Annotated in this window: 98 protein-coding genes, 3 tRNA genes and 4 pseudogenes (2 of these 105 only partly in view); 46 read left to right on the top strand and 59 right to left on the bottom strand. The window is 71.7% G+C overall.

Annotated elements, in window-relative coordinates; genetic code table 11:
* The 3 genes from V1633_RS08765 to V1633_RS08755 form a co-directional block, all read right to left on the bottom strand.
* Positions 1 to 488, bottom strand: partial view of a sensor histidine kinase gene (locus tag V1633_RS08765; RefSeq protein WP_331213679.1) — the start only. The gene continues 733 nt to the left of window position 1, outside the view; only the first 488 of its 1221 coding nucleotides appear in the window; the start codon lies at positions 486 to 488; its stop codon lies beyond the left edge, outside the window.
* A gap of 67 nt (positions 489 to 555) precedes the next feature.
* A complete protein-coding gene (locus V1633_RS08760) occupies positions 556 to 2757 on the bottom strand; it encodes a (Fe-S)-binding protein (protein ID WP_331213678.1) in 2202 nt (733 codons plus the stop codon).
* Between the two features lie 348 nt (positions 2758 to 3105).
* Positions 3106 to 3369, bottom strand: a complete 264-nt coding sequence (locus V1633_RS08755; RefSeq protein ID WP_331213677.1) for a cell division protein CrgA — start codon at positions 3367 to 3369, stop codon at positions 3106 to 3108.
* 223 nt (positions 3370 to 3592) lie between these two features.
* Between V1633_RS08755 and V1633_RS08750 the strand changes: the two genes are divergently transcribed.
* The 4 genes from V1633_RS08750 (at position 3593) to V1633_RS08735 (ending at position 7247) form a co-directional block, all read left to right on the top strand.
* Positions 3593 to 4405 (top strand): DUF881 domain-containing protein, encoded by an 813-nt coding sequence (locus tag V1633_RS08750; protein ID WP_331213676.1) that lies wholly within the window; start codon positions 3593 to 3595, stop codon positions 4403 to 4405.
* A gap of 71 nt (positions 4406 to 4476) precedes the next feature.
* Entirely contained in the window at positions 4477 to 6297 is a 1821-nt protein-coding gene (locus V1633_RS08745) for a class E sortase (RefSeq protein ID WP_331213675.1), read from the top strand.
* A gap of 6 nt (positions 6298 to 6303) precedes the next feature.
* Positions 6304 to 6591 carry a hypothetical protein gene (locus V1633_RS08740; protein ID WP_331213674.1) on the top strand — a complete coding sequence of 96 codons (288 nt, stop codon included), beginning with the start codon at positions 6304 to 6306 and terminating at the stop codon, positions 6589 to 6591.
* 5 nt (positions 6592 to 6596) lie between these two features.
* A complete protein-coding gene (locus V1633_RS08735; RefSeq protein WP_331213673.1) occupies positions 6597 to 7247 on the top strand; it encodes an aminodeoxychorismate/anthranilate synthase component II in 651 nt (216 codons plus the stop codon).
* Between the two features lie 237 nt (positions 7248 to 7484).
* Here the strand turns inward: V1633_RS08735 and pknB are convergent, their stop codons facing one another.
* The 7 genes from pknB to V1633_RS08700 form a co-directional block, all read right to left on the bottom strand.
* Positions 7485 to 9269, bottom strand: coding sequence for a Stk1 family PASTA domain-containing Ser/Thr kinase (gene pknB / locus V1633_RS08730; RefSeq protein WP_331213672.1), 1785 nt, complete (start codon positions 9267 to 9269; stop codon positions 7485 to 7487).
* A complete protein-coding gene (locus V1633_RS08725; protein WP_331213671.1) occupies positions 9266 to 10705 on the bottom strand; it encodes a serine/threonine-protein kinase in 1440 nt (479 codons plus the stop codon). Before V1633_RS08725 ends, pknB begins: the two co-directional genes overlap by 4 nt.
* 1 nt (position 10706) lies before the next feature.
* Entirely contained in the window at positions 10707 to 12212 is a 1506-nt protein-coding gene (locus V1633_RS08720; RefSeq protein ID WP_331213670.1) for a peptidoglycan D,D-transpeptidase FtsI family protein, read from the bottom strand.
* On the bottom strand, positions 12209 to 13663 hold the full coding sequence (locus V1633_RS08715) for an FtsW/RodA/SpoVE family cell cycle protein (protein ID WP_331213669.1): 1455 nt from the start codon (positions 13661 to 13663) through the stop codon (positions 12209 to 12211). Before V1633_RS08715 ends, V1633_RS08720 begins: the two co-directional genes overlap by 4 nt.
* Before the next feature lie 79 nt (positions 13664 to 13742).
* Positions 13743 to 15212 carry a PP2C family protein-serine/threonine phosphatase gene (locus tag V1633_RS08710; protein WP_331213668.1) on the bottom strand — a complete coding sequence of 490 codons (1470 nt, stop codon included), beginning with the start codon at positions 15210 to 15212 and terminating at the stop codon, positions 13743 to 13745.
* Positions 15209 to 15691: an FHA domain-containing protein FhaB/FipA gene (locus V1633_RS08705; RefSeq protein WP_331213667.1), complete on the bottom strand. Its 483-nt coding sequence runs from the start codon at positions 15689 to 15691 to the stop codon at positions 15209 to 15211. The genes V1633_RS08710 and V1633_RS08705 overlap by 4 nt, the downstream gene beginning before the upstream one ends.
* A 4-nt stretch (positions 15692 to 15695) precedes the next feature.
* Positions 15696 to 16490, bottom strand: a complete 795-nt coding sequence (locus V1633_RS08700; protein WP_331213666.1) for a DUF3662 and FHA domain-containing protein — start codon at positions 16488 to 16490, stop codon at positions 15696 to 15698.
* Positions 16491 to 16762: 272 nt separating this feature from the next.
* Between V1633_RS08700 and V1633_RS08695 the strand changes: the two genes are divergently transcribed.
* The 5 genes from V1633_RS08695 (at position 16763) to V1633_RS08675 (ending at position 21299) form a co-directional block, all read left to right on the top strand.
* A tRNA-Leu gene (locus V1633_RS08695) sits at positions 16763 to 16845 on the top strand.
* Positions 16846 to 16952: 107 nt separating this feature from the next.
* Complete coding sequence (locus tag V1633_RS08690; RefSeq protein WP_331213665.1) at positions 16953 to 18026, top strand: NAD-dependent epimerase/dehydratase family protein; 1074 nt, start codon at positions 16953 to 16955, stop codon at positions 18024 to 18026.
* Positions 18027 to 18057: 31 nt separating this feature from the next.
* Positions 18058 to 18864 (top strand): WecB/TagA/CpsF family glycosyltransferase, encoded by an 807-nt coding sequence (locus V1633_RS08685; protein ID WP_331213664.1) that lies wholly within the window; start codon positions 18058 to 18060, stop codon positions 18862 to 18864.
* A 195-nt stretch (positions 18865 to 19059) separates the two neighbouring features.
* Entirely contained in the window at positions 19060 to 20481 is a 1422-nt protein-coding gene (locus V1633_RS08680) for a hypothetical protein (RefSeq protein ID WP_331213663.1), read from the top strand.
* Complete coding sequence (locus tag V1633_RS08675) at positions 20478 to 21299, top strand: 3-ketoacyl-ACP reductase (protein ID WP_331213662.1); 822 nt, start codon at positions 20478 to 20480, stop codon at positions 21297 to 21299. Before V1633_RS08680 ends, V1633_RS08675 begins: the two co-directional genes overlap by 4 nt.
* 75 nt (positions 21300 to 21374) lie before the next feature.
* Here V1633_RS08675 and V1633_RS08670 read toward each other — a convergent pair whose 3' ends face one another.
* The gene (locus V1633_RS08670; RefSeq protein WP_331213661.1) at positions 21375 to 23252 is read right to left on the bottom strand and encodes a S8 family peptidase; all 1878 of its coding nucleotides are present in this window, start codon (positions 23250 to 23252) and stop codon (positions 21375 to 21377) included.
* Between the two features lie 245 nt (positions 23253 to 23497).
* Here V1633_RS08670 and V1633_RS08665 point away from each other — a divergent pair, with 245 nt between their 5' ends.
* Positions 23498 to 24094 carry a hypothetical protein gene (locus tag V1633_RS08665; RefSeq protein ID WP_331213660.1) on the top strand — a complete coding sequence of 199 codons (597 nt, stop codon included), beginning with the start codon at positions 23498 to 23500 and terminating at the stop codon, positions 24092 to 24094.
* Here V1633_RS08665 and V1633_RS08660 read toward each other — a convergent pair.
* From V1633_RS08660 to V1633_RS08650, 3 genes are all read right to left on the bottom strand, one after another.
* The gene (locus tag V1633_RS08660; RefSeq protein ID WP_331213659.1) at positions 24065 to 24505 is read right to left on the bottom strand and encodes a hypothetical protein; all 441 of its coding nucleotides are present in this window, start codon (positions 24503 to 24505) and stop codon (positions 24065 to 24067) included. The two genes, V1633_RS08665 and V1633_RS08660, sit on opposite strands and share 30 nt — an antisense overlap.
* Before the next feature lie 248 nt (positions 24506 to 24753).
* On the bottom strand, positions 24754 to 24975 hold the full coding sequence (locus V1633_RS08655) for a DUF397 domain-containing protein (RefSeq protein ID WP_331213822.1): 222 nt from the start codon (positions 24973 to 24975) through the stop codon (positions 24754 to 24756).
* Positions 24945 to 25826, bottom strand: a complete 882-nt coding sequence (locus V1633_RS08650) for a helix-turn-helix domain-containing protein (RefSeq protein ID WP_331213658.1) — start codon at positions 25824 to 25826, stop codon at positions 24945 to 24947. Before V1633_RS08650 ends, V1633_RS08655 begins: the two co-directional genes overlap by 31 nt.
* Positions 25827 to 26420: 594 nt before the next feature.
* Between V1633_RS08650 and V1633_RS08645 the strand changes: the two genes are divergently transcribed.
* Positions 26421 to 26723 (top strand): hypothetical protein, encoded by a 303-nt coding sequence (locus tag V1633_RS08645; protein ID WP_331213657.1) that lies wholly within the window; start codon positions 26421 to 26423, stop codon positions 26721 to 26723.
* Positions 26724 to 26847: 124 nt separating this feature from the next.
* The gene (locus V1633_RS08640; RefSeq protein WP_331213656.1) at positions 26848 to 27405 is read left to right on the top strand and encodes a hypothetical protein; all 558 of its coding nucleotides are present in this window, start codon (positions 26848 to 26850) and stop codon (positions 27403 to 27405) included.
* A 125-nt stretch (positions 27406 to 27530) separates the two neighbouring features.
* Here V1633_RS08640 and V1633_RS08635 read toward each other — a convergent pair whose 3' ends face one another.
* Together V1633_RS08635 and V1633_RS08630 are read right to left on the bottom strand one after the other, a co-directional pair.
* Positions 27531 to 28406, bottom strand: coding sequence for a PASTA domain-containing protein (locus tag V1633_RS08635; protein WP_331213655.1), 876 nt, complete (start codon positions 28404 to 28406; stop codon positions 27531 to 27533).
* A gap of 236 nt (positions 28407 to 28642) precedes the next feature.
* Positions 28643 to 29314 (bottom strand): PASTA domain-containing protein, encoded by a 672-nt coding sequence (locus tag V1633_RS08630; RefSeq protein ID WP_331213654.1) that lies wholly within the window; start codon positions 29312 to 29314, stop codon positions 28643 to 28645.
* A gap of 182 nt (positions 29315 to 29496) precedes the next feature.
* On the opposite strand from V1633_RS08630, the gene V1633_RS08625 reads away from it, so the two are divergent.
* The gene (locus V1633_RS08625) at positions 29497 to 30888 is read left to right on the top strand and encodes a hypothetical protein (RefSeq protein ID WP_331213653.1); all 1392 of its coding nucleotides are present in this window, start codon (positions 29497 to 29499) and stop codon (positions 30886 to 30888) included.
* A 5-nt stretch (positions 30889 to 30893) separates the two neighbouring features.
* Here the strand turns inward: V1633_RS08625 and V1633_RS08620 are convergent, their stop codons facing one another.
* Positions 30894 to 32375 carry a glutamate-cysteine ligase family protein gene (locus V1633_RS08620; protein ID WP_331213652.1) on the bottom strand — a complete coding sequence of 494 codons (1482 nt, stop codon included), beginning with the start codon at positions 32373 to 32375 and terminating at the stop codon, positions 30894 to 30896.
* A 280-nt stretch (positions 32376 to 32655) separates the two neighbouring features.
* Positions 32656 to 33237 carry a YceI family protein gene (locus V1633_RS08615; RefSeq protein ID WP_331213651.1) on the bottom strand — a complete coding sequence of 194 codons (582 nt, stop codon included), beginning with the start codon at positions 33235 to 33237 and terminating at the stop codon, positions 32656 to 32658.
* 150 nt (positions 33238 to 33387) lie between these two features.
* Between V1633_RS08615 and V1633_RS08610 the strand changes: the two genes are divergently transcribed.
* A complete protein-coding gene (locus V1633_RS08610; protein WP_407951993.1) occupies positions 33388 to 33825 on the top strand; it encodes a MarR family winged helix-turn-helix transcriptional regulator in 438 nt (145 codons plus the stop codon).
* Between the two features lie 245 nt (positions 33826 to 34070).
* Here V1633_RS08610 and V1633_RS08605 read toward each other — a convergent pair whose 3' ends face one another.
* Both V1633_RS08605 and V1633_RS08600 read right to left on the bottom strand, forming a co-directional pair.
* Entirely contained in the window at positions 34071 to 36734 is a 2664-nt protein-coding gene (locus tag V1633_RS08605; RefSeq protein WP_331213649.1) for an ATP-binding protein, read from the bottom strand.
* Positions 36735 to 36881: 147 nt separating this feature from the next.
* A complete protein-coding gene (locus V1633_RS08600) occupies positions 36882 to 39275 on the bottom strand; it encodes an MMPL family transporter (protein WP_331213648.1) in 2394 nt (797 codons plus the stop codon).
* 313 nt (positions 39276 to 39588) lie between these two features.
* On the opposite strand from V1633_RS08600, the gene V1633_RS08595 reads away from it, so the two are divergent.
* The 3 genes from V1633_RS08595 (at position 39589) to V1633_RS08585 (ending at position 42586) form a co-directional block, all read left to right on the top strand.
* The gene (locus V1633_RS08595; protein WP_331213647.1) at positions 39589 to 40098 is read left to right on the top strand and encodes a hypothetical protein; all 510 of its coding nucleotides are present in this window, start codon (positions 39589 to 39591) and stop codon (positions 40096 to 40098) included.
* A 217-nt stretch (positions 40099 to 40315) separates the two neighbouring features.
* Entirely contained in the window at positions 40316 to 41239 is a 924-nt protein-coding gene (locus V1633_RS08590) for an LLM class flavin-dependent oxidoreductase (protein ID WP_331213646.1), read from the top strand.
* Positions 41240 to 41338: 99 nt separating this feature from the next.
* On the top strand, positions 41339 to 42586 hold the full coding sequence (locus V1633_RS08585) for a D-alanyl-D-alanine carboxypeptidase family protein (protein WP_331213821.1): 1248 nt from the start codon (positions 41339 to 41341) through the stop codon (positions 42584 to 42586).
* Here the strand turns inward: V1633_RS08585 and V1633_RS08580 are convergent.
* The 3 genes from V1633_RS08580 to V1633_RS08570 all read right to left on the bottom strand — a co-directional run bounded on the left by V1633_RS08580 (position 42561) and on the right by V1633_RS08570 (position 45956).
* A complete protein-coding gene (locus V1633_RS08580; RefSeq protein WP_331213645.1) occupies positions 42561 to 43169 on the bottom strand; it encodes a hypothetical protein in 609 nt (202 codons plus the stop codon). The two genes, V1633_RS08585 and V1633_RS08580, sit on opposite strands and share 26 nt — an antisense overlap.
* 16 nt (positions 43170 to 43185) lie before the next feature.
* Positions 43186 to 44334, bottom strand: coding sequence for an acyl-CoA dehydrogenase family protein (locus V1633_RS08575; protein ID WP_331213644.1), 1149 nt, complete (start codon positions 44332 to 44334; stop codon positions 43186 to 43188).
* 65 nt (positions 44335 to 44399) lie between these two features.
* On the bottom strand, positions 44400 to 45956 hold the full coding sequence (locus V1633_RS08570) for an acyl-CoA carboxylase subunit beta (RefSeq protein WP_407951982.1): 1557 nt from the start codon (positions 45954 to 45956) through the stop codon (positions 44400 to 44402).
* Between the two features lie 182 nt (positions 45957 to 46138).
* On the opposite strand from V1633_RS08570, the gene V1633_RS08565 reads away from it, so the two are divergent.
* Positions 46139 to 46717 (top strand): snapalysin family zinc-dependent metalloprotease, encoded by a 579-nt coding sequence (locus V1633_RS08565; protein ID WP_331213643.1) that lies wholly within the window; start codon positions 46139 to 46141, stop codon positions 46715 to 46717.
* A 195-nt stretch (positions 46718 to 46912) separates the two neighbouring features.
* Here the strand turns inward: V1633_RS08565 and V1633_RS08560 are convergent, their stop codons facing one another.
* From V1633_RS08560 to V1633_RS08535, 6 genes and pseudogenes are all read right to left on the bottom strand, one after another.
* The gene (locus V1633_RS08560; protein WP_331213819.1) at positions 46913 to 47818 is read right to left on the bottom strand and encodes a hydroxymethylglutaryl-CoA lyase; all 906 of its coding nucleotides are present in this window, start codon (positions 47816 to 47818) and stop codon (positions 46913 to 46915) included.
* Between the two features lie 34 nt (positions 47819 to 47852).
* A complete protein-coding gene (locus V1633_RS08555; protein WP_331213642.1) occupies positions 47853 to 49199 on the bottom strand; it encodes an acetyl-CoA carboxylase biotin carboxylase subunit in 1347 nt (448 codons plus the stop codon).
* Between the two features lie 55 nt (positions 49200 to 49254).
* Positions 49255 to 49863 carry a TetR/AcrR family transcriptional regulator gene (locus V1633_RS08550; RefSeq protein ID WP_331213818.1) on the bottom strand — a complete coding sequence of 203 codons (609 nt, stop codon included), beginning with the start codon at positions 49861 to 49863 and terminating at the stop codon, positions 49255 to 49257.
* Positions 49864 to 49949: 86 nt separating this feature from the next.
* Positions 49950 to 52922, bottom strand: coding sequence for a hypothetical protein (locus V1633_RS08545; protein ID WP_331213641.1), 2973 nt, complete (start codon positions 52920 to 52922; stop codon positions 49950 to 49952).
* A 6-nt stretch (positions 52923 to 52928) separates the two neighbouring features.
* On the bottom strand, positions 52929 to 54722 hold the full coding sequence (locus V1633_RS08540) for an HSP90 family protein (RefSeq protein ID WP_331213640.1): 1794 nt from the start codon (positions 54720 to 54722) through the stop codon (positions 52929 to 52931).
* 265 nt (positions 54723 to 54987) lie between these two features.
* Positions 54988 to 55965: pseudogene (locus tag V1633_RS08535) on the bottom strand (TerC family protein); the annotation flags it as partial.
* 530 nt (positions 55966 to 56495) lie between these two features.
* Here V1633_RS08535 and V1633_RS08530 point away from each other — a divergent pair.
* Positions 56496 to 57833 carry an MFS transporter gene (locus V1633_RS08530; protein WP_331213639.1) on the top strand — a complete coding sequence of 446 codons (1338 nt, stop codon included), beginning with the start codon at positions 56496 to 56498 and terminating at the stop codon, positions 57831 to 57833.
* Between the two features lie 36 nt (positions 57834 to 57869).
* On the opposite strand, the gene V1633_RS08525 is transcribed toward V1633_RS08530, so the two are convergent.
* Positions 57870 to 58463, bottom strand: a complete 594-nt coding sequence (locus tag V1633_RS08525; protein WP_331213638.1) for a TIGR03086 family metal-binding protein — start codon at positions 58461 to 58463, stop codon at positions 57870 to 57872.
* A gap of 158 nt (positions 58464 to 58621) precedes the next feature.
* Between V1633_RS08525 and V1633_RS08520 the strand changes: the two genes are divergently transcribed.
* Both V1633_RS08520 and V1633_RS08515 read left to right on the top strand, forming a co-directional pair.
* Positions 58622 to 59272: a TetR/AcrR family transcriptional regulator gene (locus V1633_RS08520; RefSeq protein ID WP_331213637.1), complete on the top strand. Its 651-nt coding sequence runs from the start codon at positions 58622 to 58624 to the stop codon at positions 59270 to 59272.
* Positions 59273 to 59367: 95 nt separating this feature from the next.
* Entirely contained in the window at positions 59368 to 59976 is a 609-nt protein-coding gene (locus V1633_RS08515) for an NUDIX domain-containing protein (RefSeq protein WP_331213636.1), read from the top strand.
* Positions 59977 to 60093: 117 nt separating this feature from the next.
* Here V1633_RS08515 and V1633_RS08510 read toward each other — a convergent pair whose 3' ends face one another.
* The 4 genes from V1633_RS08510 to V1633_RS08495 all read right to left on the bottom strand — a co-directional run bounded on the left by V1633_RS08510 (position 60094) and on the right by V1633_RS08495 (position 63106).
* Positions 60094 to 61245 (bottom strand): hypothetical protein, encoded by a 1152-nt coding sequence (locus V1633_RS08510; protein WP_331213635.1) that lies wholly within the window; start codon positions 61243 to 61245, stop codon positions 60094 to 60096.
* Between the two features lie 112 nt (positions 61246 to 61357).
* Positions 61358 to 62254: an aminoglycoside phosphotransferase family protein gene (locus tag V1633_RS08505; RefSeq protein ID WP_331213634.1), complete on the bottom strand. Its 897-nt coding sequence runs from the start codon at positions 62252 to 62254 to the stop codon at positions 61358 to 61360.
* Entirely contained in the window at positions 62251 to 62646 is a 396-nt protein-coding gene (locus tag V1633_RS08500; protein WP_331213633.1) for a DUF4180 domain-containing protein, read from the bottom strand. The genes V1633_RS08505 and V1633_RS08500 overlap by 4 nt, the downstream gene beginning before the upstream one ends.
* Positions 62639 to 63106: a helix-turn-helix domain-containing protein gene (locus V1633_RS08495; protein WP_331213632.1), complete on the bottom strand. Its 468-nt coding sequence runs from the start codon at positions 63104 to 63106 to the stop codon at positions 62639 to 62641. The genes V1633_RS08500 and V1633_RS08495 overlap by 8 nt, the downstream gene beginning before the upstream one ends.
* A 146-nt stretch (positions 63107 to 63252) precedes the next feature.
* Here V1633_RS08495 and V1633_RS08490 point away from each other — a divergent pair, with 146 nt between their 5' ends.
* Complete coding sequence (locus tag V1633_RS08490) at positions 63253 to 64074, top strand: NAD(P)H-binding protein (RefSeq protein WP_331213631.1); 822 nt, start codon at positions 63253 to 63255, stop codon at positions 64072 to 64074.
* 20 nt (positions 64075 to 64094) lie between these two features.
* Here the strand turns inward: V1633_RS08490 and V1633_RS08485 are convergent, their stop codons facing one another.
* The 3 genes from V1633_RS08485 to V1633_RS08475 form a co-directional block, all read right to left on the bottom strand.
* On the bottom strand, positions 64095 to 64283 hold the full coding sequence (locus tag V1633_RS08485; RefSeq protein WP_331213630.1) for a DUF397 domain-containing protein: 189 nt from the start codon (positions 64281 to 64283) through the stop codon (positions 64095 to 64097).
* A complete protein-coding gene (locus tag V1633_RS08480; protein ID WP_331213629.1) occupies positions 64274 to 65086 on the bottom strand; it encodes a helix-turn-helix domain-containing protein in 813 nt (270 codons plus the stop codon). The genes V1633_RS08485 and V1633_RS08480 overlap by 10 nt, the downstream gene beginning before the upstream one ends.
* Before the next feature lie 511 nt (positions 65087 to 65597).
* Positions 65598 to 65909 (bottom strand): hypothetical protein, encoded by a 312-nt coding sequence (locus tag V1633_RS08475; RefSeq protein ID WP_331213628.1) that lies wholly within the window; start codon positions 65907 to 65909, stop codon positions 65598 to 65600.
* Positions 65910 to 65982: 73 nt separating this feature from the next.
* Here V1633_RS08475 and V1633_RS08470 point away from each other — a divergent pair, with 73 nt between their 5' ends.
* The 3 genes from V1633_RS08470 to V1633_RS08460 all read left to right on the top strand — a co-directional run bounded on the left by V1633_RS08470 (position 65983) and on the right by V1633_RS08460 (position 69647).
* On the top strand, positions 65983 to 67287 hold the full coding sequence (locus tag V1633_RS08470; protein WP_331213627.1) for a YncE family protein: 1305 nt from the start codon (positions 65983 to 65985) through the stop codon (positions 67285 to 67287).
* Between the two features lie 78 nt (positions 67288 to 67365).
* Positions 67366 to 68196 carry an alpha/beta hydrolase family protein gene (locus tag V1633_RS08465; RefSeq protein WP_331213626.1) on the top strand — a complete coding sequence of 277 codons (831 nt, stop codon included), beginning with the start codon at positions 67366 to 67368 and terminating at the stop codon, positions 68194 to 68196.
* Between the two features lie 368 nt (positions 68197 to 68564).
* Positions 68565 to 69647, top strand: coding sequence for a polysaccharide deacetylase family protein (locus V1633_RS08460; protein ID WP_331213625.1), 1083 nt, complete (start codon positions 68565 to 68567; stop codon positions 69645 to 69647).
* Between the two features lie 102 nt (positions 69648 to 69749).
* Here the strand turns inward: V1633_RS08460 and V1633_RS08455 are convergent, their stop codons facing one another.
* Entirely contained in the window at positions 69750 to 70652 is a 903-nt protein-coding gene (locus tag V1633_RS08455; protein WP_331213624.1) for a sulfurtransferase, read from the bottom strand.
* Positions 70653 to 70714: 62 nt separating this feature from the next.
* Between V1633_RS08455 and V1633_RS08450 the strand changes: the two genes are divergently transcribed.
* Positions 70715 to 71311: a pentapeptide repeat-containing protein gene (locus tag V1633_RS08450; protein WP_331213623.1), complete on the top strand. Its 597-nt coding sequence runs from the start codon at positions 70715 to 70717 to the stop codon at positions 71309 to 71311.
* 46 nt (positions 71312 to 71357) lie between these two features.
* Here the strand turns inward: V1633_RS08450 and V1633_RS08445 are convergent, their stop codons facing one another.
* On the bottom strand, positions 71358 to 72131 hold the full coding sequence (locus V1633_RS08445) for an SGNH/GDSL hydrolase family protein (protein WP_331213622.1): 774 nt from the start codon (positions 72129 to 72131) through the stop codon (positions 71358 to 71360).
* Positions 72132 to 72313: 182 nt separating this feature from the next.
* Here V1633_RS08445 and V1633_RS08440 point away from each other — a divergent pair, with 182 nt between their 5' ends.
* Both V1633_RS08440 and V1633_RS08435 read left to right on the top strand, forming a co-directional pair.
* Positions 72314 to 74146 (top strand): proline--tRNA ligase, encoded by a 1833-nt coding sequence (locus tag V1633_RS08440; RefSeq protein ID WP_331213621.1) that lies wholly within the window; start codon positions 72314 to 72316, stop codon positions 74144 to 74146.
* Between the two features lie 337 nt (positions 74147 to 74483).
* Entirely contained in the window at positions 74484 to 75434 is a 951-nt protein-coding gene (locus V1633_RS08435) for an LppU/SCO3897 family protein (RefSeq protein WP_331213620.1), read from the top strand.
* 40 nt (positions 75435 to 75474) lie between these two features.
* Here the strand turns inward: V1633_RS08435 and V1633_RS08430 are convergent, their stop codons facing one another.
* Positions 75475 to 76083 (bottom strand): dTDP-4-dehydrorhamnose 3,5-epimerase family protein, encoded by a 609-nt coding sequence (locus tag V1633_RS08430; protein ID WP_331213619.1) that lies wholly within the window; start codon positions 76081 to 76083, stop codon positions 75475 to 75477.
* 162 nt (positions 76084 to 76245) lie between these two features.
* On the opposite strand from V1633_RS08430, the gene V1633_RS08425 reads away from it, so the two are divergent.
* From V1633_RS08425 to V1633_RS08400, 6 genes are all read left to right on the top strand, one after another.
* On the top strand, positions 76246 to 76671 hold the full coding sequence (locus V1633_RS08425; RefSeq protein WP_331213618.1) for a CBS domain-containing protein: 426 nt from the start codon (positions 76246 to 76248) through the stop codon (positions 76669 to 76671).
* A 283-nt stretch (positions 76672 to 76954) separates the two neighbouring features.
* Positions 76955 to 77374 (top strand): SufE family protein, encoded by a 420-nt coding sequence (locus tag V1633_RS08420; RefSeq protein WP_407951992.1) that lies wholly within the window; start codon positions 76955 to 76957, stop codon positions 77372 to 77374.
* Between the two features lie 20 nt (positions 77375 to 77394).
* Positions 77395 to 78048 (top strand): DsbA family oxidoreductase, encoded by a 654-nt coding sequence (locus V1633_RS08415; RefSeq protein ID WP_331213616.1) that lies wholly within the window; start codon positions 77395 to 77397, stop codon positions 78046 to 78048.
* 304 nt (positions 78049 to 78352) lie between these two features.
* Complete coding sequence (locus tag V1633_RS08410; RefSeq protein ID WP_331213615.1) at positions 78353 to 78688, top strand: ArsR/SmtB family transcription factor; 336 nt, start codon at positions 78353 to 78355, stop codon at positions 78686 to 78688.
* Positions 78685 to 79170 (top strand): SRPBCC family protein, encoded by a 486-nt coding sequence (locus tag V1633_RS08405; RefSeq protein ID WP_331213614.1) that lies wholly within the window; start codon positions 78685 to 78687, stop codon positions 79168 to 79170. The genes V1633_RS08410 and V1633_RS08405 overlap by 4 nt, the downstream gene beginning before the upstream one ends.
* 32 nt (positions 79171 to 79202) lie before the next feature.
* On the top strand, positions 79203 to 80639 hold the full coding sequence (locus tag V1633_RS08400) for an alpha/beta hydrolase-fold protein (RefSeq protein ID WP_331213613.1): 1437 nt from the start codon (positions 79203 to 79205) through the stop codon (positions 80637 to 80639).
* An 80-nt stretch (positions 80640 to 80719) separates the two neighbouring features.
* Here the strand turns inward: V1633_RS08400 and V1633_RS08395 are convergent, their stop codons facing one another.
* The gene (locus V1633_RS08395) at positions 80720 to 81802 is read right to left on the bottom strand and encodes a helix-turn-helix domain-containing protein (protein ID WP_331213612.1); all 1083 of its coding nucleotides are present in this window, start codon (positions 81800 to 81802) and stop codon (positions 80720 to 80722) included.
* Positions 81803 to 82688: 886 nt separating this feature from the next.
* On the opposite strand from V1633_RS08395, the gene V1633_RS08390 reads away from it, so the two are divergent.
* Positions 82689 to 82904 (top strand): hypothetical protein, encoded by a 216-nt coding sequence (locus V1633_RS08390; protein ID WP_331213611.1) that lies wholly within the window; start codon positions 82689 to 82691, stop codon positions 82902 to 82904.
* Here the strand turns inward: V1633_RS08390 and V1633_RS08385 are convergent.
* From V1633_RS08385 to V1633_RS08370, 4 genes are all read right to left on the bottom strand, one after another.
* A complete protein-coding gene (locus V1633_RS08385; RefSeq protein ID WP_331213817.1) occupies positions 82857 to 83408 on the bottom strand; it encodes a YbaK/EbsC family protein in 552 nt (183 codons plus the stop codon). The two genes, V1633_RS08390 and V1633_RS08385, sit on opposite strands and share 48 nt — an antisense overlap.
* 91 nt (positions 83409 to 83499) lie before the next feature.
* Positions 83500 to 83694 (bottom strand): hypothetical protein, encoded by a 195-nt coding sequence (locus V1633_RS08380; protein ID WP_331213610.1) that lies wholly within the window; start codon positions 83692 to 83694, stop codon positions 83500 to 83502.
* A gap of 105 nt (positions 83695 to 83799) precedes the next feature.
* Positions 83800 to 84525, bottom strand: a complete 726-nt coding sequence (locus V1633_RS08375; protein WP_331213609.1) for a YoaK family protein — start codon at positions 84523 to 84525, stop codon at positions 83800 to 83802.
* 130 nt (positions 84526 to 84655) lie between these two features.
* Positions 84656 to 85249, bottom strand: a complete 594-nt coding sequence (locus tag V1633_RS08370; RefSeq protein WP_331213608.1) for an exonuclease — start codon at positions 85247 to 85249, stop codon at positions 84656 to 84658.
* Positions 85250 to 85397: 148 nt separating this feature from the next.
* Here V1633_RS08370 and soxR point away from each other — a divergent pair, with 148 nt between their 5' ends.
* Complete coding sequence (gene soxR / locus V1633_RS08365; RefSeq protein WP_331213607.1) at positions 85398 to 85877, top strand: redox-sensitive transcriptional activator SoxR; 480 nt, start codon at positions 85398 to 85400, stop codon at positions 85875 to 85877.
* Between the two features lie 269 nt (positions 85878 to 86146).
* On the top strand, positions 86147 to 90781 hold the full coding sequence (locus tag V1633_RS08360; protein WP_331213606.1) for a cation-translocating P-type ATPase: 4635 nt from the start codon (positions 86147 to 86149) through the stop codon (positions 90779 to 90781).
* A gap of 25 nt (positions 90782 to 90806) precedes the next feature.
* Here V1633_RS08360 and V1633_RS08355 read toward each other — a convergent pair.
* A pseudogene (locus tag V1633_RS08355) lies at positions 90807 to 91001 on the bottom strand (sigma factor); the annotation flags it as partial.
* Between the two features lie 272 nt (positions 91002 to 91273).
* Here V1633_RS08355 and V1633_RS08350 point away from each other — a divergent pair.
* On the top strand, positions 91274 to 93217 hold the full coding sequence (locus V1633_RS08350; RefSeq protein ID WP_331213605.1) for a PPC domain-containing protein: 1944 nt from the start codon (positions 91274 to 91276) through the stop codon (positions 93215 to 93217).
* Positions 93218 to 93403: 186 nt separating this feature from the next.
* Here V1633_RS08350 and V1633_RS08345 read toward each other — a convergent pair whose 3' ends face one another.
* Positions 93404 to 93934: a CGNR zinc finger domain-containing protein gene (locus V1633_RS08345; RefSeq protein WP_331213604.1), complete on the bottom strand. Its 531-nt coding sequence runs from the start codon at positions 93932 to 93934 to the stop codon at positions 93404 to 93406.
* 25 nt (positions 93935 to 93959) lie between these two features.
* On the opposite strand from V1633_RS08345, the gene V1633_RS08340 reads away from it, so the two are divergent.
* From V1633_RS08340 to V1633_RS08325, 4 genes are all read left to right on the top strand, one after another.
* Positions 93960 to 94211 (top strand): hypothetical protein, encoded by a 252-nt coding sequence (locus V1633_RS08340; RefSeq protein ID WP_331213603.1) that lies wholly within the window; start codon positions 93960 to 93962, stop codon positions 94209 to 94211.
* Positions 94212 to 94281: 70 nt separating this feature from the next.
* Positions 94282 to 94866: a cysteine hydrolase family protein gene (locus tag V1633_RS08335; RefSeq protein WP_331213602.1), complete on the top strand. Its 585-nt coding sequence runs from the start codon at positions 94282 to 94284 to the stop codon at positions 94864 to 94866.
* Positions 94863 to 95777: a GlxA family transcriptional regulator gene (locus tag V1633_RS08330; RefSeq protein WP_331213601.1), complete on the top strand. Its 915-nt coding sequence runs from the start codon at positions 94863 to 94865 to the stop codon at positions 95775 to 95777. The genes V1633_RS08335 and V1633_RS08330 overlap by 4 nt, the downstream gene beginning before the upstream one ends.
* A 175-nt stretch (positions 95778 to 95952) precedes the next feature.
* A complete protein-coding gene (locus V1633_RS08325; protein WP_331213600.1) occupies positions 95953 to 96930 on the top strand; it encodes an aldo/keto reductase in 978 nt (325 codons plus the stop codon).
* A 430-nt stretch (positions 96931 to 97360) separates the two neighbouring features.
* On the opposite strand, the gene V1633_RS08320 is transcribed toward V1633_RS08325, so the two are convergent.
* Positions 97361 to 97675 (bottom strand): TraR/DksA family transcriptional regulator, encoded by a 315-nt coding sequence (locus V1633_RS08320; protein WP_331213599.1) that lies wholly within the window; start codon positions 97673 to 97675, stop codon positions 97361 to 97363.
* Positions 97676 to 98477: 802 nt separating this feature from the next.
* Positions 98478 to 98954 carry a PucR family transcriptional regulator gene (locus V1633_RS08315; RefSeq protein ID WP_331213598.1) on the bottom strand — a complete coding sequence of 159 codons (477 nt, stop codon included), beginning with the start codon at positions 98952 to 98954 and terminating at the stop codon, positions 98478 to 98480.
* 136 nt (positions 98955 to 99090) lie between these two features.
* Here V1633_RS08315 and V1633_RS08310 point away from each other — a divergent pair.
* Together V1633_RS08310 and V1633_RS08305 are read left to right on the top strand one after the other, a co-directional pair.
* Positions 99091 to 100563: pseudogene (locus V1633_RS08310) on the top strand (protein kinase domain-containing protein); the annotation flags it as partial.
* A gap of 348 nt (positions 100564 to 100911) precedes the next feature.
* On the top strand, positions 100912 to 102225 hold the full coding sequence (locus tag V1633_RS08305) for an NAD(P)/FAD-dependent oxidoreductase (RefSeq protein WP_331213596.1): 1314 nt from the start codon (positions 100912 to 100914) through the stop codon (positions 102223 to 102225).
* A 293-nt stretch (positions 102226 to 102518) separates the two neighbouring features.
* On the opposite strand, the gene V1633_RS08300 is transcribed toward V1633_RS08305, so the two are convergent.
* The 9 genes from V1633_RS08300 to gyrB form a co-directional block, all read right to left on the bottom strand.
* Complete coding sequence (locus tag V1633_RS08300; RefSeq protein WP_331213595.1) at positions 102519 to 103235, bottom strand: dihydrofolate reductase family protein; 717 nt, start codon at positions 103233 to 103235, stop codon at positions 102519 to 102521.
* 98 nt (positions 103236 to 103333) lie between these two features.
* Positions 103334 to 104569, bottom strand: a complete 1236-nt coding sequence (locus tag V1633_RS08295; RefSeq protein WP_331213594.1) for an RNA polymerase sigma factor — start codon at positions 104567 to 104569, stop codon at positions 103334 to 103336.
* A complete protein-coding gene (locus tag V1633_RS08290) occupies positions 104566 to 104925 on the bottom strand; it encodes a YciI family protein (RefSeq protein WP_331213593.1) in 360 nt (119 codons plus the stop codon). The genes V1633_RS08295 and V1633_RS08290 overlap by 4 nt, the downstream gene beginning before the upstream one ends.
* 304 nt (positions 104926 to 105229) lie before the next feature.
* Positions 105230 to 105305: transfer RNA gene (locus V1633_RS08285), tRNA-Ala, on the bottom strand.
* 45 nt (positions 105306 to 105350) lie between these two features.
* Complete coding sequence (locus V1633_RS08280; protein ID WP_331213592.1) at positions 105351 to 105479, bottom strand: DLW-39 family protein; 129 nt, start codon at positions 105477 to 105479, stop codon at positions 105351 to 105353.
* Positions 105480 to 105521: 42 nt separating this feature from the next.
* Positions 105522 to 105595 (bottom strand) — tRNA-Ile (locus V1633_RS08275).
* A gap of 174 nt (positions 105596 to 105769) precedes the next feature.
* Positions 105770 to 106702, bottom strand: a complete 933-nt coding sequence (locus tag V1633_RS08270) for a DUF3566 domain-containing protein (protein ID WP_456238636.1) — start codon at positions 106700 to 106702, stop codon at positions 105770 to 105772.
* Between the two features lie 168 nt (positions 106703 to 106870).
* Positions 106871 to 109402: a DNA gyrase subunit A gene (gene gyrA, locus V1633_RS08265; RefSeq protein ID WP_331213590.1), complete on the bottom strand. Its 2532-nt coding sequence runs from the start codon at positions 109400 to 109402 to the stop codon at positions 106871 to 106873.
* A 194-nt stretch (positions 109403 to 109596) separates the two neighbouring features.
* Positions 109597 to 111540, bottom strand: coding sequence for a DNA topoisomerase (ATP-hydrolyzing) subunit B (gene gyrB, locus V1633_RS08260; protein ID WP_331213816.1), 1944 nt, complete (start codon positions 111538 to 111540; stop codon positions 109597 to 109599).
* 606 nt (positions 111541 to 112146) lie between these two features.
* Here gyrB and V1633_RS08255 point away from each other — a divergent pair.
* Both V1633_RS08255 and V1633_RS08250 read left to right on the top strand, forming a co-directional pair.
* A complete protein-coding gene (locus V1633_RS08255) occupies positions 112147 to 112701 on the top strand; it encodes a hypothetical protein (RefSeq protein ID WP_331213589.1) in 555 nt (184 codons plus the stop codon).
* A 108-nt stretch (positions 112702 to 112809) separates the two neighbouring features.
* Positions 112810 to 114159, top strand: a pseudogene (locus V1633_RS08250) (MFS transporter); the annotation flags it as partial.
* A gap of 361 nt (positions 114160 to 114520) precedes the next feature.
* Here the strand turns inward: V1633_RS08250 and V1633_RS08245 are convergent.
* On the bottom strand, positions 114521 to 115029 hold the 3' portion of the coding sequence (locus V1633_RS08245; protein WP_407951981.1) for a DUF721 domain-containing protein. The gene runs 139 nt beyond the window's last position; 509 of the gene's 648 nt are visible here — the last part of the coding sequence; its start codon lies beyond the right edge, outside the window — the gene reads right to left on this strand; it ends in the stop codon at positions 114521 to 114523.

Genomic DNA, 115029 nt, shown 5'->3' with positions numbered 1-115029 from the left:
ACGAACTGGCCGAGGAGCAGCGGTGGGGAGCTCTCGCCGTGCAGCGCCTCCCAGACCCAGACCCCGCCGGCCAGTACGCCCCACCCGAACAGCAGCAGTACGGCGCCGCCGAGCAGACCCACCGTCCAGCGCAGCGCGAGGTAGCGCACCGCCCGGCGACCGCTGTAGTCGGCGGCGTTCTCGCAGCCCAGGAAGGTCGCGAGGCGCCAACGCTCGACCTCGGCGAGGTGCCGGGCGCCGACCTCGATCCAGTCGACGATCCGGTGCACGGTCTGCTGCCGTCCGTGCGGTCGGGTCCAGGCCGCCAGCAGCACCGAGCCGAGCCCCAGCAGGTACGTCACCTCCACCACCGCGGTCAGCGCGCCGAGCAGGAGGCCGCCCCCGAGCCGGAGCCAGCGCCGGGCCAGGCCGCCCAGCAGCCGCCCGGGGCCGTGGTGGGCGCTCGCCACACCGCTGCCAGCGGTCGCTTCGTCCGACAGTGCCGACACCTCTGGAGGCTACCTGTGCGGTTTTCCGCACCTCGGCGGCTGGGGACGACCGCAGCCGGGGGCGGCGTCAGCTACCGGTCTCGACCGGTACGGCGTCCGCCGACTTGTCCGGGTTGGCCGGCTTGACCGAGCGGAGCAGTACCGTCGCCACGTCCACCACCTCGACCTGGTCGGTCGCGCCCTTGCCGTTGACCCCGTCGTTCAGCATTGTCGAGCAGAACGGGCAGCCGACCGCGATGGTCTGGGCACCGGTGGCGAGCGCCTCCTCGACCCGGTCGACGTTGATCCGCTTGCCGATCCGCTCCTCCATCCACATCCGGGCGCCGCCCGCGCCGCAGCAGAACGAGCGTTCCCGGTTGCGGGGCAGTTCGGTGATCCCGTCGGCGGCCGCCGCCCCGAGCACCTCGCGCGGCGGGGTGAAGACCCGGTTGTGCCGGCCGAGGTAACACGGGTCGTGGTAGGTCAGGGCACCGTCCACCGGCTGGACCGGGGTCAGCTTGCCGGTGGCCACCAGGTGGGCCAGCAGCTGGGTGTGGTGTACGACCTCGAAGTCGCCACCGAGCTGGCCGTACTCGTTGCCGAGGGTGTTGAAGCAGTGCGGGCAGGTGGCAACGATCTTGCGCTTGCCCGGCTCCCTGCCCTCGAACGCCTCGTTGAGGGTCTCGACGTTCTGCTGGGCCAGCATCTGGAAGAGGAACTCGTTGCCGATCCGCCGGGCCGGGTCACCGGTGCAGGTCTCGCCCTCGCCGAGGATGGCGAAGCTGACCCCGGCCTCGTGCAGCAGGGTCGCCACCGCCCGGGTGGTCTTCTTGGCCCGGTCCTCGAACGCGCCGGCGCAGCCGACCCAGAACAGGTACTCGAAGTCGTCGACCTCGCCGACCCGGGGCACCTCGAAGTCGAGCCCCTTGGTCCAGTCCTCCCGGGTGTTCGGCGGCGCGCCCCACGGGTTGCCCTTGTTCTCCAGGTTGCGCAGCATCACGCCGGCCTCGGCGGGGAAGCTGGACTCGATCAGCACCTGGTAGCGACGCATGTCGACGATGTGGTCGACGTGCTCGATGTCGACCGGGCACTGTTCGACGCAGGCTCCGCAGGTGGTGCAGGACCAGAGCACGTCCGGGTCGATCACACCGCCGTCTTCGGCCCCGCCGATCAGCGGCCGGTTCCCCTCGGCGAGCGCGAGGACGTCCAGGTGCGCGAGCTGCGCCTCGGTCGCCTTCTCCTCACCCGCCGCGTCCTTGCCGCCTCCGGCCAGCAGGTACGGCGCCTTGGCGTACGCGTGGTCGCGCAGCGACAGCACCAGCAGCTTCGGCGACAGCGGCTTGGCGGTGTTCCAGGCCGGGCACTGTGACTGGCACCGGCCGCACTCGGTGCAGGTGGTGAAGTCGAGCAGGCCCTTCCAGGTGAACTGCTCGACGTGCGCGACCCCGAACTGGTCTTTCTCCGGGTCGGCCTCCTCGAAGTCGAGTGGCTTGCCCTGGCTCATCATCGGGCGGAGCGCGCCGAGGCCGGAGCCGGCCCGGGCCGGCTCGCGCTTGAAGAAGATGTTGAAGAAGGCGGCGAAGCGGTGCCAGGCGACACCCATCGTGACGTTCAGCGCGATGACGATGACCCAGGTCATCGAGATGGCGATCTTGACCAGGGCGGTGACGCTGGTGCCGGCGTCCCAGGCCGGCAGCAGGCTGCCGACCGCGTGGCTGACCGGGGTGGCCCAGACCGGGAACTCGAAGTGGTCGGTGGCGACCTTGAAGCCCCGGATCAGGAACCCGCAGACCAGTACGGCGAGGACCACCGCCTCGACGAAGTAGCCCTGCCACATGGTCGAGCCGGTGAAGCGGGAGCGGCGTTCCGGGTTACCCGGCCGGTTGGCCAGCCGGATCGTGATCAGCACCAGGATGCCGACCAGGCCGAGTACGCCGATCAACTCGGTGACCAGGCCGTAGACCGTCCAGGAGCCGATCACGGGCAGTCCGCCGGTCGGGGTCACGACCTCGAAGTACGCCTCCAGGACCAGCAGGGAGAGCACCACGAAGGCGACCATCACGAACCAGTGCGCGGCGCCGACCACGCTCCAGCGCAGCATCCGGGTGTGGCCGAGCGTCTCGACCAGCATGTTCCGGGCCCGGATGCCACGGTCGGTGAAGCGCTCCGCGTCGGGCTGTCCCAGCCGGACCACCGCCACCATCCGGAGCACCGCGCGGGTCGCCAGCCACACCGCGACCGCGGTGACGGCGGCCGCGAGGACCGTGGTGACGATCTGGACGCTGCCCATGCGTTGCCCTCCCCGTCTGCTGCCTGACTCGTCCGCTGCCCTCGACGGACGGTGCATCGACCGTCGGCAGCGATGTGTGCAGCCTACGCGGGAAGGTTACTCGCCGGTAACGTGACCGTGGTCGCAGCCGACCCCATCGTCGCCTGCGCACACCTTAGGTCGGATCCCGGCGTGCGGGAACCGCGGTACCGCCGCCGGTGACCGACGCGGCATCGCCGCCCGCCACGGTCAGGTCTCCCGGGGTGGCCGCTCGCACCACCGCCTGGAAACGCCGCGCGTCGTCGTACCGCCGTCGGGCCCGCCCGTCGGGCCGCCTCCGGCTCCCCGGAAAGCGGCATCCGGGTGGGCTCAGCGCCAGCGGGACAGCAGACCCAGCGAACCGACCATCGCGCCGAAACCGATCGCAAGGTTCCAGTAACGCCAGGTGGCGACCGGGTACTCCATCTCAGAGAGGTAGAAAACGACCAGCCAGCCGATGCCGAAGACGATCAACGACACCGCGGTGACCGGCAACCAGACCGGGCTAGGCTTACGCGTCGCCGCCGTGGACGTCGGTCGTACGTCGGTCGGCGGCGTGTACACCTTCTTCTTACGGACCTGGGACTTGGGCACGGCGCTCTCCTGAGGGGGTGGTGATCCTCGTCCGGCCTACAACCGGACGCAAGGGCGACGGTCCATGGCCAATAATGTTCGACAGCTAGCGTAGTCGCGAGAACCCGTTCAGGCCACGGACCCCGGTCAGGTTGGGCACGGCGACTGAGTGTGCCGATAGTCGACCAGAGCCCTGCAGAGCGGGACATAATCGACCTAACGACTGTACCCGGAGGGAGGGTCGGTGGAGTACACATCCGGCGCCACCTCCTGGCAGAAAGCACTCCGTCGGGCCGTCGCCGCGCTGCTTCCCCGGCGGTCCACACCACGCCGGACCGGCTGGTCGATCGGGGTGCCGTTGATCGCCCTCGCCGCCGGACTGCTCTTCACCACCACCGCGACCACCGCCGGTGGCACCTCGCTGCGTGAGGACCGCCGCCCGAAGCTCGCCCAGCTCATCGAGGAACGCCGGGAGCAGGTCGCGGCGGGCCAGGAACGGGCTGCCGCCCTCCACGACGCCGTGGAGAGCCAGACGGCCGCCCTCGGCGGCTCGGACAGCAGGGTCAGAGCCCAGCAGGACCGCGCCGCGGCGACCCGGGAGGCGGCGGGATTCACCGCGCTGGCCGGCCCCGGCGTCAGCGTGGAACTCAACGACGCGCCCCAGCACAGTGACGGCAGCAAGCCGGCGGGTGCCAGCAACGACGATCTCGTCGTGCACCAGAGCGACGTACAGGCCGTGGTCAACGCGCTCTGGGCCGGTGGCGCCGAGGCTGTGGCGATCATGAATGTCCGCATCCTCTCCACCAGCGCGGTACGCTGCGTCGGAAACACCCTGCTGCTGCACGGCCGGGTGTACTCGCCGCCCTTCCTGATCACCGCCATCGGCGACCCGGCCGCCCTGCAACGGGCCCTCGCCGCCTCCGAGGGGGTCCGGTCGTTCAAGGACGCCGTTGACCACTACCAACTCGGCTACCGGGAGACCGTGGAGCCGAAATTGACCGTACCCGCGTACGACGGTCCTGGCGGGCTGCGGTCCGCGAAGGTCATTCCGGAGTGAGCCCCATGCCTGGCGACCCGAATCCGGCGCGGAACGGTCGGCACCGCGCCTCGAACCAAGACGACCAGACGATGATCATCCCTCGCCCGTCGGACAGCTCTCGGTCGGACTCCGAGGACACCATCGGGCTGCCGTCCGGCGGCCAGGGGCAGTGGCCGACCGAGGCGGAGCCGGCAACCCGCCAGGGTGGCAACGGTCCGCCGGGCGGCGCGGATCCGACCGCGTTCCCGACCGGACCGCGCCCCCGCGACACTCCCGACCGGGCCTCCTGGCCGCCCCCCTCCCCGGCAGCCCGGGCCGACCGCCAACAGACCTCACCGGCCCCCCGGCCCGACCATCAGCAGGCGGCCCGGGCCGACCACCAGCAGACCTCCCCGGTCGCGCGAGCCGACCACCAACAGGCGGCCCGGACCGACCACCAGCAGCCGCCCCGGAGCGCCGGCCCGGACAACTGGGCGCCGCACCGGGCCACCGGCCCGGACAGCCGGCCCCCGAGCGCCACCGTGGGCTACGACCACCGGACCACGCCCGGCGGCCGGCCTACCGACCGGGACCCGGGCCCCACCGGCGGCGCGGGCCACCGAAACCCGTCCGGTGCCTACCCGGACGGTCCCCGCCAGGACAGTTGGGATCCCGCCCCCGACCACGCCCGCTGGGAAGCGGCCCGCGCGGCCGGCCCCGACCGCGACCCGTGGCAGTCCACGGCACCGACCGGTGCCGACCGTTGGCCGCCCGCCGCCGGTCCGGAGTGGCGCCAGCCGGAGCCGAGGAGCAGTACCGCCACGCCCGGCCCGGAACCGACGGACAACCACGGACGCGCCTTCCACGACCCACGGTCGGAGCCGGCCGCCGCCGACAAGCGCGCGGTCACCGGTCCGACCGTCGACAGTCCCACCACCTTCATCCCGAAGATCCCGGCGGCCCCGCGCTCCGACCCGGCGGCCACCGCGTTGATCCCCACCGTGTCGGGCCGATCCGGCGGGAGCGCCGGTCCGCCCGCCTCGCCGCGTGCCCCCCGGGAGGACATCGAGGCGACCGCGCTCATCGGCGCCATCCCACCCAAGCCCGCGGCCAGTGACGAGTCGGACGACAAGGCCGAGCCAGCGGAGGCCGACCGGCGGCCGCGCCGTGGTGAGCGGGTCGTCCAACTCCGGCCGGAGCAGACCGGCGAGGGGTACCGGAGCGTCTACTCCGAACTGACCCGTCCCACCCTCGGATCACGGATCCGCACCGGCATCCGGGCCACCGGCGAACTGTTGATCACCTTCGGCCTGGTCGTGCTCCTCTTCGCGGCGTACGAGGTCTGGGGCAAGTCGACCATCGTCAACGCCCACCAGGACGACCTGAACCAGGAGCTGGCCCAGCAGTGGGCGGAGCCGGACCCGACCGTCGGTCCGACCCCCAACGCGACCCCCTCGCCGACCAAGCCGGTCCAGGGCAAGCCGATCGCCGGGCTCTACATTCCGAAGTTCGACAAGGAGTGGGTCGTGGTCGAGGGCGTCACCCAGAAGGACATCCGGTACGCGCCCGGCCACTACCCGAAGAGCGCCCTGCCCGGACAGCGCGGCAACTTCTCCGTCGCCGGCCACCGCAACCGTGCCACCTTCTGGCGCCTCGACGAGCTGCGCAACGGCGACCCGATCGTGGTCGAGTCCAAGAACGCCTGGTACGTCTACCACGTCTCCCAGACCCGGATCGTCAAGCCGTCCCAGGTGGAGGTCGTCGCGCCGGTGCCCGGCCGGCCCGGGGCGAAGCCGACGAAGGCGATGCTGACCCTGACCACCTGCAATCCCAAGTTCGACAACTACCAGCGGCTGATCGTCCACGCCGAGCTCGTCCGGACCGATCCCAAGACGCCGGGCAGCCCACGCCCGGCCGAGTTGGGCGGCTGATCCGTCATGTACGCCTGGATCTGGCGACGGCTGCCGTTCGGCCTGCCGGGGAAGCTCCTCGGCTCACTCCTGATCACCGCGAGCCTGCTCGCCCTGCTCTGGTACGTCGTCTTCCCGTGGGCCGAGCCGCTGCTACCGTTCGACGACGTGCAGGTCGAGTCCGGCGTACCCGGGGACGACCCGGCCGGCGGCGACCCGGGGGTCGAGGGGGAGCAGGAGATCCCCGGCGACGAGCACGAGATCCCGTACGACACGGAACAGAACAACACCCCACCGCCCAGTCCCACCAGGTAGGCCCGATGCGCGTCCTCGTGATCGACAACTACGACTCGTTCGTCTTCAACCTCGTGCAGTACCTCGGCCAGCTCGGCGCCGACTGCGAGGTACGACGCAACGACGAGATCAGCGTCGCCGAGGTGGGCCGGCTCGACGTGGCCGGGATCCTGCTCTCGCCCGGCCCCGGGGCACCGGACCGGGCCGGGATCTGCCTCGACGTGATCCACGAGTACGCCGGCAAGCTGCCGATCTTCGGCGTCTGCCTGGGTCACCAGGCGATCGGTGCCGCGTTCGGCGGTACCGTCACCCGGGCACCGGAGCTGCTGCACGGCAAGACGTCCGAGGTCCGGCACCGGGGCGACGGCGTACTCGCCGGCCTGCCGGATCCGTTCACCGCGACCCGCTACCACTCGCTCGCCGTACCGTCGGAGACGTTGCCGTCGGAGATCGAGGTCACCGGCTGGACCGAGTCCGGGGTGGTGATGGCGATGCGCCACCGCTCCCTGCCGATCGAGGGTGTGCAGTTCCATCCCGAGTCGGTGCTGACCGAGGGCGGCCATCTGCTGCTGGCCAACTGGCTGGCCGGGTGTGGTCTGCCCGCCGCCCTGGACCGGGCGCCGGCGCTGGCCGCCGAGGTCGACGCCCGGCGCCGGGCGGCCTTCGCCACCAGCTGACCGACCTGACCCGCCGACTCACCCGACGGACCGCACGGCGGCACGAAACGACGGCTGCCCCGCGAGGAGCCGATCGCCCTGTCCGCCGCCTGTCCGGACGGCCGGGCCGGGTCACGACCCCGAGCCCGGACGGCCGGGCCAGGTCACCGGCGGGCGACGGCAGCCGGGAGCGGACAGCGGCGGGCCGGACCAGACAGACGACAGCGGCCGGGCCGGAGACCCGGCCCGGCCGTATCGTCAGCGGTTACGCGGTGTGGAGATCGGCGGCGGCAGGATCCCGCCGCCGGTGCCTGTCCCGTCCGTGGGGGTGGGCGTCGGAGTCGTCGGCGGCGGGTTCTCGGGAACCTCCTGCCCGGGCACCGTGACGGTGAGGGTGATGGTCGTGCCCCGCTTCGTCGGCCTGGTGTGGCTCTGCCGCTGGACCTCCGGAGTGTCGTCCGGGCCGACCTCGTCGCCGTCGACCAGCCGGGACGGGAAGCCCGCCTCCCGCAGCCGGTTCTGCGCCGCGTCCGGGGAGAGCCCGACCACGTTCGGCACCTCGACGATGTTGCCCCGGGACACCTCGACGGTGACCTCGCTGCCCGGCTTCACCTCCTTGCCGGACTCCGGACTGATCTTGACGACCTGTCCCTCGGGCGCCTCACTGTCGACGTCCTTGCGATCGATCTTCAGGCCGGCCTCCTTCAGCCGGGCCTCCACGGACTCGTACTGTCCGCCGACCAGCCCGGCCGGAACCGACACCGTGCCCGGACCGGCGCAGACCACGATCTCGACCGTCGACGCCTCGGCGACCTTGCCGCCCGCATCCGGGTTCTGCCTGGTGACCTGGCCCACCTCGCAGTCGTCGCCGGTGTCCGGCTGGCCGTCCTGGACCTTGAACCCGAGCTGCTCCAACTGGCGTGCGGCGACCTCACGGGTGGAGCCGACCACGTCCGGCACCTGCACCGTCGTCGGGGTCTCCCGCAGGTACAGGGCGGCGACCAGGGCGATCACCGCCAGTACACCGAGGGCGCTCAGGGTCGCCAGCACCCAGGCGGAGGCCCGGCGTCGCCGGGCGTCGCCGACCCGGGCCGCCGGCGGCATCGGTCGGCTCCCGCCCGAGACCGGGCGGCCCGTCGGCTGCTGCGCCATCCGGACCGTCTCGTCCTCGCGCATCACCGGGGTGGCCATCACCGGGCGGCCCGCCGCCGCGCGGAGCAGATCCGCCCGCATCTCGGCGGCGCTCTGGTAACGGTTGAGCGGGTTCTTCGACAGCGCCTTCAGCACGATCGCGTCGATCGGCGGGGTCACGTCCGGGTTGATGTCGCTCGGTGCCGGCGGGTCCTCCCGGACGTGCTGGTAGGCGACGCTGACCGGGCTGTCCCCGACAAACGGCGGATGGCCACAGAGCAGCTCGAACAGCACACAACCGGCGGCGTAGACGTCGGAACGGGCGTCGACCGCCTCGCCCCGGGCCTGCTCCGGGGAGAGGTACTGGGCGGTCCCGATCACCGCGCTGGTCTGCGTCATGGTGGTCGCCCCGCTGGCCAGCGCCCGGGCGATACCGAAGTCCATGACCTTGACCTGGCCGGTCTGGGTCATCATGACGTTTCCGGGCTTGATGTCCCGGTGGATGATGTTGTGCCGGTGGCTGAACTCCAGGGCGGCGCAGACGTCGGCGGTGATCTCCAGCGCCCGGCGGGGCATCAGCCGTCCCTCGGCGGCGAGCACCTCCTTGAGCGTCCGACCGTTGACGAACTCCATGACGATGAACGGCAGGGTCTCGCCGGTCGGGCCGATCTCCTCACCGGTGTCGTAGACCGCGACGATCGCCGGGTGGTTCAGCGACGCGGCGTTCTGCGCCTCCCGGCGGAACCGCATCTGGAATGTGTCGTCGCGGGCGAGATCGGTACGAAGCATCTTGATCGCGACATCGCGGCCGAGCCGAAGGTCACGACCACGGTGCACCTCGGCCATGCCGCCGTACCCGAGCAGCTCGCCGACCTGGTACCTGCCACCCAGCAGGCGGGCCTGCGCCGTCATCTCGTGTCTCGTCCTTCGCTCGTCTCGTCACCCGGCCAGGGATTTCCGACCCGCTCCACCTGACGGTACGGCGCGTTTCCCGAATCGTCGCGTCCGCTTACCGACCAGGATTCCGCCGTCGCCACGCCCGTCCCCGCCATCCCGCCAGTCAACTGTCCCTGTCTCCACTGATAGGCAATCACGCCCGAACAGATCAACACCAACAGGCCCAGTACGACGAAGAGCACAATCAGCAACGAGCGGTTTCCGGAGGGTGTGGTCGACGTCGGGCCGACCGGCCTCACCGGGTAGGAGTAGGAGGCTTCCGCCCGAGGTCGGGGCGGCTGCGGCACGGCCGCGGCGCCCCGGTTGTAGCCGGCCTGACCGGGCACCGCACCGGCCGGCGGGCGGGGAGCCGGCACCGCCGGGTGCGGCGGAGCGGCCGGTGAGTGCGGCGGGACGACCGGTGAGTGCGGCGCGACGGCCGGCGGGAAGGTCGGTGTCACCCGGGCACTGTGACCGGAGGCGACCCGGGGCGCGGGCGGGGTCGAGACCGGACCCCGCGGCGGCACCGGCGGACCCGGCTGGTGCGGGGGCACCGGGACGGCGACGGCCGGCCGGGCGGGCTGGCTGGACGTACCGATGGTGGCGGCCGCCTGCCGGGAGACCGCGGCCAGCTCGGCGGCGCTCTGCCAACGGGTCGTCGGGTCCTTCGCCATCGACCGCTCGACGATCGCCCGGACCGCCGGCGGGATGTCACCGGGTAGCGGCCGAGGGTGGTCCCGGACGTGCTTCATGGCGATCTCGATGGGGGTGTTGCCCTCGAACGGGCGCCGGCCGGCGAGGCACTGGTACGCCACCACGCCGAGCGCGTACACGTCGGAGGCGGGGGTGGCGACCGCGCCGGCCGCCTGCTCCGGCGAGATGTACGACGCGGTGCCGAGTACCGAGCCGGCGGCGGTGAGCTGGCCGACCATGTCCGAGCGGGCGATGCCGAAGTCGGTGAGCACCAGCGTGCCGTTCGGCCGGACCAGCAGGTTGCCGGGCTTCACGTCCCGGTGCACGATCCCCTTGTCGTGGGCGGCCTGCAGCGCGTCGGCGGCCTGCGCGACGAGTGCCATCGTCCGGGCCGGGGTGAGCCGGCCGACCCGGCTCAACGTCCGGGACAGCGCGTCGCCCTCGACGTACTCCATCACCAGGAAGGCGACCTGCTGGTCGCTGCCGTAGTCGTAGACGTCGACCACCCCGGGGTGGTTGATGGTCGCCATGGTGCGCGCCTCGCCCCGGAACCGTTCGGCGAAGCCTGGTTCGTCGAGCAGCGCCGGCAGCAGGATCTTGACCGCCACGGTACGGCCGAGCACCTCGTCGGTGCCCCGCCACACGTCGCCCATGCCGCCACCGGCGATCCGCTCGTCGAGGCGGTAGCGGTTGCCGAGCAGCACCCCGGGCTTGAGCATGTCACCGGCCTCCCCGGTCGGCGATGACAGCGCGCATGATCTCGCCGCTGATCCGCGCCGCCTCGCCACTGCCACCGGGGCCGGCGGCCTCCAGGAAGACACAGACGGCGGAGATCGGCTCGCCCTTGTCGTTCAACGCGAAGCCGATGAACCAGCCGTGGTCGGGGGTGTTGCCGCCGTTCTCGGCGGTGCCGGTCTTGCCGCCGACCCGGTAGCCGCTGATCCGGGCGTTCGTGCCGGTGCCGTTCTGGACCACGCTGACCATCATGTTCTGCAGCGTGCGGGCCACGTCGGCGCCGACCGGCTGGCGCAACTGCTTCGGCGCCGCCTTGTAGTACTTCGTGGTGCGGTCCGGACCGAGCAGCTGGTCCACCAGGTACGGCCGCATCTGCTGGCCGTTGTTGGCCACCGCGGCCGCGATCATCGCCCCTTCGAGCGGGGTCATCCGGACGTTGTTCTGCCCGATCGAGGACTGGGCGACCGAGGGCGGGTCGTCCTGGCCGCCGGGGGCCTGCATGTCCCCGGTACGGCTGGGCGCGACGGACTGACCGCCCTCGTTCAGCCGGCCGACCGCGAGTTCCTCGTCCTCGAAACCGAACTTCCGGGCCTCGTCCTTGATCACCTGCGAGCCGAGCTTGACGCCGAGCTTGGCGAACCCGGTGTTGCAGGATTCGGTGAGCGCCTGGTTCAGCGTCACCTCGGCCTCCGGGCAGATGCTCGGCACCGCGTTCTTGATCGGCACACCGCCGGTCGGCGGCTGGTAGCTGGAGCCGGCCGGGATGTCCGTGTCCGGGGTGTAGCCGTTCTCCAGGGCCGCCGCCGCCATGATGACCTTCATGGTCGAGCCGGGCGGGAAGACCTCGGAGAGCGCCCGGTTCTTCAGCGGGCCGTCCTCGTCCGCCAGCAGCTTGTCGTACGCCGCCTGGGCCTTCTGGACGTTGTGGTCGACCAGTTGGTTGGGGTCGAAGCTCGGCATCGAGACCAGCGCCTGGAGCGCCCCGGTGCGCGGGTCGATCGCCACCGCCGCCCCCTTGGTCGCACCGACCCGGTTGTCCGCCATCTGCTTGAAGGCGGCCTCCTGGGCCCGGGGCGAGAGGGTGAGCAGTACGTCGCCACCGGCGGTCTGCTTGCCGGTGAACAGGTCTCGCAGCCGGTCGGCGAAGAGCTGGTCGCTGGTGCCGGAGAGGAACTCGTTCTCGCTGTCCTCAATTCCGGTGTCGCCGAGGTTGACGGGCTTGTAGCCGAGCACGTGGGCGTAGGTCTCGCCCTTCGGGTACGTCCGGAGGAACTTCAGCGTCCCGTCGGTCTCCCTGCTGGTCGCCAGCGGGGTGCCGGCCGCCTCGATGATGCCGCGCTTGCGCTGGTACTCGGCGACCTGGACGCGGCCGTTGTAGTCACTGTTGCGGTATTCGTCGGCCTTGAGGGCCTGCACGTAGTTCAGGTTGACGAAGAGCAGGCCGAACAGGACCATCACCACGACGCCTACCCGGCGCAGGGGCGCGTTCACGGTCGGATCACCTCCGTTGGGGCGCCGTGCAACTGGACCGGCGGTCCGGCGGGTGCCCCGCTCTGCCGTGGCGCGCCGCCGGACTCCACCGGTCGGCGGGCCGCGTCGGAGATCCGCAGCAGCGTCGCGATGAGCAGCCAGTTCGCCATCAGCGACGATCCACCGGCGGAGAGGAACGGGGTGGTCTGACCGGTGAGCGGAATGAGCTTGCTGATCCCGCCGACGATGACGAAGACCTGCAGGCCCAGGGTGAAGGAGAGCCCGCCGGCGAGCAGCTTGCCGAACGAGTCCCGGACCGCCAGCGCGGCCCGCAGACCCCGCTGGACGACCAGCAGGTAGATCACCAGCAACGCGGAGAGACCGAAGAGGCCGATCTCCTCGCCCATGCCGGCGAAGATGAAGTCGTTGTGCACCTCGGGCACCAGGTCCGGCTGTCCACCGCCCGGCCCGGCGCCGAACAGGCCGCCGGTACCGAGCCCGAGCAGCCCCTGCACCAGTTGGTAGCCGGAGTCGTGCGGGTCGGCGAACGGATCGAGCCAGATCTCGGCCCGGAGGTAGAAGTTCGCGAACGGCCCGCCGACGGTGCTGCCGAGGAAGTAGGCGAGGAACGCGCCGCCGAAGAAGAGGAGCAGACCGATGATCAGCCAGCTGACCCGCTCGGTGGCGATGTACAGGGTGACCACGAACATGCCGAAGTAGAGCAGCGAGGTACCGAGGTCCTTCTCGAAGATCAGGACCAGCAGGCTGACCGCCCAGACCACCAGCACCGGGCCGAGGTCACGGCCGCGCGGGAAGTCGATGCCGAGGAAGCGCCGGCTGGCCAGCGACAGCACCTCGCGCTTGCGGACCAGGTAGTACGCGAAGAAGACCAGCAGCGCCAGCTTGGCGAACTCACCGGGCTGGATCTGGCCGAGCCCGGGGACGATGACCCACAGCTTGGCGCCGTTGATCTCGGAGAACCTGCGCGGCAGCACCGCCGGCAGCATCACCAGGACGATACCGGCGAGTCCCAGCGTGTACGCGTACCGGGAGATCGCCCGATGGTCGCGCATCAGCACCAGCAGTACGGCGGCGAGCACCACCGCGGCCAGGGTCCAGGCGAGCTGCCGGCCGCCGACACCGGCGAAGATCGGGAAATCGGCCCGGTCCTGCGGCGGGAGCTCGGGGTCGACCAGGTCGAGCCGCCGCAGGAAGGCCCCGCCGAGCCCGTTGAGCAGGGCGACCGCCGGCACCAGCACCGGATCGGCGTACGGTGCCCGCCACCGGACCACCACGTGCAGGGCGAGGAACACCGCCGTGAGTGCGGCGGTGGGCACCCAGAAGTCGAGTGTCACCGTCTGGAGCAGGGTCGCCTCGACCGTCGCCGCGTACGCCAGCACCAACGCCATCGCGAAGAACAGCAGCGCCAGTTCGGCGTTGCGCCTGGACGACGTGAACCGGACGCGCGGCATCTCGCCCGTGGGTGCGGGCGTGGCTACCGATCCAGGCGGGGCGGTCACGATGATTCCCTCGGATCGTCGGAGCTGACGCTCACTCGATCGACCGGCACTCCGCCGGATCGGTGACCGGCGGAAGCGGATCGGACGGTGGCGCGTCGGGTGAGTCCGCCGGGGTGGCGGAGGCCCGCACGGATTTGCCGGGGGTGGGGGTCGGGCTGCCGGGCCGTGGCGACGACGAGGCGGAGGCGCTCGGCGTGGCGGAGGCGCCCGGCGTGGCGGAGGCGCCCGGCGTGGCGGAGGCGCCCGGCGCGGGGGTCGGCGGGCAGATCGGCTTCAGGTTGGGGTTGCTTCCGTCGTCGTTGGTCAGCTCGGCGAGCCGACGTTCGGCGTCCGGCGCGTCCTTCGCCACGATGCCCTGCCTGACCTGCTCCTGCGCGGCGGCGGTCAGGTCGTCGAGTTCGGTGGCGCTGAGCCGGTGCACGGTGTTGAGTTCGAGGCCGGCGATCCGCCCCTGCACGCCCTGGAAGACCGCGAGCTGACCGTCGTCGGTGGCTCCGACGTAGTACTGCCGCTGGGTGTAGGTCCAGCCGCCCCACAGGCCGCCGCCCACGATCGCGAGCAGCGCGACCACCAGCAGCGCGGTCCTCAGCGGCCGTCGGCGGGGCCGGTCGTGCTCCTCGTCGTTGTCGGCGGCGTTGTCGGCCTCGGTCTGTTCCGGGCTGGGCGGACGGGGCGGGGAGAGCGCCGAGGCGCGGGCGGCCGGGGTGGAGCTGTCGGCCGAGGTGGCCATGCCCCGGTCCCGGGACGCGGCGCCGCCGACGATCGGTGCCGCTTCCAGGATGTCCTGGTCGCTGGCGTCGGCGATGATCACGGTGATGTTGTCCGGACCGCCGCCGCGGAGCGCGAGCTGGACCAGCCGCTCGACGCACTGCTGGGGGTCGGGGTACTCCCGCAGGGTGTCGCCGATCGTCTCGGCGCTGACCACTCCGGAGAGACCGTCGCTGCAGATCAGGTAGCGGTCACCGGTGAGGACCTGGCGGACGGAGTACTCGGGGTCGATGTCCCGACCGTCCAGTGCCCGGGTGAGCAGCGAACGCTGCGGGTGGCTGCTCGCCTCCTCCAGGCTGATCCGGCCCTCGTCGACCAGCATCTGGACGTACGTGTCGTCCTTGGTGATCTGGTTGAACTCGCCGTCCCGGAGCAGGTAGGCGCGCGAGTCGCCGATGTGCACCATGCCGATCTTGGTGCCCGAGAAGAGCAGGGCGGTCAGCGTGGTGCCCATGCCCTCCAGGTGCGGATTGGCGTCCACGGTGTCGCGCAACTGTTGGTTGGCGGTGTCCACGGCCGAACGCAGCGCGTCGACGAGGGCGTCACCAGGGACGTCCTCGTCGAGCGGAGCCATGGCACCGATGACGATGTTGCTGGCGACGTCACCGGCGGCCATCCCGCCCATGCCATCGGCGACGGCGAGAAGCCGTGGCCCGGCATAGACGGAATCCTGATTGCCGTCTCGGATCAGCCCACGGTCGCTGTGCGCCGCATAACGCAGGGTCAGAGTCATGGCCGTAATTCGAGTGAAGTGCGGCCGATCCGGATCGGCACGCCGAGGGGGACGGGGGTAGGTCCGGTGACCTTAGCGCGATCGAGGTAGGTCCCGTTAGTCGAACCGAGATCTTCTACGTACCACTGCCCGGCCCGGGGCACGAGTCGGGCGTGCCGGGCGGAGGCGTAGTCGTCGGTGATCACCAGGGTCGAGTCCTCCGCTCGACCGATGGTGATCTGAGCTTCACCGAGGGTTATCCGGGTGCCGGCCAACTGCCCCGCGGTGACGACCAACTGATGCGCCGCCCGCCCCCGCTTGACCTTCGCCGGTTTGCTCTGCCCGAGCGAGGCCCCCACCCCACGCGGCGCGGCGACGAGGCGGCTGGACCGCGCTCCGGCGAACAGGTCTCGACGGATCACGCCGACCACGGTGAATACGAAGATCCACAGCAGGACGATGAATCCGATTCTGGCGACGGTCAGAACGAATGGGGGCAAGGTTTCAACCGTCCACGCGGAACGTCAGGGTGGTCGTACCGAGCTGGATCATGTCCCCGGGGTTGAGCGCGACGGCGGAGACCCGCTGCCCGTTCACCATCGTCCCGTTGGTCGAACCGAGATCGGTCAGGACCACCTGGGCGCCGTCGAAGTCGAGCCGCGCGTGCCGACGGGAGATCCCGACGTCGGGCAGCCGGAGGTTGGCCTGGTCGCCCCGGCCGATCACCGTCGAGCCCATCTGCAGCGGGTACGTCCGACCGTCGCCGGAGACCAGCCGGATGTTGCGCCCACCCTGACCGTGCCCGGGCGGCGGGCCGTAGCCACCACCCTGGTCGTAGGGCGGGTAGGCGGGCTGACCGGGCGCGTCGTACGGGGACTGGTGCACCGGCGCCACGTCGCCGCCGGTGTAGACCTCGGCGGTGACCCGGAACATGCCGGTGTCGAGGCCGTCGCCGCGCTCGATCTCGACGATGACGTCGCCGTAGACCGTCCACGCCTGCTCGCCGATGAACTCCGCCTGCGACTGCGCCAGCTCCTGGGCGAGTGCGGCGGCGTACGGCGCCAATCGGCTGTGGTCGTACGGTGAGAGATCGATCACGTAGCGGTTCGGGACGAGAGTGCGCCCGCCAGCGAGGATCGCCTTGTGCGCCTCGGCCTCCCGCTGCATCGCGTTGAGGATCTCGACGGGGTGCACGACCCCTTTGAACACCTTTGCGAAGGCCCCCTCGACCAGGCCCTCCAGACGCTTCTCAAAGCGTTGCAGCACGCTCACCGGCTCCTCCTCGGGTTCCGAGGACATGATGGTATCCGGCCGCCGCACGTACAGCTCGTACGCCGCTCGGCCGCCTGCAGCCGGCCTCTCCTCAGGGGCCGGGTCTGGTCGTGCTACTCTTCCATCCGCCGCGAGCGGTAACGCCCGTGGCGGCAGTAGGGACAGCGTAGTATGTCCCGGCACATGCCGAAGAGTGGGCTCCGGACAGATCGTTATAGTCCTGTGGCGCGCTCGAGGTTGGGCCGGTTTGATCAGAGCCGCTCGGCAGGGCTAGGGTCGGCAGGGCTCACGCCTCGCAAGGGGAAGTGGCGGAATGGCAGACGCGCACGGTTCAGGTCCGTGTGCCCGAAAGGGCGTGGGGGTTCAACTCCCCCCTTCCCCACCGCTGGAGGGGCTCCGTGGTAACACGGGGCCCCTTCTTCATATCGGGGCAAAGCCGGCACCGCGCTATGCTCCGGTGGTTTCCGACCCTCAGAGCAGGAGTGACGTGTGAGTGTCGCGTTGGTGACCGGATCCGGAGGCCTGATCGGATCCGAGGCGGTCCGGCACTTCGCCGGGCTCGGTCTGGACGTGGTCGGTATCGACAACGACATGCGCCGGCAGTTCTTCGGCGCCGAGGCGTCGACCGCCTGGAACGTGCTACGGCTCACCAGTGACCTCGGTGACGCGTACACCCATCACGACGCCGACATCCGGGACCGGGACGCGCTGGCGGCGATCTTCAAGCGGTACGGCCGGGACGTCGCCGTGGTGGTGCACACCGCCGCGCAGCCGTCGCACGACTGGGCGCTGCGCGACCCGTTCACCGACTTCGACGTGAACGCGGGCGGCACGCTCAACGTCCTGCAGAACGTCCGGGAGCACTGCATCGACGCCCCGGTCATCCACTGCTCGACCAACAAGGTCTACGGCGACCGGCCGAACAGCCTGCCGCTGGTCGAGCAGGAGACCCGGTGGGAGCTCTCCGTCGACCACCCGTACTTCGACGGCATCAAGGAGGACATGTCGATCGACGCCTCCCTGCACTCGGTCTTCGGCGCCTCCAAGGTCGCCGCCGACATCATGGTGCAGGAGTACGGGCGCTACTTCGGCATGAAGACCGCCTGCTTCCGGGGCGGCACGCTGACCGGTCCGGCGCACTCCGCCACCGAGCTGCACGGCTTCCTCGGGTACGTGATGCGGGCCAACATGGAGCGCCGGACGTACAAGATCTTCGGTTACCAGGGCAAGCAGGTCCGGGACGCCATCCACAGCCACGACGTGGTCGCCGCCTTCGAGGCGTTCTTCCGCAACCCGCGCTCGGCCGCGGTCTACAACCTCGGCGGCGGCCGGCACTCCAACACCTCGATGCGGGAGGCGTTCACGCTGGCCGAGCGGATCACCGGGCAGGAGATGGTCACCGAGTACGTCGAGGCGAACCGGGTCGGCGACCACCAGTGGTGGATCGGCTCCAACGCCGCCTTCCAGGCCGACTACCCGGACTGGAAGCAGGTGTACGACGTGCCGATGATCCTGCAGGAGATCTACGAGGCCAACGTCGACAAGTGGGTGCCGCAGTCGTGACCGGGAACCACGAGCGTATTCAGGAGACGGCGTGATCTCGCGGGGCAAGCGCAACATCCTCGGCGTACTGGTCGACGCGATCGACTACGAGGCGGCGACCGAGCAGGTGGTGGCCGCCGGCCGGGAACGCCGGTCGTTGGCGCTGACCGCGCTCGCCGTGCACGGGGTGATGACCGGGGTGCTGGATCCGGCGCACAACGCCCGGCTCAACTCCTTCGACGTGGTGACCCCGGACGGGCAGCCGGTCCGCTGGGCGCTCAACCTGCTGCACCGCGCCGCCCTGGCCGAGCGGGTCTACGGCCCGGACCTGACGCTGAGTGTGCTGGCCCGGTTCGCCGACGAGGGCATGCCGGTCTACCTGTACGGCTCCACCGACGCCACACTCGCCCGGCTGGTGCCGGAGCTGGAGCGGATGTTCCCGGCGCTGAAGATCGCCGGGGTGGAGTCGTCGAAGTTCCGCCCGGTGCGACCCGGTGAGGACGCGGAGATCGCCGACCGGATCCGCGCCTCCGGCGCGCGGCTGGTCCTGGTCGGGCTCGGTTGCCCGCGCCAGGAGGTCTTCACGTACGCCATGCGACCGCTGCTCGACATGCCGCTGATGGCGGTCGGTGCCGCCTTCGACTACCACGCCGGCCTGCTCCGCAAGCCGCCACCGTGGATGCAGCGGGTCGGCCTGGAGTGGCTGTGGCGGTTCGGTCTGGAGCCGAAGCGGCTCTTCCACCGCTACATGGTGCTGAACCCGGCGTACGTCGGACGGCTGACCGCGCAGAAACTCGGCTGGTGGAAGGCGACCCCGCCGCCGCCGGCGACCGAGCGCCCGGCCAGCTTCGCGGTCTGACCCGAAGCCCCGGCCCACACCTTTCGCCGGACGCCGCGTCGCAGGAGAACATCTCCGGACGCGGCGTCCCGCTGTTTCCCGGTGTCCCGACCGCTCGGCGCCGGCTGAGCCGACGACGGACGACCCGATCCTCCGGTTCCTCCGACGGCCGGCCCGCCTCTATCGTTTGGGCAAGCGCTTTCCTATGCTGTTGCGATGATGAGGATCGACCAGGAGCTGACCCCCGCCGCGCTGTTACCCAGGATCGACCGACTGTGGGAGGCCTCCGCACAGAAGATCGACTCGATCGAGCAGAGCGGCCCGCCCGGCTCACCGTCCCCGGTGTTCACCGTGGAGGGCCGGTACACCGCGCGCGGCTGGACCGAGTGGACCCAGGGCTTCCAGTACGGTTCGGCGCTCCTGCAGTACGACGCGACCGGTGACCAGCGCTTCCTCGACCTCGGCCGGGAGCGGACCGTGGCGGTGATGGCCAGCCACGTCAGCCACATCGGGGTACACGACCACGGGTTCAACAACGTCAGCACGTACGGCAACCTGTGGCGGCTGATGCGGGAAGGGCGGATCCCCACCGACCACGCCGAGCGGGACTTCTACGAGTTGGCGCTGAAGGTGAGCGGGGCGGTCCAGGCCAGCCGCTGGCGGACCACCTCGGACGGGACCGGCTACATCTACTCGTTCAACGGTCCACAGTCGCTCTTCGTCGACACCATCCGGTCCTGCCGGGCGCTCGCCGTGGCCCACCAGCTCGGCCACGTGCTGATGGGCGAACGGGACGAGCGGATCTCGCTGCTCGGCCGACTCGTCGAGCACGCCCGCAACACCGCCCGGTGGAACGTCTTCTACGGCGACGGGCGGGACAGCTACGACGTACCCGGGCGGACCGCGCACGAGTCGATCTTCAACGTGAACGACGGCAGCTACCGGTGCCCGAGCACCCAGCAGGGCTACTCGCCGTTCAGCACCTGGACCCGGGGCCTCACCTGGGCCATGCTCGGCTTCCCGGAGCAGCTGGAGTTCGTCGCCACCCTGCCGGACGCCGAGTTGGACCCGTACGGCGGACGGGCCGAGGTCGAGGCGATGCTGCTCCGCGCCGCCACCGCCACCTGCGACTTCTACCTGGAACACAGCCCGGTCGACGGGGTGCCGTACTGGGACACCGGCGCACCGGGGCTGGCCCGGCTCGGCGACTACCTGGACCGCCCGGCCGACCCGTACAACGGTCACGAGCCGGTGGACTCGTCGGCGGCGGCGATCGGGGCGCAGGGGCTGCTCCGGTTGGGCCGGTACCTGGCCGGGGCCGGCCGGACCGAGGACGGCGCACGGTACTGGCAGGCCGGACTGACCGTCGCGGCCACCCTCTTCGACGAGCCGTACCTGAGCACCGACCCCGGGCACCAGGGACTGATCCTGCACTCGGTCTACCACCGCCCGAACGGCTGGGACCACGTACCGGCCGGGCAGCGGGTACCGAACGGCGAGTCCAGCATGTGGGGCGACTACCACGCCCGGGAGCTGGCGCTCTATCTGCAGCGGGTGGCGCGGGACGAGCCGTACCTGACCTTCTTCGGCGCGACCGAGCCGGCCCCCGCCCTCAGCGCCGCCGGAGCCCCGGCATGACCGGCCCGGGGACCAGCGTGAGCGGCCCCGGCGTCGGACCGGCCGGGCGGCCGGCCGCCGTCGTCACCGGCGGGTCGCGCGGCATCGGTCGCGGGATCGTGCTGGCCCTGGCCCGCGCCGGGTACGACGTGGTCGTCAACTACGCCAGCAACGCGGAGGCGGCGGCCGAGGTCGGCAAGGAGGTCGAGGCGCTCGGCGGCCGGGCCCACCTGGTCCGGGCCGACGTCTCCGTCGAGGCCGACCGGCGGCACCTGATCGACGAGGCGACCGCCGCCTACGGTCGACTCGACCTGCTGGTCAGCAACGCCGGGGTGGCCCCGAACGTCCGGGCCGACCTGCTGGAGGCCGGCGAGGAGTCGTTCGACCGGCTAATCGGGATCAACCTCAAGGGACCGTACTTCCTGATCCAGCTCGCCGCGCGGACCATGATCGCGCAGCAGGAGGCCGGCCGGGTCGAACGGCCGAAGATCGTCATCATCTCGTCGATCAGCGCCTACACCGCCAGCGTCAACCGGGGCGACTACTGCGTGGCGAAGGCCGGGCTGGCGATGACCGCGCAGCTCTACGCCGCCCGGCTGGCCGAGCACGGGATCAACGTGTACGAGGTCCGGCCCGGCATCATCGAGACCGACATGACCGGCCCGGTCAAGGCCCGGTACGACGACCTCATCCTCAACCAGGGGCTGACCCCGATCCGGCGCTGGGGTCAGCCGGACGACGTCGGACGGGCCGTGGTGGCGGTCGCCACCGACCTGCTGCCGTTCAGCACCGGCCAGGTGATCGACGTGGACGGCGGCTTCCACCTCCGCACGCTCTGACCCCCGCCTGAGGTGTTAGGAAGGGCCCCTTCCTATACAAGAAGCGATAAGAAGGGGCCCTTCCTTACACGCTCGTCAGAGCGTGAGGCTCCAGGAGTTGATGTAGCCGGTGTCACCGGAGTAGACGTCCCGGACCTGCAACCGCCAGGTGCCGTTCGCCGCCTCCGAGGAGAGGTTGCCGGTGTACGTGGTGTTGATGTTGTCCGCACCGTCGCCGAGGCTGCTGTTCTTCAGCCGGTACGCGGTGCCGTCCGGCGCGACCAGGTCGATGACCAGGTCACCCCGGTAGGTGTGCACGATGTTCACCCCGACCTGCGACGACGACGAGGCGTTCCGGTTGCAGCCGGCGATGGTGATGCTGCTGCCCACCGTGGCGCCGGTGTCCGGGATCGACACGTCGGTGCCGTTGCTGCCCGAGCAGCCGCCGCCGGTCCCGGTCACGGTCAGGGTGAAGGTGGCGGTCCGGCTCGCCGACGCGCCGGCCCCGGTGACCGTCACCGGGTACGTACCGGCCGGGGTGCCGGCCGAGGTGGCGATGGTCAGCGTCGACGACCCGCCCGAGGTGACCGTGGCCGGGTTGAACGTGGCGGTGGCGCCGGACGGCAGACCGCTCGCCGACAGGCTCACCGACTGGGCCGAGCCGGCGGTGGTCGCCGTCGACACCGTCGCCGTGACCGATCCGCCCGGCGCGGCCGACCCGGAGGTCGGGGAGACCGAGACCGAGAAGTCGTTGGTCGGCGGCGGGGTGCCGTCGTTGACCACGTACAGCAGCCGGTTCGGGGTACCGGTGCCGACGTTGGTCACCACGTCCGGGGTGGCGTTGTTCACCAGGTGGTCCCGGACCTGTTGCGGGCTCCAGCTCGGGTTCGCCGAGAGCACCAGTGCGGCGGCGCCGGCCACGTGCGGCGACGCCATCGACGTACCGCTGATCGTGTTGGTCGCGCTGTTGCCGGTGTACCAGGCGGAGGTGATGCTGACCCCCGGCGCCAGGATGTCGACGCAGGTACCGAAGTTGGAGAAGCTCGCCGCCGCGTCGTTGCTCTGGGTCGCGCCGACGGTGATCGCGTTCGGTACCCGGGCCGGCGAGTAGTTGCAGGCGTTCTGCCGCACACCGAGGGTGTTGCCGTTGCCGGCCGCGACCACGTAGGTGATGCCCGCGTTGATCGAGTTGTTCACCGCGTTGTCGATCGCGGTGTTGGCGCCACCGCCGAGGCTCATGTTCGCCACCGCCGGGCGTACCGCGTTCGCGGTGACCCAGTCGATGCCACCCACGACCTGGGCGTTCGTGCCGCTGCCGGAGCAGTTCAGCACCCGTACGCCGTAGATCCTGGCACCCTTCGCCACCCCGTACGACGTACCGGCGACCGTGCCGGCGACGTGCGTGCCGTGGCCGTTGCAGTCGTCGGCCGAACCGCCGTCGACCGCGTCGTACCCGCTGACCGCCCGACCGCCGAAGTCGTTGTGGTTGAAGTTGATCCCGGTGTCGATGACGTACGTGTTCACGTTGCTGGCGGTGGTCGGATAGGTGTACGAGCTGTTCAGCGGCAGGTTCCGCTGGTCGATCCGGTCCAGCCCCCAGGAGGGCGGGTTCGGCTGGGTGGCCATGGTGTGCACGGTGTGGTTCTGCTCGACGTACGCCACACTCTCCTCGGCCGCGATCCGGGCCGCCGCCTTCGCCGAGGCGGTGACCTCGAAGCCGCGCAGCGCGGCGGAGTAGGTGCGCGCCACCGCCCCACCGTGCCTACCGGCCAGGCCGCGGGCCGCCGTCCCCACGTTGCTCCGGCTGACCGAACTGTCCTTGAACACCACGATGTAACTGTCCGGAACGGCCGTGGCCCCACCCGCACTACGGATGACGCCCTCCGGTTCGGCCGCTACGGCCGGGGTGGCCACCATGGCGAGCATGGCCAGTGTTGTTGCTCCGACGACGACGGACCTACGCGGGAGATTCATCTCCCTCCTCCCTCCGATCGGCACGGACCGTCCACCCCGCTCGTGGTGGGGGAATCAGCGAGCCGATCGTGCTGAGGTTAAGCGGCCGCGCCAGATAGCGGCAGATGTCGAATCTTCTATATCTCCGAAGGGATGACCCCTACGGGGGAGGAGGGAAAGTCGCGGAATCCGAAGCCGTCTTCTCCGGGTGGCGGCCGGGACGGTCCCGGATTCGCCGATCGGCGGAACGGGCAAGCATGAGAGGCATGGACACCGATCTCGCCATCCTGCTCGCGATCGCCGTCGTCTGGCTGACCGCCGGTCTCGTCGCCGACGGGCTGCCGGGGCTGCGGACCGCCCGGGCACTGCGCCGACGGGCCGGCGTACTCTTCGGGCTGGCCGCGCTCGGCCTCGCCGGTCTCGGCGGCGTGCTGCTGGCCGGCCTGGTCGAGTCCGGGCCGACGCTGGCCGACCGGGCCGCCGCCGGGCTCGCGCTGCCGCTCGGTTCCGCCGGCTTCGTCGCCCTGCTCACGGTACGGCGGGTCCGTCGGCTCCGGATCCGTGCGAGCACCTTCGCCGCCGCGCCGAGGACTCCGGCCCCGCCCAGGCTGCGGGCCGCGGCCGCCCATCCGATGGTGGTGCTGCCGGTGCAGGTCACCGGGCTGGTCATGCTGCCGGTCCTGGTCGACGCCACCGGCCTGGTGCCGCTGACCGGCCCGGGCATGCTCGGTGTGGTGCTCACCGCCGTGGTGCTCGCGGTCGGCACGATCGGCGTCCGGCAGGCACTGCGGCACAGCAGCCTGGTGGAGCGCGCCGTCACCCGCCGGTCACACTCATCGGGTACGCGAATCCTGCACGTATAGCAGTTCGAGGATCGCCCGGGCCGCCTCGAACCACCGGTCGAGCCAGACCGAGCCGGGGATCGTCCCCTTCGGCGGCAGTTCCAGCAGCAGGCCACGGAGCAGCGGGTGGTCCACCAGCGGCTCGGACCGGGGCAGGTCGGGCCAGCCCGCCGGCGGGAAGACCGGCTCGGTCAGCCCGCCCATGTCCAGCGACGGCAGGGTCGGCCCACGGTCGGGCGTACCGCCCGGTGCCAGTTCCGGCGGCAGCTCGGGCGGCCGGTCGGCGGTCGTACCCTCGACGGGGCCGAGGTCGGTACCGACCGACGACTCCTCGACCGTGGCGCCACCGTCCCGACGCGCACCACGGTACTTGCCGACGAACCGGTCCGGCTTCGTCGACCCGTTGCCCAGATTTTCCGACCCGATCGCCATCTGTCTCGCCTGCCTCGCTCGGTCGAGAACCCCTCGGCGGGTCGCGGTCGCGGACCCTCCGGCGGGTTGGCCCGGCCCCCGCCGCACCCACTGGTACAACGACCCGACCCGGTCCTGGCGACGGCGGGACCAGGGATTGTCGCAGGTGAGGGGGGATGACGGTGGTCGAGAGACGGGTAGCGCGGCCACCCGGCAACTGATCGCTGCCCGGTGACCGCGCTGGTGTTGGCCGCCGGTCGTCGTGGCCGTCAGGCCAGGTCGAACTCGCCGTCCCTGGCACCGCCAAGGAAGGCGTCCCACTCGTCCGGCGTGAAGATCAGGGCGGGCCCGGTCGGGTTCTTCGAGTCACGAACCGCGATCGCGCCACCCGCGAAGGCGACCTCGACGCAGTTGTCACAGCTGGGTCCGCTACGCGAGCTCTTGAACCAGGCTGCCCCGCTCAGGTCGACGCGGTACCCCTTTGTCTCCACTTCCACAATGGCTCCTCTGCCATCTTCGCGATCAGAGCTACGGACTCCTCCGGGCGCATTGCCGCTGCTCGAATGTGGTCGAAGATGAAAATGTATGTCTGAAGTTCATCCCGCTTCTCCAGAAACAACCCGCCCGTGGCGTTTTCGGCGTACACCACGTCCGGATCGCCCGGTTCAGGAAAGCCGAGGATGGCGAAAGTGCCGTCCATGCCGGCATGCGCGCCGGCGTCGAACGGCAGGACCTGGAGCGTGACGTTCGGTAGGTCAGCGGCTTCCACCAGCCGCTCCAACTGGGCCCGCATGACCGCGTCGCCGCCCACCGGTCGGCTGATCACCGCCTCATCGAGCACCACCCAGAGTTCGATCGGATCGTCCTGGCTCAGTAACGACTGACGACCCAACCGGACACGGACACGTTGCTCGACTTCGTCCGGAGTGAAGTCCGGACGGGCGGAGCGGATCATCGCCTTCGCGTACTCCTCGGTCTGCAGCAGCCCCGGCACGGTCTGCTGCTCGTACGCCCGGACGGAGCCGGCGGCGGCCTCCAGCCCGACGTACGCACCGGCGAGCACCGGGCTGTAGGGATGCCACCACCCCTTCTGCCGGGCCTCGCGGGCGATCTGGATCAGCTCCTCGCACTCGACGCCGGTGACGCCGTAGATGCCGAGCATGTCCCGGACGTCGCGAACCGTCGCGGTGGTGTGGCCGGTCTCGATCCGGGAGACCTTCGAGGCGGAGCATTCGAGGATGTCGGCGACACCCTCGATGGTCACCCCGGCCTTCTCCCGGCGTTGACGGAGTTCGGCCCCGAGGCGGCGGCGGCGAATGGTCGGGCTCCGGCGCTCGGTCACCGGTTCACCTCCGGTTGATCAAAAAGGGCTGGCGATCATTACGAGATCTGATTGCCCGCCGCGTTGACGGCCACGGGGGATCGGGCCATTCGCGGGGAACTTCGTGCAGGACAGCGCCCCGATCGGCGGCAGCGGGCCAAAACCGGGGTCCAGTCTGCCGCTTCGACGCAAGGGGCAGCAAGCGACGAACGGATCACTGTCGCCGTCCTGCCGCAAAGGGCAAACTGCAACTTGCATTGATCATGTTCTTGATGCACCCTGTGCGTATGGCTCGGGCTACGCAGCGTTCCCGTCTGGTCAGGCGACCGAATGCTCCCCCATTCTCGCCTGACCGCGGCGACGGTCGTACCAGCGGTACGGCGAGAAGCCCCGCTCCGGGGTAAGAGCCCCCGCCGCTGTATGCCAGGGCCGCTACGGCGGCTGGCGCGTCCCGGAGTCGACAGGTGTCGGCCGGGGTGACGTGACCGGCTCAAGCCACACGTCACCTCGGCCGGTACCCCAGAACTGACAGGCCCACCGCGTCACCGACCACCACCAGACCCCCGCCCGCCTCTCTCGCCGGTCTCCACACCGGCCAGTCGGACAGGAGCTGATGTGCTTCTTCCCCGCTCCGGTGACGTGCTCCACGTGACGAGCGCGGCGAGCGTGCAGTTCGCCGAACCCATCTACTTCCGGGTGATCCGGGTACACGACTGGCCGACCTACCACGGCTGGGTCTGGCTCGACGGCTACGAACTCAACCCCAGCGGCGACGCGGTGGAGCGACGCTCGATATTCGTGCAGCTCAACGGGCTACGCGCGCTCCACACCAACCCGGTACGCCGTAACCACCTGCCGGCGCAGCGACCGATGCGGACCAACTCCACGGCGGTGACCCAGCGGGTCCGGGTCGGCTGATCGAGGTCGGAGTCGGGGAAACCTCCACCGGCGGCCCCGACGCCCGACCTAGACTGGACGCACCCCATCGGTACGGCCCCACACCCCGTACGTGATCACGGGCCCCCGATCCTGGGAGCCGCCCATGGCCACAGCTCGCCCCGCCCCGTTCCCGACGAACCAGCGGCTACGGGTCGGCGTACTCCTGCTCCTGATCACCGTCGGCGTGCCGGGTTGCCTGACCGGGTCGGCCGTCTTCCGCTCGTCCTCCTCGTCCACCACCGCCCGCTCCTCTGCGACCGACCCCCCGCGACCGGTCGACCCGCGACAACCGGTCGACCCGCCGCAGGGTGCCGGTGCGGGGTCGCACGCCGGCGCCCCACCGGCCACCGGGTCGACCTGGTACGCCGAGGCACCGGCCACCGCCGAGCGGCCACCGCCCGCCGACACGCCGCCGGATGCCGAGGCGGCCGGCCGGGAGCCTGCGGAGTCAGCGGCACCAGCGGGGGCCCGGAAGTCCGACAGGTCGGCCCGGCGGGCCACCGGCCCGGTCCGGCCGGGCGGGGAACAGGCCGCCCCACCACCGGGGTCCGACGCGCTTCCCGCCGGCTACCGGCGTTCGCTGGTCTGGTCGGGCCTGCTCGGACTGACCGTCTCCGCCATCGGCCTGGTGCTCGTCGGCAGCCGACGACGGCTCTGGTAACCAACCCTCGCCGATCCGTCCGGCGGGCCGTCCGCCGCACCGGGGCAACCCCGGCCACGGCCGTCGGGCCGAGGTCCCGGAGCTGCTCCGCCCGCCCCGACGAGGCCAACTCCGGCGGGCCGGGCTCAGCCGTTCGGGGTGGGGCCGGTCGGCGCGGTGGGCACGGCACCCGTGGTCGCGGGCGGGGTCGGCGGTTCCGGCTCGGCGATCACGAGCACCACCACGTCGCCCGGCGTCACCTCGGCACCCTCTTCCGGTTCCGTCGCCAGCACGGTCCCCGCCGGCTCGTCGGAGGGTTCGAACCGGAGTTCGGGCGTCAGGCCCAACTGTTCCAGCAGCGCGATCGCCGCCGACTCCGGCAACCCCACCAGCGGCGGAACGGAAACGGCGGTGGCCGGGGTGGCGCTCGGTGTGGTCGGGGCGGCGGTCGTCGGGGGCGCGGAAGTCGGTGCGGAGGTCGCCCCCGAGGTGGCGGCGGACGGGGTGGCCGTCGGTGGGCCGGGCGTGCCACGCCGTACCGAGTCGACGATCACCCAGCCGGCCACGAGCAGGACCGCCAGCAGGACCAGCCCGATCACGCCCACCAGGATGGGCAACCACCAGCGGCGGCCGTCCTGCTCTTCCGAGTAGGACCAGTCTGTCGGTGTCGGCGCGCCGGGGTCGTACGCCCTCCGGACCGGCACCTCGGCCCGGCCGGCCCAGGCCGGCTCCCGGGTCGGGGCGGCCCGGGTCTCCTCCGCCGGACCGGGTCGGGTCGTCGCCCGGGTCTGTGCCGAGCCCGGCCGAATCACCTGGGTCTCCGCCGGGCCGGGCGGGACCACCTGAGTTTCCGCCGCACCGGGCGGGACCGGCTGGGTCTGCGCCGGGCCGGGCGGGACCACCTGAGTTTCCGCCGCACCGGGCGGGACCGGCTGGGTCTCCTTGGTAGCGCCACCCGCCGCGTCCGGCCCGTCGTCGTCCGGCTCCGGAGGCCCCCGGAACTTATGCGGGTCGTCGGCCATGGCACGTCCTCTCGGCGCCGGTGCGAGCGGGCCAACCGCCCCTCCAACCTATCCGGAGCGCGCACATCCCGCCCGCCGCGCGGAGGGCCCGGCGTGTTCCCCTCGCACTCCTCCGCCACGAGGACCGGGACTCCACTGTCGGCGGACCACCGACGCGACGGATCCACGGCCGGACCACCTGCACGGCGGACGCGAGGACGTCGCGGGCCCTTTCCGGCGGGTTTTGCCGAGTGGCGTCAGGAGGTGGGGACGCCGGTCGGGGTACCGGCGGTGCCGCAGTGCAGCCGTACCTGGTCGTTCCAGCTCAGCGTGCTGCCCGCCGGCGGGTCCTGCTCCCGCACCTGGCCGCTCTCCCCGCTCGGGTACCGGGGATACAGGCCCTCGTCCACCAACTGTCGGGCGGCCTGCCGGCAGGACTGTCCGACAACCTCGGGTACGACCACCGGCGGCGGCCCACCCACCACGTAGAGCTTGACGGTGATGCCCCGTTTCACGGTGCTGCCGCCCTGCGGCACGGTGCGGTGGATGCTCGAGTCGGTGCCCGCACCGCCGAACACGACCTCCACCCCGAGGCCACGGCTGCGCAGGTCCAGCCGGGCCTCCCGGAAGTCCTGCCCGCGCAGGTCGGGTAGCTGCATGCCACCGATCGGCGGAGGCGTCGTCGGCGGGCGGCTGGTCGGTGTCCGGGCGGGGGTGGCGGCCCGGGAGGTCTTCGTCGGGGTCGCCGCCCCGCTCGTCGCGACCGGTCCGGCGCCCTGACCGGGTCCGACCGCGTCGCCGTCGGCCAGCAGGTAACCACCGAGGGCGCCGACCACCGCGCAGAGCACCAGGCCGACGGCCCCGCCGGCGACCAGCCCCGCCCGGCTGGAATGTCCCGCTCCGGAGTCCGTCCCCGGTCGTCCCGTCACGTCCTGATCCGTCATCTGTTCTCTGCCCACCATCCAGCGTCGGGAACACGCCGACCATCCACAGCCAACCGTGGAAGTGTGCCGCAAGCCGGGGCCGGCGGCCCGCTCCGGACGGTTCGCGAATCGACCGACCGTCCGCCTCACACTCGCTCCGGCGGCGGGTGAACGCTACGCTGCCCCGCATGGCCGTACGGGGCTGGGGAGGATCACTCGCGACAGCGGTCGGCGTCGCGGCTGGAGCCGGTGCCGCCCAACTGGGCCTCGGGTACGGACTCGGCATCGTCGCCTGGCTGCCGTCGACCGACGCGGTCGGCGAGGCCACCTGGCTGGCGAGCCTCACCTGGGCCGTCTGGATCGCCGCCACCTCCACCGTCGTCGGCGCGATCTGCGCGGTACGGCTCGGTCGACCCGCCGACGCGCCCTACGGTGCCGTCGACCCGACCCCGGCCTCCGCGGCCCCGGCCACCGGCCTGTGGCGGGCCGCGCTGGCGGTCGCCGCCGCGATCGGCGGACTGGTCACCGTGGTGCTGGTCTCCGTACCCGCCCGGACCGCGACCCGGGCCGACGACCTCTCCCCGCAGACCGTGGCCGCCGGGTACGCGGTGGTCGGTGTTCTGATCGGGCTGCTGGTGGCGTTCTGGGCGATCTCCTCGCCGGCGGTGGCCGGCAACATACTCGGCACGACCGTCTGGCTCTGGGTGCTCGCCGTGGTCGCGGTGGTGGACGACGTACTGTCCGACGGCGGACCGCTCGCCGCGCAGCTCGGCGTCTGGCAGCTGACCACGGACGGCGAACGCTTCTGGTTCCGTGACCATCTCCACTGGCCCGCCGCCACCCTGGCGCTCGGCTCGGCGCTGTTGATCGGGGCGCTCGCCGCCCGGTCGGCGGCCCGACGGCCAGCCACCCGGGTGGGGGCGACCATCTCGGGGATGGCGGGTCCGGCACTGGTGGCCGCCGGCTACTTCGTGGTGGCTCCCCGGCTGGCGGAGATCCGCGCCGAACAGGTGTCGGCCCATCTGATCGCCCCGTACGCGGTGGCCGCCGGGGTGGCCGGTTCCGCACTGGTCGCCGCGCTCGCCCAGCGCGCCGAGGCGCTCGCCGGGACACACACCGGCCGACCGCGAACGCCGGCCGCACTCCCCGGGCCGGTGACCGGGACACCGGAGGAATCCGAACCACCGGCACCGGGCGTACGGGTGCCGAGCCAACCGACAGCGGAACGGCGGGACGGCATCGGCGGCAGGCCGACCGACGGGTCGGCGGCCACGCCGTCCCGGCACGTCCCGGTCATCCCGGCCGACGACGCCTCGGCCGTGCCGCCGGGCGACCGGACGGCTGGTCCGACCCGGGACGGAACCGCCGAGCCGACCGGAGCGGGTGGGCCCGCCGGGGGAGACAGCCCGGCCGGAGCCGGTGGGTCGGCGACAGGAGGCGGGCCGGCCGGAGGAAACGGCGCGACCAGGGTCGGTGGGGACGAGGCGCCCGGTCAGGACGCCCCGACGGCCGCCGGTGAGTCAGCCGGCGACCCGAAGCCGAAGGGCCGGCTGGGCCGGTTCGGCCGTCGCTCCCGCTGACGTCGTCAGCCCTCCACCGGCCAGGTGTGCACCGGTTCGTTCGTCCGCTGCAGTTCGCCGTAGCGCCGCAGCATGTGGTGCAGGGCCTGGGAGCGGTCCATCCCCCGGCCGAGTTCGGCCGCCCGTACCGCCTCGACCTGCCACACCGAGCCGTTACGTCCGGTACGGCAGCGTTCCTCGATGATGCCGAGCAGCCGGTCCCGGTGCGCGGCGCCGACGCCGAACCGGTCCAGTCCGGCGGCCGCCCGCGGCAGCAGTACGTCCCGCACCAGGTCGGTCACCCGTACCTCGCCGAGCCGGGGCCAGGTGATGACGGCGTCGATGCCCCGGCGGGCCGCCGCGTGGAAGTTCTCCTCGGCGGCGCTGAACGTGAGCTGGCTCCAGATCGGCCGGTCGCCCTCGGCCAGGTCGCAGACCAGACCGAAGTAGAACGCGGCGTTGGCGAGCATGTCGACCACGGTCGGCCCGGCGGGCAGCACCCGGTTCTCCACCCGCAGGTGGGGCCGGCCGTTCATGATGTCGTAGACCGGGCGGTTCCAGCGGTAGACGGTGCCGTTGTGCAGCCGCAGCTCGGCCAGTTTGGGCACCCCGCCGGCGTGCAGCACCTCGACCGGGTCCTCGTCGTCACAGATCGGCAGCAGCGGCGGGAAGTAGCGGACGTTCTCCTCGAAGAGGTCGAAGATCGAACTGATCCAGCGCTCGCCGAACCAGACGCGGGGTCGTACGCCCTGGGCCTTGAGCTCGTCCGGCCGGGTGTCGGTGGCCTGCTCGAAGAGGGCGACCCGGGTCTCGGCCCAGAGTTGCCGACCGTGCAGGAACGGCGAGTTGGCGCCGAGCGCGACCTGGACCCCGGCGATGGCCTGTGAGGCGTTCCAGTAGTTGGCGAAGTTGTCCGGCGAGACCTGCAGGTGGAACTGCACGCTGGTGCAGGCGGCCTCGGAGGCGATCGAGTCGGTGTGGGTCTGCAGCCGCTCCACGCCGCGGATGTCGAGCTCGATGTCCTCGCCCCGGGCCGCCACGATCGAGTCGTTGAGCACCCGGTAGCGCTCGTTCGTGGAGAGGTTGTCGAGCACCAGGTGCCGGGGGGTGAGGGTGGGCAGGATGCCGATCAGGATGATCGTCGCGTCGGACTTGACCGCGAGTTCCTCGGCCCGACCCAGGCTCTCCCGGAGATCCTGTTCGTAGTCGGCGAAGCCGGCCCCCTCGATCAGCCGGGGGGCGGCGTTGAGTTCGAGGTTGAACTGGCCGAGTTCGGTCTGGAAGGTGGGGTCGGCCAGGTTCTCCAACACCTCGGCGTTGCGCATCGCCGGCTCGGCGTCGGCGTCGACCAGGTTCAGTTCGATCTCCAGGCCGGTGGTCGGCCGGTCGGCGTCGAAGCCGAGGTCGTCGAGCATGAGAGCGAAGACGTCGAGGCACCGGCGGACCTTCTGCCGGTAACGGATCCGGTCCTCCCGGGAAAAGAGGACCTGCGACACGTCCTGGCCCATGAGCCCTCCCCGCCGCTAGGCGCTGTCGACGCCGTCCGGTCGCTGACGCCGGGGGCGTGTCCGATCTATCACCGTAGGAGCGCTGAGCGTGCGCGACCACTGCGGCCACTGGCGCTGAGTGAGCGGTCAGCGGCGCTGGGTCCAACAATCGCACACGATCGTGACACCCCTTCCACCGGGCGCATTACCCAGCGAGGCGCCCCGGTCACCAGTAAACAGGTCACCGGGGCGTCTCGGTTCGGCTGTCGGTCCGGCCCGAACCAACCGGCCGGCGTACGGGTCAGGCCTGGCGGACGGCCTCACCCTCGATCTCGATCTTGACCTTCCTGCCGACCAGCACACCGCCGGTCTCCAGCGCGACGTTCCAGGTCAGGCCGAACTCCTCGCGGTCGATCTCGGTGCTCGCGTGGAAGCCGAAGATGTCCTGGCCGAACGGGCTGCGTCCGACACCCTCGAACTCGACCTCCAGCTCGACCTGGCGGGTCACGCCCTTGATGGTGAGGTCGCCGGTGAGCACGAACTCGTTGCCGTGGTGCGACTTCACCCCGGTGCTACGGAACTCGAGGGTCGGGTACGTGTCCGACTCCAGGAATTCGGCACTGCGCAGGTGGTTGTCGCGGTCGGTCTGGTTGGTGTCGATGCTGGCGGCCTGGATGGTCGCGGTCACCGAGGACTCCAGCGGGTTCTCCGCCACCGTGATGGTCGCCTCCGCGGTGCGGAACTCGCCGCGCACCTTGCTCACCATCATGTGCCGAGCCACGAAGCCGACGCGCTTGTGCGCCTGGTCGAGCGAGTACGTGCCGGCAGTGGGGATGGTCAGGTTCTCCCAGTTGCGGGTGGTGGACTCCGTGCTGCTGGTCATGGTGGTGCCTTCCCAGGAAAATAGGGGTGCGGGATAGATGTCTGACGTAGCAACTATAGACGCAACAATATTCCCCGTGTCAAGTACTGCTAGTATGTCACCGTGACCGACAACCTCCACGACCCCCGCCTCACCGCCATAGGCCTGTTCATGGAGGCGCACGCCGGGCTCGCCGCCAAGTTCGCCGCCCAGTTCGATGAGCACGGTCTCTCGACCGTGGAGTTCGAGGTGCTGATGCGGCTGTCCCGATCGCCCGAGCACCAACTCAGGATGACCGACCTCTCCACCCAGACCTCGCTCTCGACCAGCGGCGTGACCAGGGTGGTCGACCGGATGGAACGGGACGGTCTACTCGCCCGCCGCGCCTGCCCCTCCGACCGGCGCAGCGCGTACGCGGTGGTGACCGAGGCCGGTCTGGCCCGGCTCAGGGAGACCCTGCCCGGGCACATCCAGCTGATCCAGGACTGGCTCGTCGGGCAACTCGACCCCACCGCGTTGCGGTACCTGCTTGACGGGCTCCGGACCGTCCGCGACGCGGTGCACCCGGGCGCCACCGCCGGCAGCACCCGGCCCAGCGCCGACTGCTGAACCGGTGCCGGGAGCGCTCCCGCCGCTGGTCGGACGGATACCGGTAGGGGCGGCCAAAACCGGCAGAAAGACCGGCAGAACTCAGCCGCAGTTCCGGACACGGCCGACCTAAGGGATATAGCGGACTCGGCTACTGGATACTGTTCAGCGAGCCGGGGGGCTCTGGGGGATGTGGTGCGGGCGGGAGCTAGCGAGGGGCTCCGTCGGGGGGCTGTCCCGCCCGCACCACGCCCCCGAGGCGGCGGTCAGTCGACCGAGTCGAGCATCGCCCGTTCCCGCGGCAGCAGGGTGATCCCACCGTCCAGGCACACCCGGTCAAGGAGCTTGCGCGCGCTGGCCCGGGCCGCCGGATCGTCCGTCGTCACCACCACCCCGACCAGTGCCTCGGCGACATCCCGCAGGTCACGCGCCCCGGCCGAGGACTGGGCCGCCGCCGCGAACCACTCCGCCGCCCACTCCCGATCCCCGCGTTGCGTCGCCAGGATCGCCTCGATCAGGGCACAGATCCCCTCGTCCGGTGCGGTCGACTCCTCCGCCGGCCGACCGGCCGCCTCCGGCGTACCCGGGGGTGCGTCCGAGGTCTTCTGCGCCCGGAGTTCGGCGAGCACCGCCCCCGCCTCGTCGATCCGACCGTCCTGGGCGAGCGCCAGGCCCACCGTACCGAGCACCCGGCGGCGGTGCCCCGGGTCACCGAGTTCGGCGAGCGCCCGTACCGCCCTTCGGCCCTGCCGGACCGCGTCCGCGTACCGGCCCTCCAGACGGGCCACCTCGGCGAGGTTCGCCCGGGCCAGGACCCGCAGCCGCTCCTCACCACACTGGCCGGCCAGCCGGTCGACGGCGGCCAACCGGCGCCGGGCGGCCGGCAGGTCACCGAGCCGGATCTCGTGCCAGGTCAGGTTGTTCTGGGCGACCGCCATGTCCCGCACCCGGCCGCTCCGGGTCGCCAACGCCAACGCCGCCTCGCCGTGCCGGCGTGCCTCGTCGTGGCCGCCGAGCGCCGTCCAGAGCCCGCAGAGCACACTCCGCGCGGCGAGTTCACCGACGACGTCACCGAGGCGCTCGAACTCCGCCAACGCGCTCTCGGCGGCGGGCAGCTCCTCCGGACCCGCCCCGTGCTCCTGGGCGAGCTGGGCGATGCTCACCGCCGCCCAGGCCCGGGTCGTCGGGTCCGCGTCGGCGGTACGCGGATCGTCCAGCAGCCGCCGCAACCACTGCCGCCCCGCGACGTCCCGCCCCCGGTAGCGCCACCACCGGCTGAGCTGCGCGGCGAGTCGGAGCGCGGTGTGCGGGTCGTCGTTGGCGGAGTGGGCCAGCGCCGCCCACAGATCGGCGGTGATCTCGTCGAAGACGCCGACCGCCTCCAGGAACTTCCCACCGGTGAGGTCCGCCGCGACCCGGACGGCGAGGCCGGCGAGGACCACGGCGTGCCGACGGCGGATCGCGGCCAGCTCACCCATGGCCACCGCGTGCTCCATGGCGAAGTCGCGTACCACGTCGAGCAGGCGGAACCGGAGCGGACCGGCGCCCCGGGAGGAGATCAGACCCAGCGCCATCAGCCGGTCGAGCAGCGGAACCGGGTCGCCGTCGACCAGGTCCACCCCGGTACGGTCCGCCGCCGGGTCCCCGCCGTCCCGGGCGGCCGGCCAGCCGGTCAGCATCCCCTCGGCCAACTCCACCGACCATCGGTTCCGGAGCACCGACAGACGCCGTAGCGCGGCCTGTTCGGTCGGCCCGAGCAGCCGATAACTGGCCGCCACCGCGTCGCGCAGGGTCACTCCCAGCGCGGCCCGGGTGACCGGCGGGGTGGCGAGGTCGAGCACCCGGTTGCCGTACCGGTCCAGGATCTCGTTGAGGTTCAGCAGGCGACCATGGGCCGCGGCGAGTTCGATCGCCAGCGGCAGGCCGCCGAGCCGACGTACCAGTTCGACCAGCGCGGCCACCTCGTCGGGCCGCGGCGGCTCGTGGCGGACCTGCCGCAGCCTCGCCAGGAACAGCGCCACCGCCGGATAGTCGGCGACCACGTCGAGTTCGGCCGGCACCTCCACGGCCGGGACCTCCAGCGGCGTCACCGGCCACACCCGCTCGCCGGGCAGTCCCACCGGGTGTCGTCCGGTGGCCAGGATCCGCAGGGTCGGCGCGATGCCCGCGAGCCGGTCCAGCGCCTCGGCCGCCGCCCCCGGCGCCCGCTCGACCGCGTCGACCAGCAGCAGCGACGGCGCCTCCGGAAGTCGCTCGGCGAGGTCGCTCGCCCGGCCGACACCGAAGACGGCGGCGACCACGGAGAGGACGTCACTCTCGGTCGAGCCCTCGGTCACCACGATCCCGTTGGTGCCGCCGGGATGCTGGTCGCGCATCCGCTGGGCGACCGTCAGGGCGAGCGCGGTCTTGCCGACCCCGGCCAGACCGACCAGGCTGATCACGCCCCGTACCAGCCGGGGGCCGGGGGTCAGCATGGCGGTCAGTTCGGCGACGTCGTGGTCCCGCCCGGTCAGCTCGTCCGGCTCGGGCAGACCGAGACCGGCACCCCGGCGGCGACTCTCCGCCGGCCGGTCGCCACCGACCGGCACCTGGTCCGGGTCGGCGGAATCGGAGGCGGGTGCCGTCGTGCCCGGGGCCACCACCGGGCCCGTCTGGCTCCGGGTCACCGCCGGGCCGCCGGCCTGACCCCGGGCCGCCGCCAGGAAATCCGTACGGGCCGGGCCGGCGAGACCGAGTGCGGCGGCGAGCAGTTCCACCGTCGTACGTTGTGGACGGGACGACCGGCCACGCTCGAGGTCGCGTACGGTCCGGACCCCGACGGCGGCCCGCTCGGCCAGCTCGGTCTGGGTCAGGCCCGCCGCGAGCCGGTACCGGCGCAGCAGCTCGGCGAAGCCGCCCGAGACTCGGTCGGAGCCATGATCCGGAGTCATGGGCAGGAAGACTACGCACCCGTCCGGGGGAACATCAGCTATCCGTCGCGCTACCGACGGAGATGGTCACCAATATCCGACACTTCACCGCGGCCGCCTCCACCACCGCTTTCCGAACGCGGGCGGGGAGAGGGCGGTTCGGACGACTCAGTGTTCGGCCGGTACCGGCGCCGCGCGGGCCGGCACCGGCGTGGTTGCCGACCGGCCCGAACCGCCCGAGAACCGGTCGTGCCACCGGCGCAGCGGCCCGGGTGCCCACCAGTTCCACTCGCCGAGCAGGCTCATGACCGCCGGGAGCAGCAGTCCCCGGACCACGGTGACGTCGAGCAGCACCGCCACCGCCATGCCGAAGCCGATCTCCTTCACCGCGGTCAGCTCGCCGAGCAGGAAACCCAGGAAGACGATGGTGATGCAGACCGCCGCCGCGGTGACCACCGGACCGGTACGGGTGATCCCGGCCAGCACCGCCTGCTCGCCCGCCCGGAGTCGGGCGGCCGGGGCGTCCCGCCCGGACGGGGGCCGGGCACCGGGTCCGACCCGGCGTCGCCACTCCTCCCTGATCCGGGCCAGCAGGAACACCTCGTAGTCCATCGACAGTCCGAAGACGAAAACGAAGAGCAGCACCGGGGTGGTCAGGTCGATCGCCCCCCACGACTCGACGCCGAGCAGCCCGGCGCCGACGCCCCACTGGAAGACCACCACCAGCACACCGAGGGTGGCGAGCAGGGTGAGCGCGTTCATCACCAGCGCCTTGACCGGGATCACCAGCGAGCCGGTCAGCGCGAACAGCAGTACCCCGGTGACCAGCAGCAGCACCAGCACGGCGAGCGGCAGCCGGGACGCCACCGACTCCCGGTAGTCGACCAGTTCGGCGGCGGCGCCGCCGACCAGCAGCGGCAGCGGCTGGTCCAGGTTCCGGACCGCGCGGACCAGCTCCCGGGACTCCGGTCCGCCGGTGGCGCCGCGCGGGGTCAGGTCGATCACCACCGCGTTGCCGGGCACGTCCGGCCGGGGCTGCATCCGGATCACCTGGGGCAGCGTGTTGAGCTGGTTCATCAGGTCGCGTACCTCGCCGCTGGCCGGATCCGCCTCGACGACCACGGTCACCGGCCCGGCCCGGCCCGCCTCGAAGTCGCGGAGCAGGACGTCGTGCACCTGGCGGGCCTCCATCGAGGCCGGCAGCGCCCGGGCGTCGGAGTTGGCCAGGTTGGCCCCGGCGACAAAGGGCAGGGCGAGCAGCAGCAGGACGGCGGAGACGGTGAACGCGACCGGGCCCGGCCGGCCCTGGGCGTACCGGGCGAGCCGGCCGAGCAGGCCCTCGCCCGGGCGACCGCCGCCGAGCGGGCCGGCTGCCGGGCGACCGCCGGCGCCGGCTGGACGGGCCGGGTCCGGACCGCCCGTGCCACGGACCGGACCGGTCGTACCGGGGGCGGGCCGAGCCGGTCGGTTCGGGCCTTCGGCGGGCCGGATCCGGCGGAACAGGCCGACGAACGCGGACCGGACGCGGTTCACCCAGGTGGCGGCGCCGGGCCGCGGGATGTGCCGGTGGGCGACCGCGAGCAGGGCCGGCACCAGGGTCAGCCCGGAGGCGGTGGCCAGCACCACGGCGAGCGCGCCGCCCAGGGCCATCGCGGCGAGCAGCGGCTCGGCGAAGACGTACAGGCCGGTCATCGCCGCCGCGACCGCGAGGCCGGAGACGAGTACGGCCCGACCGGCGGTACGCATCGTCCGGGCGAGTGCGGCGGCCGGATCCGGATCCTCCTCCGCCGCCGCCCGTTCCTCCCGAAACCGGGCGAGCACCAGCAGCGAGTAGTCCACGGTCAGCCCGATGCCGAGCAGGCTGACCACGTTCACGGTGAACTCGCTGACCCCGGTCAGGGCGCTGAGCCCGTACAGGCCGAGCAGGGTGGCGGCAACCGCGGCGAGCGCGGCGATCAGCGGGATCAACCCGGTGAGCAGGCCGCCGAGGATCACCACGAGCGCGACCAGCAGTACGCCGAGCGCGATCGACTCACCGACCACCGCGTCCTCGATCGCCTGCTCGGCGAACGCTCGCTCGGCCAGTTCCTCACCCCCGACCAGCACCTCGGGCGCGTCTATGCCACGCAGCAGCCCGGCGACCCGGTCCTCGGCCCGTTCCCGTTCGGCGTCGGGTAGTCCGTCGGCGAGTTCGACCCGGACCAGGGTGCTGCGGTTGTCGGCGCCGATCCGCCCGCCGGCCGCGTTGTAGAGGTCCTCGACCTCGACCACTCCGGGTACGGCGACCAGCTCGGTCCGGACCCGGCCGACGCTGGCGACCAGCCCCGGGTCGTACGGGTCCCGGTCCCGGACCACGGCGACCACCACCGGCCCCTCCGGCAGCAGTACGTCGACCCGCCGCTGCGCCTGTTCCGACTCGGCGTCCGGGCGCAGGTTGTCGGTGCTGACCAGCCGGTCGAAGACCTGGCCGCCGAACAGCGCCCCGACGACCATCAGTCCGAGCCAGCCGACGATCACCGGCCAGCGCCACCGCCACATCGACCGCCCGAGCGCACCGAACATGCTTCGTGACCTCCCGGTCTCTCCGGTCTCCTGGTCGCCCAGGTTCTCCGGTCCTCCCGGGGACGACGATCGATCGTCGCCCTCGGCGCACATGCAAGCACCCTGAGGAGTCGTACGTCAGCCTCCTTTCCGGCAGTTCGCGGGATCAACAGGTCAGTTGCCGGGGTCGGCGACACTCGCCCGATGGGTGAACGTGCCAAGGGTCGTCAGGAGGTGTCCGGTACGGCGGTCCCGGAGGAGGCAGTCCGGCCGGGATCTTCTCCGACATCCACAATGGTTGCATAGTCGAACCATCTGGTTGTACCGTCGAACTATGCAGAACCACAACGCTCGTCGAGCCCTGCTCCTGGTGGCCGTGACCGCTGCCGTCGCACTGGGCAGCGGCTGCGCCGACGACTCGTCAACGACGCCGACGCCCGCCAGCCGGCAGTCCGAGGTCGCCGAACGCGGCGCGTCCGTCATGCCGTTCGACCTGGACCGCACCACCCATCAGTTCAGCAAGACCGACACCGGCGGCGTGCAGACCGTCGTCGCCGACGACCTGCGGGACATCACCCAGATCACCCTCATCCGGCAACACCTGACCGCGGAGGTGGAACGGTTCCGTCGCGGTGACTTCACCGATCCGGCCCGGATCCACGGCGGCGACATGCCCGGCCTCGAAGCGCTCCGGGCCCACGACGGACGCATCACCATCGACTACCAGGTCGACCCCGGCGGGGGACGCGTCACCTACACCACCAGCGACGCCGCGCTTCGCGACGCCCTGCACCACTGGTTCGACGCCCAGGTCAGCGACCACGGGCAGCACGCCACCCGCTAGCCGTACCGCCCGGGACCCGCCACCCGAGGCAGCTCCGCCGGCCGGGGCACCGCGAACGGACGACGCCCCGGCCGCCGCCGAGCCAGCCGATCCCGACGCCCGCGAAGAGGCCGGCCGCACAGTACTCCCACAGGTTCAGCCGTCGGCGGAATCGCCGTCAGCGGAACCGGTACCTACGAGGTCGCGGGCGTACGGTGCCGCACCGCATGCTGGACCGGTGACGACCTTCTCCCTCCAGACCGGCCCCCGACCGGGCGACGACTGGCCGAGGTTGGCCCGCCAGTGCGAGGCCGCCGGATTCGACGCACTGCTGGTCGCCGACCACCCCGGCAGCGCCGCCTCACCGTTCGTGGCGCTGGCCGCCGCGTCGGCGGTCACCTCGACGATCGGGCTCGGCTCGTACGTCTCCAACGCCGGTGTCCGGGAGCCGATGTTGCTCGCCGCCGACGTCGCCACCCTCGACCTGATCTCCAACGGGCGGGCTCGACTCGGCATCGGTGCCGGGCACACCCCGGCCGAGTGGCGGGCCGTCGGTCGGGAACGTCCCGACGTCGCCGGCCGGGTACGCCGCTGCCTGGCCGTCGCCCAGGCGGTCCGCGACCTGCTCGACGGCGAGGAGATCACCGTCGACACCCCGGAACTGGTCGCGCACGCGGCACAGCTGACCGCGCCCAGGCCGGTGCAGCGGCGGATCCCGTTGACCGTCGGTACCGCCAACTCGCGGCTGCTGCACTGGGCGGGTGCGCACGCCGACATCGTCGGGCTGACCGGCTTCGGTCGTACCCTCGCCGACGGGCACAGTCACCGGGCCCGGTGGCGCGCCGATCAGCTCGATGCGCAGTTGGCGCAGGTCGCCGCGGGTGCGGCCGGTCGGGACGAGCCGCCGCTACTCGAAGCGCTGGTGCAGCAGTTTGTCGTCACCGACGACGCGGAGGCGGCCGCCGAGGAGACCGCCCGGCAACTGGGTCTGACCGTCACCGAACTGCTGGCCGTCCCGTTCGTGCTGATCGGCACCGAGGAGGAGATCGTCTCGGCGATCGCCGGACACGAACGCCGCTGGGGTGTCACCCGGTACGTGGTACGCCGGGAGGCGCTCGACAGCGCGCCCAGCCTGCTGCGGCGGCTCGGCGTCCCCGCCTGACCGTCGGCTGATGTTGGCAATCCCGAACCCGAACGAGGTACCCCGGTTACTCTCCGGAGTATGGGGCGCGGAAAACTGATACTGAGGGTTGCCAGCGTGATGCTGCTGCTGTCCGGAGTACCCGCCCACACCGGCCCGGCGACCGACACCAGAGCCCAGCCGGCCAGTACGCCGAACGCCGGGCCGACGGACGGCGGTGCGGTGGGTGGCGTGGTCGGGCGGCTGGCGCCCCGGGCGTGCCCGACGCCGAAGCCCCCGGTGTCCCGGCCGACCCGGCCCGTCGCGCCGACCCCGGAACCGGCTCAGCGGGAGGTCGGCGGAGCGGCGCTGGCCACCGCCGGGCTGGTGGTCCCGGTCGGCGCCCCCGAACCGCCCGCGCTCACCGCCACCTCGTGGCTGGTCGCCGACCTGACCACCGGGGCCGTGCTCGGCGGCTGCGGCCCGCACGAGTACGCGGTCCCGGCGAGTGTGCAGAAGCTGCTGCTCGCGGCGGCGGTGCTGCCGTCGCTCGACCCCACCCGGGTCGTCGAGGTGACCGAGGAGGACCTGGACTTCGAGCCGGGCAGCTCGGCCGTCGGGCTGGTCCGGGGCGGCCGGTACCCGGTCGAGACCCTCTGGCTGGGTCTGCTGCTCAACTCCGGCAACGACGCGGCGAACGTACTGGCCCGGGTCGGTGGCGATGCGGTGGGGCGGGCGGGCGGACTGGCCGCGATGAACCGCGAGGCGCGGGCGCTCGGCGCACTGCAGACCCACGCCGCCACACCGTCCGGTCTGGACGGTCCCGGGCAGTACACCAGCGCGTACGACCTGGCGCTGATCGCCCGGGCCTGCTTCGCCCGGGAGGACTTCCGGCGGTACGCCGGCACCAGGCTCGGCCACGTCCCGGCCCAGCCCGGTACGAAGGGCTTCCCGATCTGGAACGACAACCAGCTGCTGCACCGGTACCCGGGCGCGTTGGGCGGCAAGACCGGCTACACCGACCTGGCCCGGCACACCTTCGTCGGGGCGGCGCAGCGCGGCGGTCGTACCCTGCTGGTCACCCTGCTCGGCGCGGAGTCGCGACCGTTGGCCGGCTGGCAGCAGGGCGCCGCGCTGCTCGACTGGGGCTTCGGGCTGCCCGCCGACGCCGGCGTCGGCCAGCTCGTCACCCGGGGCCAGCTCGACGCGGCCGCCCGGGTGCCGTCGCCGGCGGCCGCCGTCCGACCGGTACCGGACACGGCCGGGGACCGGCCGGTGAGCCGGTGGCTGTTCCTGGTCGGCGGTGTGGTCGCCGCCGTCCTCGGCCTGGTGCTGGTGCTGGTCGTCCCGGCCAGACGGCGGCTCAGGGCACCGGACGGTCGGCGATGACCTGCCCGGCCACCTCCAACGCGGTGTCGACCTCGACCGGGTAGCTGCGCAGGAACTCCAGCGGTGTCGCGTCGCCGGGCTGCGGCACGGCGATCCAGCCACACAGGGCACGGCCACGGATGTCGCTGCTCAGGCAGACCAGCCGAGGACCGGTGTGGTGCTCCCGGCCCAGGGCCTCGACCCGCTCGACCAGGGCCGCGCAGCGGTCGAACATCCGGTTCAGTCTGGCCGCGGCGGCCGTCCTGTCCTGGTAGACCCCGCCCCAGGCGAGCTGCGTGACCAGCGCGATCCCCCGGTAGCCGAGGCAGTACGTGAGGGCGTACGAGTTGATGCCGTGCCCGGAGTGCACCACCTGCACCTGCTCGGACAGGTCACCGGCGAGCAGCTCCTTGACCAGGCCGCTGTCCAACATGTACAGACTCATCGGGTCGTCCGCGCGGGTCCCCCAGTGCCACCCACCCAGCTTCGCGAGCCGGTGCCGCAGCGGCTGCGGCACCGGCGGAACGGTCAGTTGCCTGGACTGGAACCTGCTGCACATGAAGCGCCAGTCCGTGGTGTCGGCGGAAGACTCCGGCAGAGACATCCCGCAAGGGTAGGGCCTACAGCCCCAGATCCCTGGCAATGATCATCCGCTGGACCTCGGAGGTGCCCTCGCCGATCTCCAGGATCTTCGAGTCCCGCCAGAACCGGGCCACCGGGAACTCGTTCATGAAGCCGTACCCGCCGTGGATCTGGGTGGCGTCCCGGGCGTTGTCGACCGCGCACTCGCTGGCGTGCAGTTTGGCGATCGCCGCCTGCCGCTTGAAGTCCTCCCCGGCCAGCATCCGGGCCGCCGCGTCGTAGTACGCCAGCCGCGAGGTGTACGCCCGCCGCTCCATCTCGGCGATCTTGAACTGGATCGCCTGGAAGTTGCCGATCGGCTGGCCGAAGGCGTGCCGGTCCTTCGCGTACCGGACGGACTCGTCGACGCAACCCTGGGCGAGCCCGACCGCGAGCGCGGCGATGGCGATCCGCCCCTCGTCGAGGATGCGCAGGAACTGGGCGAAGCCCCGGCCGCGCTGGCCGAGCAGATTCTCCGCCGGCACCCGGCAGTCGTCGAAGTGCAGCTCGTGGGTGTCGGAGGCGCACCAGCCGACCTTGGAGTAGCCGGGTGCGACGGTGAAGCCCGGGGTGCCCGAGGGCACGATGATGGTCGACAGTTCCTTTGACCCGTCCGGGTTCGTCCCGGTCACCGCGGTGACCGTGACCAGCGCGGTGATGTCGGTGCCGGAGTTGGTGATGAACGCCTTCGAACCGTTGATCACCCACTCGTCGCCGTCCAGTACCGCCCGGGTGGTGGTGCCGCCGGCGTCCGACCCGGTGCCCGGCTCGGTCAGCCCGAACCCGGCCAGCGCCTCGCCCCGGAGCAGCTTCGGCAGCCACCGGGCCTTCTGCTCGTCGGTGCCGAACCGGTGGATCGGCATCGCGCCGAGGGAGACCGCCGCCTCCAGGGTGATCGCCACGCTGGAGTCGACCCGGGCCAGTTCCTCCAGGACGAGGCAGAGCGCGAAGTAGTCGCCGCCCATGCCGCCGTACTCCTCGGGGAACGGCAGCCCGAAGAGGCCGAGCTTGCCCATCTGCGCGACGACCTCGTACGGGAAGGTGTGCTTCTCGTAGTGGTCGGCGATCACCGGGGCGACCACCTCGCGGGCGAAGGACCGCACGGTGTCCCGTAGTGCCTCGTACTCCTCGGAGAGTCGGAAGTCCATGGGTGATGCCTCCAATTGGTCGGCCCGCCGGTCGCTTGTGGCTCCGGGACGGGTCGGTGCTGTCGTCAGACCGGGGTGACGCCGTGCCGGCGTCGGGAGAAGTGCCGGTCCTTGCCCCTGGCGGCGGCGAACCGCCGGACCAGTTCCGTCCGCAGGTCGGCCGGTTCAACGATCGTGTCGACGACAAGTTCGCTGGCCAGCCGCACCAGGTTGATGTCCTGCTCGTACTCGGCCCGGCGCTGCGCGACGAACGCCGCCCGCTCGTCCGGGTCCGCGATGGCGTTGATCTTGTTGGCGTAGACCGCGTTCACCGCCGCCTCGGCGCCCATCACCGCGATCTTCGCGGTGGGCAGCGCGATCGTCGCATCCGGTTCGAAGCCGGGGCCGGCCATCGCGTACAGGCCCGCGCCGTACGCCTTGCGGACCACCACGCAGATCTTCGGTACCGTCGCCTCGCTGATCGCCGTGATCATCTTCGCGCCGTGCCGGATGATGCCCTGCTTCTCCACCGCCGTACCGACCATGAACCCCGGTACGTCGGCCAGGAAGAGCAGCGGCACGTTGAACGCGTCGCAGAGCTGCACGAACCGGGTCGCCTTGTCGGCCGAGTCGACGAAGAGCACCCCGCCCTTGAACATCGAGTTGTTCGCCACCACGCCGACGACCTCGCCGTTCAGCCGCCCGAAACCGATGGTCAGCTCCTTGGCCCAGAGCGCCTGGATCTCCAAAAAGGAGTCGGCGTCGAGCAGGCCCCTGACGTACCGGCGCATGTCGAACGCCTGGCGCTCACTCGCCGGCACCAGCGCGGCCAGGTCGACGTTGCCGGGCGCGTCGACCGGGGCGACCGCCGGCGGCTGCTGCGTCCAGTTCGCCGGCAGGTACGACAGGTAGCGGCGGACCACGTCGAGGGCGTCCGCCTCGGTCCTGCAGAGGAAGTGCCCGACCCCGGACTCGGTGTTGTGCACCCGGGCCCCGCCCATCGCCTCCAGGGTGGTCTTCTCCCCGGTGACCATCTCGACCATCCGGTCGGAGCCGAGGTACATGCTGGCGTTGCCGTCCACCATCGCCACCACGTCGCAGAACGCCGGGATGTACGCCCCACCGGCGGCGCTCGGTCCGAACAGGGCGCAGACCTGCGGGATCGAGCCGGAGGCGCGTACCTGGTTCCAGAAGATCTTCCCGGCGCCGCGCCGGCCGGGGAACAGGTCTACCTGGTCGGTGATCCGGGCCCCGGCCGAGTCGACCAGGTAGACCATCGGCAGTCCGGCCGCGTACGCCCGCTCGATGATCCGGATGATCTTCTCGACGGTCCGGGCGCCCCAGCTGCCGGCCTTGACCGTCGAGTCGTTGGCCATCAGGCAGACCGGTCGGCCGTCGACGGTGGCCTGGCCGGTCACCACGCCGTCGGCGGGCAGTCCGTCGGCGAGCGCGTTGGCGTAGAGCCCGTCCTCCACGAACGAGCCGGGGTCGACGAGCTGGTCGATCCGCTCCCGGGCGAAGAGTTTGCCCTTCGCCGCGTTCGCGGCGTGGTACTTCTCCGCGCCGCCGGCCCGGACCCGCTTGCCGAGCTGCTCCAGCTCCGTCGCGCCGTGCTGCCCGGACATCTCACCGTCGAGCGCCACGCCGACCTCCTCGTCCGACCGACCTGAACGATCGTTAGGTTACTGCATTGACACCACTTCGGGCCACCCGGTCGGCTTCCATACCGAATGCCCACGTACCAGAAGAGGATGTTGAAATCCATCTATCTATATATCTAGGCTCCTGGCACCCCCTGAACCCTCCCGGACTTGGAGAGTGAGCCATGACCTCACGAATCAGCCGGCTCGTGGTCGCGTTCGTCGCGACGGCGGGTGCCACCCTCGGCGTCACCGTCGCCAACCCCGCTCCCGCCTCCGCCGCGATGACCATCTGCTACAACACCAGCCAGGCGGGCAGCTTCGCCGGCGTCGCCAACCAGGCCGCGACGATCTGGAACAACGCCACGTCGAACCTGACCCTCTCCGCCAACTGCGGGTCGAACCTGCGGATCTACTCGATCACCGGCGGTGGCTCGTACGCCGTCCGGACCAGCCTCGGCAACGGCCGGGTCTACATCGACACCCAGCAGGCCCAGCAGTACAGCCCGCTGCGGATCATGAGCCACGAAATCGGCCACATCCTCGGCCTGCCGGACAACTACAACGGGAACTGCTCGCTGCTGATGTCCGGCGGCAGCGCCGGCACCAGCTGCACCAACCCGTACCCGAGCAGCGCCGAGGCGACCCGGGTGACCAACCTCTTCGCCGACACCCGCAGCGACACCGAACGCGGCAGCGCCGCCGACAGCGTGATCTTCCAGGACAGCTGGCCGGCGACCACCGCCCTCGCCCCGATCGGCTGAGCTGTAAGGAGGGGGCCCTTCCTATCGCTTTCTGTATAGGACGGGCCCCCTGTTAACGCTCGTCGTCCACGACTGTTCGACCGGAGCCCGGGGCCGGAGCCCGGGAACCGGGACGCCCAAAAACCGGGACGGCCGGGGACCGGGACGCCCGGGCGCCACGACCGACCACCGCGAGCGGGCAGACCGGGCGGGCTACTACCGGGCAGCCAACCGGGTACGCGGTCCGGCACGCAGCACCCCGGACGGCAGCCGCCGGCCGACGATCTCCTCGGCCAGTGCCGCCGCCTCCAGCAGCGCGTCGAGGTCGATGCCGGTGTCGACACCCATGTCGTGCAGCATGTGCACCACCTCCTCGGTGGCCACGTTGCCGCTCGCCCCCGGCGCGTACGGGCAACCGCCGAGGCCGCCGACGCTCGCGTCGTACTCGGTGATCCCGAGTTCGAGGGCGGCGAGCAGGTTCGCCAACGCGGTGCCCCGGGTGTTGTGGAAGTGCAGCAGCACCGGGATCTCCGACTGCCGGTCCCGGACGGCGGTGACCAGTTCCCGGACCCGGCGCGGGGTGGCCATCCCGGTGGTGTCGCCGAACGCGACCCGGTCCGCCCCGTCCGCCACCACCCGGTCGACGATGCCAGCCACCCGGACCGGGTCGACGTCCCCCTCGTACGGGCAGCCGAAGCTGGTCGCCACGATTACCTCGGCACTCGCCCCGGCCTCGTGCAGCAGTTGGATCAGCCCGGCGATGTCGTCCAGCGACTCGGCGGTGGACCGGTTCACGTTGCGCCGGTTGTGCGTGTCGCTGGCCGAGACCACCACCTCGATCTCGGTGAACCCGGCAGCCAGGGCCCGCTGGGCGCCCTTCGAGTTCGGCACCAGCGCCGAGTAGCGGACCCCGGACGCCTTCGCCGCCCTCGACCACACCTCGTCGGCGTCGGCCATCTGCGGGATCGCCCTCGGGTGCACGAACGAGACCGCCTCGATCCGCCCGACGCCGGTGGCGGAGAGCGCGTCGAGCAGTCGTACCTTGGCGTCGGTCGGGACCGGATCCTCGTTCTGCAGCCCGTCGCGGGGCCCGACCTCCCGGATCGAGACCGCGCCCGGCAGGTCGGTGGTCATCGCGTCACCCCACTCCGGCAGGTCACTTCTTCGCCCGCATCCGGCCGACGATGCCGGTGTCGTAGTCACCGCCGAGGAACTCGGGGTTGTCGAAGAGTTCGGCGAAGAACGGCAGGTTGCACTTCGGGCCGGTGATCTCGAACCCGGCGACCGCGGCACGGGCCCGCTCGATCGCCTCGGCCCGGTCGGCACCGAACACGATCAGCTTCGCCATCAGCGAGTCGTAGAACGGGGTGACGGTGGTGCCGAGGGCGTACCCGGAGTCGACGCGTACCCCGTCGCCGGTCGGCTCGGTCCAGGCGGTGACCGCGCCCGGGCCGGGCAGGAAACGCTTCGGGTCCTCGGCGTTGATCCGCAGCTCGATGGCGTGTCCCCGCGTGCTCAGCGCGTCCGGGTCGAAGGTCGGTGCCAGGCCGGCGGCGACCCGGAGCTGCTCCTCGACCAGGTCGACGCCGTGGACCAGCTCGGTGACCGGGTGCTCGACCTGGAGCCGGGTGTTCATCTCCAGGAAGAAGAACTCGCCGGTGGTGGGGTCGAGCAGGCACTCCACGGTGCCCGCGTTGCGGTAGTTGACCGCCTCGCCGGCCCGGACGGCGGCGGCGAGCAGCCGTTCCCGCAGCTCGGGGCTGACCGCCGGGGAGGGCGACTCCTCGACCAGCTTCTGGTTGCGCCGCTGCACCGAGCACTCCCGCTCGCCGAGCGCCACCACCCGGCCGTCGGCCAGGCCGAGGATCTGCACCTCGACGTGCCGTACCCGGGGGAAGTACCGCTCGATCAGCACCGAGCCGTCGCCGAACATCCGCTCGGCGAAGGCCCGGACCTTGTCGTACTCGGTGCGCAGGGTGGCCTCGTCGGTGGCGACCGCCATGCCCATGCCGCCGCCGCCGGCGGCGGCCTTGACCATCACCGGGAAGCCGATCGTGGCGGCGGCGGCGAGCGCCGCGTCGACGTCGGCCGCCGGGTCGGTGGTGCCGGGTGCGACCGGCACCCCGGCCGCCGCCATCAGGTTCCGGGCGTTGATCTTGTCGCCCATCGCGGTGATCGCGTCCGCGTCCGGCCCGACCCAGACCAGGCCGTTCGCCTCGACGGTACGGGCGAAGTCGGCGTTCTCCGAGAGGAAGCCGTAACCGGGGTGGATGGCCTGCGCACCCGTCGACTTCGCGGCGGCGAGGATCGCCTCGGCGTTGCGGTAGCTCTGTGCCGGATTCGCCGGCCCGACGCAGACCGCCTCGTCGGCCTCCCGGACGAACGGCAGGTCGGCGTCCGCCTCCGAGTAGACCGCGACCGTCCGTACGCCGAGCCGGCGAGCGGTACGGATGATCCGGCGGGCGATCTCTCCACGGTTCGCCACGAGCAGCGACTCGATCATGTCTGTTGCTTCCCTTTCCTGGGATGGGGGGTGGTGACCCGGCCGAGGCGTCGGCTCAGTTGTCCGGGTCGGCCAGCAGGGCGGCCAGGGTCGCGGCCCGCAGCAGTACGGCCCGACGTTGCCGGTCGACCTCGCCGCCGAGGAACGGGGTGGAGTTCATCAGACCGAACGCGGCATGCGCCAGCACCCGGGCCTCACCCGCCGAGAACCTGGGGTGCAGTGCGGTCAACACACCCACCCACTCCTCGACGTAGAGCCGCTGCAGCCGGCGGATCTGCCGACGTGGCTCCTCCGGGAGCCGGTCCAGCTCGTGCAGGTGCAGGGCGATCACCGCCGGGTGGGCGAGAGCGAAGTCGACATGGAAGTCGATCAGCGACTCCAGGGCCGCACGGGCGTTCTCCGGATGCTCCGCGACGCGCTGCCGACCGCCGGCCAACAGCCCGTCACTCACCGGCATCAGCGCGGCGACCAGCATCGCCTCCTTGCCGGCGAAGTGGTGGTACAGCGCCGGTCCGGTCACCCCGGCCGCCGAACCGATGTCGTCCATCGAGACCCCGTGATAACCCCGGGCAGCGAAGAGGCCGACCGCGATCTCCAAGATCTCCTCACGCCGGGACCGCCGCCGACGTACGCCGCTGGCCGGCGCGCCGGGCTCCGCCTCGATCACCTGCTCCTCCACCGTCACGCGACCCAGCCTAGCCAGCTGTCAATCACCGGCCTCCTGGGCGATCCCCGGGACGGGGACGACGGTCACTCCTCGCCGTCGAGGGCGTGCGTGGCGCGCACCGCCTCGGCCTCCTCCTCGCGGCCCAACGCGGTCAGCGTCTCGGCCAACCACCAGGCGGCCTGCTGCGACAGCGGAGACTGCTCGGGCAGGCCGCCGAGAGTGCGGCGCAGCAGCGGCTCCGCCTCACCCGCCCGGCCCGTCCGCATCAGCAGCTCACCGGTGAGCAGGTCGACCTGCAACGCCTCACCGAACGCCTCGATCGACCGCAGTCGCTCGGCGACCCCGGCCAACCGGTCCAGGGCGTCGACCTCCCGGCCGGCGGCGAGCAGCGCCCGGGCGCCGGTCTCGGCCACCATGGCCCGCTCCCAGCGCAGTGCCGGCCCGGTCGCCCCGTCACCGTCCACCGCCGGCTCGGATCCGACCGGCCCGGAGGCCGGCTCCGCGCCGTCCGGCGTGGCGGCGTCGGACTCGCCGACGCTGTCGGACGGCAGGCTCGCGGCGAGCGCGTCGGCCCGCGCCATCGCCGCCAGCGCGGCCTCCGGGTCACCCGCCCAGTGCAGCGCGGCGATCTCCCGACGCCGGGCGCGCAGCTCGTCCAGTCGCAGGCCGGCCGCCTGGTACGCGCTCGCCGCCGCCGCGAACCGCTGCGCCGCGACGTTGTCCCGGTCCTGGTTGTAGAGAACCTGGCCGGCCTCCTCCAGGACCTGCGCCCGGTGTGGCAGGTTGTCCGGGCCGTCGAGGTTGCCGGCCAGCTCGTCCAGCAGCACGAGTGCCGTCTCCTGCTCGCCGAGCGACAGGTAGATGCCGGCCAGCATGTGCCGGCAGCGGTCCGCGTCGGCCTGCTGTTCGAGCCGGTCCAGCGCGCCGATCGCCTCCTCCGCCGCCTCCGCCGCCTCGACCGCCCGACCCGCCCGGCGGTACGCGTCGGCCAGCTCCCACCTCAGCATCGCCGCCCCGTCGGCGATGTCCCGCTCGACGCAGATCGCGACCGCCTCCACCAGGTCCTCGACCGCGTCGGCGGCCCGGCCGGTGCCGACCAGCGCGCGGGCCCTACCGATCCGGGCCGGCAGTCGTACGTCGGCGGTCGCCACCCGGAGCACCTCGTCGTACGCCCCGACCGCGTCGGCCGGGTCGTCGAGCGAGTTCGCGTACCCGAGGCAGGCGATCGCGTACGGCTCGGCCAGACCCAGCTCCCGGTAGAGTTCCCGGGCCCGCAGGGCGGCCTCGCCGGCGTCGGCCGGCCGGTCGAGCAGTTCCAGCAGGCGTACCCGGCGCAGCGCGAGTCGCGCCGTCAGGTACGGGTCGCCGCCGGCGGCCACCTCGGCCGCCGCCCGGTCCGCCGCCGCCATCGCCTCCTCGCCGTGCCCGGTCTCGGCCAGCACCACCGAGTGCCGGTCGTGGGCGGCGGCCCGCTGCGTGCTGTCGCCGTGCTCCACCAGGTACGCCGTCGCGGGTCCGGCGAGCGCCAACGCCTCCTCCGGTTCGCCGGTCAGCGCCAGCAGCACGGCGAGCCGGCTGGTGACCACCTGCTCCCGCAGCGGGTCGGGTATCTCCTGGTAGCGCCGGACGACCTCGCGGTTCGCCGCCACCGCACCCGCCACGTCGTCGGCTCGGTGCAGTTCGAGCGCCGCGAACTCGATCCGCCGCGCCACGACCAGCGGTTCCTGCTCCTGGTCGCCGAAGCGCTCGTCGAACGCGGCCAGCACCGTCACCAGGTCGTCGTCCCGGTCGGTCCGCCACGCCTCGTCGGCCAGGTCGAGCAGCTCCGTCGGGGTCGCGGCGGCCGGCAGGTCGAGCGGCACCCGGGGGCGTACCGGCAGCGGGGTGGGGTCGGTGGCCTGGTCCGGGGTGTCGGTCGGGGCAGCACCGGCGGGGGCCGTACGCCGGGCGGTGGCGGAGAGCGGCAGGTACTCGCCGACCGGGGTCAGCGCCAGCCGCCGGGTCACCACCTCCGACTGGCTCGACGTGCCGTTCCGCTCGTCGAACCGGGCGGCCACCTGTCGGGCGGTGGCCGCGAGTTCCTCGGCGAGCACGCCGACCGGCACCTCGGCGGCCGGCCGCTCCCCGTGCCCCCGGCGGCGTACGGTCAGCCCGTCCGCGTCGAGCCGACCCAGCAGCAGCGCGCCGCTGGCCGCGAACATCATCGCGGCTGCCGGCGACGGGGCCCGGTCCAGCCAGTCGAGGTGCCGTTCGAGCAGTTCCAGCCCGCGTACCTGGTTGCCGGTGACCGCGCAGAACGTCAGGTGGTCGCCGACGTCCCACAGGTCGGCGAGGTTGCCCCGGTGCCGGCGGTACGCCCGCAGGTGCGCCTGCCGCGCCTCCTCCCGCCGCCCGGTCCGCAGGTACGGCATCAGCAGCGCGGTGAGTACGCCCTGCGGCTGCTCGCTGCAGCTGAGCCGGCCGGCGAGCACCGGCTCGGCGAGCGCCACCGCCTCCTCGTCCCGTCCGGTGTCGGCGAGGTAGCCGATCTGGGTCGACGGGTCACAGCCGGCGCAGTCGGAGAGCACGTCGCGGGGTGTGGTGGTCCAGCGCCTGTACCACTCCTCGGCCTCCTCGTCCGCCCCCAGGTGCCGGGCGACCCGGTGCCGCATCTTGTAGACCGCCTGCAGGCTGTGCCCGCCCTCGCGGTAGCGCCGCTCCATGTCGTCGAGCACCGCCCGGGTCCGGTCCAGCGGCACCTCGGGGAAGGCCAGCAGGCCGTTCACCATGTACTTGAAGTACCAGAGCAGGTTGTGCCGGTAGCGGTTGTGCCAGGGCCGAGGGTTGTTGTCGAAGTCGGCCAGGCACCAGGAGAACGTGACGAACGAGCGGGCCGGCTCACCGCCGTAGACGTAGGCGGTGGTGGCGAGCATCCGGGCGGCGAACGACACCTCGTCGTCGCCGGCCGCGTCCGCCTGCCGGATCAGCTGCTCCACGGCGGCGATCTGGCCGCTGCCGTACGGCATCTCGCTGACCCGGTCGAGGGCCCGCCGGAGATCGTCGTTGCTGGAAACCACGGTCGTCTACTCCTGTCCGGGCACGGCCCGCCCGAGCAGGCCGAGGAACGAGCTGTTGAGCAGGGCGGCGTCGGCCGGCCGGATCGGGTGGTAGCCGAGCAGCAGTGCCTGGCCGTACAGGGCCTCGACGGCGAGACCGACCAGTTCCGGGTCGGTCAGCGCGGTGATCCGGCGGACCAGCGGGTTGCGGTGGTTGAGCACCAGCTGCGGGCGCTCCGGCGGGCCCGAGGCGGCGATCGCGTCCAGCACCCCGGCCCAGGTCTCGTCGGCCCGTTCCCGGGTCGACTGCAGCTGCTCGTGGAAGATCGCCGACCGGCTCACCAGGTAGAGGGCGGGCAGCGAGGCCGGGGCGTACGACCGGACCGCCACCTCGCAGCCGAGCCGGTCCAGGGCCCGCTGCGCGGTGGCGACGAACGGCCGCAACGCCAACGCGGTACCCGGGTCGAGGGCGTCGAACCGGGTGGTCAGGTCACTCGGCTCCAACCGCTCGATCAGCACCGACCGGTCCACCGCCGGCAACCGCTCGATGATCTCGCTGTCGTACGTGTAGCCGGCGTTCACCACCGCCAGGTCCTGGGCCGCCGCCACCGCGGCGAGCTGCCGGAACTCGTCGATGCTGGCCGCGTACCGGATCAGGCCGTGCCGGTCGCGGAACTCGGCGAGGGTGGTCTGCCCGAGGTTGGTCTCCATCGGCCACCAGCGCTCGACCAGCCGGAGCATCTCGTCGTCGTGCAGCGCCAGTGCCTTGACGCCGAGGTGGTGCACCCGGAGGAACTCGGCGAGCCGCAGCGGGTTGCTGTCGGCCAGTCGGACGAGCCAGCCACGGAGCTGGTCGCCGAGCGCCTCCCGGGTGCTCTCCAGGAGGCTGTCCTCGTAGAGCGCCTCCCGGCTGGCGGTCGGGCGCAACTCGCTGGCGTCGACCACGCAGCGGGCGAAGAACGCCCAGTCCGGCAGCAGACCCTCGGCGCCCTCGGTGAGCAGCATCCGCTTGAGGTAGACCCGGTGCCCGGCCCGGGCCGCCGGGTTGACCGGTGCGGGCAGCACGAACGCCACCCCGGTCAGCCCCGCCTCCGGCACCGACAGCGGCACCACGTCGAACGGGGTGAAGCCGAGCACCTCGCGGGCGTACGCGATCAGCCGCTCCCGGCGCTCGGCGGTCGAACTGCCGACGGCGGCCGACCACGGCGGCGGGCCGGTGGTCGTCTCCACCTCGCCGACGTGGACCCGGATCGGCAGCAGCGAACCGAAGAGTCCGGCCAGTTCGGTCACCGTCGGACCGGTCAGCCACTGGTCGGCGCCACGCCTCGGGGTCAGCGTGACGGTGGTGCCGGGCTCCGGCCGCTGCGCCCCGGCGTCGGCCAGCTCGACCCGGTAGCGGCCGTCGGCGTAGCCGGTCCAGAGCACCGTCGGGTGGTCGGCGTGCCGGGTCCGGACCTGGATCTCGTCGGCGACGAGGAAGCAGGAGAGCAGCCCGATGCCGAACTGGCCGAGGAACTCGTGCCGGGCGAAGCCCAGCTCGTCGCGCTTCGAGCTGCGGCCGATGGTGGCCAGCAGTTCGTGCACCTGCGCCTCGGTCAGCCCGATCCCGGTGTCGTGCACCCGGAGCGTGCCGTCGCCGGTCAGCTCCGGCGGTTCGATCCGGACCGCGGCCGGTGCCGCCGGGTCGGTGGCCCGACGCGCGGTGATCGCGTCCGCCGCGTTCTGCAGCAGCTCCCGGACATAGACCCGGGGGCTGCCGTAGAGGTGGTGACTGAGCAGATCGACCACGCCGCGCAGGTCGACCTGGAAGGTCCGGTCCACGATGCCCTTCTCCCGCTCGGGAACGGGATTTCCACGTGCTCCCGTCCGACGACGGCGCTCACCGTACCGGTCCGGGCCGACGCTCCGCCTCCCCTGATGATCCGCGAGGCGCGGCCCGCGTCGGCCGCGCCTCCAGGCTGATCGGCGGCTCCGGCCGTCAGCGGCGCTCCGAGCGGGTGCCGTCCGCGACCGACTCGGCGGGCACGTCGCCGACCGGCTCGACGGGTACGTCGCCGGCCGGGGCCGGGGGCGCCCCCAGGTGACCCTTGCGACCGTCCTTGGCGGACTTCACCAGGCTGGCCACGGTGGCGATGAGCAACGTTCCGATGATCACGGTCAGCGAGACCTGGATCGGGATGTGCGGCGCCCACTCGACGTGCTCGCCGCCGTTGACGAACGGCAGGTTGTTGTCGGCGAGGGCCTCCAGGACCAGCTTGACGCCGATGAAACCGAGTACCGCGGCGAGGCCGATGTTGAGGTAGACCAGCCGGTCGAGCAGCCCGCCGAGCAGGAAGTAGAGCTGGCGCAGCCCCATCAGCGCGAAGACGTTGGCGGTGAAGACCAGGTACGGGTCCTCGGTGACGCCGAAGATCGCCGGGATCGAGTCCAGGGCGAAGATCAGGTCGGTGGTGGCGATCGCGATCAGCACGATCAGCATCGGGGTGAAGAGCCGGTTGCCGGTCTCGTCCCGGGTCGTCAGCTTGACGCCGTGGAAGTTGTTGGAGAACGGCACTGCCCGCCGGGCCCAACGGATGGCCGGGTTCTCCTTGAAGTCGCCGCCGTCGACGTGACCCTGCCGGAGGAAGCCGATCGCGGTGTAGATCAGGAACGCGCCGAAGATGTAGAAGACCCAGGCGAACTGGGTGATCAGCGCGGTGCCGGCCGCGATGAACCCGCCCCGCATCACCAGGGCCAGGATGATGCCGATCAGCAGTACCTCCTGCTGGAGGTACCGGGGTACGGCGAACCGGCTCATGATGATCACGAAGACGAAGAGGTTGTCGATCGAGAGGCTGTACTCGGTCAGCCAGCCCGCGTAGAACTCGGCCCCGAACTTGGCGCCGCCGAACACCCATACGCCGATTCCGAACAGCACCGCCAGGCCGACGTAGAGGGCGACCCAGAGCGCGGATTCCTTGATGCTCGGCTCGTGCGGTCGGCGCCCGATGATCAACAGGTCGGCGAGCAGCACCGCGACCAGTACGACCAGGCTGATTCCCCAGACCAGGCCACTGACGTCCATCGTTTCCACGTTGTTTCCTCCGGCAGGCACGCGTCGTCGCCACGAGGTGACGAACAGGGGTGGTGTCTGTCGGAGGTCTTTTCCACCACTGAGCGTGATCACGCCAGTGGCCGGCGGTGCCGGGTCACCGCCCGACTCACGCCGACCGGCTTCCGTGCTGACGACATCGCCGTCGGGGAATACTCCCCTCCTTGGCGGTCATGGTGCCACATCGCGGCGCCCGCCGCGACGTCCCGGGAAACTCGGCACATCGCCGTCAACCTGCCGTTCATCTGCCGGCCACCCATTGGCCACCTGCGGAACAACCGAACCCGATCATCCCGGGCGTCCGGGGTCGATCACCCCAGAGAGCGCGGAACGGATCAGGCGGGACGCCGCGCCCGTCTCCCGGGCCGGCGACGCCCGGCTTGACCCTCGACCAGGCTGAGGGACCACCCTCGGCAGCCGGTGCTCCCACCCGGGTGCTTCCGCTCACCCCAGGTACACCCACTCCCGGGTGTACCGCTCTCCGGCCAGGGACGGTACGGCGCGTGACGGATCGACGATTCTGGCCACTGTGGCCAGCCACGGTGCTGTCCCGACTCGGCGACGCACTACGTAATCCGGCACTGGCGCTGCTCGCCGCGACGGTGAGCCGGGACCCGCGGACGATCGCGGCGGTGGTCATCGCGGGCCAACTCCCGCCACTGCTCTTCGGGCTGCTCGGCGGCGTGTACGCCGACCGGTGGGACCGGCGCCGGACGATGGCGACCGTGGACGGCGTACGGGCGGCGCTGGTGGGGGCGTTCGCGCTGCTGGTGGCCGCCGGGACGATCCGCCCGGGGCCGGTCGGCGCCGTGCTGCTCGCCGGCTGTGCGTTCCTGCTCGCCACCCTCGGCACACTCTTCGACGCGGCCGCGTTCGCCATGCTGCCCGCTGTCGTACCGGCGGAACGGCTCGCCGCCGCGAACGGCCGGCTGCAGGCCGGTACGGCGGTGGCCGGCGGTTTTGTCGGCGCCCCGCTGGCCGGGGTGCTCTTCGCGATCTCGGCGGCGCTGCCGTTCGCGATCGACGCCGTGACGTTCGCGGTCGCCGCCCTGCTCGCCCTCGCCCTGCGCCCGACGCTGGTCCCCTCGCCCGCCCGACACCCGGCGGCAGCCCTGTCAGGGTCGACGGCCTCCCGGCCGCCGGCACCGGCGGCCGGCCCGCCGGGTGCCGCCCCGCTGCCGGGCCGACAACCGGCGCCGGCGACCGGCTCGACACCGGGAGCCCGGCTGGCCGACCGGTCAGGGCGGTTCCGGGCGGAACTCGGCGAGGGTCTGCGCTGGATCTGGCGGGACGACGCACTCCGCCGGATCACCGGCCTGACCATGGTGACCAACCTGGCGACGAGCGGCCTGATCGCGGTTGTCGTGCTGTACGCGCTGGAGGTGCTGCACGTACCCGAGGCCGGGTACGGGCTGTTCATGTCGGCGGCGGTGGTCGGATCGCTGGGCGGGGGACTGCTCGCCGGTCGGCTCGGCACCCGCTACGGCACCCTGCCCGCGCTGCGCGGGGTACTCGTCGCCGAGACGGTCGCGATCGGCGTACTGGCGCTGGCCCGGCATCCGGTGCCGGGGGCGGTCGCCCTGGCACTCTTCTCCGCCGGAACCGCGTGCTGGAACGCCCTCTGGGTGGCGTACGGGCAGCGCCACGTGCCGGCCGAACTGCTCGGTCGGGTGGGCAGCGCCCAGCGTACGGTCGGATTGCTGGCCGCCCCGGTCGGCGCGGCCGGTGCCGGTCTGCTCGGCTCCGCCGTCGGCCTGCCGCCGGTGCTGTACGCCGCCACCGCAGTTTTCGCCCTGGCGACCCTCGCCTCGTGGCGAGTGTCAGGAAGGGGCTCTTCCTGACAGTGCGCCAGCAGTCGAGGGTGACCGGGGGCGACGTCAGCTCTCCGGCGTCCAGTGCGGGTCACGGCCGAGGTAACGGAGCAGATGCGCCGCCGCGCCGTCGTGCTCGCCGGGAGTCAGCGCGGGTACGTAGGCGCCGTACTGGCGCAGCGGTTCGACGATCGCCCGGGCCACGGGCAGGAGCTGCGCGGCGAGGTCGTCGTCGAGCGGCGATCGCTGACCGGTCGCGACCGCGACGTCCCAGGCGTGGACCCCGGCGTCGAGGGCGGCGGCCCCGGCCGCAGTGGCGGCGGGCAGGGCGCCGTGCGGCAACGGGGTCGGCGTCGTACCGGACGGGTCGACCGTGGCGAAGGCGGCGGCCGACGCGGTGAGGGCCGACTCCACCAGGTCGACCGGGGTGCCGGCCAGGATGCCCGACGGGGCGAACGGGTCTTCCGTCGGCCCGCCCTGCCCGGTGATCGCCGAGGCGAAGGCGAGCTGGTCTCCGGCCGAGTGCTGGAGGACCTGGGCGACGTTCCACTCGACGCAGGGAGTCGCCCGGTCGAGGTCGGCGGCGGTCAGCGCGGCGGTGGTGTCGCGCAGGGCCGCGTAGGCACGATCCAGGATCGTCCAGGTCGTGGTCGCGGTCATGGTTCCTCCTCGATAGGGCGGTGCGGGGCACGATCGCGGGTGGTTCCGGAACGGAACAGATCGTTCCGGCACCGAAGACAGTAACGGAACGTTCCGTTCCGCACAACTGCTAGCCTGGGGATGTCGCCGCAACCATCCGGACAAACGGAGAGCGCCACATGACAGAGCAGGACGTACGGGAGGTTCTCAACGGCCGACGTGCCCAGGCCGCCCGCAACGACGGCGCGATCCTCGACGCCGCACGGACGGTCTTCCTCGCGGAGCCGGACGCTCCGATCGGCGCGGTCGCCCGGGCAGCGGGCGTCGGGATCAGTGCCCTGTACCGGCGCTACCCCAGCAAGGAAGCCCTGCTGGCAACCCTCTGTCTCGACGGGCTACGCCAGTTCGTCACGATCGCCGAGTCGGCGCGCGAGGTGCCCGACCCGTGGGAGGCGTTCGTCGAGTTCCTGCGGGGCATCGTCGACGCCGACGTCCACTCCCTCACCGTGCATCTCGCCGGTCGGTTCACCCCCACGCCGGAGCACCGCGACCTCGCGGTACGGGCGGGTGCGCTCGCGGCGGAGATCCTGCACCGCGCCCAACAGGCCGGTGTCGTCCGCAACGACGTCGAGATCACCGACCTCCCGATGATCTACGAGCAACTCGCCGCGATCCGGCTCGGCGATGCCACACGCCTCCGTGAGCTGCGCCGGCGCTACCTCGACGTGCACCTCGCCGGCCTACGGACGGCGGCGACCTCGTACGGCGCGATGACCGGCAGCGCCCCCACCCGGGCCGAAGCCGGTGCCCGCTGGAACCGCACCACCTGACGCTGCCGCCGGAGGCGTCGGCTGGTCGACGATCTGTTGGCGCAGCCGTTCGACAACGGATGACCCAGCGCCACGATCTGGTGCATGATCGTCGGATGCGTGAGTCGGTGGCGGTGGTGCACGATCTCGTCTCCGGGTTGGTGCCCGGCGACCGGTTGGAGGAGGAACACCGGTCAGAGACGCTGCGCTGGCTGCGGAGCACCGACGACGTGTTCCGCCGGGTCAAGCCGGCGACACCGGACCGGCACCTGGTCTCGTACGTCGTACCGGTGGATCCGGCCGACGGCAGCGTGCTGCTGGTCGACCACGTCAACGCGCGGCTCTGGCTGCCGCCGGGTGGGCACGTCGACCCGGACGAGCATCCGGCGTACACCGCCCGCCGGGAGGCGGCGGAGGAACTGGGCCTCGTCTCCGACGACGACGCCGCCGGTCACCGGGTGCGGTTCCGGGACCGGCCGGTGTTCCTGACCGTGACCCGGACCGTCGGCATCGACGCCGGACACACCGACGTCAGCCTCTGGTTCCTGGTCGAGTGCGGTCGCGAGCAGCCGGTCACGCCGGACGCCGGCGAGTTCCGCCAGGTCCGCTGGTGGTCACCGGCCGAGCTGTTCGCCGCCGACCCGGCCCGCTTCGACCCGCACTTCCTTCGCTTCCTGACGAAGCTCGGCGAACTCGACCAGGCCGCGGCGGGCAGTCCGGACTGATCGCCCTGGTGGGTCCGGCCATGGCGGAAGGCCCATTCCTGGCAGGATCCGGCCCGCACGAGAGCTGGGCATCCGACGGACAACGGGCGTACGGAACCGGGTGCTGCCCAGGACCGCCTACTCGACGTTGAGGGCTCGCAGCGCGCCTTCGGCGAGCACGTGGCCCGCTTTCACGGCGACGGTGACACCGGCGGCATCGAGCCATCCCGGGTCGAGGCCGTCCTCCCAGGCGGTGATGTCGGTCGCGAGCGCGAACGCCTGATCGTCCCGGCCGTCGACGAGTGCGTCGGCCAGCAGCAGGTACGCGCCCGGTCCGGTGCCACGGAACTCCCGCACCATGGCGTCGACCTGGGCCCCGAACCGCCGTCCGTGGTGTGGATGCAACCCGGCGAGGCACGCCAGCACGTACCGCACCGCGGATGGCTCGGCCTCCCAGCGGGTCAGCAGCGCCGGGAGTTGCTCGCCGACGGTGCGGTGCACCTCCTCCGTCCAGCCCGCCGGTTCGGGCCGACGGCCTTGGACCAGCGCGGCATCGGCGTCGGCGAGCAGGCTGCCCGCCCACCGACCGGACGCGAGGAGCAGCCACACACACAGGTCGAGCCGCTGCCGGGCGGGAAGCGTCCCGGACACGATCATGTGGGTGAGGAAGGGCAGCGCCGGCGCGGTGGCCGAGTAGCAGGTGCCCTGGTGCAGCAGGTCGTCACCGAACAGCTCGTCGAGGATCTCGTCCCAGTCGTCCGCCGGGGATGTCGCCAGCGTATGCAGCAGTTCGGGGACGTCCTCGGCCGAGCCGTGGGCGTGCTCCAACTCGGCCCACGGGATATCGTCCAGCCCCGGAAGGTCGACGGGTCGGGCTTGGGCTTCGTCCGGGGTCAGCGCCAACGGCGCCGGGGCTGGCGGGGCAACGACGGTGATGGTCGGGATCGGCGGACGCGCGCCAGGGTTGGTGGAGACGTACGGGGCGTCGGGACCGCGGAGCACGGTCAGCTGGCTGACGTCGCACCGGGTGCCTCCGCGGGCGTAGCCGCTGTGCTGCCGGGCGATTCTGGCGGCGGCACGGGCGACCGCCTCGATCTGGCGGTGACCCAGGGCGTCGACGGGATACGGTCCCTCGTCCAGCACGGTCACGCGCCATCCGTCGCCATCTGACGGCCGGGCCTTGACCACAGGGAACCCGTACGCCGCCAGGGCCTGCGTCAACTCCCGGGCGTGTGTCTCGTCGGGCACCACGAACTCGTGCGTACCCGCCATCGCAGACCAACCCGCCACGCCGCCGATCCCGTCTTCCGCCTGTTCCGATTCCCGAACTACCGGCCCCGATAGACTCGTGGGACCGACCATCCCGGGCCATGTCCCCTGAGCTCAGGAGCCTACGGTCCGGTCAGCCGACATCCTGCCGGTGGTCGGCGACAATCTCGTTGATGGTGTACCGCACCTCGGCGGCGAACCTCGGGTTGGTGTGCCGGTAATACGGCAGCGCGATCAGGGAGATCGCGAGCGCCCGACCCCGGGCCCGTGCCCAGGTGGCGTCGTCGGCGCCGACCGCCGCCCGGAAGTCGGCGCGTACGCCGGCCGGGAGCAGGTTCCAGGCGACGATCAGGTCGCAGGCGGGGTCGCCCACCCCGACCGTGGCGAAGTCGATGACGCCGCTGAGCCGCCCGTCCACCGTGGTCAGCAGGTTGCCGGGCATCAGGTCAGCGTGGACCCAGGTGGGTGGGCCGGTCCAGGCGGGTGCGGCCAGGGCCGCCGCCCACGCCGCGCCGGCCGCGTCGGTGTCGATCGTCCCGGTCAGCTCCGCGATGGCCTGGCGGACGTGCGGGTCCTGGGTGTCCAGCGGCCCACCCCGGTACGCCCTCGGCGCGTCCGGGAGGTCGATGCGCCAGAACGCACGGACCAGCTCCGCCAGTCCGGCGGCCAGCTCGACCGGGGCGGTGAGCTGGCCGGGGATCGGGTTCGTGCCGTCCAGCCAGTCGAGGACCAGCCAGGGCCACGGGTACTCGTCGGTGGGCTCACCGGTCTCGATCGGGGTGGGGATCGCGACCGGCAGGTACGGGGCCAGTTGGCGCAGCCACCGACGTTCGGCGAGTTCGGTGTCGGCACCCCAGGCGACCCGGGGAAGTCGTACCACCATCCGCTCGCCGAGCCGGTACAGCGCGTTGACGGTGCCGGCGGTGGGCACCGGCCGCAGCGGCAGCCCCGCCCACTGCGGAAACTGCCCGGCGACCAGCCGGGCGACCAGCTCCGGAGAGACGTCGATCTCGTCGGCGTGCATTGTCATGCCGGCCGGCGCCCCGGGCGCGTGGCGACGGCAGCACGGAGCCGTTCGTCGAGCGCGTCGAGATCGGGTACGAACCAGACGTGGCCGCCGGAGTTCGACTCCTGCACCAGGGCCCGCAGCGCGGAACTGTCGGCGAGGTGTCGGGAGATGTCGCCGACCACCACCAGCCGCAGCCGGTAGTTGACGAACTTCTGCATGACCTCGCCGGCGAACCGGGTGCCGAGCGAGAAGAACTGCTCGTCGAGCCGCTCGGCGGGTACGGCGACCACCTCGGCGCCGAGGAACGCCGCGCCGATCAGGTCCAGCGCGTCCTGCTCGGTGGCGATCGGCGGGCCCTCGGGGTCGCAGACCAGCACCTGGACCCCGGCCCGTTCCTGGATCACGTCAGGCATCGCCGACCTCCCCGGCGAGCAGCCCGTTGTCGCCGTCGAGCACCGCCTCGACCAGTCGCAGCACGTCGGCGGTGGCGGCGGCCCCGCCCAGTATCACGATCTTCATACGGTTCCGTTCCTCGTCGTGCACGGTCTGTACGCGTAGCGGGTCGGCAGGGTCGGGAGCGGTGTTCGCCGCGGCCAGCACGAGCGTGCCCAGCCGGTCGGCGGCGGCCCGGTCGACGCCGTCGATCTGCACGATGCTCGACACCTCGACCGGTGGGCGTCCCGCGCCGCCGGCACCGGGTGTTGTCGGCCCCGGCACGCCGGTCAGCGCGTCGAGGTCGGCGCGGCTGATCCGGTACTGCTTGCCGATTCGGACCGCCCGGAGCCGCCCGGTGCGGATGTAGCCGCGCACGGTGCGGACGTGCAGGCCGAGCCGCTCGGCCACCTGCTCGACCGAGTACATTTCGTTCCCCATCACGCCCTAACCTAACTCGGATAGGGAACGATAGCGAACCATCGGCAGCGCTGGAGGTCCACCGAATATCGGTGGCGTCGCCCGGGGCCGGGGTGTTTCCTGATCATGGTCAAACCAACGAACCCCGCAGCTCAACGAGGACATGCATGATCGTTGTCTCCGCGGCCTCCGGCGCACTCGGCCGGCTGGTCATCAGCCAACTCCTGACCCGGGTACCGGCCGGACAGGTGGCCGCCGCCGTACGCGACCCGGCTCGGCACACCGACCTGACCGCGCTCGGTATCGACGTACGGCACGGCGACTACGACAACCCGGCGAGTCTGGAGTCCGCGTTCCGGGGCGCGGAACGGCTGCTACTGATCTCCTCGCCCGAACTGGCACCGGACCGCCGGATCCGGCAGCATCTCACCACCGTCGAGGCGGCCGGCGCCGCTGGCGTACGCGTCATCGCGTACACGAGTTTTCTCGGGGCTGACCGCAGCGGCGACGGCCTGAACGCCGCCCACCACGCCACCGAGCGGGCGATCCTCGACAGCGGGCTCGGGTACGTCATGCTGCGGCACCCGTTCTACACCGAGGCGTTCGTCAACCCCGGCCTCCGGAAAGCGGTCGAATCCGGAACGCTGGTCAGCGGCACCGGCGGCCGTGGTCTCAACACCGCACTCCGGGCGGATCTCGCCGAGGCCGCCGCAGCCGTACTGACCGACGACACGCACCTGGGGCGCGGCTACGACCTGACCGGGCCGCTGTGGACGTATCCGCAGCTCGCCGAGGTGCTCGGCGAGATCACTGGAACCCGGGTCGAACACCGGGAGGAGCCCGGGGCGATCCCGGGAGCGATGGGCTTTCTGATGGGCCTGGCCCGGTCCGGGATGCTGGAACGGCAGACCGACGACCTGCGCCAGCTACTCGGCCGTCCGCCGACGAGCCTGCGGCAGGCCGTGACGTATGCGCTCAGCCAGGGCTGAGCAAACCCCGCCCGGAAAGGTCAGTTGGTCGCAATCGAGTGGACGAAGGCGCGCCAGGCCCGAGGGTCGAAGGTGAGCGCCGGACCGGTCGGGTCCTTGCTGTCCCGTACCCCGACCACCGTCGGCAGGTTGTCGGCCACCTCGACACAGTTGCCGCTCGCTCCGTTGCTGCGGCTGCTCTTGCGCCAGGTCGCTCCGGTCAGTTCCATCTCTCCGCCACCTCCGATATCAGCTTGATCGACTGGTGGTGCGGCAACGCCTCGCCGCGGATCGACTCCCACACGCTGCCGATCCACAGTACTTCCGAGGGCTCGTGCACCACCATGCCCTGCAAGTAGTTGTCCAGGAAGGCCACGGTCTCGCCATCGGACAGCGTGGCGATCTCAAATAGGCCGGTGAGTCCGGCGTAGGCGCCGGCCTCGGTCGGCACGACCTGGATCCGGATCTGCGGCAACTCGCTGACCACGGCCACCAGATGATGCAACTGGTCGCGCATCACCTTCGGCCCACCCACCGGGCGGCGCAGCAGCCCCTCGTCCAGCACGATGGAGATCTGCGGCGGCTTCTCCCTGGAGAGCACGGCCTGCCGATCCATCCGGGCGGCGACCCGCTCGTCCACCTCGCTCCTGCTGAGCACGCCCATCCCGGCGAAGATCGCCCGGGCGTACGCCTCGGTCTGCAACAGGCCGGGGACGACAGTGTTCTCGAACCAGCGCAGCGCCGCGGCCTTCTCCTCGATCTCGATCCACTGACGTAACCAGGACGGTTCGCCGTCGAGCTTGAGCCTGACCACCATGCGCTCGAAGAGGCCGCCGGTCTTCAGCGTCGCGTCGGCTCCCCGGACGTAGTCGAGGGTCAGCGCCCGGGTGCCGTTCTCGACCGCGCTCACCTGCGACGCACAGAAGCCGACGCCCCGCCCGAACACCTCCTGGGTCAGCTCCGCCATCAGCCTCGCCCGCCGGATCTCGTCGACGATAAACGCGATCATGGATTGTTGAGCCCCGGTCACCATCCGGTCCTCCTCAGGCTGAAAGGTCGACTCCACAGCGCGCCACAACACGCCACATGATCCATCGGGATCCGACAGTCTCGCGACCAACGCGTCCCACATCTATCGCAACAGACAGTCGCTTGTCCAGAGTGGAAGTCAGCGGAACCGCTCGGGGTGTCAATAGGACGGGCGGAACCGCGCGGGGCCGCTCCGGAAAACCCCTTCCCCCCTTTCTCCCGGGCGGCCCCGCGACCAACACCGAGCAGAAACCGGACGGAAGGAGGGCGGTGACATGGCACGACGTACCCGGGAAGGGGTGCCCTTCGGCCCACGGCATCGCCGGGACTGGCGGCGCTGGTGGCGCTACTGCCGATGTGGGTTGCGGTGGCGCTGCCCGGACACCGTCGGGTCGACCCCGAGGCCGTTTCCGCCGCCCCCTCCCGACGGTCCGGTGGTCGGCCGGGCCAGAATGCCGAATGCCCTACGGGCGTTTCCCACACCCTGGCCGAGAAATGAACTTCCATGGTGGAATTCACACTCTGGAATGCACCAGATCGGCCATGCCGGACGACTCACCCCGGCCCAGGAGCACCGGTCCCGGAATCAGCAGTCCCAAATCGACAAGTCCCAGCTTGACGAGCCCCGGATCCAGCAGTCGCAGCTTGACGAGTCCCGGATTCAACGGTCGCAGAACCACCGGTTCCAGAGTCACCGCTCCCCGGGCACCGCCGAATGAACAACATCGGCCAGTCACCCGGATCGCCGGCGCCAACGCCTGCTCATCACCCGCGCCCGCCTCGGGGCCGACGGCGGCGGCAACCGTCGTCGGCCCCGAGGCCGGCACCCGTTCCGATGAGCCGCCCCGCCCCTGAAACGCCGACCTGGAACCCGACCGGTACGTCGTGCCTCTACCCGGCATGACAACACGACGCGAGATGCTGCGACTGGTCGGCGGGATGGCGGGCGCCGGCGCCGTACTGACCGTCGCCGGCTGTCGGCGCCAGCCCGCGGCGCAGGGCGACAAGGGCCGGGCTGGCGGGGCGGCGGACGACGTACTCGTGGTGGAGACGACCGGCGGGGCGCTGGCGGTGATCAACGCGGTGGACGGGCGGATCCTGGTCGAGCCCGCCCCGGCGGTGCTCAGCGGCGACACCCGACGACTGGTCCGCGCCGACCGTACGGCGGCGGGGGCGGTCACCCGGCTGACCAGCCATCGACTGCCGGACGGGGCGGTGGTCAGCGGCGGCAACGTGACCGGTGAACTCGCCGTCCGGGCCACCTCCGCGAACGGCGAACTGGTGGCGCTCGCCACCGACGCCGGCCCGGGACACGACCCGTACCGGCCGGGGCCACGGGAGCGGACCACCATCGTGGTCGCCGACGGCGCCGGCCAGCGCCGCCGGCTGGAACTGCCCGGCAACCTGGAACCGGAGGCGTTCGACCTCTCCGGTGAGGTGCTCTTCGTCCTCGACTACCTGCCGCCCACCGCGCCGGACCGCTACCGGGTCCGGGTCGTCGACCTCGCCTCGGGAGAACTCCAGGCGTTGGTGACCCGGACCAAGTCCGCGATACCGCCGGGCGCCGAGGAGGAGATGCGCGGCGAGGGGCGGCAGGCCGTGCACGACCAGCAGCGGCAACGGCTCTTCACCCTCTACACCCACCAGCCGGAACACGTGCACACCCGGGACCGGATCGGCGGGGCCCGCCCGGACGCCCCGCACGTACACGCCTTTGTCCACACGCTGACCCTCGCGGAACGGTGGGCGTTCTGCGTCGACCTGCCGGCGCCGTTCGGCGAACGGGCCGCCGCCGGGCACGCCATCGTGCTGAGCCCGGACAGCAGCGTCCTCTACGTCGTGGACACCGGCAGCGGCACGCTGGCCGCGATCGACCCGGAGCAGCTTCTCGTCAGCAGAACCGTCCGGTTCGAGCCACCGGCCGGGTCGGCGACCGGTGCCGCCGCCTTCGCCGCCTTCGCCGGGGCGAAGACGCTGCTGGTCGGGGCGGGCCGGGAGGTGGTCAGGGTGGTCGACGAGGGCACGGCCGGTCGGTGGTCCACTCCCGCCGAGGTACGCGGACTCGCCGGCTCCGCCGACGGCACCCGGGCGTACGTCGGTCAGCCCGACGCACTGCTCGTGGTCGACCCGTCCAGCGGTGCGGTACGGCAGCGGATCGACGTACCCGGGTTGACGGCAGTGCGACGGCTGGTGACCGACGACTGAGCCCGGTGTCCGGCGGCCGGAGTCCGGGGCCGACCAGCTGAGCCCGGCGGGTGGCGGGTGGTGGCTAGCCTGCCGGACATGCCGGAGATACTCTCGCTCGTCGATGTGGACCGGGCGCACTGGACCGATCCGGGTGCGCCACGCCCGATCCGGACCACGCTGTGGCGACCGGACCGCACCGACGCTGCCCCGCTGGTGCTGTTCTCGCACGGCACCGGCGGATCGGCGGAGGAATTCGGCTGGCTCGCCGAGGAGTTGACCGGGGCGGGGTACGCCGTCGCCGGGGTCGACCACCACGGCAACACCGCGTCGGAGCCGTACGTGGCGCTGGGGTTCACGTTCGTCTGGGAGCGGCCCCGCGACTTCACGATCGTGCTCGACGCACTCGCCGACGATCCCGGGATCGACCTGACCCGGGTCGGTGCGGCCGGCTTCTCGCTCGGTGGCTACACGGTGGCCGCCCTGGTGGGTGCCCGGATCTCGCCACGCCGCTACCGGCTGCTCCTGGACGAGCCCGACCAGACGAACCTGCCGGAATATCCCAACCTGATCCAGGAGATCCGGCAGCGGGATCCGGCCCTGGCGTACGCGCTCTCGATGTCGGCCTGCGACGTGGACGTCGCCGACCGCCGGGTCCGGTGCGCGTTCCAGCTGGCGCCGGTGCTGGGGATGGTCTGTGATCCGGCCAGTCTGAGCCGGATCAGCGTGCCGGTGGGCGGCCTCTGGGGCGCGGCTGACGAGCAGGCGCCAGGCGCGCTGGGCGCGCTGGTCTTCCAGGAGCACATTCCGGGCGCCACCGCGCGTTGTCTGCCGGAGACCGCCCACTACGACTTCGCCGTGCGGGCCGAGACCCGGGCCGAGGTGATCCGGGAGGCGCTCGCCTTCTTCGGTCGTACCCTGCCGGCCTGACGGAACTTTTCCGGAATCCTCCGTCCCGCTGGCCGCCGCGAGACCCGGGCCGACCCGACGTGGTCGGCCCGTCCGCACCCTCACCATACGCACGGGCCGCCTCGGAGGCGCCCCTGCGCCCATCGGCCTGAGCAGTGGAAACGCGTGCCCGCGCGGGGACTTCATAGATCGAACATCATCTACCCTTGCTCGCCGATTTGTTTCGAGTGATACTACGAAATATTTCAATGCGATCGCGGAGGTCGATCACGTGTCGTCAAGGAGGCGAACCGTCCGCATCACCCGCTTCCGGCACCGCCGCGCGCCGTGATCGCCCCACCACCACCCCCACCGGTGGCGGGCCGTCCCGCCATCTCCGAGGAGCCCAGATGCCCCAGCCACCCCGATTCCCGAGACGCCTGGCCGTCACGCTCGCGACCTCTGCCCTGGCGATCGCCAGCGGTGTCGTGGCACTGACCGTCGCGGCCCCGGCGCAGCCCGCCGCCGCGGCCCCGTGCACCGGCTACGTGGCCCTGACCTACGACGACGGCCCGAATCCGAGCACCACCACCGCCCTGCTCAACGCGCTGCGGTCGGCCGGCGCACGGGCCACCTTCTTCAACATGGGACAGCGGGTGCAACAGAACGCCGCGCTGGCCCGGGCCCAGCAGCAGGCCGGCATGTGGATCGGCAACCACAGCTGGTCGCACCCGCACATGACGCAGCTCAGCCAGCAGCAGATGACCTCCGAGATCAGTCAGACGCAGCAGGCGATCCAGCAGGCCACCGGCACCGCGCCGAGACTGTTCCGGCCGCCGTACGGCGAGACGAACGCCACCCTGCGGTCGGTCCAGGCCCAGTACGGCCTCACCGAGGTGCTCTGGTCCGTGGACTCCCAGGACTGGAACGGTGCCAGCACCGCCCAGATCGTGCAGGCGGCGAACAGCCTGCAGAACGGCGGCGTCATCCTGATGCACGACGGCTACCAGACCACGATCAACGCGATCCCGCAGATCGTGGCCAACCTCAGCAACCGGGGCCTCTGCCCCGGCATGATCTCGCCGAGCACCGGTCGGGCCGTGGCGCCGGACGGCACCAACCCGCCGACCAACCCGCCCACCAACCCCCCGACCAACCCGCCGACCGGCAACCCGACCACGCCGCCCGCCGGCACCGCCGGCTGCTCGGCCACCTACCGCAGCACCGGTAGCTGGGGTGGCGGATTCCAGGCCGAGGTGACCGTCACCAACACCGGCAACTCCGCGCTGAACGGCTGGACCGTGCGGTGGACCTGGCCCGGTGGTCAGACCATCGGCAGCCTCTGGAACGGCCAACTTACCCAGAGCGGAAGCTCGGTGACGGTCCGCAATGCCGGACACAACGGCAGTCTGCAGGCCCGGCAGAGCACCACGTTCGGGTTCGTCGGCAGCGGTAGCGCGGCCACCCCGTCGGTGACCTGCAGCAGTCCCTGACAATCGCCCGTCGCGCAGTGGCGGCTGACCCCCCGTACGCCAGGGGCCCGGCGCTTCCCGCGCCGGGCCCCTGCTCGTCCACGCTTCCCGCCTCCGGCGGGATCAGCCAGCCAGGCCGCCCGGCTGGTCGCCCTTCACCACGGGCGCCCGGACCAGGTTGCCCCACTCGGTCCACGAGCCGTCGTAGTTGCGCACCCGGGGGTAGCCGAGCAGGTGGCGCAACACGAACCAGGTGTGACTCGACCGCTCGCCGATCCGGCAGTACGCGATCACGTCGTCGTCCGGCGAGAGTCCCAGCTGGTCGGCGTAGATCGCCTTCAGCTCCTCCGGACTCTTGAACGTGCCGTCCTCGTTCGCCGCCGACTTCCACGGCTTGTTCACCGCACCCGGGATGTGCCCGCCGCGCAGCGCACCCTCCTGCGGGTACGCCTCCATGTGGGTCAACTCGCCGGTGTACTCGGCCGGGGACCGGACGTCGACCAGCGGCCGGGCCGCCGAGATGTGCGCCAGCACCTGGTCGCGGTACGCCCGGATCGGCGTGTCGTCGCGGACCGGCACCGGGTACTCGGCCGGGGCCCGCTCGGTCTTCTCCCGGGTCAGCTCCCGCCCCTCGGCCACCCACTTCTGCCGGCCGCCGTCGAGCAGGCGTACGTCGGCGTGGCCGAAGAGCGTGAAGACCCAGAGCGCGTACGCCGCCCACCAGTTGAAGTTGTCGCCGTAGAAGACGATCGTGTCGTCCCGGCCGATCCCCTTCGCCGCGCAGAGCCGGGCGAACGCCTCAGCGTCAAGGTAGTCCCGGGTCACCTGGTCGTTCAGCTCCAGGTGCCAGTCGACCTTGATCGCGCCCGGGATGTGCCCGGTCTCGTAGAGCAGCACGTCCTCGTCACACTCGATCACCACCAGGCCGTCGGTGCCCAGGTGCTCGGCCAGCCACTCGGTGGTGACCAGGCGTTGCGGGTCGGCGTAGCCCTGGAGACTCGGCGCGGGATCACTCGGCATCGGCATGATCCCCACGGTACGCCGGGCCGCGTCCCGAGAAGGTCGGCTCGGTCGGTTAGCGTCGCCACATGACGGAGCCGATCCGCGCGGAAACCTTCCGACGCGAGGACTGGTACGGCGAGGACCTGGCCGACCGGGAGTACGTCGACTGCGAGTTCTTCGACGTCGACCTGACCGAGGCGGTCAGCCGACAGGTCAGCTTCACGAACTGCACCTTCGGCAACGTCCGGTTCAACGCCTCCCGGCACGTCGACTCGGCCTTCCTGCGCTGCACGTTCAGACGCTGCAACTTCTTCGAGGCCGAGTTCACCGGCTGCAAGCTGGTCGGCAGCGTCTTCGACCAGTCCGACCTGCGCCCGCTGACGGTGCTCGGCGGCGACTGGTCCTTTGTCGGGCTGCCCCGCGCCGACCTGCGCGGCATCACCATCCGTGGGGTACGGATGCGCGAGGCGGACCTGACCGGAGCGAACCTCACCGACGCCGTACTGGCCGACGCCGACCTCTCCGGCGCGGTCTTCCGGGGTACCCAGCTGACCCGCTGCGACCTGCGCGGCAGCGACCTCAGCGCACTCGACCCGACCGCCGTCGAACGGACCGGTGCGATCATCACCGCCGAGCAGGCGGTCGTGCTCGCCCAGGCCCTCGGCTTCGACCTCACGGGGTGAGGAGGGGGCCCTTATACAACCGAAAGCGATAACAGGGGGCCCTTCCTTACAGCTCGGTGAAGGGGGCCAGTTCGGGCCGCTTGGCGGTGATCGTGTCACCGGACGACCTGCCGGTGAGCCGTCGCTTGATCCACGGTGCCAGGTGCTGGCCGGCCCAGCGCAGGTCCGCGCCGCGCGCGGCCAGCCACGGGGCCGGCGCCGACTGGGGCGGGACCACCAGCCACCGCTCGTCCGGGGGCAGGCCGAGGGCGGCGAGCACCCGGGCCGCCACCCGGCGGTGCCCGGCCTCGGACAGGTGCAGCCGGTCCTCGCTCCACAGTGCCGGGTGCCGGAAGACGTCGTCGGCGAAGAGGTCCACCAGCATCGCGCCGTGCCGCTGCGCGGTCTCGCCGACCGCCCGGTTCAGCACCGCCGCCCGGGGGCCGACGATGCGCTGCCCGGGCAGTCGGCCACTCAGGTCGGCGAACCGGAACAGCAGTACGTCGGCACCGCTGGCCCGCAGCTCGCCGACCACCTGGTCGAAGCGTTCGATCAGGACGCCGGGCTCGAAGTTGCGGCGCAGTACGTCGTTGCCACCGGCGGCGAAACTGATCAGGTCGGGGCGCATCGCCAGGGCGGGCGGCACCTGCTCGTCGACGACGTTGCCGAACAGCCGGCCCCGGATCGCCAGGTTGGCGTACCTGAATTCCGGACCGGCACCGGCGGCCAGCGTGGCGGCGACCAGATCCGCCCAACCCCGGTAGCCGCCGCCGACCGGATACCGGTCGTCGAGTCCCTCGGTGAAACTGTCGCCCACCGCCACGAAGCTGCGCCAGCGCATCCCGCGCCCCCCTCGCCCTACTCCCCACAGACCGTCGGCCAGTCTGACAGCCGTACCTACCCACGGGTACACCCGCCGGCCGAAGGTGACCGGCAAGACAGTCCGATCGCCCGCCACCCAGATCCGACACCGGCGGACAAACCCGGGTGCCCGGTCGACCGGAGCGGTACTACGCTGCCCGAATGCTGCTACGGATGTCCACCCTGTTCCTGCGTACGCTGCGCGAGGATCCGGCCGACGCCGAGGTGCCGAGTCATCGGCTCCTGGTCCGGGCCGGGTACGTCCGCCGCGCCGCACCGGGCGGATACACCTGGCTGCCGTTGGGTCGGCTGGTGCTGGACCGGGTCACCCAGATCGTCCGGGAGGAGATGCTGGCCATCGGTGGCCAGGAGGTGCTCTTCCCCGCCATGCTGCCCCGCGAGCCGTACGAGACGACCGGCCGGTGGACCGAGTACGGCGACGACATCTTCACCCTGCAGGACCGGCGGGGCGTGGACTACCTGCTCGGCCCCACCCACGAGGAGATGTTCACCCTGCTGGTCCGGGACACCCTCTCCTCGTACCGCGACTTCCCGGTGTCGCTGTTCCAGATCCAGACGAAGTTCCGGGACGAGGCACGCCCCCGGGCCGGGCTGCTGCGTGGGCGCGAGTTCCTGATGAAGGACTCCTACTCGTTCGACCTGGACCACGCCGGGCTGCGGGCGGCGTACGAGCGGCACCGCACCGCGTACCAGCGGATCTTCGACCGGCTCGGCCTGGACTACACGATCGTCTCGGCGACCTCCGGTGCGATGGGCGGTTCCGCCTCCGAGGAGTTCCTCGCCGGGAGCCCGGTCGGCGAGGACACCTTCGTCGGCTGCACCGCCTGCGGATACGCCGCCAACACCGAGGCGGTCACCACCCCGCCGCCGCCCGCGGGTGACCTGCACGCCCACCCGCCGGCAGAGACCCATGACACGCCGGACACCCCGACGATCGAGTCCCTGGTCGGGTTGGCGAACGCCCGCCGGCTCGGTGGTCGGAGCGACTGGACCGCCGCCGACACCCTGAAGAACGTGGTCGTCTCGGTACGCCGTCCCGGTGTCCCGCAGCCGGAACTGCTGGTGATCGGCGTGCCCGGGGACCGGGAGGTGGACCTGAAGCGACTCGACGCGGTACTGAGCCCGGCCACCGCCACCTTGTACGACTGGAACGCCACGGGCGCCGACACCGCCGTCGACACCGGTGTGACCGCCGGCAGCACCACGACCGCCGGCAGTGCCGACGCGGCGATTCCGGCCGCCCCCGAGCTGGTCCGTGGCTACCTCGGGCCGCAGCTGCTCAACAAGCTCGGCATCCGCTATCTGGTCGACCCCCGGGTCGTTCCCGGCACCGCCTGGTTGACCGGCGCGAACGAGCCGGGCCGGCACGCCGTCAACGTGGTCTGCGGACGCGACTTCACCCCGGACGGCACGATCGAGGCCGCCGAGGTCCGGGCCGGGGACCCCTGCCCGGCCTGCCGGCCGGGGGCGCTGACCATACGACGGGGCATCGAGATCGGGCACGTCTTCCAGCTCGGCCGCCGCTACACCGACGCGTTCCGGGTCGACGTACTCGGACCGGACGGCAAGCCGGTCCGGCTGACCATGGGCTCCTACGGCATCGGTGTCTCCCGGGCGGTGGCGGCGATCGCCGAACAGCACCACGACGAACGGGGCCTGGTCTGGCCGGCGGCGGTCGCGCCGTGCGACGTACACCTGGTCGCCGCCGGCAAGGGCCCGCAGGCGGAGGCGGCGGTGGAACTCGGCGGGCAGCTCGCCGCCCGGGGGCTGCGGGTGCTGGTCGACGACCGCGCCCAGGTCTCGGCCGGGGTCAAGTTCGCCGACGCCGAGCTGCTCGGCATCCCCCGCACCGTCGTGGTCGGCCGCCGCTGGACCGACGGGTACGTCGAGTTGCGCGACCGGGCCACCGGCGAGCGCGTCGAGCTGACCGTGCCGGAGCTGCGGGACCGACTCGGCGGGCCGGCCCGGTCCTAGGGCGGGTGTCGAAGTCGCCACCTGGCCCCGTACAGATCGCCGTGCTCAACGCATGGCCGTGACCAACCGACTGCGACACAGGCCCTGGTTGGCCGTCCGGCTCGCCTGCCGTCGGACCGGACGGCTACCGCGCCTCGCTGTGCGTCCTGCACACGGCGGTGCCGGTCCGACGGCCCATACCTGCTCGACCCACCCCAATCACGACTAACTCGTCCGCGATCACCAGGGCATACGTCCGATTTCAGGCTTATATCCGTCAATGCGAGCGGCCCCGTTCTGTGGCCGCCGCTGGGTTATAGTCAGCGGTCCTTCCAGTTGATCACCAATGAGGTGAGCCATGTCCACGGACCAGATCGACGGCCCGTCGGATGCGCCGCCGACGGGCGACGTCCCGGCTTCGGCGACCAAGCCCTCCGCCGCCGAAGCGGTCACGCCAGCTCCCGCCGAGCCGCCCGCTGCCGGGTCAGCCGACGCCGATCCGGCCGGTGCCGAGCCGACCACCACCGAGCGCGACGCCACGGACACGGCCGCCGTTGTCGCACCGGCCGCTACGCCGGCTGAGGTCCCGCCCGCGGGTCCGGACCACCCCTCGTCCACCGGGCAGGCCGATCCTTCACCAGCCAAGCCGGCTGACCCGCTGTCCTACGGACCGGACGATCTCGCCTCCGCCGGCGGCCCGGCGGAGAGGCCGAAGAAGCGGTGGCCGTTGCCGGTCCGGATCGCCGTCGGCGTGCTCGGCGCCCTGGTCACGATGGCTCTGATCAACGGCGGCAAGTCGGTGCTCCGCTCGTTGGCCGACGAGGACCACATCAACAACGTCACGGCCGGTGACTGCGTACGGGAGTCCCCGGGCGACCGGAACTCGCCGTACCGGATCGTCGGCTGCGACGACGCGGCGGCCACCCACAAGGCGCTCCAGGTGGCGGCGAGCAGTTCCGACGGCTCCTGCATCCACGTCGCCGGCGCCACCCGGTCGATCACCAACGAGACCGGGAACGTCTGCATCGGACCGAAGGACGTCGACCCGGCCAGGGCGGTGAACGTGGCGAAGGAGGGCGACTGCCTCGGCCAGACCGGTGACGAGACGTACCGGGTCGACTGCTCCGGCGCGGACGCCGAGTACACCGTGCTCAAGCGGTTTGACAACGTACTGAAGGCCGAGACGGAGACGGCTTGTGACGACGTCCCCGGCGCGGTCGGCACCTACTCCTGGGACTGGGAGTCCGAACTGAGCGCCAACCTCCTACCGGATGTCGTCGACGTCCTGCTCTGCCTCGGCGAGAAATAGGCGGCGTTCGGGCAACCCACCGGGGCCGGGCCGAACCCGGTCAGGCGCCCCGCAGGGTCTGGTAGAAGCGCTGGCACGCGGCGTAATCCGGCAGCAGCCCGGCTTCGCGCAGCTCCGCCAGGGTCGGGGCGGTCGCGTCCCGGGTGGAGAGGATCGGCGTGACGTCGTTCGGCCAGGTCAGTGCCAGTTCCGGGTCGTGGATGCTGACGACCCGCTCCCGGGTCGGGGCGTACCGGGCCGAACAGAGGTAGTTGACGACGCTGTTCTCCTCCAGCGCGACGAACGCGTGGCCCAGCCCCTCCGACAGGTAGACGGCACGGTGGTCGACGGTGTCCAGGCGGGTCACCTCGTGCCGGCCGAAGGTCGGCGACCCGACCCGCAGGTCGACCACCACGTCGAGCACCGCGCCGCGCGGGCAGGAGACGTACTTGGCCTGCCCGACCGGTACGTCGGCCCAGTGCACGCCCCGGACGACGCCTCGACGGGAGACGCTCTGGTTGACCTGCGCGACGGTCAGTTCGAAGCCGAGCGCGTCGGCGAAGACCGCCGCGTCGTAGCCGATCTGGAGGCTGCCCCGCTCGTCGGGGAACACCTGCGGCAGGAACTCCCACGCACCGGGAATGGACAGCTCGGTGGCCTTCACTCGCACCTCTTGAGAGTCACGGGGGTGGTCTCTCCGGCTTGTCGGGGTAACCGCACCATACCCGCTGCGCGACGCAGAGTGGCCGGTCGGAAAGCTGACTGGTGTCAGGCTGTCAACGAACGGGTACGGGGTGGTATCGGCAAGAACCCGGGGGTTTCGGAGGCAACGGTGACTGAGGTCAAGGTCCGCGACGTGATGACCAGAGAGGTGATCTATCTACCCGCGGCGACCCCGTTGGACGAGGCGGCCAGCGCGATGCGGGACGCCGACATCGGCGACGTGGTGGTCACCGACGGCGCCACCCTGCTCGGCATGGTCACCGACCGGGACATCGTGGTCCGGGCGGTGGCCGAGGGGCGGGACGCCCGGCAGACCACGCTGGGCTCGATCACCACCCGGGAGATCGTGATGATCGAGCAGAACTCGACCGCCGCCGACGCCGCGGCGCTGATGCGGGAGCGTTCGGTACGCCGGATCCTGGTCTGCGACAGCGACCGCGAACTGGTCGGCATCGTCTCGCTCGGCGACCTGGCGATGCGCCTCGACCCCCACTCGGCGCTCAGCGACATCAGCGAGGCCAGCCCGACGACCTGACCGGGCAGGCGCGACTCCGGACCGGAAGGCTGCCCGCTCGGCCAGGCGCGACTCCGGGCCGAAGAGCGGCCCCACCCTGGGCGGGCGTGACTCCGGGCCAGGGCGGAGCAACGCCGTGGTCGGGCGCGACCCGACGGAGGCCGGCATGACCCGGGCCGCCGGCGCGGACGTGACCCGGGCCACCGGGGCCGACCCCGAGTGTGGGGCGCTTGGGCGCGGCCGGCGGACGCCCTGGTCACCTCGGTAGCCTGAGGGCATGTCGTCGCAGTCCACGCCCGAGTCGATGCCTCCGAAGCTGGCCGAGATCGTCGCGGAGTTCGCCGCCGCTCCCCGGGACGTGGTGCTGGAGATGCTGCTGGAGTTCTCGGACGCGGTGCCGCCGCTGCCGGCGCAGTTGGCCGACCGGACCGGCATGGAGCAGGTGCCGGAGTGTCAGACCTCGTTCTTTCTCCGCGCCGAGGTGGCCGCCGACCGTACCGTCACCACCTGGTTCGACTGCCCGCCGGAGGCACCGACGACCCGGGCCTTCGCCGGCATCCTGGCCGAGGGGCTGGCCGGGGCGAGCGCTGACCAGGTGCTGGCCGTGCCGGACGATCTCTACCAGCGGATGGGGCTGGCCCAGGCGATCAGCCCGCTGCGGGTACGCGGCGGCAACGCCATCCTGGCCCGGCTGAAGCGCCAGGTACGGGAACAGATCGCCTGACCGGCGGGTTGTGCCGTTCCGTGGAGATCGAGATCTACGCGGACGTGGTCTGTCCCTGGTGCTACATCGGCACCCAACGGCTGACCGAGGCCCTGAAGTCGTTCGACGGAGAGGTGACGGTCCGGTACCGGCCGTTCCAGCTCGATCCGTCCCCGGTGCCCGAGCCCCGACCGACGCTGGAGATGCTGGCCGAGAAGTTCGGCGGGCCGGAGCGGGCCCGCCAGATCACCGAGCACACCGCCTCGGTGGCCGCCGGCGCCGGACTGGAACTGCGCTTCGACCGCGCGGTCGCGGCCAACACCTTCGACGCGCACCGGCTGGTCTGGTATGCCGAACAACACGGCGGCTACGCCGAACAACGCGGCGGCTCGGCCGAGCTGGTGACGGCGCTCTATCGGGCGCACTTCGTCGACGGGGTCGACGTCGGATCGCGGCCCGCACTGGCCGGCGTCGCGGCGACGGTCGGGCTGGACGAGTCCGACGTGCGCCGGTTCCTCGACTCCTCGGAGGGCGTGACCGAGCTGCGGGCGGCCCTGCGGGAGGCACACGAGCTCGGCGTGACCAGCGTGCCGATGTTTGTCCTGGCCGGCAAGTACGCCGTCGCCGGTGCCCAGGAGCCGGAGACGCTGCTCGCCGCCCTGCGGGAGGTACGCCGCCGCGAGGCCGAGAGCTGAGTTCGACCCGGTCGGCCGGAGGCGCGACCTCCGGCTGACCGTCGCACCGAGTTGTCGGTCCGCTCCGGGGCGACACCGCAACCTCCTCAACGTTTCACGTGCAACGGTATCGATGATCACCGTTGTCTACCGGTCATCGGCCCGCCAGGGGCTCCGGTCCCACCGGCCCGGGTCGACCGGCGCTTCACCCTGACCGACAACAGGCCAGGTCACACCCCCTCTTCCCAGCCACGACGGCCACCGGGCCGTCGCCTGGTCATCGCCGTCGTTGACATGTGACCTTTTGGTCACCTATTCTGTTGGCGTGAACGACGACGACCGGGTGTTCAAGGCGCTCGCTGATCCGACCCGCCGGGCACTGCTCGACCGTCTGTTCGTCCGTGACGGCCAGACCCTGACCGAGCTGGAGTCCGAACTGGAGATGACCCGCTTCGGGGTGATGAAGCACCTGCGGGTCCTCGAGGAGGCGAATCTTGTCGTCACCCGGCGGCAGGGGCGGGAGAAGCTGCATTTCCTCAACCCGGTGCCGATCCGCTCGATCCACGACAGGTGGATCGACAAGTACACCGAGGGTCCGGCCGCCGCACTGCTCGAACTGAGGAACACCCTCGAAGACGACCAACCGGAGGAGAAGCGATGACCGGCACGGCGACGACAACCGCGACCACCAAGGTCTACCGGGTCTACATCAGGTCCACCCCGGAGGCGATCTGGGACGCGATCACCAAACCCGAGTGGACCCGGAAGTACGGCTACCAGGTCCTCGCCGACTACGACCTGCGGCCGGGCGGCAGATACCGGGCCGTCGCCCCGGAGGAGCTGCGGCAGGCCGGAATGGTGGAGGTGCCGATCGAGGGCGAGGTGATCGAGCTCGACCCGCCGCACCGACTGGTGCAGACCTGGCGGGCCACCTGGTACGACGAGCCGGCCAGCCGGCTGACGTACGAGATCAGCCAGCAGCGCGGCGAGGTCTGCTCGCTGACCGTGATCCACGAGCTGACCGGGGCACCGCAGACCCTGGCACAGGTCAACGGCGAGCTCGAAGGCGCCGGTGGTGGCTGGGCCGAGGTGCTCAGCGACCTGAAGAGCCTGCTGGAGACCGGCAGCTCGCTGTACGCCTGACAACCCGACGAGTTCGGAGAGGATCACCGCAGATGCCCCGAGCAACCGTCCTGGCCCGTCGCCTGACCCTGACCGCCGCGCTGGGCGCCACGCTGACCACCGCCGCACCCCCGCCCGGCACCGCCGCCGCCTCGACAACCCCGGAACCGGGTCGACGGACCGTCACCGGCGCCATCAACGGCGCCGACTACCGGGTCGAACTGCCCGCACACTGGAACGGCACCCTCGTGCTGTACAGCCACGGCTACCTGCCGGAGGGCTTCCCGCCGTTCGGCACCGCGCTGACCAACCGACCGCCGGACCGGTCCGAGACCGAGGTCTGGCTGCTCGACCACGGGTACGCGTTGGCCGCCTCGCAGTTCGCCGAGGATGGTCTCGGCTACGCGGTCGAACGTGGTCTGCGCGACCAGATCGCCCTGCTCGACTGGTTCGAGTCGAACGTCGGCCGGCCCCGCCGTACGATCGCGACCGGCCAGTCGATGGGCGCGTCCATCGCCACCCTGCTCGCCGAGCGCAACCCGCACCGCTTCGCCGGAGTGGCGACGCTCTGCGGCGAGTACGACCCGCACGGCGGCCTCAACGCCGGTCTGGACGTACTCTTCGCGATCCGGACGCTGCTCGCCCCGGACGCGGGCATCGACCTGGTCCGCCCCACCGATCCGGCCGCCAGCGGCGCCGCCCTCGGCGCGGCGGTCGACGAGGCGCTCGGCACCCCCGAGGGACGGGCCCGAATCGCCCTGGCCGCCGCCCTGAACAACGTGACCGGCTGGTACTCGGCACACGAGCCCCGGCCGACCGACCCGCTGGTCCGGGTCCAGAACCAGGCGGAGTGGCTCAAGTACGCGTACACCCTGGGGTCCGGTCCGCCGGCGCGGACGAACCTGGAGCGTCGGGCGGGCGGCAACCCGTCCTCGAACGTCGGCGTCGACTACCGTCGCCAGCTCAGCCGGTCCGCGCAGACCGAGCAGGTCGAACGGGCGTACCAGGTGGCCGGCCTGGACCTGCGCGCCGACCTGTCCCGCCTGGCGGCCGCACCCCGGATCGCCGCCGACCCGGCCGCGGTCGGGTACATGTACCGGTACGGCGTCCCGACCGGACGCACCCCGGTCCCGGTGGTCTCGATGCACACCACCGGCGACGGCGGCGCCCCACCGGACCAGGAGCGCTGGTACGCCGACCAGGTACGCCGGGCCGGTGACCCCGGCCGGCTGCGCCAACTCCACGTCGCGCGGGGCGGGCACTGCTCGTTCAGCGCCGCCGAGGAGATCGTCCTGCTCCGTACGCTGTTCGCCCGTCTCGACACCGGCCGCTGGCCGGACACCTCGGCGCGGCGGCTGAACGACCAGGCCAACGCGCTGGGCGCCGGATACCAGCTCGTCCTGGACCTCGGACGCACCTTCCAGGACGCGCCGATGCCGCCGGCGTTCACCAGCTTCACTCCGCCGACGGCACTACGACCGTCGCGATAACCGGCGCCGGCGAACCCGCACCACCATCACCGAGCCGCCGCGACCAGGGCCCGGTGGGCACCGGGGCGGTGACCTGTCACTCAGGTCGCCGCCCCGGCCGTTCGTTCCACCTCGGCGAGCATCAACCGCAGTGACAGGCTGTGCCGGTGCGCCGGCAGGCGTTCCATCGCCCGCCGGGCGTAGCCGAGCCCGCCGGCCGCGTCCCCGGCGGCGGCCATCATCAGGCCCCGGTGCAGCTCGATGTGGGTGGCGAAGCGGGGCAGACTGTCCGGCCTGGTCCGGTCGGCGGCCTCCTGCGCGGCCAGCGCCCCGCCGTGGCCGAGCCGGGACAGCAGCATCGACTCGAAGGTGTGGAACCGCCATTCCGGCACGGCGAAGTCGGAGATCTGCTCGTCGCTGCCGACCGCGTCGAAGACCCGACGGGCGTCGTCCATGGTGGACCTTGCGGTGGCGGAGTCGCCCCGGCACGCGGCGACGTGGGCCTGCGCGGTCAGCGCGTTGAGTCGCCCCAGCGTCGGCCGGTCGGAGAGCACGACCGCCTGCCCGGCGAGCCGGGCCGCGACCGGCAGGTGCGTCCCCTCGTACGCCAGCGCGAGGGCGGCCCGGCCGCGTACCCAGACCCGGGTGGCCAGGTCACCGGAGCGGTCGGCGGCGAGTGCCGCCATCTCGTACGACCGGATGGCGCCCCGGTTGCCGTCGGTGTTGGGCAGGGTCTTGCCGTGCACGGTCATCAGTCGGGCGGCCACCGCCCACAGGTGCGGGTCGTCCAGCTCCTGTTGCAGTACGACCAGGTCGGTGGCGAGCCGGCCCTGCAGTTCGGCCGCACCGAGCGACATGTAGTCCTGGCCGTACGCCTCGGCCCGGGCAACCCAGTCGTCGACGCCGCGCCGTGGACCCATCGCGGCGGCGAAGCCGTGCTGGACCAGCTCGGCGACGGCGGAGGGGACCACGACGGCCGCGGCGAGCACGAGGGCGTTCCTGCGCTGCACGCTGTCTCCCAACACCCGCTCGTAGGCCAGCACAAGATCCGGGGTGGCCGGCCGTTTACCCAGCTCGACATTGCAGAGGTGACTCTTGCTGTAGTTGGTCCTGGCCGCCATCTGGGTGAGGGTGACCTCGGCGTCCGTACGGGCCATCCTCAGCCTTGCCCCGACGTGATCCATCGTCTACCGCCCGTGCGCTCCGGAAAACACCTGAAAACCGCGCCTACTATCGGTAGTGCCTTGGTTACGGGAATGTGGGGATGTGGATCGCTTCCGCTCGATGTGGTGCCGGTCAATGTTCTACCGCGTTCCGGTGGCGGAACGTAAGTGGACAGTCACCGGAAATCCGCGCCGGGCGGTCAGCACCCCAGCTGGCGGGCACGATGTGCCACGACGTCCTCGGGCCTTCGACGTCGGGGTGTCATCGTGTCCGCCGCCCCTCGGGGCGCACCCCCCGACGCCCTTCCCCCGGGTCGGGTCGCGTCCCACCGGGTGCGGCGGCCGTGCCGGCGGCCGTCGCACCCCCTCCACCCTCCAGTCCGGACACTCGGCCCGAGCGGACCGGTCCCGTGCACCGGGCTCCCCGGTCCGGTCCACCCACCAGGTCAGATTCGCCTGCTCGGCGGTCCGACGTTCACCACGGGTCACGAACGGTCCAGCCGCCTGCTGGTCCAGCCTCGCCGACCTGGTCACGCCCGGTCCGATCCGTCCGCTGGTCCAGCGTCTCCGATCCGGTGACAGCCGGTCCGGTCCGACCGCTGGTCCAGCCTCGCCGACCCGGTGACAGCCGGTCCGGTCCGACCGCTGGTCCAGCCTCGCTGACCCGGTGACGACCGGTCCGTCCGCTGGTCCAGCGTCGCCGACCAGGTCAGGACCGGCCGGGCGGCCGGCGGCCGGGAGTCCGGCGCCGGCCGGACGGGCCGACCGGCCCAACCCGGCCGGGCCGGCTACCGCCGGGTCACGCGGCTGGGACGGATGTGATAGACATCGACATCCGTGCCACGGCCGACATCGGCGGGAGCGGTCGCCCGGCCCCTGCGCGACGGGGCGGAACGGAGAGTGGCGGATGAGCGACACCACGCTGTGCCTGCCGTGCACGCTCGCACTGCGTCCGCCGACGACCGAGACGCCGCACGGCTGCCCCGGGCAGTTGCAGATGGTCTCCGGCACCGGTCAGGTCAGCGTGCTGCGCTGCGGATGCCCGGTGTGCTGGCCGGAACGCTCCGCCGACGGGTCAGTCGACGGATCGGGCCAGCCCCTCGACGACCTCGGCGCCGGGTAGCAGGGACAGGGCGGAGCCGGGCAGCACGATCTTGCTGTGGCGGACCCCGGAACCGATCACCACGTACGGCATGGTGACCACCCGCGAGTCGACCAGGATCGGCCAGGTCTCCGGCAGCCCGACCGGGGTGATGCCGCCGTACTCCATGCCGGTCAGGTCCACCGCCTCGGCCATCGGCGCGAAACTCGCCTTGCGGACGTCGAGATGCCGGCGTACCACGCCGTTCACGTCGGCCCGGGTGGTGGCGAGCACCACGCAGGCGGCGTACCGGACGGTTCCCTCCCGCTTGCCGGCCACGACCACGCAGTTGGCCGAGACGTCGAGCCCGACGTCGTACGCCGCGCAGAAGGCGGCGGTGTCGGCGAGGGTCGCGTCGATCGGAGCGACCAGCACCTGGTCGACCGGTACCGACGCGTCGGCGGGCCAGCGGTCGAGGGCGGCGGTCACCGGCGCGGCGAGCAGGTCGGCGCGCCCCGCGGCCGGTTCCGTCTTCAGCGTTCCCAGCACGTCCGCCATCCTCGCACCGGCCCGCCCGTCGAACCCAGCCGGGCGCCTCGACCAGCCGCATCCGGTGGGGCGGGTCGGCCGGGTGGGTTCAGCTGCCGGCGAGGAAGGCGTTGTCCGGCACCAGGGTCCGGGCCATCAGCCGATCCCGCTCCGGAGCCTGCTCGGCACGGACCCGCCGCAGCTCGACGTCCTCCAGGGCGTGCCGGACGGCGACCCGGATCACGCCGTACAGGAAGACAAAACCACAGACGTACAGGACCGCCGCTATCGCCAGAAAGACCATGTCAGCAGGGTAGGCCGCGACCAATCCGGAAAAAGTCTCATATCTGGTTCCGTCGCCCGGTCGGGTACCCCGCCCGTGCGGACGGCCGCGGCGCCGCACGCCACGTCACCCGCCGTCGGCCGGCTTCGCCGACCGTCCCGCGCGGCACGTCCTAACCGCGTCCGTCCCGGCCGGTCGGTGCCGGGACCGCAGGCCGGCGACCAGGACCACCGCGACCACCAGAGCCGCCGCCAGGGCGGGCGCGCCCAACGGCGCGACCCGCAGCAGGAGCGCGTCCAGGACGGCACCGCCGAGCAACGCCCCCAGCCGGGCGACGCCGCCCGCCCCGGCGGCGAACCGGTGCGGATCGCCGACAACGGTCCGGACCACCCCGGTCAGCGTTCCGGTCAGGTACGTCGTCGAGGCTCCCCGGATTCCGGAACTGATCGTCAGCACACTCTGGATACCGGTCGCCGTCGAGGCGGCACCGAGCAGCAGCAGGGCGCCGACGTGGCCGGGCCGGGCTCCGGCGGCGAGCCAACCGACCGCCACCGCGCTGAGCAGCACCGCCTCCACGGCCGCCAGCCGGGTGCTCCGACGACGCCACCCGCTCCGTACGCCCCGCAGCGGTACGGTGCCCACCGCCACGCCCAGCGTGTAGCCGCCGATCGCGGTTGTCGTGTGTACCAGCAGCGAGCGGTCCACCGTGACCAGCGCCTGACCGACCTGCACCAGGTTGCCGGTGATCACGCTGGCGAACGGACCGCCGAGCCGGGTCACACAGATGACGTCCAGGCAACCCGCCGCGGTGGCCAGCACCGCGAGCAGGCGTACCACCAGGCGGTCCGGCAACGTGTCGTCCGGGACCGACCCGTCGGCGCGGCCCGCTGGAGACGTTCCGCTGTCAGCCACGTCGTACGCCGGCCCTTCTGGCCGGAACCGGCCCCGGCGACCGGCAGCGTCGTACCCGGATCCGGCGGGTTCACACGGTCCGTCCGGTCTGTCCCGGCGGCCGGGACGTGCCGCCCTCCCGTTCCCGCAGCACGGCGGCGAAGACCTGGGCGAGTTCCGACGCGTCCTCGCCGGCGTGGTGGGTGTGCGGCAACCCGGTCAGGCCCAACGCGTTCTTGATCTTTCCCTTGTGCGTCTTCGACCACTCGACACCGGTCAACCCCATCCAGTACGAACGCAGGTCCACCCCCGAGCCGGTCGCCCCGAACGGGCTGTGGCCGACGAACCGGACGAAGTACCAGTGCACGAACATGCCGTCCCAGACCGCCGGGGCGGCCAGGAAAACCGGCCGGCCGACCTCGCGCAGCCGGTTCACCCAGTTCGCCGCCGCGGACATCGCCGCCTCGGCGGGCGGTGCCTCCCGGAGCAGCCGGTCCCGGTCCAGCCCGGAGACGGCGAGCGCGGCCGGCACGAACTCGTCGGAGATCGGCCGCAGCTCGGTGTAGAAGGTCAACTCGGGACGGCCGGCCACCGCCATGCCGAGCGACAGCATGCTGTACGGCCCGGGGATCGGTCCGTCCGCCTCGACGTCGACCGCGACGTACAACTCAGGAAGATCAGCCACGTCGACCAGCTTGCGGTGCGAGGCGGCCCCGGTCCACCCGGTTCCCGCCGCTGCCGGGCGGATTCCGTGGCCGCCGGCCGCCGCCCGGCACACCCGGGCGCGGACAACGACCTCAACATTGGTTCAGGTAGCTGGGTAGGCTGGGTCGATGCCCGAACTTCCGTACACCCTCACCGTCGGCCAGGTCGCCCAACGCAGCGGGGTGGCCGTGTCGGCGCTGCACTTCTACGAGGCCAAGGGCCTGATCACCAGCACACGCACCAGCGGGAACCAGCGCCGCTACAGCCGGGACATCCTGCGCCGGGTGGCGTTCATCCGGTTCGCCCAGCGGGTCGGGGTGCCGCTGGCCGAGATCCGCTCCGCCCTGGCCAGCCTGCCCGATCAGCGCACCCCGAACCGGGAGGACTGGGCCCGACTGTCATCGAACTGGCGCAGCCAACTCGACGACCGGATCACCGCCCTGCAACGACTCCGGGACAACCTCTCCGACTGCATCGGCTGCGGCTGCCTCTCGCTGGGCCACTGCATGCTCTCCAACCCCGACGACATGCTGGCGGCCTCCGGCCCCGGGCCACGTCGGCTGCTCGCCGGACTGCCGACCATCGACGGCGAGCCGGCGGAAGCCTGACCCCGACCAGGCCGCAGCAAGGCGGACGGTAGGCCGGGCCGGGCAGGTGGGCCGGTGTCCGGACAACGAGGCGGACAACAGGATGGGCCGGCGGCCGGGGAGGCGGACATGCGGGCCGGACGGAACCGATCGGAGGCATAACCGGTCGTCGGCCGGGTAGGCAGCGCCGACCAGAGCTCCGGGAGGGTGAACATGGGCTACCCGAGTACGGCCGGTGACCGTGGCCGAGACGCGTGGCGGAGGAGCACGCAAGCCAGCGGCGCCGCTCGATGAAACCGTCCGGGTTGCGGCTGCCCGGCGTACACCTCGCCGCGGCGCTGCCCCCCAGCGCGGTGCCGAGCCTGGTCGCCAACGTCTCCCGTACCGCCGAAGGCGTGGTGTCCCGGGCGGCGCGGGCCGCCGGGCTGACCCGCCGTGGCGTGTGGTCCCGGCCCGGGCGCCACCACATCGAGGTGCACGGCGTCGCCCAACCGGGCGCCGAGCGGCTGGTCGCCCGACTCGAGGCGGCGCTGCAGGACCTGCCGGGGGTGCGCTGGGCCCGGGTCAACGCACCGTCCGGCCGGGTGGTGGTGGCGGTCGGTCCGCCGGAACCCCGGCTACGGGACCTGGTCACGACCATCGCGGCCGTCGAACGCAGCGACGGGTCGGCGCTCGACCCCGACTGCCCGGAACCGCACCCGCCCGAGGAGGGGCCGCGCAGCCGGCGCGCGGTGACCAGGATCGCCGCGGACGCGGCCGGCCTCGGCCTGTCGGCGGCGGTCCGGATCATGCCGTTCACCCGGGCGCCGGCGGAACTCGCCGGCCTGGTCCGGGCGATCGACCTGCATCCGAGACTGCGTTCACTCGCGTCCCGGGGACTGCGCGGCGACCACCGGGCCGAGTCGTGGCTGCCGCTCGCCACCGTGCTCGCCCAGGGACTGACCGGCGGCTGGGCCGGCATCGTCCTCGACGGCGCGCAGCGGATCGTCCAGTGGGGCGAGGCACGGGCCCAACTCGCCGCCTGGGAGAAGGCCGAGCCACTGCTCTCCGGAAGCCCCGAACGGGCCACCGCACCGCCACCGTCCGACGAACGACCGGTACCGAAGCCGGACGGCCCGATCGAACATTATCTGGCCCGGGTACTGGAGTCGGGCACCGTCGCCGGTGCCGCCGTACTGGGACTGGCCGGCCGTAAACGGGCCGCCGCGCTCGCGCTGTCCAGCATCCCCAGCGCCGCCGTGACCGGCCGGGAGGCGTACGCGGCACGACTCGGCTGGCTGCTCGCCCGACGTGGCGTGATCGCGATGGACCGCAGTGTGCTGCGGGAACTCGAACGCCTGGACACCCTCGTCCTGGACGCCGCCGCGCTCCGCTCCGAGCGGGGAACGCTCACCGACCTGGTCCCGCTCACCGGCCACGATCCGGAGGAGGTGGCGGTCCGGGCCTTCGCCCTGTTCGACCCGGACGCCCCGGCCGGGGTACGAACGGCGGAGGGCTGGAAACTCAGCCCACTCGACAGCCTGCCGCCGCCCGCCGCCGACAACCCCGAGGTCGGAAGGCTGCGTACGGACAGCGACGCGACACTGCTCGGGCTGACCCGCGACGGCACGCTCACCGCCGTGGTCCGGGTGACCCCCGAACCGGCACCGGGCATCGACGCGCTGCCGGCCGCCGCGCGCCGGGCCGGCCTGCGGCTGCTGGTCGCCGGCACCGAGGCCGACCGGGACCGGTACGGCTTCGCCGACGGCCTGCTGCCCGGCGGGCCGGAACTCGCCGCCTCGATCCGGTCGCTGCAAACCGGTCGGACGATGGTGGCACTGGTCTCCGCCGACCCCCGGGCGCTGGCCGCCGCCGACTGCGGCCTCGGGGTGTGGCACCCCGACGAGACGCCCCCGTGGGGGGCACACCTGCTGATCGGCACCGACCTGACGGTCGCCGCGCTGGTGGTCGAGGCCGCCGGCCTGGCCCGTACGGTGGCCCGGCAGAGCATCGCGCTCGCCGCCGGTGGCTCCGGACTCGGCGCCATCGCCGCGTTCACCGCCGCCCCGGCACAGCTGCCCGGCCGGGCGATGATGGCGGTCAACGCCGCCGCCGGCCTGGCCCTCGGACACGGGGTCTGGCGCGCCGGCCGGCTGCCGGACCGACGCACCAGCAACGCCGCGCCGCCGACCCCGTGGCACCTGATGCCGGTCGAGACCGTCCTGACCCGGCTCGACGCCGACCGGGCGGGCCTGACCACCGAGCAGGTCCGCGGCCGCGGCCGCGCCACGGCCGCCGGCGTGCCCGACACCCTGGACCTGCCCCGGGCGTTCGTCGACGAACTGGCGAACCCGCTCACCCCGGTGCTGGCCGGCGGGGCCGCCCTCTCCGCCGCGGTCGGCTCGATAGCGGACGCCGCGCTGGTCGGCGGCGTGATCGGGCTGACCGCGCTGATCGGTGCCGGGCACCGGGTCTCCACCGAACGCTCGCTGGCCGAACTCCTCTCCCGGTCGGCGGTGACCGCCCGGGTCCACCGGGACGGCGTCGAACGGGTGGTGGCCGCCGACGAACTGGTCCCCGGCGACATCGTCGCGGTCGAACCGGGTGACGCGATCGCGGCCGACTGCCGGGTAATCAAGGCGGACGGTCTGGAGACCGACGAGTCCTCCCTGACCGGCGAGTCGCTCCCGGTGTCGAAGACCAGCCATCCGGTGGTGGCCGCCGACGTCGCCGAGCGGCGTTCGATGATCTACGAGGGGACCACGGTGGCGGCCGGGCGCGGACTGGCCGTGGTGGTGGCGACCGGGGCGGAGACCGAGGTCGGCCGGGGCATGGCACTGGCCGGTGAGGAGGCCCCGACCAGCGGGGTGGAGGCCCGGCTCGGCCGGCTCACCAAGATGTCCATACCGCTCGCCGCCAGCTCGGCGGTCGCGGTCGCCGGGGCGGGACTGCTGCGCGGCGTACCGCTGGTCGAGTCGGCCAGCACCGCCGCGAACCTCGCCGTCGCCTCCGTACCGGAGGGGTTGCCGTTCCTGGTCAACGCCGCCCAGCTGGCGGCGGCCCGACGGCTCGCCGAACACGGTGCCCTGGTCCGCAATCCGCGCACCATCGAGGCGCTCGGCCGGGTCGACGTGCTCTGTTTCGACAAGACCGGCACCCTCACCGAGGGGCAGCTGCTGCTCGCCGGGGTCGGCGACGGCGAACGGTACGCCGAACTCGACCAGCTCGACCGGCGACTGCGCCCGGTCCTCGCGGCGGCGGTACGCGCCACCCCGGCGGCCGACCGGCCGGAGGAGGTCAACCAGCAGACCGACCGGGCGGTGCTGACCGGTGCCCGGAAGGCCGGGGTCGGCAGCGGAACCCGGACCCACCCCTGGCACCAGACGCACGCGTTGCCGTTCGAGCCGTCCCGGGGCTACCACGCCACGGTGGGCCAGCACCGGGGTGTGTACCTGCTCAGCGTGAAGGGTGCCCCGGAGACGATCCTGCCGCGCTGTACCCGGCGTCACGGCCCGCACGGCGACCAGCCGCTGGACGAGGCGGGTTGCCGGGAGCTGCGGGAGACCCTGGACCGGCATGCCGGAGCCGGCCAGCGGGTGCTGGCGGTCGCCGAGCGGCAGCTGCCCGGCGAGACCCTCGCCGAGGAGGACGTGGCGGACCTGACCTTCGTCGGCTTCCTCACCCTGGCCGACGGGATACGGAAGAGCGCGGCGCCGGCGGTGCGCCGGATCCGGCAGGCCGGGGTGCACACCATCATGATCACCGGCGACCATCCGGCGACCGCCGAGGCGATCGCCGCGACCATCAGCCCGGACGGCGGCGAACAGCGGGTCGTCACCGCGACCGAACTGGACCGACTCGACGACGACGCCCTCGCCGAACGGCTGGCCAGAACGGACGTGGTCGCCCGGTGTACGCCGACACACAAGGTCCGGATCATCCGGGCGCTGCAGAAGTGCGGCCGTACCGTGGCGATGACCGGTGACGGCGCCAACGACGCACCGGCGATCCGGCTCGCCGACGTCGGGATCGCGCTCGGTCAGCGGGGCACCCCGGCGGCCCGCGCCGCCGCCGACCTGGTCGTCACCGACGACCGGCTGGAGACCATCATCGCGACCCTGGTCGAGGGGCGGGCGATGTGGTCGTCGGTCCGGCACGCGCTGAGCATCCTGGTCGGCGGCAACCTCGGCGAGATCGCCTTCAGCGTGCTCACCGCCGCGCTGACCGGCCGCTCGGCGCTGAACGGTCGGCAGATGCTGCTGGTCAACCTGCTCACCGACCTGGCGCCGGCGATGGCGATCGCGGTCCGACCGCCCGAGCAGCACCGGATGGACGGGCTGCTGACCGAGGGCCCGGAGACCTCCCTCGGGGCCACCCTCAGTCGGGAGATCGCCCTGCGGGCCGGTACCACCGCGCTCGGCGCCACCACCGGCTGGTCGTTGGCCCGCTACACCGGCAGCCGGCGTCGGGCCGGCACCATCGCACTGGCCGCCCTGGTCGGCACCCAGCTCGGCCAGACCCTGGTCGACGGGGGGATGAGCCCCGCCGTGCTGGCCTCGACCGCCGGATCGCTGGCCGCGCTCGCGACCGTGGTCCAGACCCCGGGGCTGAGCCAGTTCTTCGGCTGCACCCCGCTCGGGCCGGTCGGCTGGGGCATCGCCGCCGGCAGCGCGGTCAGTGCCACCCTCGCCAACGCCGCCGTCGGCCGGCTGATCACGCCGTCGCCGGACGGCCGTCCGGCCACCGAGAACCCGGCGAAACCAGCGACAGAGCACCCGGCGGGTCAGCCGGAGGACGCGGAGAAACCAGCGACGGAACCCCCGGCGGGTCAGCCGGCGGCCCCGGACAAACCAGCGACGGAACATCCGGCCGAAGAACGGCGCGGAACCGGGAAACCGGCGGGGCGGAAACGGCCGGCGGACCCGGCGGACCAGTCTGAGGACTGAGCCGCCAGGACAGGATCCGCTCGTTGTACATCACCTTGCGGACGTACGCCCCCGGGTCGCCCGTCGCCGAGATCGGGCGCCATCGCCCGGCGACCTTCACCAGCGCTGCCTGGAGCAGGTCCTCCGCGTCGTAGTGCCGGCCGGTCAGCAGGTAGGCCACCTGGGACAGTCGAGCCAGTCTCGCCTCGACGAACTCCCGGAAGCCGACGTCGTCGTCCACGTTTCCTCCCGCGCCTTCTCCGTTGCCAGGTACATGCCGCGGACGGTCCAGGGGTTGGAACCCGAGTGCCAAAGTCCCGACACACCCGCCAGCCGGAGAAGGTCGACCGGTACGGCTACGCCACAGCAGTGGAGAAAGTTGCACGAGGTGACAGACTCCACAAAGACACTCGCGAATCTGACTGTTTCTATTAATCGCCCTCCCGGATCAGTAAGGTCATCGATGCTTGTCGGTGGCGGGGGTCACCGACCTGGCACAACGGAGGGAGACACATGCGTCGACCTGTCGCAGCCCTGGCCACCGGAATCCTGGTGGCCTCGGTGCTGACACCCACCAACGCACAGGCCCGACCAGCGTCCAACGACGCCGGTACGCCCGACTGGGCGGCGGCTGCGGTCGCCCGGGCCGGTGGGATCTCCACGACGAAGTCGTCCGACACCGCCCGGCGACCGGCCGGGCCCAACCCGTTCCTCGCCCTGCTGCCCGATCCCGGTGCCGCCGACCACGCCGCGTGGCGGGAACACCTGCAGGCGAAGAGCGAACAGCGCGCCACGCGACTGGCGCAGCAGCGGGCGCAGCAACGGGCTGCGCAGGCGGGGCCGCTGCTCGCCGACGAGGACGAGCCGGCCGGGATCCGGGGTGGTAACGACAGCCCGGCCACCGCCCAGCCGATCACCGGCTTCGGCACCGGCAGGAAGGACAACCAGCGCCTCCGGATCCTCGGCACGCTCTCCCCTGAGCAGCTCGAGGCGGAGGAGATCGCACCGACGCCGGAGGACGACGGGGCGATCCCGCTGGCCGGCGAGACCGGCTTCGGCGACACCGCCGACGCGGTCACCGTCTCGGCACAGATCGGCGACGGTCCGCACGGCAGCGCCGGCACCGGCACCGGGGACTTCGACTGGTACGAGCTGACCGGCACCGCCGGTGAGACCGCCACCTTCGACATCAACACCCCGACCGGTGACCTGGACTCGATGCTGATCCTCGCCTCCGCCGACGGCGAGGCGCTGGCGTTCAACGACGACAGCGACGGGCTCGACAGCCAGCTGAGGTACACCTTCACCGAGGACGGCACCTACTACCTGATGGTCTCCGGGTTCCCGGCGCTGCCGGCCGACCCGTTCGATTCGGCCAGTGGGGACGGTGCCGGCAGCGAGGGCCCGTACACGCTGACCATGGACAACGCCGAGCAGGACGTGGACTTCTTCGCCGTACGGCTGCGTGTCGGTGACGTCCTCGGTGCCTCGGTCGCGGGCGAGGCCGCGCAGATCACGGTCTACGACCCGGCGCAGCGTGAGGTGCACGGTTCGGCGCAGGACCTGAGCGGCATCTACCCGCCGACCAGTCCGCTGCCCGGTGGCGGCAACGCGGTCACCGAGCACGTGGCGGACGTGGCGGGCTGGCACTACGTCGGGGTGAGCGCCGGCAGTGGCACGTACGACATCACGGTCGAGGCGTACCGGCCGGGCCTGGAGGGGCAGCGGCCGCGACAGACGCTCTTCCTCGACTTCGACGGTCAGCGGCTGAACACCGCGATCTTCGGCGGTGCCGGGGTCCGTACGCTGAGCCCGCTGCGGGCCTTCCTCGGCCGGTGGGGTCTGACCAACGCCGACGAGAACGCGCTGATCGACTCGATCATCGAGACGGTGCGGGAGAACCTGCACCACGACATGGTCGCCAGCGGCCTCAACCCGAAGTTCGACCTGCGGATCCTGAACAGTCGGGATCACGCCGACCCGTTCGGCGAGCCGAACGTCAGCCGGATCATCGTCGGCGGCACGATCGAGGAGTCGGGGATCCCCACCATCGGTATCGCCCAGTACATCGACCCGGGCAACTTCGGCACGGAGGACTCCGCGCTGGTGCTGCTCGACGTGCTGAGCGACCCGGCCGGCGAGGAGACGTCGCTGAACACGTACGTGACCGAAGCGAGTGACCGGGTGGGCTTCATCGGGCAGGCGGTCGGCAACGTCACCGCCCACGAGGCGGGTCACTTCCTCGGTGACTGGCACGTGGACCAGTTCAACGACCAGCCCAACGTGATGGACCAGGGCGGCAACTTCCCGGTCATGTTCGGCGTCGGCCCGGACGGCGTCGGCGGCACCGCCGACGACATCGACGTCGACTTCGGCGAGGACGTGTTCAACCCGGGTGAGGGTTTCACCGGCATCGAGGACACCCTCAGCCGGATCGCGCTCACCGTGACCCGCTGAGTGCCGGTCGTCTGAGTCAACGGCCGGACGTCCGGCCCTGACCCGAGTGCCCGGGTCTCCCGCACCGCCGGGAGGCCCGGGCCGCACCGTCTCCGGCCCGTCGTCCCGCGCCGGCCCCGGCCCCTTCGACCGGCCTCGGCGTCGCCGCCTCAGCGTGCCGCCGACCCGGACCGGGCGCGGTGCCGTTCAACGTGCCGCCGACCCGGACCGGGCGCGGTGCCGGCGTACCGCGTCGCGGTTGGCGCAGCGGGACGAGCAGTACCGTTGCCGGCCGGTCCGGGACAGGTCTGCGTAGATCACCCGGCAGTCGTCCAGCGCGCACCGGCCCAGCCGGTCCATTCCCCGGCCGGTCAGGTGCAGTGCCGTGCCGACGCTGATCAGGGCGCGGAGCACCGCCGACAACGACACCCCGTCGTCGCGGTAGTGCAGGTGCCAGGGTCCGTCCGCGTGGTTGGTCAGCCGGGGGTACGTCGACGCGTCCGCCAGCAGGTCGTTGAGCAGCCGGGCCCGCTCCGCCGCCGAGTCCGCGTCGACGATCTCGCACCACTGGTCGACGAGCCGCAGTACGACGACGAGGTCGTCCCCCTGGATCGGCATGTCCATCACCAGGCCGGCGTCGCCGCACCGCCGTGCCAGTTCGGCCACCGACCGGGGCCGGTTGTTGGCCAGGTCGACAGCCAGTCGTACCGGGTCCGACCCGTAAGGGTTGAGATGCATAATGCCATTACAGCAGGCTGTCGACATGACCGACACCGACGGGCACGTGTGGCGGACCCGGTCCCGACACCGGACGAGCGAGGGCACCGTGCACTACCAGTACTGTCACTGCGGCCTGTGGCGGGTCCGCGCCGGCCAGCGGGCCGTGGCCCGGATTCCGGAGACGCCGGTCCGGCCGGTCGACGCACCACCCCCGCACCGCCTCCGGCACAACCCGTCGCCGGGCACCGGTCGGTGGCCGGCGGCCGAGACGGTTCCGGGTGACCGGGATCGCTGACCGGATCGGTCCGGATCCGGGCACGATGGTGCCTGACGGTACGTCACCAGGACGGGACAGGATCGGTGACATGCAGCGAGCCCTCGTCGTCATCGACGTACAGGAGTCCTTCCGGCAGCGCCCGAACTGGGCCGCCACCTCGAACCCCGAGATCGTCAAGCAGGTACGTCTGCTGACCGAAACGTTCCGGGCCAGCGGCGACCTGGTGGTCTGGGTGCTGCACACCGAACCCGGCACCGGCACCGTCTTCGACCCGGCGCTCGGCTTCGTCCGGCTGATGGACGGGCTGGACGTCGCACCGGGCGAGCCGGTGCTGCGAAAGACCTCGCACAACGCGTTCACCACCACGAACCTGCAACAGTTGCTGACCAGTGAGGGGATCCGCGAACTGACGGTCTGCGGGATCCGGACCGAGCAGTGCGTCGAGACCACCACCCGGCTCGCCTCCGACCTCGGCTACCAGGTGACCTTCGTGACGGACGCCACCGCGACCACGCCGATCGAACACCGCGACGCCCCGCCCGGCCGTCCGTTGGACGAGATTCTCGCCGACCCGCGCACCCTCGGCGTCGACGAGATCATCCGCCGGACCGAGTACGCGCTCGCCGGCCGGTTCGCCACCATCCGTACCGTCGCGGAGCTGGTCGGCGGGTGACCACGGTCGTCTTCCTGCTCGCCGCCCGGCTGCACCTGCTCGACCTGGCCGGGCCGGCGCAGACGTTCTCCACCGCGGCCGACTTCGGTGGGGACTACACGCTGCACTACGTGGGCGAGCAGGAGGACGTCGGTACGGCGCAGGGCGTACCGCTGAGGGCCCGGGTCGACTGGCCCGACCTGGGCTCGGACGACCTGATCATGGTGCCCGGCTGTTCCACCTCCGGTCGGCCGTGGCAGCCCTCGTTCGGCGCCGCCACCCTGGAACGCCTGGCCCGGCACCACGAGCGGGGCGGCACGGTGGCCAGCGTCTGCTCCGGGGCGTTCGCGCTGGCCGACGCCGGGCTGCTCGCCGGCCGCCGCTGCACCACCCACCACGACCTGCAGGAGCACCTCGCACGTCGGTGTCCCCGCGCCACCGTCGTACGCGACGTGCTCTATGTCGAGGACCAACGGGTGATCACCTCGGCCGGCATCGCCAGCGGCATCGACCTCAGCCTGCATCTGCTGGCGGTCCGGCACGGCCCCGGTTTCGCCGCCCGGGTGGCCCGGGAGATGGTGGTCTACGCCCGACGCAACGGCGACGAGCAGCAGGCCAGCGCGATGCTCCGGCACCGGGGCCACCTCAGCGACGTGGTGCACCGGGTGCAGGACACCATCGACGCCCGGTACGCCGACCGGCTGTCCCTGCCCGACCTGGCCGCTTCCGGCGGTGTCAGCCAGCGGACCCTCACCCGGCTCTTCGTCGACGCTGTCGGGCTGACCCCGCTGCGCTACCAGCAGCTGCTCCGGGTCGAACGCGCCGAACACCTGATCGGCCACGGCACCACCGTCGAGTCGGCCGCCCGCGCGGTCGGTTTCGCCGACGCCCGGATGCTGCGCCGGCTCCGTGGTCGTACCGGCCTCCGGTGACCACGGTCGTCGCCGCCGTCGTACCCGATGGTCACGGTCGTCTTCGCACCGGCCGGCCCGGAGCCGGCCGAGCTCGGACGTCGGCGGTTACCGGAATCACGCACGCCGGCCCGGTCGCTACGCCCCGCCGGCCGGTACGTTCCGGAAAAGACGTTGAACGGGACGAGGAGTGCTGATGCGGTACGAACGCCTGGGCGGTTCGGGGCTGGAAGTGTCGAGTGTGGTCGTCGGCTGCATGAGCTTCGGCGAGCCCAGCCGCGGCCCCCACCCGTGGTCTCTGGCCCTCGACGACGCCCGGCCGCTGGTCCGGCAGGCGATCGAGGCCGGGATCACCACCTTCGACACCGCGAACGTCTACTCCGACGGCACCAGTGAGGAGATCACCGGCAAGCTGCTCGGCGAGTTCGCCACCCGCGACGAGGTGGTGATCGCGACCAAGGTGCACGGGCGGATGGGCCCGGGACCGAAGGGCGCCGGGCTGTCCCGGGCCGCGATCCTCACCCAGGTCGACGCCAGCCTGCGCCGGCTCGGCACCGACTACATCGACCTCTACCAGATCCACCGGTACGACCCGAACGTGCCGATCGAGGAGACGATGGAGGCACTGCACGACGTGGTCCGGGCCGGCAAGGTCCGCTACCTCGGCGCCTCCTCGATGTGGACCTGGCAGTTCGTCCAGGCCCAGTACGTCGCCGACCTGAACGGCTGGACCCGGTTCGTCTCGATGCAGAACCAGTACAACCTGATCATGCGGGAGGAGGAGCGGGAGATGCTCCCGTTCTGCCTCGACCAGGGCGTCGGAGTGCTGCCGTGGAGCCCGCTGGCGCGGGGCCGGCTCACCCGGGACTGGGACGCCACCACCCGGCGTACCGAGACCGACGAGTTCGGCAGTCGGCTCTACCGGCAGGCCGAGGAGTCCGACCGGCGGATCGTCGAGACGGTCGCCACGATCGCCGCCGAGCGGGGCGTGTCCCGGGCCCAGGTCGCGCTCGCCTGGCTGTTCCACCAGTCACCGGTCACCGCCCCGATCGTCGGCGCGACCCGGCCGGAACACCTGGCGGACGCGGTCGCCGCCGTGGAACTCCACCTCGACGAGAGTGAACTTCACCGACTTGAGGAGCACTACGTACCCCGCAGCCCCGAGGGCTTCTGACCACGACGGGCCGGGCCGGGAAGGGGCGCCTCCGGTCACGACAGGCCGGGCCGGCGAGCGGTTGACGCAGGCAGCGACCGGTCACGACGGGCCGGGCCGAAGAGGATTGGCGTAGGCGGCGACCGGGCACATGGGACAGACGCCCGGGGCTGCTACGGCGGCCCGGATCGGAGGTCGAGATGCGCTGGCTGTTACTTGTCGCGATCGTGGTGATGTTCTTCGGCGGAGCCTGGCTGTCCTACCGGGCCTTTGGTCTCGGAAGGTCGCTACGGCGACGGTTGGACGAGCGGCACTGATCGAACCGGCGGACCGTCAACCTCCCCACGCGCGACACACCCGGTGGTGGGAAAGGGGCACCTCCGGTCGCTTCCGGGTCGAGGAAGCGCCCCTTTCCGACCCCGTCGGTGCCGGCCGGCCCGGACGGGCCGGCTCAGGCACCCTTGGCCTGGCAGGGCACGCAGTACCGGGCGTGTGGCCGGATTTCGAGTCGCTCGACCGGGATGTCGGCCTGGCACCGCCCGCACCGCCCGTAACTGCCGTCGGCGATCCGACGCAACGCCTGGGCGGTGTCGGCCAGGCTCTGCCGGGTGGTGGCGATCCGTGCCGCGATCTGGTGCGGGTCATGGCCGTTGCGCTCGGGCTCACCACTGTGGATGGTCAGCTCGGTCAACTCGTCGGTCTGCCGCTGAAGCTGCTCCTCCAGCGCCGACCGCAGTCCCTCGTACTGGTCCTGTCTGTTGAGCATTGTCTGCTCCTCTCTGCTTGTCTGATGTGGACGAATCGGGTACGGCGGTACCGCCGTACGGGTGCGACCGCGGGTTGGCGAACCATCGGCCGTGCGTCGCCGGACCGCAGAACGCCCGGCCGCCCGGGGTGCCGCAGGACGTACGACATCCGGCACCGCGAGTCCGTGACGACCCGGTGAACGTCAGGGACGAACGGAAAACCAAGGCACGAACGGAAGCATCAGGGCCGAACGGGCGCGTCAGAGTGCATCGGGTCGTGGCGCGGCGGTGGGTGGGTACCCGGCCGCTCCTCCGGAAGCCGGCCCGCCTGCCGAAAATGTCGGGTCCGGTGCGACTCAGGAGGCCGGTCGGCCTACCGCCGGCCCGACCCCCGACTGGTCAGTCGCCCGCGCTCGCCGAGGTGAACCCGCGCAGCGAAGCGGGGCTACGAACCGGAGCCGAACTGTGGCGCGGGCCGGAACCGCCGACCGGAACGGACCTGCGGCGCGGGACAGGCCCACCGGGCCGCCGACGGGCCGGCGAGGCACACCACCACGCGGTCGGTCGTCGGCACGCGGCTCGATCGGCCCGGCCCGGCGGACCGGTCACCGTATGGGTCGTCATCACCGCCTCCTCGTGGCCCGACGCGTCGTGGGACCTCCAGCGTCCGTCACCGACCGGCGAAAGACAGGGGTCGACGTCGGCCAACACCAACCACGCCTGGTTGCCGGCCGCCGGCAACCAGTCCGGTGGCAACCGGGCGGGAAAAGGGACACCTCGACCCTGGACCGGCACCACTTCGCCGGCGCCGAGAAGCACGACTCAACTGATCCGGGGCAGTTCCCGGTGGGGCCAGCCGAGCAGCCGGGCACCGAGCACGGCGGCGTGCAGGGTGAACCAGTCGGCGGGGTTTGTCGGGTCGTAGCCGGTCAGTGCCCGTACCCGACCGAGCCGGTAGGTGACCGCCCGGACCGACAGGTGCAGCCGGCGGGCGGCGTGGGTGGCGACACCGCCGCTCGCGAAGTACGCCTCGACGGTGGCGAGCAGCGGGTCAGCACCACCGCGCGCCGACGTCAACGGGGTGAGCACCCCGTCGATCAGGTCCGCGATCGCCGCCTGGTCCCGCAACAGCATCCGGTAGACCAGCAGGTCCTCCGCGTACGCGACGTTGTCCGGCAGGTCCAACTTGCCACCGAGGTCGAGCGCCTCCCGCGCCTCCTCGTAACTGCGGGCGATGCAGGCCGGCGTCCGGGCACCGGAGCGGTGGGCGTCCCGCCCCGCCCGGCCTGGCTCAGCCATGTTCTCCCCCGATCGGCACCGTCGTCCGCAACCTATCCCGAACGGCGCCTGCCGACCGCCGACAGGCGACCATCGGGCCACGGGTACCCGTCTCCGGCGCGGACAGCCCGTCGGCAGCGACGGGTACCTTGATCGGGTGCTGTCTCCGGGAGTCGTCCTCAACGACCGTTACCTGCTGAACGACCGGGTGGCGACAGGTGGCATGGGCGAGGTCTGGTCCGCCACCGACACGCTGCTCAGACGCCGGGTCGCGGTCAAGGTCCTGCTCCCGGCGCTGATCTCCGACACGGAGTTCATCACCCGGTTCCGGACCGAGGCCCGGCTGATGGCCGCGCTGCGCCATCCGGGCATCGTCCAGGTCTACGACTACGGCGAGAACGCGCCGGTCGACGGTGGCCACCGGGTCGACTACCTCGTGATGGAGTACCTCGAGGGTGTCCCGCTGTCGAAGCGGATCAAGGCCGCCGGCCGGCTCGGCGTCGCGGAGACCCTCTCGGTGGTGGCACAGGCGGCGCAGGCCCTGCACGTCGCCCACCAGGCCAGCATCGTCCACCGGGACGTCAAGCCGAGCAACCTGCTGGTCCAACCGGACGGCAGCATCGTGCTGGTCGACTTCGGCGTGGCCCGGTCGGCGAACATCACCGGCATCACCGGCAGCAACGTCGTGCTCGGCACGGCCCACTACATGGCCCCCGAGCAGATCTCCGGGCGCCCCGTCTCGGCGGCGACCGACATCTACGCGCTCGGCGCGCTCGCGTACTGCTGTCTGACCGGCCGGCCGCCGTTCACCGGTACCAATCCGCTGCACGTGGTGAGTCAGCATCTCCAGGACCCGCCGCCCGCACTGCCGCCGGACGTCCCGGCTCCGGTGGCCGCGCTCGTCACCCACGCCCTGGCCAAGGATCCGGCGCACCGTCACCCGAGCGCCGCCGCCTTCGCCGAGGCCGCCCGTGCCCTGCTGGCCACACCCCCGGCCACGGTTGCCACCCCGCTGAGCGGCACGCCGTGGAGCACCGGCACGGCACCGGCAGCCGACCGCGCTGGCCACCACCAGACTCCGCTGCCGTACGGGGCACCCCCACCCTCCGCGTCCGGTTCCGGGTACGACGGCGGCACGGAGCAGCCGTCGGGTGCCCCACCCACCGTCCCGGACCAGCGGTGGAACGCGGCACCTCCGGCCGGGGACGGCAACCGACGCCGACGCAACCGTGTCCTCGCGGCGGTGGCCGGAACACTGGCCGTCGCGCTGGCCGGGCTGGGCGCCGTACTCGTCCTCCGGCCGGGTGCGCAGGACCCGTCAGCGTCCGACCTGCTGACCAGGGTCGGCGGCCGGGCCTCGACCAGCGCCACCCCGTCCGGCGGGGGCCTCGAACCGGCGGCCCGGGCCACCAGCCAGCCGAACCGGTCGGCCGGAACGACCGGTGGCGCGACCGCCACCCCGACGCCCTCCCGCCCGGGCGGATCCGCCCCGACCGGCGGCCCGAAACCCACTCCGAGCCGGACGAGCCCGTCCACGAAGAACCCGTACACCGCGGCCGAGGCCTGCGGGAGTGGTTACCAGGTCATCGACTCGGCGACGCTGACCGGATCGGACGGGGGCGTACAGGGGCGGGTGTACCTGCTGTACAACGCCGGCAACGGCTACAACTGCGCGGTGACCCTGAAGACCACCTCGGTCGGCAGCAGGACGCCGGTCTCCACGTACCTGGAGGTGCAGGGCCAGGCCAGGAGCACCGACAGCGGCTCGTTCGACTACTACGCCGGGCCGGTCCGGGCCAAGGCGGCGGGCGTCTGCGTCAGATGGGGTGGCTCGGCCGCCGGGGTCGGTTACAACAGCCCGTTCGAACACTGCGACTGAGCTTCCTGGCGGCACCGAGCGTCGGGTGGAGCCGAGCGGCCGATGCCCCGGCTCGAAGCGACACTCTACTGTGGTCGATGCCGACGGGGGGAGGCGCTGATGTCGACCGGAAAGTACGACGTGATCGTCGTCGGGTGCCGGGTGGCCGGCGCCGCGACCGCAATGCTGCTGGCCAGACACGGCGTACGGGTGCTGGCGGTGGACCGTGCCCGGTTCCCGAGCGACACGCTGTCGTCGCACCAGCTCCAGGTGCCCGGCGTCGCCCGGTTACGCCGTTGGGGCCTGCTCGACCGGCTGGTGGCGGCCGACACCCCACCGGCCCGGGACGTCCGATTCGATCCCGGGCACGTGGTGCTGACCGGGCGCTATCCGACCCTCGATGGGGCTGACGCGCTCTACAGTCCACGCCGGACGCTGCTCGACACGATTCTGTTGGACGCGGCGCGCGCGGCGGGGGCGGAGGTCCGCGAGGGCTTCGACGTCGACGAGCCGGTGTGGGAGCGGGACCGGGTGGTGGGCATCCGGGGCCGGCAGCGGGGCGGCGGGACCGTACACGAGTCGGCCCGGCTCGTGGTCGGTGCCGACGGCAAACACTCGATGGTCGCCGCGGCGGTCGGGGCGGCGGTCGACCGGTCGCACCCGGCGTCGACGTTCGCCTGCTACACGTACTGGTCCGGGGTGCCGTTGTCCGGCGGTGAGCTGTATCAGCGGCCCGGTCGCACCGTCGCGGCGTTCCCCACCAACGACGGCCTCACGGTGGTGTACGTCGCCGGACCGGCCGCCAACTTTGCCGCGTTCCGGTCCGACGTGGAGGGGCACTACCTGCGCACCCTCGACGACTGCGGTGATCTCGGCGCCCGGATACGCGCCGGTACCCGGGTCGAGCGCTTCCGCAGCACGCCGGACGTGCCGAACGTGATCCGGGTGCCGTACGGGCCGGGTTGGGCGCTGGTCGGTGACGCCGGACTGGTGATGGATCCGATCACCGGGCAGGGGATCGGCAACGCCTTCCGGGACGCCGAGTTCCTCGCCGAGGCGATCACCAGCGGGCTGGACAGCAGTGGCAGCCTCGACGCCAGCCTGGCCGGCTACCGGACCCGACGGGACGCCGCCGCCCGCCCGATGTACGACCTCACCGTCGAACTCGCCGCCTTCCGGCCGGTGGGTACGGCCGAGCGGCTGCTCTTCTCCGCGCTCCAGGGTCGGCAGGCCGGCATCGACCAGTTCCTCGCGGTGCTCGCCGGCACACTGCCGATGGACCGGTTCCGGTCGCCCGGTAACCTGCTGCGCCTGCTCGGCGGTCGTCACCTGGCCAGGATCGCCGCCGCCGAGCTGCGCGGCCGACTGGTACCGCCGCACCGGTCGGCGGGTCACGCCGTGTGGCGCGATCGCCGCAGCGCCGCCGGCCGGTGAATTGGCAAGACCACCCGTCATAGCCACACTTCCACGCCCGCGACGGTCCGCCGAGCCGTCGTTTCTGGCTGGCTGCTGACCTGCTGATTCATTTCAGCCTGGTCCCGGTACGTCCCGGGCCGGCCTCCCGAAGCTCGCAGCACGAGCAGGCTCGGGCGGGACAGCCAGGGCCGCTTGGCGTGCAATTGCTCTTCAATTCGGCCCGTCTGGTGAGCGGAATCCGTTGCTGAGGCATTGGAGTTAGGGGCACCCGGGCACCGGGTGCGGTACCCGGGTGCGGTCGTGGCGCTGGTTCAGGCGGCGGGAGAGGTTGCGGCTTCGGTCAGACCGCCGCCGCTCCCGCGGTCGTCGAGCACGAGTGGGGCACGCCCGTTGACGGTGTACCGGATGTGCGTGACCCGCGGCGTGTGCACGACCCTGGTGGGTGCAAGCTCGATCGCCTCGAAGTCGCCGAGGTCGAGGCCGCCGTCGAGCAGGCGCATCCCTGCGCCGAGCACCACCGGGACGATGTGGATCTCCAGCTCGTCCAGCAGGCCGGCTTCGAGTACCTGTCGCAGCAGGTTGCCACCGCCAGCGACGGCGATGTTCTTGCCGTTCGCCGCCGCACGTGCCTGCTCGACCGCGCTGGCGACACCATCGGTGACGTACGTGAAGCTCGTTCCACCCTTGCGTACCAGGGTCTCGCGGGGACGGTGCGTCACGACGAAGACCGGCGCGCGGAACGGGGGTTCCTCGCCCCACGGCACCTCGCCGCCGTCGGCCATCCGCCTGCCCATGACGTATGCGCCGGCTGCCTCGAACGTCTCGGCCAGGATCTCCGAGTTCGTGTCCTGCTCTCCGCCGGCGAAGCCCAACCGCTCCCGCCAAGCCATCGCGTCGGTCACCCAACGGGTGATCCGGAAGAATCCAGCGGCCTCCGCCGATTCCATCCAGCCGCCGTCGCCGCTGTCCTGAGGACCGGCGTAGTACCCGTCGAGTGAAAGCGACATTTGCGCTGTTACCTTGGTCATCGTCCTCGCTCCGCTCGCTCGCGCCCTTGGTTCGGGCTGCTCACCTAGAGATCGGAGCCGCGAGGTTGATTTCTACACGTGTGCTGCGACGAACGGGCTCAGTCGGTGCAGCGGACGGCCTGCTGCACGAGAAACCGCTGCTCGGCCCGGCTCCCAGCCAGGCGTGCGGCCTCCCGGTACGCCGCAGCCGCGTCGGCCCGTTCCCCGGCCTGATCAAGCAGGTGTGCCCGGACCGCCAGCAGCCGGTGATTCCCTGCGAGTGGCCCGGACTCCAACTCGCCGAGCAGCGCCAGCCCAGCCGCCGGGCTCCGCACCATCGCCAAAGCGACCGCCCGGTTGAGCGTGGCGACGGGATTGGGCGCCAGCCGATCGAGGACCTGGTACAGCGCGAGAATCTGGGGCCAGTCCGTGGCCTCAGTCGACGATGCCTCGGCGTGCACGGCCGCAATGGCCGCCTGTATCTGATACGGACCGAGAGGCCGCATGACGAGACTGTGGGTGACCAGAGCGATGCCTTCCGCGATCGCGGTCCGATCCCACCGCGACCGGTCTTGCTCGTTGAGCGGCACGAGGATGCCATCGGGTCCGGTGCGCGCCGCGCTGCGCGCCTCCGTCAACACCATCAGCGCCAGCAGCCCTACGGTTTCGCCTGATTCGGGCAGCCGGTCGTGTAGTCGACGCGCCAGCCACAACGCCTGCCGGGTAAGGTCGGTCCGCTGCAGCACCGGCCCAGAACTGACGCTATAGCCCTCATTGAACAGCAGGTACAACACGTGCAACACGGCCTGCAGCCGGGGCCCGCGCTCGGGCTGCGGCGTAAGCTCGAATCGGGCATCGACCTCCCGCAGTCGCTGTTTTGCCCGTGAAATCCGCTGGCCCATCGTCTTCTCCGGCACGAGGAAGGCCGCGGCTATCTCGGCCGTGCTCAGTCCGCCGACCGCCCGCAGCGTCAGTGCCACCTGTGCGGACGGGGTCAGGGCCGGATGGCAGCAAAGGAACAACAGCTCAAGCAGGTCGTCGCGCACCGGCTCCAGGTCCGGCGGCGGGGCGACCAGCGCATCGCGCGGGGTGGCCTCCAGAACGGCACGCTCCCGACGTTCCCGGGCAGTGTCAGCGCGCAGTTGATCCAGGTAGCGACGCGCGGCGACCGTCTTCAGCCACCCCAGCGGCTGCGCTGGGACGCCGGTGCGCTGCCACGTGCTGACGGCGGAGATCAACGCCTCCTGTACCGCGTCCTCACACCGATAGAAGTCGCCGTAGCGGCGTACGAGGGCACCGAGCACCGGGGCAGCGAGCGTCCGCAGCAGTCCCTCGACCGACGCGTCGACCGTCAACGCTGGATCCAGCCGCCCCGCATGAACGGCCACACCTCGACGCTGCCACCGTAACGCAGCCCTGGATAGGACTGGGCGATGTCCAGCGCCCGCTGGTCGACGTCGACATCCACCACGAAGAAGGAGCCCACGTACTCCTTCGCCTCCAGGTACGGCCCGTCCGTGACGACCGGACCGCCATGCGCCATCCGGACCGAGCGGGCCTGCGGTACCAACCCTTCCGCGCTGACCAACTCCCCGGACTCAACCAGCGCATCGTTGAACGCGTCGACCTCGCTGATGAGCGCGGCGAGGTCGGCCGGCGCGAGCGTGTTCCAGACGTCCTCGTTGCCAAAAACCAGCATCAGATACTTCATGGGACAACCCTTCCCTGCAGCGGCGGCGAGCGCTGTTGTCACGATATGCGGGCTGCCAAGCTCCTGCGCACAGACGGCAACGGTACGGCTTCACGCTCATCGCGGGCTATGAGCGGACGCTACGTGTGGGGAGAGTGGTATCTCTTCGGTCGCGGAGTGGTTCACCGCCGTATGCTGCGGAAGCGGTCGTACATCCGGTCAGACCACAGCGCCGCGACGCGACAAACCAAGATCAAGGCTAGGTTGTACTCACGTCGTACTCGATGATCTTGTATCAAGCGGTTCGCCTACTCAAGGCGGTATGTGGTGGAGCCGAGGGGACTCGAACCCCTAACCCCTGCCTTGCAAAGGCAGTGCTCTGCCAGTTGAGCTACGGCCCCTCAGATGGCCGACGGCCACCGACGGGGATGGCGGTCCAGCGGAGACTACCGCAGGTCAGGAGCGGTGGTCGCCTCGTGCCAGAGCGCACGCTCGTCGTTCGACTCCTTGACCTTCTTGATCACGAGTGCCGCAACGCCGACCACGCCGACCACGAGCAGAAGCTTCTTCCACATGGACTTGATCCTCACGCTCGACACATGTCGGACGGTGTGAAGTGGGGCTAGATGGAATCGAACCATCGACCTCAGAGTTATCAGCTCTGCGCTCTAACCGACTGAGCTATAGCCCCCTGTGCGCCGAGCAAGGTTACCGTACCGCCGGCACGATCCCCAACTCGGGGGGTCGGCGCCCGGAGAGAGGAACCACCCCGGTCCGACCGGCCCTGACGCTACCCGAACGACAAACGCCGGGGCCACCGCATAACGGCGCCCCGGCGTTCCCGGACAATCCACCGGCCCGACGGTCAGTCGCGCTCGGCCAGCGTGAGCTCGATGCCGCCGACCAGGTCGGCGCAGACGTTGTAGATGAACGCCCCGAGGGTGGCCAGCGCGGTGAAGAGCACCACGTTCACCAGGCCGATCAGGCCCGAGGTGAGGATGACGCCCCTGGCGGTGATCCGGAAGGCGCTCTCGTTCGAGCCGCCACTCGCGGCCAGCATGTCGGTGAGGGTGCCGTTCACGCTGTCGAAGACCCCCATCGCGTCGAGCGCGAGATAGAGGACCGAGGTCGCCACGATCACCACGATGAACAGCACCAGCGAGACCGCGAACGAGAACTTCATCACCGACCAGGGGTCGATCCGCTTCAGGTTCAGTCTGGCCCGGCGGGGACCACGGGCGGCGGCGGAACTGACCGTGCTGCGGGCGGCCCGGACGGCCTCGGTCACCCGGGCGGCGCCGACCGCACCGGCACCGCCGGCTCCCGCGCCGGCCCCCGGGGCCGTACCGGGAACCGCGCCACCGGCACCGGCACCGGCGCCGGGACGCGCCGTCGGGCTACCGAGCCCGAAGCGCGTCGAACCCGCCTGCGAGGTGCCGCCCGTACGACCGGCCCGGAAGGTGGGCTGCGAGCCGGTGATCGGCTGGGTGGTCTCCGCGCTCGGACCGGTCGAGCCGGTCGACCGGTCCGCCCGCAGCGGAATCCGTTCGGTGCGGATCTCCGAGCCCGGCTGCTCCAACCGGGTCGTCGCCTCGTCCGCCCGGCTCGACCTGTCGGCCTTGTCCCCGCCGGCCGGAGACTTCGCCGTCGGGGTCTTCGTGGTGGCGGTCTTCCCGGCCGGGGAGGCGGCGGCGCTGGTACTCGCCGTACTCGGCGTCGACGGAGCCTCGTTCTCCCCGCCGGTCTGTGCCGGCGGGGAGCTGGCATCCCCCGGAAGCTGGTCGGGCGGCGGCGGCATGCCCGGCGCCCGGGTGAACTTGGGGGACGGCGCGTCGGGGGAGACGACCGCCCGGCCGACAACGGCGCGACCGGTCGCTGGCGCGCCGCCGCCGGAGGCGGCCTCCTCGTCGACCGGGTTGGTCGAGGCCCCCGCCGCCCCCGACTTCGCCTGTGTCTCCGTCATGAACTAGTCCTGTTCGTCAGGCTCGTCGGCATTGCGAGCAATCGCCACAATAGTCACGCCGTCTGGTAGGTCCATCAGTTTGACCCCCATTGTGTTCCGATCACGCGTTCGGCGTACAGGCTTCACGGGCGTCCGGATCACTCCGCCGTTGCTGGTGATCGCGAACAGCTCGTCGTCCGGGCTGATGACGACCGCACCGACCAACCCGCCGCGACGCTCGGTGATCTTTGCGGTCAGCACCCCTTTACCTCCCCTACCCTGCACGGGGTATTCCTCGATCGGGGTGCGTTTCGCGTAACCCCCGTTCGTCGCCACGAGGACATCCAGGTCCATGCCCTCGCGGACCACCTCCATCGCCAACAGCACGTCGTCGTCGGTGAACCGCATCCCGATCACCCCCGACGTCGCCCGGCCCATCGGTCGGAGCGCCTCGTCCGTGGCGTTGAACCGAATCGCCTGTGCCTTCTTCGACACCAGCAGGAGGTCGTCCCCGGATCCCGCCAGCGCCGCACCGACCAGCTCGTCCTCGTCGCGCAGGTTGATCGCGATGATGCCGCCGGAACGGTTGGAATCGAACTCCTCCAACCTGGTCTTCTTCACCAGCCCGTTCTTGGTGGCCAGTACCAGGTACGGCGCGACCTGGTAATCCGGGATCTCGATGACCTGGGCAATCTGCTCGTCAGGCTGGAACGCGAGCAGATTGGCCACGTGTTGGCCCTTCGCCACCCTACTGGCCTCCGGCAACTCGTACGCCTTGGCCCGGTAGACCCGACCCTTGTTGGTGAAGAAGAGCATCCAACTGTGGGTCGAGCAGACGAAGAAGTGGCTGACGATATCGTCCTGGCGCAGTGACGCCCCGCTGACCCCCTTGCCGCCCCGGCGCTGCGAGCGGTAGAGGTCGACCTTGGTCCGCTTCGCGTACCCGGTCCGGGTGATGGTGACCACCACGTCCTCGCGGGCGATGAGGTCCTCCATCGAGACCTCACCCTCGAACGGCACGATCTTGGTGCGCCGCTCGTCGCCCCACTTGGCCACGATCTCGCCGAGCTCGTCGGAGACGATCTTCCGCTGCCGCTCCGGCTTGGCCAGGATGTCCTTGAGGTCGGCGATCTCCACCTCGATCTTGGCCAACTCGTCAATAATCTTCTGGCGCTCCAGCGCGGCGAGCCGCCGCAGCTGCATGTCCAGAATCGCGGTGGCCTGCACCTCGTCGATGTCCAGCAGCTGGATCAGGCCCTGCCGGGCCTCCTCCACCGTGGGCGAGCGACGGATCAGGGCGATCACCTCGTCGAGGGCGTCCAGCGCCTTGACCAGACCCCGCAGGATGTGCGCCCGCTCCTCGGCCTTGCGCAGCCGGTACGCGGTCCGCCGGCGGATCACGTCGATCTGGTGCTCGACGTAGTACCGGATGAACTGGGCGAGGTTCAGCGTCCGCGGCACCCCGTCGACCAGCGCCAGCATGTTGGCGCCGAACGTCTCCTGGAGCTGGGTGTGCTTGTAGAGGTTGTTCAGCACCACCTTCGCGACCGCGTCGCGCTTGAGCACCAGCACGATCCGCATGCCGGTACGCCCCGAGGACTCGTCCCGGATGTCGGCGATCCCGGCGAGCTTGCCCTCCTTGATCAGCTCGGCGATCCGCTCGGCCAGGTTGTCCGGGTTGACCTGGTACGGCAACTCGGTGACGACCAGGCTGGTCCGACCCCGGTTGTCCTCCTCGACGTCCACCACCGCGCGCATCCGGATCGAGCCGCGCCCGGTCCGGTACGCGTCCTGGATCGCGGCGGTTCCGACGATCAGGCCGTAGGTCGGGAAGTCCGGCCCCTTGACGATCTCGATCAGCGCGTCGAGCGTGGTGGCCTCGTCCGCCTCCGGGTGCTCCAGGCACCACTGCACCGCCGCCGCGATCTCCCGCAGGTTGTGCGGCGGGATCTTGGTCGCCATCCCGACCGCGATGCCCTCGGAGCCGTTCACCAGCAGGTTGGGGATCCGCGACGGCAGGATCGTCGGCTCCTTGGCCCGGCCGTCGTAGTTGTCCTGGAAGTCGACGGTGTCCTCGTCGATGTCCCGGAGCATCTCCATGGCCAGCGGGTCGAGCTTGCACTCGGTGTACCGCATGGCGGCGGCCGGGTCGTTGCCGGGCGAGCCGAAGTTGCCGTTGCCGTCGACCAGCGGGTAACGCAGCGACCAGGTCTGGGCCATCCGGACCAGCGCGTCGTAGATCGCCGAGTCACCGTGCGGGTGGAACTGACCCATCACGTCGCCGACCACCCGGGAGCACTTCACGTACCCCCGGTCCGGCCGGTAGCCGGAGTCGAACATGGCGTAGAGGATCTTGCGGTGTACGGGCTTGAGACCGTCCCGTACGTCCGGCAGCGCCCGTCCGACGATCACGCTCATCGCGTAGTCGAGGTACGACCGCTGCATCTCCACCTCGAGCCCCACCGGCTCGATCCGGTCGTGCTGGGCTACCCCACCGCCACCCGGCGGGGTCGGCTCGGCCGACTCGTTCTCGAAGGACTCGGGAGTATCCGTCACTGTCAACCCTTATCAGACTCAAAGCCGCATTCCGCTGTGGATAACGGCTGTGGAAACCGTGGAAGCTGTGGATAACTGTGTGGAACGCCGGTGCCGTCGGCCCTCTGGTCAGGTCCGACGGCCCGCTCCGGCCAACCCGTCGCCGGCCGCCCGGTGGTGCCGGACATCCGCTGTCCGGCACCGCCCGCGCGGAGTCAGATGTCGAGGAACCGGACGTCCTTGGCGTTGCGCTGGATGAACGAGCGCCGGGCCTCCACGTCCTCGCCCATCAGGACGCTGAACAGCTCGTCCGCGGTCGCCGCGTCGTCGAGCGTGACCTGGCGGAGCGTACGCGTCGCCGGGTTCATCGTGGTGTCCCACAGCTCGCCGTAGTTCATCTCGCCGAGACCCTTGAACCGCTGGATGTCGTCGGGCCGGGCGTTCGCCTTCTTCTGCTGGCGCAGCGCGATCAGCCCGTCCCGCTCCCGGTCCGAGTAGGCGTACTGCGCGTCGTCGCCCTTCTTGTTCCACTTGATCTTGTAAAGCGGCGGGGCGGCCAGGTAGACGTGGCCCAGTTCGACCAACGGACGCATGAACCGGAACAGCAGCGTGAGCAGCAGCGTCTGGATGTGCTGACCGTCGACGTCGGCGTCGGCCATCAGCACGATCTTGTGATAGCGCAGCTTCTCGATGTCGAAGTCGTCGTGGATCCCGGTGCCCAGGGCGGTGATCAGCGCCTGGACCTCGTTGTTCTTCAGCACCCGGTCGATCCGGGCCTTCTCCACGTTGAGGATCTTGCCCCGGATCGGCAGGATCGCCTGGGTACGCGGGTCCCGCCCCTGCTTGGCCGAGCCGCCCGCCGAGTCACCCTCGACGATGAAGACCTCGGACTCGCGCGGGTCGGTCGACTGGCAGTCGGCCAGCTTGCCCGGCATCGAGCCGGACTCCAGCAGCGACTTGCGCCGGGCCAGCTTCCGGGCCTGCTGGGCCGCGATCCGGGCCCGGGCGGCCTGGGTCGCCTTGGTGATGATCAGCTTGACCTCGGCCGGGTTGCGGTCGAACCAGTCGACCAGCCACTCGTTGCAGGCCCGCTGCACGAAGCTCTTCACCGGGGTGTTGCCGAGCTTGGTCTTGGTCTGACCCTCGAACTGCGGGTTGGTCAGCTTGACCGAGATGATCGCCGCGAGCCCTTCCCGGATGTCTTCGCCGGAGAGCTTCTCGTCGCCCTTGAGCAGCTTCTTCTCCGTGCCGTACCGGTTGACCACGCTGGTCAGCGCGGCCCGGAAGCCCTCCTCGTGGGTACCGCCCTCGTGCGTGTTGATCGTGTTGGCGAAGGTGTAGACCGACTCGCCGTACGACTCGTTCCACTGCATGGCGATCTCGACCGCCATGCCCTCCTCCTCGGCCCCGAACTCGACAACCGTCTTGTGGATCGGGTTCTTCGAGTTGTTCAGGTGCCGGACGAAGTCGGAGATGCCGCCCTTGTAGCAGAAGGTCACCTCGCGCGGCTTGCCGTCCTCCTCCTGGACCCGCTCGTCCCGGAGCTGGATGGTGAGACCCCGGTTCAGGAAGGCCATCTCCTGCAGTCGCCGGTAGATGGTCTCGAAGGAGAAGTCGACGGTCTCGAAGACGTCCGGGTCCGGCCAGAAGGAGACCGCCGAGCCGGTCCGGTTGGTGGTCTCGCCCTTGTCGAGCGGGGACGGCTTGGAGTTGGTGTACGACTGGCGCCAGACGAAGCCGTCCTTGTGGATCTCCACGAACATCCGGGTGGAGAGCGCGTTGACCACCGAGACCCCCACGCCGTGCAGACCGCCGGAGACCGCGTACGCCTTGCCGTCGAACTTGCCGCCCGCGTGCAGTACGGTCAACGCCACCTCGACACCCGGCTTCTTCAGCTTGGGGTGCAGGTCGACGGGAAAGCCACGACCGTTGTCGGTGACCCGGACGCCGCCGTCGGCGAGCAGGACCACCTCGATCGTGTCGCAGTAGCCGGCCATCGCCTCGTCCACCGCGTTGTCGACAACTTCCTGGACCAGGTGGTGCAGACCGCGCTCACCGGTTGATCCGATGTACATGCCAGGCCGTTTCCGGACGGCCTCCAGGCCTTCCAGCACGGTGATCGACTCGGCGCCGTACTCCTGCTTCTTCTCCGCTGCCACCTTGGCCACTTTCTCGCGTCCCTCCCCGCCCTGCGGCGGGGAAAGCGCGGGTTTGGTGGGTGGCCACGTCGGCGGGCGCGCGGGCCGGCACCACGAGAAGATCCGGGGTACGGTCGAACGCGCCGATCGCCGCGGCTACCCACGGATCGCGAACGGCCTCGGACCCGGTGCGGTGCCGGCCCGGACCGCCCGTTCCGGATCGTCGTTCCACACCGTGTCGTCGTCTCATCGTCAATCCTACTGTGCCCGGATGACATCTTGGCTATGCGGCACCCCCGCACAGCGCCCTGAGACCCCCGTAGGCGGCCGCACCCCTCCTCCCACGACTCCCCCCACACGCACGCGGTCGTATCGGGGTCGGTTTCGGGCACCGGGGTGCCGGGCCGCCCGACACCCGTCGACGGCCCGTACCCGACACCGGCGCTCTCCGGAACGGCCGGCTCCCTTCCGACCTGCGGGGGTCGCGCGAAGCACTCGGCGTGCCGTAACTTGGCGACGCCGTGAGTAAGCTCCGTGGCCAGGATGCCCGGAAAGCGCACCGGACGGTCCCTCCGACCGGTTCGTCAGGTGCACAGATTCGTCAGGTGCACAGAGAGGTGACGCCCGATGGGGCTGGACAACGTCGCGGTGCGCTGGCCGCGGACCGGCCGCTTCTACGACCCGGTCGCCCCGGCCGAGTTCGTCGACTTCGGCGAACTGGCCGACGCACCGGAGGTCGCCGCGCCGACCGCGGCCCTCGCCGGCTACATCGCCAAGAACGGTTCGGTCCGGGCGACGGCGTACACCGAGCTGGTCGACCTGCTGCTGGGCCTGGACGGTGTGCTGTACGCCACCGAGGCCGCGGCCGAGGACGAGGACCCGGTGATCGACCCGGACGGCTGCGCCTGGATCGCGGGCGGCCTGGAGCGCTTCGTCGACGGGCACCGGACGCACGGCGAGATGGTGACCTTCGACACGGTCAGCGCCGTGCTCCGGTCCGCCCTCGCCGACGGCCGACTGGCCGAGCAGCAGCTGCGCTGGCTGGACAGTCGACTGGACGCGCTGCGCGACGAGGCGGGTGCGCCGCCGCAGTGGAGTTTCGCCCGTTCCGAGCTGGCGGTGCTGGCCGGCTTCTACCGGCGCTGCGCCGAGCGCGGCTACGCCGTCTACGCCGACTCCTGACCCCGCGCGTGGCCGCGCCGCCGGTCCCGGCTCCTCCGCCGGGGCCGGGAGCCCGCTCGACGGGCCCCGGGTCCACCCGGCGACCCGGGGTCGGTCCACCGATCGGCCATGTTGCCATTAGCCCGAATTGCCGATTGTGTGCCGATAACCGGTGACCGACTTCACCGGCCCCTGCACACCCTCCCCGAGCAGCAGCCAGACTTGCGCGTCATCCCGAAAGCGCCACGTTTCCGGCACGGGAGTGACGGACAGTCATGGCGTCGGGACGTAGGAGCGTTCGCCGCCGACCTAGCAGAGGAGCTCCGCGGCTTGCGTACCACGTTCGGCGCACTGCGCCACCGTAACTACCGGATCTGGGCCGGTGCCGGGTTCGTCTCCGTCATCGGCACCTGGATGCAGGTGCTCGGGGTCAACTGGTACGTGTTGCAGCAGACCGGCTCGGCCACCTCGATGGGGCTCGCCGTACTGCTCCAGGCCCTGCCCACGCTGCTGCTCAGCGGCTGGGGCGGCGCACTGGCCGACCGGCTGCCCGCCCGGCCGCTGTTGATCGCCACCCAGATCGGACACGCCGGCCTGGCCGCCGCCCTGGCCTCGCTGGCCTGGTCGGACGCACCGCAGATGTCGATGATCTACGCCATCTCGCTGGTCAGCGGCGCGCTCTCCGCGATCGAGGGCCCGGTGATGGGCCGGTACGGCTCCACCATGGTCGACCGGGAGACCCTCGGCAACGCGCTCGCCCTCGGCTCGCTGACCAACTCCGCCGGCCGGATCCTCGGCATGAGCGTCGGGGCGGTGCTGGTCGCCGTCACCGGGCCCGCCCTGCTGTTCGTGATGAACTCGGTCAGCTTCGCCGCCGTGGTCGCCGCGCTGCTCGCCGTACGCCAGCGGGAACTGCACCAGCCGGAGGCCGGCACCGGCTCCCGGGCCGGGCACGACCACGGCATCCGGGCCGGACTGCGCTACCTGCGCCGGCAGCCGGTCATCCTGACCGCCCTCGCCCTCGCCTTCGTCCTCGGCAGCCTCGGCCGGAACTACCAGGTGACCATGGCCGCGATGAGCAACGGCCCGCTCGGCGGCGGGGCGGGCGCCTACGGCCTGCTCTCCACCGTCTTCGCGGTCGGTACGGTGCTCGGCTCGCTCGCCGCCGCCCGGCAGCGGGAACTCAGCTACCGGATCCTGGTCGGTGCCGGCGTGGCGGCCAGCGCGCTGCAGGCGGTCGCCGGGCTCGCCCCCGGAGTCTGGAGCTTCGCCGTCGCGATCCTGCCGATCGCCGCCGCCGCCGTGATCATCGATACCACCGTCGGCACCCGCACCCAGCTCGACACCGACGGCGCCATGCGGGGCCGGGTGCTGGCCGCCATCGGGGTGACCGGATCGGTCGCCGCCGCCGTCGGCGCGCCGACGCTCGGCTGGCTCTCCGAGCACGTCGGCCCGCGACAGACCCTGGTCCTCGCCGGCGCGGTCGGCATCGTCGCCTCGATCGGGGCCGGCCTGCGGCTGGCCCGCCGGACCGGCGAGCACCGCCGCGCGACCGTGCCCGCCCTGGCGGGTCGGTTCGTGCCCGGAACGGGTGTGGCGGCCCGAGCCCTGCCCGCGACCGGCGGGGCAGTCCCGATCCCGGTCACGCCGGCATCCGCCGTACCCGCCCTGGCGGCCACCACCCCGGGACGGCCGGCACCGCTGGCGGCAGCGGCTCCGGCCGCAACCGCGCCGCGTCCGACCTCCCGGATGGCGGCCGTACTCGGCCGCGCCGTCGGCCGACGGCGTACCGCCGCCGGAACCGGCACCCGTCGGATGCCGACGCTGCGACTGGCCCGACTCAGCCGTACGTATCCCGGGGCCCACGGCCTCGTACCCGGCGGGGACCACGGGACCACGAGGGCGCCGTCGGCCCGTGCACATGCAACCGCCGAACCACGTTATGGCCGACCTCGGCAGCGATCCGTTGCAGCAGTGAGCCGGCGAGCAGTCGCAGTTGAGTCGCCCACGCCGTCGACTCCGCCTCAACCGTGAGTTCGCCGTCCTCCAGCTTCACCGGGCGGCTGTGCTGCGCCACGTCCGGGCCGACCACCCGTTCCCAGGCGCCGAAGACGGTCGCCTCGGCGGCCGGCTGCTGCCAGCCCCGGGCCTTCATCAGCCGGGCGAGCACCGTACCGAACAGCTGTGGGTCCCGGGGGTCGGGTCCCGGGCCGGAGTAGCCCCGGGGCCGCCGCCGGGTCCCTCCCCGGCCGCCGGCCGGGTTGCCTCCGCCGGTCGGTGCGCCGTCGCCGTCGGCACCCGCCGGGTCGCCGGCCCCGGTCCCGCCCGGAGTACGGCGCCGTGGCCCGT

Origin of the sequence: Plantactinospora sonchi (genome assembly GCF_036422035.1) — a bacterium.
Classification (GTDB): domain Bacteria; phylum Actinomycetota; class Actinomycetes; order Mycobacteriales; family Micromonosporaceae; genus Plantactinospora; species Plantactinospora sonchi.
Note: the sequence above shows the minus strand (reverse complement) of the source record. Positions and strands in the feature narration are given on the sequence as shown.

Bases quoted from the DNA above. Each gene is read 5' to 3' on its own strand.
- V1633_RS08760 (WP_331213678.1), bottom strand. From the start codon at position 2,757: ATGGGCAGCGTCCAGATCGTCACCACGGTCCTCGCGGCCGCCGTCACC.
- V1633_RS08745 (WP_331213675.1), top strand. From the start codon at position 4,477: ATGATCATCCCTCGCCCGTCGGACAGCTCTCGGTCGGACTCCGAGGAC.
- V1633_RS08740 (WP_331213674.1), top strand. From the start codon at position 6,304: ATGTACGCCTGGATCTGGCGACGGCTGCCGTTCGGCCTGCCGGGGAAG.
- V1633_RS08735 (WP_331213673.1), top strand. From the start codon at position 6,597: ATGCGCGTCCTCGTGATCGACAACTACGACTCGTTCGTCTTCAACCTC.
- pknB (WP_331213672.1), bottom strand. From the start codon at position 9,269: ATGACGGCGCAGGCCCGCCTGCTGGGTGGCAGGTACCAGGTCGGCGAG.
- V1633_RS08725 (WP_331213671.1), bottom strand. From the start codon at position 10,705: ATGCTCAAGCCCGGGGTGCTGCTCGGCAACCGCTACCGCCTCGACGAG.
- V1633_RS08715 (WP_331213669.1), bottom strand. From the start codon at position 13,663: ATGCCGCGCGTCCGGTTCACGTCGTCCAGGCGCAACGCCGAACTGGCG.
- V1633_RS08710 (WP_331213668.1), bottom strand. From the start codon at position 15,212: ATGACTCTGACCCTGCGTTATGCGGCGCACAGCGACCGTGGGCTGATC.
- V1633_RS08700 (WP_331213666.1), bottom strand. From the start codon at position 16,490: ATGTCCTCGGAACCCGAGGAGGAGCCGGTGAGCGTGCTGCAACGCTTT.
- V1633_RS08680 (WP_331213663.1), top strand. From the start codon at position 19,060: ATGATGAGGATCGACCAGGAGCTGACCCCCGCCGCGCTGTTACCCAGG.
- V1633_RS08675 (WP_331213662.1), top strand. From the start codon at position 20,478: ATGACCGGCCCGGGGACCAGCGTGAGCGGCCCCGGCGTCGGACCGGCC.
- V1633_RS08670 (WP_331213661.1), bottom strand. From the start codon at position 23,252: ATGAATCTCCCGCGTAGGTCCGTCGTCGTCGGAGCAACAACACTGGCC.
- V1633_RS08665 (WP_331213660.1), top strand. From the start codon at position 23,498: ATGGACACCGATCTCGCCATCCTGCTCGCGATCGCCGTCGTCTGGCTG.
- V1633_RS08660 (WP_331213659.1), bottom strand. From the start codon at position 24,505: ATGGCGATCGGGTCGGAAAATCTGGGCAACGGGTCGACGAAGCCGGAC.
- V1633_RS08640 (WP_331213656.1), top strand. From the start codon at position 26,848: ATGGCCACAGCTCGCCCCGCCCCGTTCCCGACGAACCAGCGGCTACGG.
- V1633_RS08635 (WP_331213655.1), bottom strand. From the start codon at position 28,406: ATGGCCGACGACCCGCATAAGTTCCGGGGGCCTCCGGAGCCGGACGAC.
- V1633_RS08625 (WP_331213653.1), top strand. From the start codon at position 29,497: ATGGCCGTACGGGGCTGGGGAGGATCACTCGCGACAGCGGTCGGCGTC.
- V1633_RS08620 (WP_331213652.1), bottom strand. From the start codon at position 32,375: ATGGGCCAGGACGTGTCGCAGGTCCTCTTTTCCCGGGAGGACCGGATC.
- V1633_RS08615 (WP_331213651.1), bottom strand. From the start codon at position 33,237: ATGACCAGCAGCACGGAGTCCACCACCCGCAACTGGGAGAACCTGACC.
- V1633_RS08610 (WP_407951993.1), top strand. From the start codon at position 33,388: ATGGAGGCGCACGCCGGGCTCGCCGCCAAGTTCGCCGCCCAGTTCGAT.
- V1633_RS08605 (WP_331213649.1), bottom strand. From the start codon at position 36,734: ATGACTCCGGATCATGGCTCCGACCGAGTCTCGGGCGGCTTCGCCGAG.
- V1633_RS08600 (WP_331213648.1), bottom strand. From the start codon at position 39,275: ATGTTCGGTGCGCTCGGGCGGTCGATGTGGCGGTGGCGCTGGCCGGTG.
- V1633_RS08595 (WP_331213647.1), top strand. From the start codon at position 39,589: ATGCAGAACCACAACGCTCGTCGAGCCCTGCTCCTGGTGGCCGTGACC.
- V1633_RS08585 (WP_331213821.1), top strand. From the start codon at position 41,339: ATGCTGCTGCTGTCCGGAGTACCCGCCCACACCGGCCCGGCGACCGAC.
- V1633_RS08580 (WP_331213645.1), bottom strand. From the start codon at position 43,169: ATGTCTCTGCCGGAGTCTTCCGCCGACACCACGGACTGGCGCTTCATG.
- V1633_RS08575 (WP_331213644.1), bottom strand. From the start codon at position 44,334: ATGGACTTCCGACTCTCCGAGGAGTACGAGGCACTACGGGACACCGTG.
- V1633_RS08565 (WP_331213643.1), top strand. From the start codon at position 46,139: ATGACCTCACGAATCAGCCGGCTCGTGGTCGCGTTCGTCGCGACGGCG.
- V1633_RS08555 (WP_331213642.1), bottom strand. From the start codon at position 49,199: ATGATCGAGTCGCTGCTCGTGGCGAACCGTGGAGAGATCGCCCGCCGG.
- V1633_RS08525 (WP_331213638.1), bottom strand. From the start codon at position 58,463: ATGACCGCGACCACGACCTGGACGATCCTGGATCGTGCCTACGCGGCC.
- V1633_RS08520 (WP_331213637.1), top strand. From the start codon at position 58,622: ATGACAGAGCAGGACGTACGGGAGGTTCTCAACGGCCGACGTGCCCAG.
- V1633_RS08515 (WP_331213636.1), top strand. From the start codon at position 59,368: ATGCGTGAGTCGGTGGCGGTGGTGCACGATCTCGTCTCCGGGTTGGTG.
- V1633_RS08505 (WP_331213634.1), bottom strand. From the start codon at position 62,254: ATGACAATGCACGCCGACGAGATCGACGTCTCTCCGGAGCTGGTCGCC.
- V1633_RS08500 (WP_331213633.1), bottom strand. From the start codon at position 62,646: ATGCCTGACGTGATCCAGGAACGGGCCGGGGTCCAGGTGCTGGTCTGC.
- V1633_RS08495 (WP_331213632.1), bottom strand. From the start codon at position 63,106: ATGGGGAACGAAATGTACTCGGTCGAGCAGGTGGCCGAGCGGCTCGGC.
- V1633_RS08490 (WP_331213631.1), top strand. From the start codon at position 63,253: ATGATCGTTGTCTCCGCGGCCTCCGGCGCACTCGGCCGGCTGGTCATC.
- V1633_RS08485 (WP_331213630.1), bottom strand. From the start codon at position 64,283: ATGGAACTGACCGGAGCGACCTGGCGCAAGAGCAGCCGCAGCAACGGA.
- V1633_RS08480 (WP_331213629.1), bottom strand. From the start codon at position 65,086: ATGGTGACCGGGGCTCAACAATCCATGATCGCGTTTATCGTCGACGAG.
- V1633_RS08470 (WP_331213627.1), top strand. From the start codon at position 65,983: ATGACAACACGACGCGAGATGCTGCGACTGGTCGGCGGGATGGCGGGC.
- V1633_RS08465 (WP_331213626.1), top strand. From the start codon at position 67,366: ATGCCGGAGATACTCTCGCTCGTCGATGTGGACCGGGCGCACTGGACC.
- V1633_RS08460 (WP_331213625.1), top strand. From the start codon at position 68,565: ATGCCCCAGCCACCCCGATTCCCGAGACGCCTGGCCGTCACGCTCGCG.
- V1633_RS08455 (WP_331213624.1), bottom strand. From the start codon at position 70,652: ATGCCGATGCCGAGTGATCCCGCGCCGAGTCTCCAGGGCTACGCCGAC.
- V1633_RS08450 (WP_331213623.1), top strand. From the start codon at position 70,715: ATGACGGAGCCGATCCGCGCGGAAACCTTCCGACGCGAGGACTGGTAC.
- V1633_RS08445 (WP_331213622.1), bottom strand. From the start codon at position 72,131: ATGCGCTGGCGCAGCTTCGTGGCGGTGGGCGACAGTTTCACCGAGGGA.
- V1633_RS08440 (WP_331213621.1), top strand. From the start codon at position 72,314: ATGCTGCTACGGATGTCCACCCTGTTCCTGCGTACGCTGCGCGAGGAT.
- V1633_RS08435 (WP_331213620.1), top strand. From the start codon at position 74,484: ATGTCCACGGACCAGATCGACGGCCCGTCGGATGCGCCGCCGACGGGC.
- V1633_RS08420 (WP_407951992.1), top strand. From the start codon at position 76,955: ATGCCTCCGAAGCTGGCCGAGATCGTCGCGGAGTTCGCCGCCGCTCCC.
- V1633_RS08405 (WP_331213614.1), top strand. From the start codon at position 78,685: ATGACCGGCACGGCGACGACAACCGCGACCACCAAGGTCTACCGGGTC.
- V1633_RS08400 (WP_331213613.1), top strand. From the start codon at position 79,203: ATGCCCCGAGCAACCGTCCTGGCCCGTCGCCTGACCCTGACCGCCGCG.
- V1633_RS08395 (WP_331213612.1), bottom strand. From the start codon at position 81,802: ATGGATCACGTCGGGGCAAGGCTGAGGATGGCCCGTACGGACGCCGAG.
- V1633_RS08390 (WP_331213611.1), top strand. From the start codon at position 82,689: ATGAGCGACACCACGCTGTGCCTGCCGTGCACGCTCGCACTGCGTCCG.
- V1633_RS08380 (WP_331213610.1), bottom strand. From the start codon at position 83,694: ATGGTCTTTCTGGCGATAGCGGCGGTCCTGTACGTCTGTGGTTTTGTC.
- soxR (WP_331213607.1), top strand. From the start codon at position 85,398: ATGCCCGAACTTCCGTACACCCTCACCGTCGGCCAGGTCGCCCAACGC.
- V1633_RS08360 (WP_331213606.1), top strand. From the start codon at position 86,147: ATGAAACCGTCCGGGTTGCGGCTGCCCGGCGTACACCTCGCCGCGGCG.
- V1633_RS08350 (WP_331213605.1), top strand. From the start codon at position 91,274: ATGCGTCGACCTGTCGCAGCCCTGGCCACCGGAATCCTGGTGGCCTCG.
- V1633_RS08345 (WP_331213604.1), bottom strand. From the start codon at position 93,934: ATGCATCTCAACCCTTACGGGTCGGACCCGGTACGACTGGCTGTCGAC.
- V1633_RS08340 (WP_331213603.1), top strand. From the start codon at position 93,960: ATGACCGACACCGACGGGCACGTGTGGCGGACCCGGTCCCGACACCGG.
- V1633_RS08335 (WP_331213602.1), top strand. From the start codon at position 94,282: ATGCAGCGAGCCCTCGTCGTCATCGACGTACAGGAGTCCTTCCGGCAG.
- V1633_RS08325 (WP_331213600.1), top strand. From the start codon at position 95,953: ATGCGGTACGAACGCCTGGGCGGTTCGGGGCTGGAAGTGTCGAGTGTG.
- V1633_RS08320 (WP_331213599.1), bottom strand. From the start codon at position 97,675: ATGCTCAACAGACAGGACCAGTACGAGGGACTGCGGTCGGCGCTGGAG.
- V1633_RS08315 (WP_331213598.1), bottom strand. From the start codon at position 98,954: ATGGCTGAGCCAGGCCGGGCGGGGCGGGACGCCCACCGCTCCGGTGCC.
- V1633_RS08305 (WP_331213596.1), top strand. From the start codon at position 100,912: ATGTCGACCGGAAAGTACGACGTGATCGTCGTCGGGTGCCGGGTGGCC.
- V1633_RS08300 (WP_331213595.1), bottom strand. From the start codon at position 103,235: ATGACCAAGGTAACAGCGCAAATGTCGCTTTCACTCGACGGGTACTAC.
- V1633_RS08290 (WP_331213593.1), bottom strand. From the start codon at position 104,925: ATGAAGTATCTGATGCTGGTTTTTGGCAACGAGGACGTCTGGAACACG.
- V1633_RS08280 (WP_331213592.1), bottom strand. From the start codon at position 105,479: ATGTGGAAGAAGCTTCTGCTCGTGGTCGGCGTGGTCGGCGTTGCGGCA.
- V1633_RS08270 (WP_456238636.1), bottom strand. From the start codon at position 106,702: ATGCCGCCGCCGCCCGACCAGCTTCCGGGGGATGCCAGCTCCCCGCCG.
- V1633_RS08255 (WP_331213589.1), top strand. From the start codon at position 112,147: ATGGGGCTGGACAACGTCGCGGTGCGCTGGCCGCGGACCGGCCGCTTC.